General features: G+C 65.6%; 87 protein-coding genes, 1 rRNA gene and 1 other RNA gene (1 of these 89 cut by a window edge). 59 read left to right on the top strand and 30 right to left on the bottom strand.

What is annotated here, in order from left to right; translation table 11 throughout:
• Window positions 1-355, bottom strand: a 16S ribosomal RNA gene (locus G513_RS0117780); the annotation flags it as partial.
• 416 nt (window positions 356-771) lie between these two features.
• Here G513_RS0117780 and G513_RS0117775 point away from each other — a divergent pair.
• Entirely contained in the window at window positions 772-1,494 is a 723-nt protein-coding gene (locus tag G513_RS0117775) for a nitroreductase (protein WP_366511666.1), read from the top strand.
• A 142-nt stretch (window positions 1,495-1,636) separates the two neighbouring features.
• Window positions 1,637-2,332, top strand: a complete 696-nt coding sequence (locus G513_RS0117770; RefSeq protein ID WP_022978214.1) for a P-loop NTPase family protein — start codon at window positions 1,637-1,639, stop codon at window positions 2,330-2,332.
• Between the two features lie 48 nt (window positions 2,333-2,380).
• On the opposite strand, the gene G513_RS0117765 is transcribed toward G513_RS0117770, so the two are convergent.
• Window positions 2,381-3,238 (bottom strand): PA4780 family RIO1-like protein kinase, encoded by an 858-nt coding sequence (locus G513_RS0117765; RefSeq protein WP_022978213.1) that lies wholly within the window; start codon window positions 3,236-3,238, stop codon window positions 2,381-2,383.
• A 115-nt stretch (window positions 3,239-3,353) separates the two neighbouring features.
• On the opposite strand from G513_RS0117765, the gene G513_RS0117760 reads away from it, so the two are divergent.
• From G513_RS0117760 to G513_RS25870, 3 genes are all read left to right on the top strand, one after another.
• Window positions 3,354-3,701, top strand: coding sequence for an FKBP-type peptidyl-prolyl cis-trans isomerase (locus G513_RS0117760; protein ID WP_022978212.1), 348 nt, complete (start codon window positions 3,354-3,356; stop codon window positions 3,699-3,701).
• Between the two features lie 32 nt (window positions 3,702-3,733).
• Window positions 3,734-4,705, top strand: coding sequence for an alpha/beta hydrolase (locus tag G513_RS0117755; protein WP_366511667.1), 972 nt, complete (start codon window positions 3,734-3,736; stop codon window positions 4,703-4,705).
• A gap of 170 nt (window positions 4,706-4,875) precedes the next feature.
• On the top strand, window positions 4,876-5,031 hold the full coding sequence (locus G513_RS25870; RefSeq protein WP_022978210.1) for a hypothetical protein: 156 nt from the start codon (window positions 4,876-4,878) through the stop codon (window positions 5,029-5,031).
• 96 nt (window positions 5,032-5,127) lie between these two features.
• Here G513_RS25870 and G513_RS0117745 read toward each other — a convergent pair whose 3' ends face one another.
• On the bottom strand, window positions 5,128-6,177 hold the full coding sequence (locus G513_RS0117745; RefSeq protein ID WP_022978209.1) for a 2-dehydropantoate 2-reductase: 1,050 nt from the start codon (window positions 6,175-6,177) through the stop codon (window positions 5,128-5,130).
• A 189-nt stretch (window positions 6,178-6,366) separates the two neighbouring features.
• Here G513_RS0117745 and G513_RS0117740 point away from each other — a divergent pair, with 189 nt between their 5' ends.
• The gene (locus G513_RS0117740; protein WP_022978208.1) at window positions 6,367-7,185 is read left to right on the top strand and encodes a hypothetical protein; all 819 of its coding nucleotides are present in this window, start codon (window positions 6,367-6,369) and stop codon (window positions 7,183-7,185) included.
• A 4-nt stretch (window positions 7,186-7,189) separates the two neighbouring features.
• On the opposite strand, the gene G513_RS0117735 is transcribed toward G513_RS0117740, so the two are convergent.
• A complete protein-coding gene (locus tag G513_RS0117735) occupies window positions 7,190-8,458 on the bottom strand; it encodes an Hsp70 family protein (protein ID WP_022978207.1) in 1,269 nt (422 codons plus the stop codon).
• Between the two features lie 129 nt (window positions 8,459-8,587).
• On the opposite strand from G513_RS0117735, the gene G513_RS0117730 reads away from it, so the two are divergent.
• Complete coding sequence (locus G513_RS0117730; RefSeq protein WP_022978206.1) at window positions 8,588-8,824, top strand: TIGR02450 family Trp-rich protein; 237 nt, start codon at window positions 8,588-8,590, stop codon at window positions 8,822-8,824.
• A gap of 110 nt (window positions 8,825-8,934) precedes the next feature.
• Here the strand turns inward: G513_RS0117730 and groL are convergent, their stop codons facing one another.
• Window positions 8,935-10,575 carry a chaperonin GroEL gene (gene groL, locus G513_RS0117725; protein ID WP_022978205.1) on the bottom strand — a complete coding sequence of 547 codons (1,641 nt, stop codon included), beginning with the start codon at window positions 10,573-10,575 and terminating at the stop codon, window positions 8,935-8,937.
• Between the two features lie 80 nt (window positions 10,576-10,655).
• Window positions 10,656-10,946: a co-chaperone GroES gene (locus tag G513_RS0117720; protein WP_022978204.1), complete on the bottom strand. Its 291-nt coding sequence runs from the start codon at window positions 10,944-10,946 to the stop codon at window positions 10,656-10,658.
• Window positions 10,947-11,252: 306 nt separating this feature from the next.
• Here G513_RS0117720 and G513_RS0117715 point away from each other — a divergent pair, with 306 nt between their 5' ends.
• Window positions 11,253-12,533, top strand: a complete 1,281-nt coding sequence (locus G513_RS0117715) for an acetyl-CoA C-acetyltransferase (protein ID WP_022978203.1) — start codon at window positions 11,253-11,255, stop codon at window positions 12,531-12,533.
• Between the two features lie 162 nt (window positions 12,534-12,695).
• Here G513_RS0117715 and G513_RS0117710 read toward each other — a convergent pair whose 3' ends face one another.
• Both G513_RS0117710 and G513_RS23900 read right to left on the bottom strand, forming a co-directional pair.
• Window positions 12,696-14,096, bottom strand: coding sequence for a DUF1501 domain-containing protein (locus tag G513_RS0117710; protein ID WP_169560692.1), 1,401 nt, complete (start codon window positions 14,094-14,096; stop codon window positions 12,696-12,698).
• A 13-nt stretch (window positions 14,097-14,109) separates the two neighbouring features.
• On the bottom strand, window positions 14,110-15,654 hold the full coding sequence (locus G513_RS23900) for a DUF1800 domain-containing protein (RefSeq protein ID WP_169560691.1): 1,545 nt from the start codon (window positions 15,652-15,654) through the stop codon (window positions 14,110-14,112).
• 642 nt (window positions 15,655-16,296) lie between these two features.
• On the opposite strand from G513_RS23900, the gene G513_RS0117700 reads away from it, so the two are divergent.
• On the top strand, window positions 16,297-17,715 hold the full coding sequence (locus G513_RS0117700) for an APC family permease (RefSeq protein ID WP_022978200.1): 1,419 nt from the start codon (window positions 16,297-16,299) through the stop codon (window positions 17,713-17,715).
• Window positions 17,716-17,759: 44 nt separating this feature from the next.
• On the top strand, window positions 17,760-19,418 hold the full coding sequence (locus tag G513_RS25160) for an alanine/glycine:cation symporter family protein (RefSeq protein ID WP_022978199.1): 1,659 nt from the start codon (window positions 17,760-17,762) through the stop codon (window positions 19,416-19,418).
• Window positions 19,419-19,425: 7 nt separating this feature from the next.
• Here G513_RS25160 and G513_RS0117690 read toward each other — a convergent pair whose 3' ends face one another.
• The gene (locus tag G513_RS0117690; protein ID WP_022978198.1) at window positions 19,426-20,715 is read right to left on the bottom strand and encodes an O-acetylhomoserine aminocarboxypropyltransferase/cysteine synthase family protein; all 1,290 of its coding nucleotides are present in this window, start codon (window positions 20,713-20,715) and stop codon (window positions 19,426-19,428) included.
• A 156-nt stretch (window positions 20,716-20,871) separates the two neighbouring features.
• Between G513_RS0117690 and hemH the strand changes: the two genes are divergently transcribed.
• A complete protein-coding gene (gene hemH, locus G513_RS23890) occupies window positions 20,872-21,975 on the top strand; it encodes a ferrochelatase (protein ID WP_022978197.1) in 1,104 nt (367 codons plus the stop codon).
• Between the two features lie 69 nt (window positions 21,976-22,044).
• Here hemH and G513_RS25155 read toward each other — a convergent pair whose 3' ends face one another.
• Window positions 22,045-23,727 (bottom strand): thrombospondin type 3 repeat-containing protein, encoded by a 1,683-nt coding sequence (locus G513_RS25155; protein WP_022978196.1) that lies wholly within the window; start codon window positions 23,725-23,727, stop codon window positions 22,045-22,047.
• Between the two features lie 295 nt (window positions 23,728-24,022).
• On the opposite strand from G513_RS25155, the gene sohB reads away from it, so the two are divergent.
• The 7 genes from sohB to G513_RS0117650 all read left to right on the top strand — a co-directional run bounded on the left by sohB (window position 24,023) and on the right by G513_RS0117650 (window position 28,696).
• A complete protein-coding gene (gene sohB, locus G513_RS23880; RefSeq protein ID WP_022978195.1) occupies window positions 24,023-25,111 on the top strand; it encodes a protease SohB in 1,089 nt (362 codons plus the stop codon).
• 132 nt (window positions 25,112-25,243) lie between these two features.
• On the top strand, window positions 25,244-26,731 hold the full coding sequence (locus G513_RS0117670; protein WP_022978194.1) for a DegQ family serine endoprotease: 1,488 nt from the start codon (window positions 25,244-25,246) through the stop codon (window positions 26,729-26,731).
• Between the two features lie 99 nt (window positions 26,732-26,830).
• The gene (locus G513_RS0117665) at window positions 26,831-27,031 is read left to right on the top strand and encodes a hypothetical protein (RefSeq protein ID WP_022978193.1); all 201 of its coding nucleotides are present in this window, start codon (window positions 26,831-26,833) and stop codon (window positions 27,029-27,031) included.
• Window positions 27,028-27,366 carry a cell division protein ZapA gene (locus G513_RS0117660; protein WP_022978192.1) on the top strand — a complete coding sequence of 113 codons (339 nt, stop codon included), beginning with the start codon at window positions 27,028-27,030 and terminating at the stop codon, window positions 27,364-27,366. The genes G513_RS0117665 and G513_RS0117660 overlap by 4 nt, the downstream gene beginning before the upstream one ends.
• A gap of 86 nt (window positions 27,367-27,452) precedes the next feature.
• Window positions 27,453-27,634, top strand: a non-coding RNA gene (gene ssrS / locus G513_RS25550) — 6S RNA.
• Window positions 27,624-28,232, top strand: a complete 609-nt coding sequence (locus G513_RS0117655; protein ID WP_084711605.1) for a 5-formyltetrahydrofolate cyclo-ligase — start codon at window positions 27,624-27,626, stop codon at window positions 28,230-28,232. Before ssrS ends, G513_RS0117655 begins: the two co-directional genes overlap by 11 nt.
• A gap of 2 nt (window positions 28,233-28,234) precedes the next feature.
• Complete coding sequence (locus tag G513_RS0117650; protein ID WP_022978190.1) at window positions 28,235-28,696, top strand: EVE domain-containing protein; 462 nt, start codon at window positions 28,235-28,237, stop codon at window positions 28,694-28,696.
• Between the two features lie 13 nt (window positions 28,697-28,709).
• Here G513_RS0117650 and ilvA read toward each other — a convergent pair whose 3' ends face one another.
• Window positions 28,710-30,230 carry a threonine ammonia-lyase, biosynthetic gene (ilvA, locus tag G513_RS0117645; protein ID WP_028475710.1) on the bottom strand — a complete coding sequence of 507 codons (1,521 nt, stop codon included), beginning with the start codon at window positions 30,228-30,230 and terminating at the stop codon, window positions 28,710-28,712.
• A gap of 158 nt (window positions 30,231-30,388) precedes the next feature.
• Between ilvA and proC the strand changes: the two genes are divergently transcribed.
• The 4 genes from proC to metW are packed head-to-tail and all read left to right on the top strand — an operon-like array spanning window position 30,389 to window position 33,588.
• Window positions 30,389-31,246, top strand: a complete 858-nt coding sequence (gene proC, locus G513_RS0117640) for a pyrroline-5-carboxylate reductase (RefSeq protein ID WP_022978188.1) — start codon at window positions 30,389-30,391, stop codon at window positions 31,244-31,246.
• Complete coding sequence (locus G513_RS0117635; protein ID WP_033418043.1) at window positions 31,243-31,812, top strand: YggT family protein; 570 nt, start codon at window positions 31,243-31,245, stop codon at window positions 31,810-31,812. The genes proC and G513_RS0117635 overlap by 4 nt, the downstream gene beginning before the upstream one ends.
• 1 nt (window position 31,813) lies before the next feature.
• On the top strand, window positions 31,814-32,986 hold the full coding sequence (gene metX, locus G513_RS0117630; protein WP_022978186.1) for a homoserine O-succinyltransferase MetX: 1,173 nt from the start codon (window positions 31,814-31,816) through the stop codon (window positions 32,984-32,986).
• Between the two features lie 8 nt (window positions 32,987-32,994).
• Window positions 32,995-33,588, top strand: a complete 594-nt coding sequence (metW, locus tag G513_RS0117625; RefSeq protein WP_211219703.1) for a methionine biosynthesis protein MetW — start codon at window positions 32,995-32,997, stop codon at window positions 33,586-33,588.
• Window positions 33,589-33,630: 42 nt separating this feature from the next.
• On the opposite strand, the gene G513_RS0117620 is transcribed toward metW, so the two are convergent.
• From G513_RS0117620 to G513_RS23870, 6 genes are all read right to left on the bottom strand, one after another.
• Window positions 33,631-34,680, bottom strand: coding sequence for a diguanylate cyclase domain-containing protein (locus tag G513_RS0117620; RefSeq protein WP_051144492.1), 1,050 nt, complete (start codon window positions 34,678-34,680; stop codon window positions 33,631-33,633).
• Window positions 34,677-35,261 carry a chemotaxis protein CheB gene (locus G513_RS0117615; protein WP_022978183.1) on the bottom strand — a complete coding sequence of 195 codons (585 nt, stop codon included), beginning with the start codon at window positions 35,259-35,261 and terminating at the stop codon, window positions 34,677-34,679. Before G513_RS0117615 ends, G513_RS0117620 begins: the two co-directional genes overlap by 4 nt.
• The gene (locus G513_RS0117610) at window positions 35,258-36,094 is read right to left on the bottom strand and encodes a CheR family methyltransferase (RefSeq protein WP_022978182.1); all 837 of its coding nucleotides are present in this window, start codon (window positions 36,092-36,094) and stop codon (window positions 35,258-35,260) included. The genes G513_RS0117615 and G513_RS0117610 overlap by 4 nt, the downstream gene beginning before the upstream one ends.
• Before the next feature lie 120 nt (window positions 36,095-36,214).
• Complete coding sequence (locus G513_RS0117605) at window positions 36,215-39,880, bottom strand: response regulator (protein WP_022978181.1); 3,666 nt, start codon at window positions 39,878-39,880, stop codon at window positions 36,215-36,217.
• Window positions 39,873-40,373, bottom strand: coding sequence for a tellurite resistance TerB family protein (locus tag G513_RS23875; RefSeq protein WP_022978180.1), 501 nt, complete (start codon window positions 40,371-40,373; stop codon window positions 39,873-39,875). Before G513_RS23875 ends, G513_RS0117605 begins: the two co-directional genes overlap by 8 nt.
• Window positions 40,374-40,388: 15 nt before the next feature.
• On the bottom strand, window positions 40,389-41,072 hold the full coding sequence (locus tag G513_RS23870; protein ID WP_022978179.1) for an alpha/beta hydrolase: 684 nt from the start codon (window positions 41,070-41,072) through the stop codon (window positions 40,389-40,391).
• A 158-nt stretch (window positions 41,073-41,230) separates the two neighbouring features.
• On the opposite strand from G513_RS23870, the gene G513_RS25980 reads away from it, so the two are divergent.
• From G513_RS25980 to G513_RS0117555, 7 genes are all read left to right on the top strand, one after another.
• Complete coding sequence (locus tag G513_RS25980) at window positions 41,231-41,998, top strand: hypothetical protein (protein ID WP_022978178.1); 768 nt, start codon at window positions 41,231-41,233, stop codon at window positions 41,996-41,998.
• Between the two features lie 95 nt (window positions 41,999-42,093).
• Window positions 42,094-43,908, top strand: coding sequence for an HTTM domain-containing protein (locus G513_RS0117580; protein ID WP_084711604.1), 1,815 nt, complete (start codon window positions 42,094-42,096; stop codon window positions 43,906-43,908).
• Window positions 43,909-43,924: 16 nt separating this feature from the next.
• Window positions 43,925-44,728 carry a TatD family hydrolase gene (locus G513_RS0117575; protein ID WP_028475703.1) on the top strand — a complete coding sequence of 268 codons (804 nt, stop codon included), beginning with the start codon at window positions 43,925-43,927 and terminating at the stop codon, window positions 44,726-44,728.
• 80 nt (window positions 44,729-44,808) lie between these two features.
• Window positions 44,809-45,537, top strand: a complete 729-nt coding sequence (locus G513_RS0117570; protein ID WP_022978176.1) for a cyclase family protein — start codon at window positions 44,809-44,811, stop codon at window positions 45,535-45,537.
• 65 nt (window positions 45,538-45,602) lie between these two features.
• Window positions 45,603-46,511 (top strand): patatin-like phospholipase family protein, encoded by a 909-nt coding sequence (locus tag G513_RS0117565; protein WP_022978175.1) that lies wholly within the window; start codon window positions 45,603-45,605, stop codon window positions 46,509-46,511.
• 14 nt (window positions 46,512-46,525) lie between these two features.
• Window positions 46,526-47,296 (top strand): endonuclease/exonuclease/phosphatase family protein, encoded by a 771-nt coding sequence (locus G513_RS23860; RefSeq protein ID WP_022978174.1) that lies wholly within the window; start codon window positions 46,526-46,528, stop codon window positions 47,294-47,296.
• Window positions 47,293-48,732 carry a phospholipase D-like domain-containing protein gene (locus tag G513_RS0117555; RefSeq protein WP_022978173.1) on the top strand — a complete coding sequence of 480 codons (1,440 nt, stop codon included), beginning with the start codon at window positions 47,293-47,295 and terminating at the stop codon, window positions 48,730-48,732. Before G513_RS23860 ends, G513_RS0117555 begins: the two co-directional genes overlap by 4 nt.
• 51 nt (window positions 48,733-48,783) lie before the next feature.
• On the opposite strand, the gene ilvD is transcribed toward G513_RS0117555, so the two are convergent.
• Window positions 48,784-50,463: a dihydroxy-acid dehydratase gene (gene ilvD, locus G513_RS0117550; RefSeq protein WP_022978172.1), complete on the bottom strand. Its 1,680-nt coding sequence runs from the start codon at window positions 50,461-50,463 to the stop codon at window positions 48,784-48,786.
• A gap of 94 nt (window positions 50,464-50,557) precedes the next feature.
• Between ilvD and G513_RS0117545 the strand changes: the two genes are divergently transcribed.
• Together G513_RS0117545 and vapC are read left to right on the top strand one after the other, a co-directional pair.
• On the top strand, window positions 50,558-50,764 hold the full coding sequence (locus G513_RS0117545; protein WP_022978171.1) for a type II toxin-antitoxin system VapB family antitoxin: 207 nt from the start codon (window positions 50,558-50,560) through the stop codon (window positions 50,762-50,764).
• The gene (gene vapC / locus G513_RS0117540) at window positions 50,764-51,162 is read left to right on the top strand and encodes a type II toxin-antitoxin system VapC family toxin (RefSeq protein WP_022978170.1); all 399 of its coding nucleotides are present in this window, start codon (window positions 50,764-50,766) and stop codon (window positions 51,160-51,162) included. Before G513_RS0117545 ends, vapC begins: the two co-directional genes overlap by 1 nt.
• A gap of 64 nt (window positions 51,163-51,226) precedes the next feature.
• Here vapC and G513_RS0117535 read toward each other — a convergent pair whose 3' ends face one another.
• Complete coding sequence (locus G513_RS0117535; protein WP_022978169.1) at window positions 51,227-51,748, bottom strand: DUF4399 domain-containing protein; 522 nt, start codon at window positions 51,746-51,748, stop codon at window positions 51,227-51,229.
• Window positions 51,749-52,106: 358 nt separating this feature from the next.
• Between G513_RS0117535 and G513_RS0117530 the strand changes: the two genes are divergently transcribed.
• The 7 genes from G513_RS0117530 (at window position 52,107) to G513_RS0117500 (ending at window position 61,881) form a co-directional block, all read left to right on the top strand.
• Entirely contained in the window at window positions 52,107-52,766 is a 660-nt protein-coding gene (locus G513_RS0117530; protein ID WP_022978168.1) for a glutathione S-transferase family protein, read from the top strand.
• 89 nt (window positions 52,767-52,855) lie between these two features.
• A complete protein-coding gene (locus G513_RS0117525; protein ID WP_022978167.1) occupies window positions 52,856-54,871 on the top strand; it encodes an amidase in 2,016 nt (671 codons plus the stop codon).
• A 22-nt stretch (window positions 54,872-54,893) separates the two neighbouring features.
• Complete coding sequence (hflK, locus tag G513_RS0117520; protein WP_022978166.1) at window positions 54,894-56,819, top strand: protease modulator HflK; 1,926 nt, start codon at window positions 54,894-54,896, stop codon at window positions 56,817-56,819.
• Window positions 56,816-57,754, top strand: a complete 939-nt coding sequence (gene hflC / locus G513_RS0117515) for a protease modulator HflC (protein WP_022978165.1) — start codon at window positions 56,816-56,818, stop codon at window positions 57,752-57,754. The genes hflK and hflC overlap by 4 nt, the downstream gene beginning before the upstream one ends.
• A complete protein-coding gene (locus tag G513_RS0117510) occupies window positions 57,751-58,806 on the top strand; it encodes an SPFH domain-containing protein (protein ID WP_022978164.1) in 1,056 nt (351 codons plus the stop codon). The genes hflC and G513_RS0117510 overlap by 4 nt, the downstream gene beginning before the upstream one ends.
• Window positions 58,806-60,722: a heavy metal translocating P-type ATPase gene (locus G513_RS0117505; protein ID WP_022978163.1), complete on the top strand. Its 1,917-nt coding sequence runs from the start codon at window positions 58,806-58,808 to the stop codon at window positions 60,720-60,722. Before G513_RS0117510 ends, G513_RS0117505 begins: the two co-directional genes overlap by 1 nt.
• A 67-nt stretch (window positions 60,723-60,789) precedes the next feature.
• Window positions 60,790-61,881, top strand: coding sequence for an acetamidase/formamidase family protein (locus G513_RS0117500; RefSeq protein WP_028475697.1), 1,092 nt, complete (start codon window positions 60,790-60,792; stop codon window positions 61,879-61,881).
• Window positions 61,882-61,898: 17 nt separating this feature from the next.
• Here G513_RS0117500 and G513_RS0117495 read toward each other — a convergent pair whose 3' ends face one another.
• Entirely contained in the window at window positions 61,899-63,296 is a 1,398-nt protein-coding gene (locus G513_RS0117495; RefSeq protein WP_022978161.1) for an MATE family efflux transporter, read from the bottom strand.
• A 171-nt stretch (window positions 63,297-63,467) separates the two neighbouring features.
• On the opposite strand from G513_RS0117495, the gene G513_RS23855 reads away from it, so the two are divergent.
• Complete coding sequence (locus G513_RS23855) at window positions 63,468-64,880, top strand: adenylate/guanylate cyclase domain-containing protein (RefSeq protein WP_022978160.1); 1,413 nt, start codon at window positions 63,468-63,470, stop codon at window positions 64,878-64,880.
• A gap of 4 nt (window positions 64,881-64,884) precedes the next feature.
• Here the strand turns inward: G513_RS23855 and G513_RS0117485 are convergent, their stop codons facing one another.
• Genes G513_RS0117485 through putA form a run of 4 tightly spaced genes read right to left on the bottom strand, consistent with a single transcriptional unit; the run spans window position 64,885 to window position 71,319 of the window.
• A complete protein-coding gene (locus G513_RS0117485) occupies window positions 64,885-65,493 on the bottom strand; it encodes a glutathione S-transferase (protein ID WP_028475696.1) in 609 nt (202 codons plus the stop codon).
• A gap of 41 nt (window positions 65,494-65,534) precedes the next feature.
• Window positions 65,535-66,338, bottom strand: coding sequence for a fused MFS/spermidine synthase (locus tag G513_RS23850; protein WP_022978158.1), 804 nt, complete (start codon window positions 66,336-66,338; stop codon window positions 65,535-65,537).
• Window positions 66,339-66,344: 6 nt separating this feature from the next.
• Window positions 66,345-68,144, bottom strand: coding sequence for a hypothetical protein (locus G513_RS0117475; protein WP_156891782.1), 1,800 nt, complete (start codon window positions 68,142-68,144; stop codon window positions 66,345-66,347).
• Entirely contained in the window at window positions 68,137-71,319 is a 3,183-nt protein-coding gene (putA, locus tag G513_RS0117470; protein WP_022978156.1) for a bifunctional proline dehydrogenase/L-glutamate gamma-semialdehyde dehydrogenase PutA, read from the bottom strand. Before putA ends, G513_RS0117475 begins: the two co-directional genes overlap by 8 nt.
• 267 nt (window positions 71,320-71,586) lie before the next feature.
• Here putA and G513_RS0117465 point away from each other — a divergent pair, with 267 nt between their 5' ends.
• From G513_RS0117465 to G513_RS0117425, 9 genes are all read left to right on the top strand, one after another.
• Window positions 71,587-72,048, top strand: coding sequence for a protein-disulfide reductase DsbD domain-containing protein (locus G513_RS0117465; protein ID WP_022978155.1), 462 nt, complete (start codon window positions 71,587-71,589; stop codon window positions 72,046-72,048).
• Between the two features lie 28 nt (window positions 72,049-72,076).
• On the top strand, window positions 72,077-72,658 hold the full coding sequence (locus G513_RS25145) for a TlpA family protein disulfide reductase (protein ID WP_022978154.1): 582 nt from the start codon (window positions 72,077-72,079) through the stop codon (window positions 72,656-72,658).
• 169 nt (window positions 72,659-72,827) lie between these two features.
• A complete protein-coding gene (gene aroQ / locus G513_RS0117455) occupies window positions 72,828-73,274 on the top strand; it encodes a type II 3-dehydroquinate dehydratase (RefSeq protein WP_022978153.1) in 447 nt (148 codons plus the stop codon).
• An 18-nt stretch (window positions 73,275-73,292) separates the two neighbouring features.
• Window positions 73,293-73,790, top strand: a complete 498-nt coding sequence (accB, locus tag G513_RS0117450) for an acetyl-CoA carboxylase biotin carboxyl carrier protein (RefSeq protein ID WP_028475694.1) — start codon at window positions 73,293-73,295, stop codon at window positions 73,788-73,790.
• Between the two features lie 58 nt (window positions 73,791-73,848).
• Window positions 73,849-75,216 (top strand): acetyl-CoA carboxylase biotin carboxylase subunit, encoded by a 1,368-nt coding sequence (gene accC, locus G513_RS0117445; protein ID WP_022978151.1) that lies wholly within the window; start codon window positions 73,849-73,851, stop codon window positions 75,214-75,216.
• A gap of 1 nt (window position 75,217) precedes the next feature.
• Window positions 75,218-76,111 carry a 50S ribosomal protein L11 methyltransferase gene (gene prmA / locus G513_RS0117440; protein ID WP_022978150.1) on the top strand — a complete coding sequence of 298 codons (894 nt, stop codon included), beginning with the start codon at window positions 75,218-75,220 and terminating at the stop codon, window positions 76,109-76,111.
• A gap of 104 nt (window positions 76,112-76,215) precedes the next feature.
• Window positions 76,216-76,500 (top strand): helix-turn-helix domain-containing protein, encoded by a 285-nt coding sequence (locus G513_RS0117435; protein WP_022978149.1) that lies wholly within the window; start codon window positions 76,216-76,218, stop codon window positions 76,498-76,500.
• Between the two features lie 56 nt (window positions 76,501-76,556).
• The gene (purH, locus tag G513_RS0117430; RefSeq protein WP_022978148.1) at window positions 76,557-78,116 is read left to right on the top strand and encodes a bifunctional phosphoribosylaminoimidazolecarboxamide formyltransferase/IMP cyclohydrolase; all 1,560 of its coding nucleotides are present in this window, start codon (window positions 76,557-76,559) and stop codon (window positions 78,114-78,116) included.
• Window positions 78,117-78,131: 15 nt separating this feature from the next.
• Window positions 78,132-80,057 (top strand): acetyl-CoA hydrolase/transferase C-terminal domain-containing protein, encoded by a 1,926-nt coding sequence (locus G513_RS0117425; protein WP_022978147.1) that lies wholly within the window; start codon window positions 78,132-78,134, stop codon window positions 80,055-80,057.
• A gap of 4 nt (window positions 80,058-80,061) precedes the next feature.
• Here the strand turns inward: G513_RS0117425 and G513_RS0117420 are convergent, their stop codons facing one another.
• From G513_RS0117420 to G513_RS0117405, 4 genes are all read right to left on the bottom strand, one after another.
• Complete coding sequence (locus tag G513_RS0117420) at window positions 80,062-80,994, bottom strand: 5'-nucleotidase (protein ID WP_022978146.1); 933 nt, start codon at window positions 80,992-80,994, stop codon at window positions 80,062-80,064.
• A 92-nt stretch (window positions 80,995-81,086) separates the two neighbouring features.
• Window positions 81,087-82,265 (bottom strand): DUF4097 family beta strand repeat-containing protein, encoded by a 1,179-nt coding sequence (locus G513_RS0117415; protein WP_169560690.1) that lies wholly within the window; start codon window positions 82,263-82,265, stop codon window positions 81,087-81,089.
• A gap of 17 nt (window positions 82,266-82,282) precedes the next feature.
• Window positions 82,283-82,951: a hypothetical protein gene (locus G513_RS0117410; protein WP_022978144.1), complete on the bottom strand. Its 669-nt coding sequence runs from the start codon at window positions 82,949-82,951 to the stop codon at window positions 82,283-82,285.
• The gene (locus G513_RS0117405; protein WP_022978143.1) at window positions 82,948-83,568 is read right to left on the bottom strand and encodes an RNA polymerase sigma factor; all 621 of its coding nucleotides are present in this window, start codon (window positions 83,566-83,568) and stop codon (window positions 82,948-82,950) included. Before G513_RS0117405 ends, G513_RS0117410 begins: the two co-directional genes overlap by 4 nt.
• A 132-nt stretch (window positions 83,569-83,700) precedes the next feature.
• On the opposite strand from G513_RS0117405, the gene G513_RS0117400 reads away from it, so the two are divergent.
• From G513_RS0117400 to G513_RS0117390, 3 genes are all read left to right on the top strand, one after another.
• Entirely contained in the window at window positions 83,701-84,477 is a 777-nt protein-coding gene (locus G513_RS0117400; protein WP_022978142.1) for a glutathione S-transferase N-terminal domain-containing protein, read from the top strand.
• Between the two features lie 7 nt (window positions 84,478-84,484).
• Window positions 84,485-85,111: a LysE family transporter gene (locus G513_RS0117395; RefSeq protein ID WP_022978141.1), complete on the top strand. Its 627-nt coding sequence runs from the start codon at window positions 84,485-84,487 to the stop codon at window positions 85,109-85,111.
• An 87-nt stretch (window positions 85,112-85,198) separates the two neighbouring features.
• Window positions 85,199-85,579: a VOC family protein gene (locus G513_RS0117390; protein ID WP_051144482.1), complete on the top strand. Its 381-nt coding sequence runs from the start codon at window positions 85,199-85,201 to the stop codon at window positions 85,577-85,579.
• Between the two features lie 39 nt (window positions 85,580-85,618).
• Here the strand turns inward: G513_RS0117390 and G513_RS0117385 are convergent, their stop codons facing one another.
• The gene (locus G513_RS0117385; protein ID WP_022978139.1) at window positions 85,619-86,230 is read right to left on the bottom strand and encodes a TetR/AcrR family transcriptional regulator; all 612 of its coding nucleotides are present in this window, start codon (window positions 86,228-86,230) and stop codon (window positions 85,619-85,621) included.
• A gap of 304 nt (window positions 86,231-86,534) precedes the next feature.
• On the opposite strand from G513_RS0117385, the gene G513_RS0117380 reads away from it, so the two are divergent.
• The 6 genes from G513_RS0117380 to G513_RS0117355 all read left to right on the top strand — a co-directional run bounded on the left by G513_RS0117380 (window position 86,535) and on the right by G513_RS0117355 (window position 97,487).
• Entirely contained in the window at window positions 86,535-87,740 is a 1,206-nt protein-coding gene (locus G513_RS0117380) for an acetyl-CoA C-acetyltransferase (RefSeq protein ID WP_022978138.1), read from the top strand.
• A 45-nt stretch (window positions 87,741-87,785) separates the two neighbouring features.
• Window positions 87,786-89,927, top strand: coding sequence for a 3-hydroxyacyl-CoA dehydrogenase NAD-binding domain-containing protein (locus tag G513_RS0117375; RefSeq protein WP_028475690.1), 2,142 nt, complete (start codon window positions 87,786-87,788; stop codon window positions 89,925-89,927).
• A 125-nt stretch (window positions 89,928-90,052) separates the two neighbouring features.
• Window positions 90,053-92,320, top strand: a complete 2,268-nt coding sequence (locus G513_RS0117370) for an acyl-CoA dehydrogenase (protein WP_022978136.1) — start codon at window positions 90,053-90,055, stop codon at window positions 92,318-92,320.
• Between the two features lie 311 nt (window positions 92,321-92,631).
• The gene (locus G513_RS0117365) at window positions 92,632-93,954 is read left to right on the top strand and encodes a hypothetical protein (RefSeq protein WP_022978135.1); all 1,323 of its coding nucleotides are present in this window, start codon (window positions 92,632-92,634) and stop codon (window positions 93,952-93,954) included.
• A 131-nt stretch (window positions 93,955-94,085) separates the two neighbouring features.
• On the top strand, window positions 94,086-95,726 hold the full coding sequence (locus G513_RS0117360) for a SulP family inorganic anion transporter (protein ID WP_028475689.1): 1,641 nt from the start codon (window positions 94,086-94,088) through the stop codon (window positions 95,724-95,726).
• 60 nt (window positions 95,727-95,786) lie between these two features.
• Window positions 95,787-97,487 (top strand): cation:proton antiporter domain-containing protein, encoded by a 1,701-nt coding sequence (locus G513_RS0117355; RefSeq protein ID WP_028475688.1) that lies wholly within the window; start codon window positions 95,787-95,789, stop codon window positions 97,485-97,487.
• Here the strand turns inward: G513_RS0117355 and G513_RS0117350 are convergent.
• A complete protein-coding gene (locus G513_RS0117350) occupies window positions 97,473-100,217 on the bottom strand; it encodes a winged helix-turn-helix domain-containing protein (protein ID WP_022978132.1) in 2,745 nt (914 codons plus the stop codon). The genes G513_RS0117355 and G513_RS0117350 overlap by 15 nt on opposite strands.
• A 179-nt stretch (window positions 100,218-100,396) precedes the next feature.
• Between G513_RS0117350 and G513_RS0117345 the strand changes: the two genes are divergently transcribed.
• The gene (locus tag G513_RS0117345; RefSeq protein WP_022978131.1) at window positions 100,397-101,653 is read left to right on the top strand and encodes a cytochrome P450; all 1,257 of its coding nucleotides are present in this window, start codon (window positions 100,397-100,399) and stop codon (window positions 101,651-101,653) included.
• A 28-nt stretch (window positions 101,654-101,681) separates the two neighbouring features.
• Window positions 101,682-101,825, top strand: the 5' portion of a protein-coding gene (locus tag G513_RS0117340; RefSeq protein ID WP_022978130.1) for a 2Fe-2S iron-sulfur cluster-binding protein. 180 nt of this gene lie beyond the right edge of the window; 144 of the gene's 324 nt are visible here — the first part of the coding sequence; it begins with the start codon at window positions 101,682-101,684; the stop codon falls past the right edge of the window.

Here is a 101,825-nt window from a genome sequence, read left to right as displayed (position 1 = left end):
TGTCCAATATTCCCCACTGCTGCCTCCCGTAGGAGTCCGGACCGTGTCTCAGTTCCGGTGTGACTGATCATCCTCTCAGACCAGTTACGGATCGTCGCCTTGGTGAGCCATTACCTCACCAACAAGCTAATCCGACGTAGGTTCCTCTAAAAGCGTGAGGTCTTGCGATCCCCCACTTTGCTCTTGCGAGATCATGCGGTATTAATCCGGGTTTCCCCGGGTTATCCCCCACTTAAAGGCAGATCCCTACGTATTCCTCCCCCGTCCGCCACTAGGTATTGCTACCTCGTTCGACTTGCATGTGTTAGGCATACCGCCAGCGTTCAATCTGAGCCAGGATCAAACTCTCCAATTAATTTAAAGCTAACTGGACTGCCCCAAAGTGCCGAAGCAACTTCAAGGTCATAGAGCGATCGATGGGCTCTTTACTGCTTTCATCGATGCTCCGTAATGCATTGGCTTCATGCCAAGCGCCCGGAAGCACCCACAAAAATCACTTGTTATTCTGTTAAAGATCAGGCTTCTAGGCTTCCGCTCTTAGCGTCAGGCCCGTCAGCAGGGAGGCGAATTATAGAGGACTTTCATCCCCTGTCAACTCCCCGTCTCACCCAGCCCGTGAAGCTAACTCCCCCTTCCCAAACCCCCTCAGCGGTAGCCGCTGCGAGGGGGCGAATTATAGGGCCGTTCGGAGTTGTGTCAACGAAGAAATCGAACTTTTCCTGAAAATATCCGCCGATCACCGAAATTGATCATCAACAAGACAACTTCCATATGGATGCCGATACTTCACGACGAGCATTCCGCCAGATTGAAGAACACCCTTCCATGACTGTCACCGAAGCGCTGCAAACCAGAATCTCGACACGCGCCTTCCTTCCCCGGCCCGTGTCCGAAGCCACTATCCGAGACATTCTCGACGTTGCCCGCTGGTCGCCCTCGGGCGGCAACATGCAGCCCTGGAAAGTGATCGCGGTTGCCGGTGCGGCCCAGCAGGCGGTCAAAGGATTGGCGATGAACTATCCCGGCATGTTGCCGGCTGAAGATGGCGACCGGCCGATGTACCCGGCCAATCTTTGGGATCCGTATCGCAGCCGCCGCTACAAGATCGGCGAAGACATGTACGCCTTGCTCGGCATCGGCCGGGACAACAAGCCGGCTCGACTGCGTCAGCTCGCGCGCAACTTCGAGTTCTTCGACGCGCCAGCCGCGTTGTTCTTCGTTATTGACGAACGCATGGGCCATGGTCAGTGGGCGCACCTCGGCATGTTCATGCAGTCGGTGGCACTGGCGGCAACCGAGCGCGGCGTGGCGTCCTGCTTCCAGGAAATCTGGGGCACGATGCGGATGACCTTGAAGCAGCATTTCCGAATCGCCGATCAGGACATGGTCTATTGCGGCATGGCGCTCGGCTATGCCGACCCGGAAGCCCCGGTCAACAAGCTTCGCTCCGATCGGGCAAGCGTCGACGAGTTCGCGCGCTTCCATTTCGATTGAGCACCGTCGGCCGCCTGCTGCCGACTCTCGCAGCGAGCGACAATAGCGGCCGCTCGCGGCAGACGGCATAGGCCGTGCTTGCAGCCGCTGCACCTTTTACGACCGACAGCCGAACACGGCGTCCCCCTACGGAGTTACAGGCATGGCAACCATTCATTTCATCGGCGGCGAGAAAGGCGGGGTCGGCAAATCGCTGGTTGCGCGTGTGCTGGCGCAGTATCTGATCGACAACGGCAAACCCTTCATCGGCTTCGACTCCGACCGTTCGCATGGCGCCTTGCTGCGCTTTTACGCCGGCTTCGCATCACCGATCGTCGTCGACGATTTCGAAAGCCTGGACAAGGTGATGGAAGCGGCCGCCGATCATCCGGACAGCCAGATCGTCGTCGATCTCGCAGCACAGACTCATCTGCCGCTGGTGACCTGGATGGATGACTCCGGCGCGCTCGAACTGGCCACCGAAATGGGTATCCGTGTCCGCTACTGGCATGTGATGGACTCGGGCAAGGACTCGGTCGATCTGCTGCGCAAGCTGATCGACCGTTTCGATGATCATCTCGATTACGTGCTGGTGTTGAACCAGCTGCGCGGCGATGACTTCGGCATCTTCGATCAATCCGGCGAACGCGAGCGCGCACACGGCCTGGCGGCCGACATCATCACCATGCCGCGTCTGCACGAAACGGCGATGACGCGCATCGACGCCCGCAGCACCAGCTTCTGGGCCGCTACAAACAATGCCGACAAGGAACTGACCGGCCTCGGCATGCTCGAACGCCAGCGGGTCAAGATCTGGCTGAACAAGGCCTACAAGCAGCTCGAAAAGCTCGACCTGTAGGCAATAGCGGCGGAAGGCGATTCAACGTCTTCCGCCAACCGACCTCGATCAGTCCTCTTCTTCAGCCTGCTCGCGGCCGCGCTGGCGGGCTTCGGCTTCCCAGCGCGCTTCCTCGATCTGCTCAAGTACGCCGTCGACGTCTGCCGCACCTTCGGGGAAGGTGAATTCACCGGTGAGCACGCTGTCCGGCCGTAGTTCGGCAGCTTCGAACAGCGCCCAGATTTCGTGGGCGAACCAAGTCTTGCGCAGTTCCGGTGCTTGGCGGCCGCAGTAGGCGGTGATGTTCTCGACATCGCGTGCCAGCATCCGGAAGGCGTTGTTGTTGCCTGAAGCATCGATCGCCTGCGGCAGATCGATGATCACCGGGCCATCCGGCCCGAGCAGCACATTGAACTCGGAAAGATCGCCGTGGATCAGGCCGGCGCAAAGCATGCGCACGATCTGGTTCATCAGGAAGGCATGCCAGGCGCGCGCTTCTTCCGGCGTTGGCGTCACATCGTTCAGGCGAGGCGCCGGCGCGCCGTTGCCATCGTCGACCAGTTCCATCACCAGCACGCCATCGAAATAGCCATGCGGTTTCGGCACCCGTACGCCCGCCGCTTCGAGCCGATACAGCGCATCGACTTCAGCGTTCTTCCAGGCTTCTTCCTGCTGCTTGCGGCCGTGCTTGGAGCGCTTGCCCATCGCCCGCTGGTCGCGGCTGCCACGAGCGCGACGGCCTTCCTGATACTCGGCGAGCTTGTGAAAGCCGCGCTTCTCGGCCTCCTTGTAAACCTTGGCGCAGCGGATGATCGCGCCGCAGGCGACGACATAAACCGAGGCTTCCTTGCCGCTCTTCAGAGGGCGGATCACCGCATCGATGATGCCGTCTTCGATCAGCGGTTCGAGGCCGCGAGGGATTTTCATCGCTTATTGTGAACGATCCGCCGACCCCATTCGGCTATCGACCGGGTCCGAAGCACCGCGCAGACCGTTATTCTTCGCCGCCCGACCGCAAGGTCATTCCCCAGGACCCAACACGATGATCACCACGCCATCCGGCCTGCAGTACGAAGACACCATCGAAGGCACCGGCGCCGAAGCCATGGCTGGCCACAAGGTCAGCGTTCATTACACCGGCTGGCTGTACAAGGACGGCGTTGCCGGCAAGAAATTCGATTCGAGCAAGGATCGCGGCCAGCCATTCGCGTTTCCGCTTGGCGGCAGCCGCGTGATCCGTGGCTGGGACGAAGGCGTGCAGGGCATGAAGGTGGGCGGCACTCGTCGTCTGGTGATTCCGTCCGATCTCGGCTACGGCGCCAGCGGTGCCGGCGGCGTGATTCCGCCGAATGCCACCTTGCTGTTCGAAGTGGAACTGCTCGGCGTCTGATCGACCAGCCTCGCCCCCGGTAACGCCACCCGATCGGGTATGGCATTACCGGGAGCAACCCCCAACGCTCGGCACACAACAAAACGGCGAGGAGAAGCAGCGTGCGCAAGAACATCGAATTCAAGACCACCGACGGCGTCACCTTGCGCGGCTGGCATTTCATTCCGGACGGCGTCAGCGGCCCGGTGCCAACCGTGGTCATGGCGCACGGCTTTTCGGCGACCAAGGAAATCTTCCTCGACAAGTACGCCGAGCTGTTCGCCCAATCCGGCATCGCCTCGCTGGTCTATGACCATCGCAACCTCGGCGCCAGCGATGGCGAGCCGCGCCAGGAGATCGATCCCTGGGCGCAGATCAACGGCTATCGCGACGCGATCACCTTCGCCGAAAGCCTGCCGGAAACCGATGCCTCACGGATCGGCGTGTTCGGCTCCAGCTACAGCGGTGGTCACGTGCTGGTGGTCGGCGCGATCGATCGGCGCGTGAAGTGCGTGGTGTCGCAGGTACCGCTGGTCGATGGCCCGCGCAATGCGCAGCGGGTGATCCCGGCGCATCTGATGTCCGGCATGCGGGCGATGTTCGATGCCGATCGTCGCGATCGCTTCTTCGGCAAGCCGCCGGTGCGCCTGCCGGTGGTTTCGAACGACGGCAGTCCCTGCGCATTGCCGACGACCGACAGCTACGAGTTCATGGTCAACGTCGCCGGCCGCGCTACCGACACCTGGATCAACGAGGTGACGCTGCGCTCGGTCGAGATGTTCATGGAGTACGACCCCGGCGCCTATATCGCCCTGATCAGCCCGACGCCGCTGCTGATGCTGGTGCAGCGCGAAGATCATCTGACCATTGCCGATCTGGCCCTGGCCGCTTACGAGGAAGCGCGTCAGCCGAAGAAGTTGATCACCATGCCCGGCGGCCACTTCGCGGCCTACATCGACAACTTCGCCACTGCCGGCCCCGGTGCGCGCGACTGGTTCGTCGAGTACCTGCAGCCAGCGCAGTAATCGGCTCGGCAGAACCATCGATCCGGCGAGCGCTACCGGCCATTTCCGGCAGGCGCCGCTGGTTCGCTGTAGCTGCGCGTTCGTCGTGATCGGGCTTTCAGCGGTGGTGGACAGGCGCAGTCTTTCGCTCACACCGGCCATCCCGCGCCGGGCCGCCAAGGAGTGAAGCCATGATGATTTCGATCGCCGCATCCCGCGCCCTGCGCGCCGCCGCCGAACGCCAGCGCGAGCAGCAGAACGGCCAGCACCCTCGCCTCAATGCACCGTCGATTTCCGGCCAGCAGCCTGCCGCCAATGCGCCGTCCCGTCAGGGTTCGTCGCGTTAAGTCCACACCAGCATCTGACAGAACGTCTCCTCATCACGAAGCCCGGCACTGAAGCCCAGTGTCGGGCTTCGTCGTATCCGGGTCGGCCTTGCGCCGTCAGGAAGAAGCTACGGCCTTCCGGCTGATCGCCCGATATAACTCGTCCGCCTTCCAGTCTCGCCGACCACCCCGCTCGGCCGTCTTTATCAGCGCCACCAGCGCCGCATTGATTGGCGCTCGCTGCCCCAGCGCTGCCGCGAGCTTCACCACTTCGCCATTGATCCAGTCGACTTCGGTGGTCCGTCCGGCTTCGAGATCTTCCCAGGTGGATGAGCGCGCCAGAGGATCGATCGCCACCATCTGCTTCGCCAATCTGCTGAACAGGAAATCCGGCACCGACAGCAGCATCGGCAGCCACTGAGGGTTGACCTTGGTCAGCCGGGTCAGCGGAATATCCGCCGCCTTCAGCACCGCCAGGGTTTCGCGCTGCGCCGCGGCCAGGCACAACCTGAATCCGCGTTGCGACAGTTCCGCCTTCAACGGCAAACCGCTCAGCGCATTGATCGCATTGTTCAGGTTCAGCAGCAATTTCGACCACTGCACCGCGCGCATGTCGGCATGCTGCACCAGGGGCAAGCCGCAGCGCTCGAACGCTGGCAGCAGCGGCGCCAGCGCGGCGTGCGCCTGCACCGCCAGTGCGCCATCGGAGCCGTGATGGAAACGGCCCTGCCCGCGCGCCAGCACATTGAACGGCACCATGCCGGCGAGCACGGTCACTGCAGGCAAATGCGCTCGAAGGACTTCCGCGTTGCCGATGCCGTTCTGGAAGCTGATCACCAGCGCGCCGGGCTTCAGTCGTGTCGCCAGTTCCTGCGCGGCCTGCACAGTCGCCGCCGACTTCACCGTGACCAGCACGACGTCAGCCGTGTGGACTGCATCGGGATCGACACTGAAGCGGGCGATTCCGGGCGCCACCCGGTGCTCGGCACCATGCAGATCGGTACTCAGCAAACCGTGCTGCGCAAGCTCGTCGCGGATGCGCGCGCGGCCGACGAAGTGCAGGCGCGCGCCAGTGGCCAGCAGGCGACCACCGAGATAACAGCCGACGCTGCCGGCGCCGTAAACGTAGATTTCCGGCTCGGTCCGACCGATCGCAGCACCTGTCACGCGTCCTCCTCTCGCTCGATTCGCAGACGGTCTGTCGCCGCCGATCGCGGTCCGATCATAGGGGACTTCAGCAAGCGCAATCGACGGCTGCCGCCGCCGCTAAACCGGCATTTGGCATACCACGTGCATCCCCGATGCAGCGGCCCTGAATCACCTCGGCTGACAGCAGCGCGCTCGCCGGAGGAAGGTATGTCTTATTGCAGCACTCGCCTGATTGCAGCCCTGATCGGCACCAGCCTCGTCACTGCCTGCGCGCCGCTGGTGCCGCAGCGCGGGCTCGATCACAAGCCTCAGGCCGAACTCGATGCAGCAGCTCGCATCACGGTGTTCCCGGCCGGCGGCACTGTACCGCCGGCCTCGGCGGTGGTGATCGGCTCGGTGGAAGCGCATTCCTGCCAGTTCTGGGAGTTCGCCGATTCGGCCAGTCCCGAAGATGCGATCAAGCGTCTGCAGTTTGCGGCACTGGAAAAGGGCGCCAACGGCATCATCGAAGAAAGCCACGCCAAGGACGAAAAGAACCGCTGGGCCAGCCGTTGCTGGGAAAGCTACGTGGCACGCGGTACCGCGGTGAAGTTCGATACTGCAGTTCCGCTGGCAGCCGCTGCGGCCCCGTTGCCTGCCACTGCCGCTGCTGCGGCAAGCGCCGTCTCCACCGGTGCCGGCAGCACGCTCGTTGCCAACGGCGAAGGCCGCACCGAGCTGATGGACTGGATCCGCCGCCTGGCGATTCCACGTGGCAACTTCATCGCCCGTGGTCCTGCCGACGGCAATCTCGACTGGATCGGCATCGATGCCGAGATCGGTGCCTGGCAAGTGCAATTGCCGCGCGCCACGGGCAGCACGGCGGCCACCAGCAAAGTCACCGACAGCGGGATCGCCCTGGTCCCGGGCATCAGCCGGCTGACCCTCAGTTCGCGGCAGCTCGGTTACGAGATGAGCGCCTCGTGGACTTACACCGCCGCTGGCACTTGGGACATGGGCGACAGGCTAGTGCGGCGCCTGCAGTAAGTATTCAGCCAGCGCTGAACAAACGCGCGGCGTAAACACCCAGTCCGCGCGCCACGCTGGCGAACGGATCGCCGTTGACCGCAGCGGCTTTCGCAAACGCAGCGGACAGTGCCGCGCGCAAGGCGCGAATGCCGGTGGAGCCGCCGGTGAAATAGATCGCGTCGATGGCTTCCGGATCTAGGCCGGCTTCGGCGACCGTTGCGACGGCGGTCTGCACGATCTTGTCGATCGCCCCTTCGATCGCGCGCGCCAGCAGTTCGCCGTCGACGTCGATGCCAAGCCCCGCTTCGATGAAGTCGAGGTCAAGGCGCGTACTGCCACCCTCGGCGACCTGCACCTTGGCGTCTTCGACGAGGCCGGCGATGCGATGCCCCTCGCGCTCGCGCAGCACCTTCATCAAGCGCTGATGGTGCACGGCCTGGTCGTAGAAGATGTCCAGGGTCGCGGCACTGGCCAGCGCCTTGCGCGTGTACAGAAAGTTGATCTGGTGCCAGGTCGACAGCTCGAAATAGATCTGCGACGGCACCTGCTTGCCGCCTCTTCCTCGCGCGCCAAGGCCGAGGCAAGTCATCGCCGAGCGCAGGCTCAGGTACTGATCGAAATCGGTGCCGGCGATGTGGATGCCGCCGTTGGCAAGCACATCCTCGCTGCGATCGAGGCGTTGCGCACGCTCCGGTCCCAGACGAACTACCGAGAAATCCGAAGTGCCGCCGCCGATATCGGCGACCAGCACCAGACGGTCGCGATCAAGCGTGCGCTCGTAGTCGAGCGCAGCGGCGATCGGTTCGTACTGGAAGCGGACATCGCGAAAGCCGACTGCTTCGGCCAACTCGCGCAAGGTGGTTTCGGCGAGCTGATCGCGCTCCGGATTGTCATCGACGAAGTGCACCGGCCGGCCGAGCACGACATGGCTCAGCTCGCCACCGGCGGCCGCTTCGGCGCAGCGCTTCAGGTGATTGAGGAAGCGGCTGATGATGTCGCGATAGGCCACCGGCTGGCCTTCGATGATCGTCGTCTCGTTGATCAGCTCGCTGCCGAGCAGGCTTTTCAGCGAACGCATCAAGCGGCCGCCGTAACCGGCCTGGTATTCGCCGATCGCCTCGCGGCCGTAGGCAACGTGATGTTCATCGGCGTTGAAGAACACCGCGGTCGGCAGGGTTTCCCGCTCGCCTTCAAGCGGCACCAGATGCGCACCTTCGGACCGGTTTTCAGCAGTGCCGATGCAGACGGCGGAGTTCGAGGTGCCGAAGTCGATGGCAGCGTAGGAAGTCATGTCGGGCTACGGTGATGCCGCGCAGCGAGCCTCGCGGCCCGGCGCGGAAAACGGCCGCGCAGTTTACCCGCCCTGAGGTCGACTGCGATGACGGCTGAGCGAACACAGGCCGCTTACACTCGTCCAACGATGACCCAGCCCGACCAGACACCGCTCAGCCCGAAGAAACTGCAGCTGAGCAAGTGGACCGCGGTGCAGCCGGTCAACAAGGAAAAGCACTTCATCGTCATCAAGGTGATCGAGCCGGAACCGCCGTCGACGACGATCACCGAGATCGAAATTCAGGCCGTGCATTCCGGCCGCGTGCAGACCCTGCACTGGCGTGCGCTCAATGATCCAGCCGTGTGGCGTCGCGGCTGGCTTTGAATCGCTCCAGACCGGACTGAACGGCGGACACAAAAAAGCCGGGGCATCTCGCGATGCCCCGGCCCATTCAAGCAACTTCGGACAGCTTCAAGCGATGTTGAAGCGATCGCTTAGAAGTCGCCCATGCCGCCCATGCCGCCGCCGCCAGCCGGCATCTGCGGGCCGTCGCTCTTCGCCGGCAGTTCAGCAATCATCGCTTCGGTGGTCAGCAGCAGCGCTGCAACCGAGGCGGCGTTCTGCAGCGCCAGACGGGTGACCTTGGCCGGATCGATGATGCCGGCTTCGATCATGTCGCCGTAGGTATCGTTGGCGGCGTTGTAGCCGTACGAATCCTTGCCACCGGCAACCTTGTTCAGCACTACCGACGGCTCGCCGCCGGCGTTCTTGACGATCTGACGCAGCGGCTCCTGGATCGCGCGATGCAGGATGCGGATGCCGACCGTCTGGTCGTCGTTCGCGCCCTTCAGCTTTTCCAGCGCCTTGGCAGCGCGCACGAGGGCCACGCCGCCGCCGGCGACGATGCCTTCTTCAACGGCCGCACGGGTCGCGTGCAGCGCGTCTTCGACGCGAGCCTTCTTTTCCTTCATCTCGATCTCGGTGGCAGCGCCGACCTTGATCACGGCAACGCCGCCAGCGAGCTTGGCAACGCGCTCGTGGAGCTTTTCCTTGTCGTAGTCGGAGGTGGCATCTTCGATCTGCTTGCGGATCTCGTTGACGCGCGCTTCGATGTCGGTGCTCTTGCCGGCGCCGTCGATGATGGTCGTGTTCTCTTTCGAGATCTGGACCTTCTTGGCGGTGCCGAGATCGGCGACCGTCGCCTTCTCGAGGCTCAGGCCGACTTCTTCCGCGATGACCGTGCCGCCGGTCAGGATCGCGATGTCCTTGAGCATTTCCTTGCGACGATCACCGAAGCCCGGCGCCTTGACGGCGGCGACCTTGAGGATGCCGCGCAGGTTGTTGACCACGAGGGTGGCCAGCGCTTCGCCTTCGACGTCTTCCGAGATGATCAGCAGCGGGCGGCCCGACTTGGCGACGCCTTCGAGCACCGGGAGCAGTTCGCGAATGTTCGCGATCTTCTTCTCGTTGATCAGGATCAGCGGATTTTCCAGCTCGACCTGCTGGCTCTGCTGGTTGTTGATGAAGTACGGGCTGAGGTAGCCGCGGTCGAACTGCATGCCTTCGACGACGTCCAGCTCGTTCTCGAGACCCGAGCCGTCTTCAACAGTGATGACGCCTTCCTTGCCGACCTTGTCCATCGCGGTGGCGATGATTTCGCCGATCGCTTCATCGGAGTTGGCGGAGACGGTGCCGACCTGGGCAATCGCCTTGCGGTCCTTGCACGGCACCGACATCTTCTTGATTTCGGCAGTGACGGCTTCAACGGCCTTGTCGATGCCGCGCTTGATGTCCATCGGGTCAGTGCCGGCGGCAACGGCCTTCAGACCTTCGGCGAGAATCGCCTGGGCGAGCACGGTGGCGGTGGTGGTGCCGTCGCCTGCTGCATCGGAGGTCTTCGAAGCAACTTCCTTCACGAGCTGGGCGCCCATGTTCTCGAACTTGTCCTTCAGCTCGATTTCCTTCGCGACCGAGACGCCGTCCTTGGTGACGGTCGGCGCGCCGAACGACTTGTCGAGAATCACGTTGCGGCCCTTCGGACCCAGCGTGACCTTGACGGCGTTGGCGAGGATGTTCACGCCATTGGCCATGCGGCTGCGGGCGTCATCGGCGAATTTGACTTCTTTGGCTGCCATGTTGATTTCCTCTTGTTGCGGAATAGGGGGGTTAAGACTGGACCCCGGCTTGCGCCGGGGTGACCTTCAGAAGCTCAAGGTCACTTGCCGAACACGGCAAGGATGTCGTCTTCGCGAAGGATCACCAGATCCTTGCCGTCGACCTTCACTTCGGTACCCGAGTACTTGCCGATCAGGATGGTGTCGCCGATCTTGACGTCGACGGCGTGGATCTTGCCGTCATCGCTGCGCTTGCCCGGGCCGACGGCAACCACTTCCGCCTTCAACGGCTTTTCGGCCGCGGAGTCCGGGATGATGATGCCGCCGAGGGACTTCTTCTCTTCTTCGAGACGCTTGACGATGACGCGATCATGCAAGGGACGCAGACTCATGTTCTCAACTCCTTAATATGGGTTGCTGATGATTCCGGGAGGGCGGTTGATCGTTCGCGCCGAAGGCACGTCGGAATCATTCGTTGTTAGCACTCTCTCCCGGAGGCTGCTAATTCTTAGGGGCCGGCCTCGGGGATTCAAGGGGTAAACGAGTTTTTTTGCTCGGCTGGCGACGATCTTGCCCTTCCGAGATGACAAATCAGGGCATTCTAGTAAACAGTTGTAAACAAATCCGCTGGCGGCGGTACAATGCTGCATCGCAATAGCCGCGACCCTTCCCCAAACATTGGTAGTCGGAGAGACACGATGAAACCCTACGGCCGCAAAGTCGCCATCCTCGGCGGCGCGCGCATTCCGTTCGCCCGCTCCAACGGCGCCTATGCCACCCGCAGCAACAGCGACATGCTGACCGCGGCGCTGAAAGCCACGGTCGACAAGTTCCAGTTGCACGGCGAGCGTCTGGGCGAAGTCGCGGCCGGCGCGGTGCTCAAGCACTCGCGGGATTTCAATATGACCCGCGAATGCGTGCTGTCCTCGGGTCTGTCGGCGGAAACCCCGGCCTATGACCTGCAGCAGGCCTGCGGCACCAGTCTGGAAACGGTGATGACGGTCGGCTCGAAGATCGCGCTCGGGCAGATCGAATCGGGAATCGGCGCTGGTGTCGACACTGCATCGGATGCGCCGATCGGCGTTGGCGAAGGCCTGCGCAAGATCCTGCTCGAAGCCAATCGCGCCAAGACCACCGGCGCGCGCCTCAAGGCCTTCGCCAAGTTCCGGCCGTCGGATCTGGTGCCGCTGATTCCCGGCAACAACGAGCCCCGCACCCGCCTGAGCATGGGCGCGCACTGCGAAATGATGGCCAAGCAGTGGGGCATTCCGCGCGAGGAGCAGGACCAGCTGGCGCTGGAATCACATCAGAAAGCCGCCCTCGCCTATGACTCCGGCTTCTTCGGCGATCTGGTGGTGCCGTACGCGGGACTGTCCCGCGACAACAATCTGCGCGGCGACACCACGCTGGCCAAGCTGGCAACCCTGAAGCCCGCCTTCGACAAGCTCAACGGCACGCTGACCGCCGGCAATTCGACGCCGCTGACCGATGGCGCCGCTACCGTGCTGCTGGCTTCGGAAGACTGGGCCCGGGCGCACGGCCACAAGCCACTCGCCTATCTCACCGCCTACGAAACCGCCGCCGTCGACTTCGCCGCCGGCCGCAAGGACGGCCTGCTGATCGCCCCGGCGTTCGCCGTGCCGCGGATGCTGGCGCGCATGGGATTGAAGCTGCAGGACTTCGATTTCTATGAAATCCACGAAGCCTTCGCCGCCCAGGTGCTATGCACGCTGAAGGCCTGGAATGACCCGAAGTTCTGCAAGGAACGTCTGGGCCTGGACAAGCCACTGGGCGAGATCGATCGCTCGCGGATGAACATCCGCGGCTCGTCGCTGGGCGTCGGCCATCCGTTCGCGGCAACCGGTGCCCGCATCGTCGCCACCCTCGCGAAAATCATCAGCGAGAACGGCGGCGGCCGCGGCCTGATCTCGATCTGCACGGCCGGCGGCATGGGCGTTACAGCGATCATTGAAGGGTGATTTGATCGGCGAGCATTGCTCGCTGAGCAAATCACGCCCGGCCAGTGTCTGGCTCTAGCGAGGCGTGACTCAATGTCACGCCGAGTTAGTCGGACACGGCCGGGCAGAGGCTCGAAGCGTCAGGACGCTGCCTCGCCAGGGACGGCATGACGAGGCCAGGCGCTAGCCGAGAAACCCCAGGTCCTTGTTCGGGAACTGCTGCAGATTCGGGAAGACCGTTGCCAGATCGGCATCGGACACGCCGAACCAGCGTGACAAGGTGGCGCCGTACTGGTCGACCGAAGTGGTCGGCAGCCAGCGTCCTTCGCTGGTGACGTCGTCCGGACCGCCAAGCGCGTGTTCGGGAAACTGCCCGTAGAAGCGCTGCCCGCGCACGGCGCCGCCCATCACCAGATGATGATTGCCCCAGGCGTGATCGGTGCCGCCGCCGGAAGCTGGCTTCAATGTGCGGCCGAAATCTGACACCGTGAAGGTAGTCACCTGATCGGCCATGCCGAGTTGGGCCATCGAATCCTGAAAGGCTTTCAGCGCCGGACTCAGTTGGCCGAACAGCTCGGCCTGTGTCTCGATCTGGCTGTTGTGGGTATCGAAGCCACCGAGCGCCACGTAGAAGATCTGCCGCGAAACGCCGAGCGCGCCGCGGGCTTCGATCATGCGCGCGGTCTGCAGCAGTTGCTGGGCAATGCCCGACGACTGGCCGCTGAAAAAGCCGTTGATTGATGACGAGGTGCCACTCAGGATCGGACTCAACGCGCCGCTGCTGGTGATTGCGGACTGAACGGTGTCCTGCGCCGAAGCGACCAGCGCATTGCCGCGATCAAGCTGCAGCATCTGGTTCAACGAGCCCGAGATGCTGCTGCGGTAACTGCCGCCGCCGAAGTTGGTGAGGCCGAAGGTACCCGACGACGGCACCGACAGCGACATCGTCGAATTGCCGATCGCAAACAGATCATTGCGGCCCCAGGCGACCAGAGGTGGCACCGGTGCCGCACCGTTGGCCGAACGCACCGCATCCGCCAGCCGGCCGCCCCAACCGGTGCGCGAGATCCCCTGGCTGACCGCGGACTGCCACTGGGCTTGCTGATCGGCATGCGAGAACAGATTGTCCGGCGTCAGCGTGCAGTTGCCGTAGCCGGCCTTGGTCAGCGGCCGCGCCAGGGTGCCGACATTGAACAGCACGGCCAGATCGCCCGCGTTCCAGACCTGCTGCAAATGCGTGAGCGCCGGATGGGCGCCGAACGCGGCATTGCCGCTGGCTGGCTGCAGCGCCAGCAGCTCGGAACGCGGCAAACCGACTGCGCCGCTGGTACGCGTGTAATCACCGCGGATCGCGGCGTACTTGCCGTAGCCGGCGGTGTCGTTCGGCACGATCATGTTGTTGCCGTCGTTGCCGCCGAGCAGGAACACGCAGACCAGCGCCTTGTAGTCGCCAAAACCCTGCGCCTGCGCGGAGAAGCTCGGCAGCGTGTTGAGCAGCAGGCCGCCGCCGAGGCAACCGAGACCGCTGAGAAAATCGCGGCGCGAATGATTGGTGGGTGAGTGCATGTGCATGGAAGAAGTCATGTCTCTGGGCATGTCATTGAGCAACCTGGTATTGCGCCGATGACAGCGCGAGATAGAGGGCGGTGCGGGCTCGCGATGCCGTGTCGGAGACGGGAATCGTGCTCAGCGTGGTCTGGATCGTGATCCGCGACGCGAACGACATCGTGTTGTGGAAGAACAGCAGATCGATGCGATCAAGCAGCGCGGCCGGATCGCCAGCCAGGACCTGCCAGACGCCGAGATCGAGCTGGGTGCCGATGGCGCCGGGCACGGTCGAATCGGCCGTCACCGGGCCTGTCAACAAGCGCGCCAGCAGGTTGATTCTTTCGAGCGCCGAGCCGGCGGTGTTGAGGCCGAAACTCGGCCCGACCAGCAGCGTGCCCTGCAGCGGATAGTTGGGCGGATAGAAGTTGAATACCGATGGCGCCTGATAGATCGGCTGTCCCATCACCGTGCTGCGGGCGCGCAGGTAGACGCCGTCACTGCTGCCGCCGATGCCACGCATCAGGTTGGCGAGGAACAGGCCCGGCTCGCGCAGCTTGCCGTAGTCCGGCGCGGTCTTCAGATCACCGCGCGCTTCCGGATCGAGCAGGATCGCCCGAACCACCGAGCCGAGATTGCCGCGCACGCTGTTGCTGTCGCGATCGAACACCGCGCTGATGCGGGCGACGTAGGCCGGGCTCGGATTGCTGGTCACCAGATGCTGGATCAGCTGCTTGCCGATGAACGGCCCGACATTCGGATGATTGGCGATGTTGTCCAGCGCCTGACGGATGTCCTGATCCTGGCCCTGGTTCGCCGGCAGCACGACGCCACTCAGCAAGCGCTTGGCGCCGTTGTCGTGTGCTTCGGCCACGGCGGCCATCGGGCCATCGAAATGGCGCGGATTGTTCCAGCGCACCGGGCGGCCGGCTTTCGGCGGATAGGTCCAGCCGGTGAAGGCATGCGCGAAGCCTTCGACCGTGTCCTGGTCATAACTGGCAATCGCCCGCCCTTGGCCGTCCTGCTTGGGGCTGCCGTCGGCATTGAGTTCATAGACGCCGAGCGAGAACAGCTGCAGCACTTCGCGGGCGTAGTTTTCGTTCGGTTCGACGCCGGCCGCCGGGTTCGGGCGCTCGTTGTTGGCCATGTCCAGATAGCGCCCCATCACCGGGCTCACCGTGACCTTCTCCAGCAGTTGCCGATAGGTGCCGAAGGCGTTGTCGAGCAGCATCTGCTGATAGCCCGCCATCGCGTAGGTCACCGCCACTTCGTTGCCCGAGGTGACGAAGATCTGCGACAACGCGAACGCCACTCGCTGCCGAAGCTGGTCCGGCCCGGCCAGTGCGTTGCGGAAGAAGCGGGTCTGGATCGGAAACAGCGAGTAGTTGTCGCGGCTGCAGGTGGCGATGGCGGTGGTCGGGCAGCCGATGCTCTGAGTCGCCTCCATGACCGGATAGCCGGCATAGCCTGTGGCCGGCAGGGACAGCTGACGGTCGATCCAGCTTTCCACCGTGCCGGCCTGAACCTCGGCGATCGACGTCAGCGTGGGACCGAAGCTGGCCTGTTCGAGCAGGCGAACGGCATCGGCTGTCGACACGGCCGATATCGGCGGCAGTGGCACCGGGATCGGCGTCGGAACGGGCGTCGGATCAGGGACGGGAACCGGAACCGGCGCTGGCTCCGGTGCAGGAATCGGCGTTGGTTCGGGTTCAGGCGTCGGCTCCGGTTCCGGTTCGGGAACCGGCATGGGCTCCGGAGTCGGATCCATGTCCTCGGGCACGGGGGTCGGGGCCGGTGCGGGAGCCGGCTCGGGAACCGGTACTGGTTCAGGAGCCGGTGCGGGCGCTGGTGCTGGCGCCGGGGCGGGCGGAGGTCCTGCCGGCTGAGTCGGTACTTCTCCGGATGGCGTCGAGGTCGGAGTGCCTCCGCCTGCCCCGCCGCCGCCACATCCGGCAACCAGGCTGGCGACAACCCACCATGAAATGGCGACAACCCTGAGCTGCATGACACTACCCCCAATCTTGGATGTAGTGTTTTTCGACCATTGACAGAAAATCTTTACTGGAAAATTTCTTCCGGTAGAGATGAAGGGACAACCGGCGGCCTGCCATCCCTTTCAATTGGCGCCATTTCCAGACCACTTCCGGCGGCTTCTTACTGAAACCGCCCCCCGTCGGCATACTTCCCGCATATAACAGCGTCGTGCTGCCGCCCGGCGAAACTACTAGGGGAGTGATTGATGAGCCTGTTCCGTACCAAGCCGATCGAGACCGATCTGGAGAAACAAACCGGCCTCAAGCGCAGCCTGAATGCGTTCGATCTGGTGATGCTCGGGATCGGCGCGATCATTGGTACCGGCATTTTCGTGCTCACCGGCAAGGCGGCGGCAGTCAACGCCGGACCGGCCGTGGTGTTGTCGTTCATCGTCGCCGGCACGGCCTGCACCTTCGCAGCACTGTCCTATGCAGAACTATCGTCATCGATCGGTGGTGCCGGCAGTGCCTACGGCTACGGCTACGCAGGGCTCGGCGAATGGCCGGCCTGGATCATCGGCTGGATGCTGGTGCTCGAATATGCGGTGGCGGTGCCGGCGGTATCGGCGGGTTGGTCGGAGTATCTGAACAACGGCCTGCAGGCGATCGGCTCCGGCTTGCCCGCCGCGCTGACCCACAGTTTTCTCGACACCCAGCATCCGGGTCTCGTCAATCTGCCGGCAGTGCTGATCATTGCCACGCTCGGCTTCGTGCTGGCGAAAGGCGCCAAGGTCGGCGCGGTACTCAATGCGGTGATCGTCGCGGTGAAGCTGGCGACCATCTTCCTGTTCATCGGCGTCGCCGTGTTCCACGTCGATCCGACCTTGTGGCATCCGTTCATTCCGGCAGAAGTGATCGATGCCGACGGCACTTCGCACTTCGGCTGGGGCGGCGTGTTCGACGGCGCTTCGAAGATCTTTTTCGCCTACCTCGGCTTCGATGCCGTCTCGACCGCCGCCGAGGAGACCAAGAAGCCGTCGCGTGATCTGCCGATCGGCATCCTCGGTTCGCTCGGCGCCTGCACCATTTTGTATATCGTGGTTTCCGGCCTGCTGACTGGCATCGTGCCGTACTCGACTCTGAACGTCGGCTCGCCAGTCGCCTATTCGCTGCTGCAGATCGGCCAGAAGACGGCAGCCGGCCTGATCTCGATCGGCGCCATCGCCGGTCTGACCACGGTGATGCTGGTGATGTTCTACGGCCTCACCCGCGTGCTGTTCGCGATCTCCCGCGATGGCCTGCTGCCGCCGTTCTTCGCGCGCCTGCATCCGACCACGCAGACGCCGGTCGGCTCGATCATCGCTGCCGGCGGCGTGATGCTGCTGCTCGGCGGCTTCGTGCCGCTTGGCGAACTGGCGGATACCGCGAACATCGGCACGCTCGGCGCATTCGTCATCGCCTGCGTCGGCGTGCTGGTGCTGCGCCGTACCCGGCCGGATCTCAAGCGGCCGTTCCGCGCACCGTTCGGTCCGCTGTTGCCGGTGCTGGGCGTGCTCTCCTGTGGCTATCTGATGACCCGCCTCGGCCACACCACCTGGACGGCCTTCGCCATCTGGCTGGTGATCGGCCAGGCGATCTACTTCGGCTATTCGCGTCGCCACGCCGTGCTTGCCCGCGCTGCCTGATCCGTCGTTCCGCAGCACCCATTTCGTAGCACCGGGGAACGACGATGAATCAGTTCTGGGCGGCCATCGATGCCGTCAACAACACGCTGCTGTCAGCGCCGATGCTGCTCGCCCTGCTGGCGATCGGCGTGCTGTTTTCGGCCTGGAGCAAGTTCTGTCAGTACCGTTCGCTGACGCATGGCGTGGCGCTGGTTGCCGGCCGTGGCATCGACACCTCGCACGGAGAAGGCGCGCTGACCCACTTCCAGGCGTTGACTGCGGCGATGTCCGGCACCGTCGGCCTCGGCGCGATTGCCGGCATGGCCATCGCGGTCGATTTCGGCGGGCCGGGTGCGGTGTTCTGGATGTGGGTGGTCGGCTTGGTCGGCATGGCCTTGAAGACCACCGAAGTGACCTTGTCGCTGCTCTATCGCGATACCTCGGAGCCCGGCAATCCGCACGGCGGCGCAATGTATGTGGCGCGTGACGGACTTGCCGAACTGAACCCGAAGCTCAAGCCCTTCGGCCGAGTCGTCGGCGTGTTCTTCTGCTTTGCCCTGCTGCTCTTCGCATTCACCGGCGGCAACATGTTCCAGACCTGGAGCGTCGCCGACACCACCCGCGAATACTTCGGCGTGCCCACCTGGATCACGGGCGTGATCCTCGCCAGCGTCGCGGGTGCAGTGATCCTCGGCGGCATCAAGCGCATCGGCAACGTCACCAAGACCCTGGTGCCGTTCAAGTGCGGCGTCTATGTGATCGTCGGCATCTACGTGATTCTGCACGAGGCCGAAAGTCTTCCGGCGCTGTTCGGCCTGATCGTCAGCAGCGCCTTCTCGCCGACCGAAGGCGTCGGTGCCTTTGCCGGCGGTTCGCTCGGCGGCGCCTTCATGTGGGGCATGAAGCGGGCGCTGTTCTCCAGCGAAGCCGGACTCGGCACGGCGCCGATCGCCCATGCCGCGGTGAAGACGCCGGAGCCGGTCACCGAAGGCGTCGTCGCCGGCCTTGAACCGTTCATCGACACCATCTTCGTCTGCACCGTGACCGGCCTCGTCGTGCTGGCGACCGGCATTTGGAATCGCGCGCCAGCCGCGGTGTGGACCACGCCGCCAGCGATCGTCGCGACCGCTACCGGGCAGTGGCAGCCGGACCTCGCGACCATTCCCGATCAGTCCGGCCCGAGCAAGGAAGACTGGAAAGCCGGCGCGCCGCTGTTCGTGATGGTCGATGCCGCCGGCACTCGCACGCGCTTGTACGGCGTGCTCGGCGACGACGCCCGTTCGGTCAGCTGGATGCCGCTGGCCAGCGCGGTGGCGCCGACCATTCTCGATACCGGTGTCTACGCCGACTATCGCGGCTCGACCCTGGTCGCCAAGGGCTTCGACAAGGTTCATCCCGGCCTCGGCCGCTGGCTGATCACGATCGCGGTCTGGGTGTTCGGCCTGTCCTGCATCATCAGCTACGGCTACTACGGCGAGCAGGGCGTGATCTATCTCATCGGTCCTCGCGCGATCACGCCCTACCGCATCACCTGGTGCGTGGCCGCGGCCGTGGCCTGCTTCGGCTTCATCAAGACCAGCGGCCAACTCGACGCCATCTCCACCGTCGGCCTCGGCTTCATGTACCTGATCAACCTGCCGCTGATGCTGGTGCTCGGCCACAAGGCGATGGCCGCGTATCACGGCTACTTCCGTCGCCTTGCGGCAGGCCAGATTCGCCGCTGATTCGCGGCTAGCTCGCGGCTGCGATTGCCTGCGTGAGGTCGGCGATCAGGTCATCGATATGCTCGATGCCGATCGACAGCCGCACGGTGTCCTCGGTGACGCCGGCCTTCGCCAGCTCTGCCGGTGACAGCTGGCGGTGCGTCGTCGACGCCGGATGCGTGGCCAGCGACTTGGCATCGCCGATGTTGACCAGCCGCGTGAACAGTTTCAGCGCATCCTGAAAACGCGCGCCAGCTTCGCGTCCACCGCTGAGGCCAAAGGTGATGATTCCCGACGTCCGGCCGCCGAAATACTGCTGGGCGAGCGCATGCTGCGGATGATCTTCCAAGCCGGCATAGCCGACCCATTTCACCTGCGGCTGCTGCTTCAGGAACCTGGCGACCTTCAGCGCGTTGTCGACGATCCGGTCCATGCGCAGCGCCAGCGTCTCGATGCCCTGCAGGATCTGGAATGCGTTGAACGGCGACAGCGCGGCGCCCATGTTGCGCAACGGCACCACTCTCGCCCGGCCGATGTAGGCCGCCGGCCCGAGTGCCTCGGTGTAGACCACGCCGTGATAGCTCGGGTCCGGCTCGTTCAGGCGCGGGAAGCGCTGCTTGTGTTCGGCCCAGGGAAATTTTCCGGAGTCGACGATCGCGCCACCGAGCGTGGTGCCATGGCCGCCGAGGTATTTGGTCAGCGAGTGCACGACGATGTCCGCACCGTGCTCGAATGGCCGCAGCAGATACGGCGTGGCGACGGTGTTGTCGACGATCAGCGGCACGCCGGCCGCATGGGCAATCTTCGCGAGTGCTGCAATATCGGTGATGTTGCCGAGCGGGTTGCCGATCGATTCGATGAACACCGCTTTGGTGCGGGCATCGATCAACGGCGCGAAGCTGGCCGGATCGCGTGGATCGGCGAAGCGGGTCTCGATGCCGAACTGCGGCAGCGTGTGGGCGAACAGGTTGTAGGTACCGCCATACAGCGTGCTCGCCCACACGATGTTGTCGCCGGCCGTCGCGATGGTCTGGATCGCATAGGTCACCGCCGCCTGGCCGCTGGCCAGCGCCAGCGCACCGATGCCGCCTTCGAGTGCGGCCAGCCGCTGTTCCAGCACATCGTTGGTGGGATTCATGATCCGCGAATAGATGTTGCCGGTGACCTTCAGATCGAACAGGTCGGCACCGTGCTGGGTGTCGTCGAACGCGAACGCCACGGTCTGGTAGATCGGCACTGCGACGGCGCGGGTCGTTGGATCAGGCTGGTAGCCGGCATGGACGGCCAGCGTCTCGAAGCGCAGCGGGGTATCGGACATGAATCGTTCTCGGTGGCAAAGCGGGCGGATGACTCGCGCCGAGGCTACGCCGATACAGCTGTTCCAAGGAAAGCCCGTTCACTTCTAACCACAGCCGTTCCGGCGTCTTCCGGGCCCCGCCCCGACTACACTGTGCGGGCTCTTCTCCTGATCCGCATGAACTCGCCCAACCTGACTGACACCGCCCATCGCGCCACCGGCCGTACCGGCGTGCTGCTGATGAATCTCGGCTCGCCCGATGCGCCGACCGGCCCGGCGATCCGCCGCTATCTCGCCCAGTTCCTCGGCGATCCGCGCGTGGTCGAACTGCCGCGTCTGCTCTGGCTGCCGATCCTGTACCTGTTCATCGTGCCGTTCCGGCCGAAGCGGCTGGCGCATGCCTACGGCTCGATCTGGATGGACGAGGGCTCGCCGCTGGTCGTCTTCTCCAAGCGCCAGACCGCGAAACTGAAGCTGAAGCTCGCGCAGCAATACGGCGAGGACGTGCCGGTGGCGCTGGCGATGACTTATGGCAACCCGAGCGTCGAATCCGCGGTGGCCGAACTCGAACAGCAGGGCGTGCGCCGCATCGTCGTGCTGCCGATGTATCCGCAGTATTCCGGCTCGACCACCGCCGCCTGCTACGACGCCGTGTTCGCCGAAGTGCAGAAGCGCCGCTGGATGCCGGATCTGCGCACCGTCGGCTGCTATCACGATCATCCCAGCCATATCGCCGCTCTCTCGAACAGCGTGCGACGGCACTGGGAAGCCAACGGCCGTGGCGATCATCTGCTGATGTCGTTCCATGGCGTGCCGCAGCACTACGTCACCAACGGCGATCCGTATTACTGCCAGTGCCAGAAGACCGGCCGGCTGCTCGCCGAGGCGCTGGAGCTGAGCAAGGACGCCTACTCGATCACCTTCCAGAGCCGCTTCGGCAAGGCGCCGTGGGTGCAGCCGTACACCGATGAAACGGTGCGGGCGCTGGCCGGACGCGGCATCAAGAAACTCGACGTGATGTGCCCGGGCTTCGCGGCTGATTGTCTGGAAACGCTGGAAGAGATCTCGATCGGCTGCGCCGAGGATTTCGTTGCCCATGGTGGCGAGCGGTTCCGCTACATCCCGGCGCTGAACGAGCACGACGAACACATCGAAATGCTCGCCGGGATGCTCGAAGCCCAGCTGCACGGCTGGCTGCTACCGGTGCCGGAGACGGGTGATGTGGAGACGCGGCTGGCGCGGGCGTCGGCACTGGAAACGGCGTTTCGCGGCGGGCGCTGAAATGCGCCGATCAGTCTGATGGTCCGTCCGGCTTGAGGCTTCCGGACGGACCCGCGATCGTTCGTCCTGCTATTCCGCGCGCAACTGCACGGCCACCTGATAGTCGCCGGTAGCGGCATTGGGGCCGTCGATCACGACGATGCGAATGCGGGCGTCGTCGATGCCTTCGGCGATGAAAGCCTTGCGCAAGGCCAGGCCGCGATCTGCCGCGACCCCGGCCGATTCGCCCTCGTGCCGGTAGCCCGCCAGCCGCAGCACCAGTCCGAAACTGTTCGAGAGCCGCGACGAGATCGTGCCGGACAGCTCACGCACCCGCTGCGTCGCCGCCGGATTCAACTGTGCGGAACCCGCCGCGAAGCTGATCTCGGCCAGCGTTTCGGCACCACTATCCCGATCGAGTGGCGGCGGTGGCGGCAAGGCAGCGCGTGGGGACGAATCACCCGCCGGTGCCACTGCGATGACCGGTACTGCAGCGCGCGCCCCCGGCACTGAGGCCGATGGCACCGACTGACGCGGCAACGAAACGGCGGGCACTGCCTCAGGCGTGACCGGTGCGCGCGGCGCAGCCGGTGCCACGGCAGCCGGTGCGGCCGGCGTCTGCGTAGCCGTTCCGGGCGACGCCGGGATGCCTGTCACCGGAAGTTTGCGGGGAGAACTGGCCGCCGGGCCCGGCACCGCTGCAGCCGGGACACTCACCGGCGGTGCAGCCCGATTCGGCGTGTATCCCGGAGGAAACTGGTCCGCCGACAGTGACGGCACCGGCAACGTGACCGCGGCCGCTTTCGGCAGCGACGATGTCCGGTCCGCGGAGGCCGGCGACATCGTCGCTCGCTGCTCGGCATTTGCGCGTGCCTCTTCCGGGCTCAGCACGACCTTCGGCTCCACCACGACAGGTTCGCGCGGCGCTGGCGCAACCGCGACCGCCGGTGCTGCCGATTTGGCAGCAACCGCCGCAGTCGGTACTGCTGGCGCTTCCGCCGCTGCCGTCCTGGACGTTTCAGGCTCGACCTCGCGGCTCGGTTTGACCTGAATGATCACCGCTTCGACAGGCTTGGGAGCGGCAGCAACAGGCGCGGTCGCTTTCGGTACGGAAGGTGTCGGGGTGACAACTGCTGGCGCCGCAGGTGGGACAACAGCAGGCGGAACTGGCGCTGCCGGCGTCGGAGCGGGTCTTGCGGGAGCAACGGGCGCTACCGGAACCACGACCGGGGCCGTCGCGCTTCCCGTGGGCCGCGGTGGCGGCGCTGCGAACAGCTCGTTCTCGTCGACGTAATCCGGATTGGTCTTGACGATGACCTTTGCCGGACCCGATGGCGGCGCGAGCTTGGTGGCCGGCACCGGCTCGTCCTTCTTGGCTACGGCGCTCTTCTGACTGCCTGGAGTGACGATCTCGCAACCGCGGCTGTCGACTTTCTCGCCGTATGCGGTGCCAGGGCATTGATCCAGGCCATTGGCGACACCGTCAAAGTCTTCGTCTAGCGCGCAACCCTGAGCGTCCACCTGGATGCCAATCGTCGAGTAAGGGCACAGATCGACATCGTCGGGGACGCCATCGCTGTCGGCGTCGTTGGAGATCGAGCAGCCGGCAGCGTTGACCTTTTCGTTGGCCGCGCTGTAAGGGCATTCGTCTCGCTCATCCGGAACACCATCACCGTCGCCATCCCCGGGAGACGGAGCCGCCGCCGCGGTGGCGACGGAAGCCGCCAGCAGCGCGGCGAGGATGAGGTTGATCGAGCGGTTAGCAGAGGTCATGCGAGAGTTCCGGCGACAGTAGCTGCAGCAAAAGGGAATGCCGTTCCAGCGTTTGCGAATTTAAACGAATCAGGCGTTTGCCGACACTGTTCAGGTGCCTTTTTGCTGCAATTCGCTATAGCCGACCGTTGAATCCCGGCGCACTGCCTCCATGCTCGACCTGCGTCGGTGTTCGGCGCCTGTGGCAAGTTGCAGGGCCAACGCGGCACTTTAAGTCAGCCGCCCATTTCACCGCGGTTCCGTCGCTGCCTTCATCATTGGTCTGGCCCAGTCGCGGCCAGCCCGGAAAAACTCCATGCAAGAGCTGCTGCTGCAATACGGCCTTTACCTCGCCAAGACGCTGACCTGGGTGGTCGCCATCGGCGCGCTGATCGTGCTGATCGCCAATCTGATCCGGGAAGGCCGCGGCCAGGTCGGCGAGCGGCTGGAAGTGAAGCACATCAACGAGCGCCTGAAGGACATGGCCGAGGTGCTGAATCTCGATCTGATGAGCGACGGGGAGCACAAGACGGCCGAGAAACAGCGCAAGGCGGACGCCAAGGCGAAGAAGAAAGCCGCGAAGTTGGGCGAGGAACCGGTCAAGCCACGCCTGTTCGTGCTCGACTTCGATGGCGACATCGAAGCCTCGCAGGTCGGCGCGCTGCGCGAGGAAATCAGCGCCTTGCTGCAGGTGGCCCGTCCCGATGACGCGGTACTGGTTCGCCTGGAAAGCGGCGGCGGCATCGTTCATTCCTACGGCCTGGCCGCTTCCCAGCTGAAGCGCATCCGCGATCGCGGCTACCGGCTGATCGTGTCGATCGACAAGGTCGCCGCCAGCGGCGGCTACATGATGGCCTGCGTCGCCGACGAGATCGTGGCCGCGCCATTCGCCGTGGTCGGCTCGATCGGCGTCGTCGCCCAGATGCCGAATTTCCATCGCCTGCTCGACAAGCATCAGGTCGATGTCGAACTGCACACCGCCGGCGAGTACAAGCGCACCTTGACCATGTTTGGCGAGAACACCGACGCCGCGCGCGCCAAGTTCAAGCAGGAGCTGGAAGAGATCCACAGCCTGTTCAAGGCTTTCGTGTCGGACAACCGCAAGCAGCTGGCGATCGAGAAGGTCGCGACCGGCGAACACTGGTACGGCACCCAGGCGCAGGAACTCGGTCTGGTCGATCGCCTGCAGACCAGCGACGATCTGCTGCTCGATGCAGTCAAGGAGCGCGAGGTCTACGAAGTGCGCTATCGCGTCAAACGCGGCCTCCGGGAGCAGGTGATCGGAACCTTGTCGCGCATTGCAGGCCTGCGTTCCGGTCTGGGCGTCGCCGGCAAATGGGCGCCGGCCGGAATGGCACAAAGCCTGTCGACACTCGATGCCAGCCGCCTGAACCGGCTGCCCTGATCGCCTTCCCATGATCGTCCGCGCAAGCTGCAGCATCGACATTGTGTTGACGTCGTGAAACTTGCGCGCGCTGCCATGGTCGTACCGCCACGTTCGCACCGAACGAAATAGACATTCCCAGGACAACCCACGATGAATCTCCGCTCCTTCATGAAGACGGCTGCCGTGGCCGGCGCTGCCGGTCTGCTGGCGACTGCAGCGACGCTGAGCCTTTCGACGACAGCACCGGCGCCGCTGCACGCCGATGTGCCGACTTCCCTGCTCGCCTCCCCGGGCCCGAATGGCCAGCTGCCATCACTGGCACCGATGCTGAAGCCGGTGCTGCCGGCCGTGGTCAATATCTCCGTGGTCGCCAAGGTTCAGCAGCGCGAGCAGCAGCAGAACCCGCTGCTCAACGATCCGTTCTTCCGCCGCTTCTTCGAGAACCCGGATGGTCAAGGCCCGGGCCCGGGCCCGGGTCAGCAGGCACCGCAGGAGCGTGAAGCGCCGCAGGCGATCGGCTCCGGCGTGATCGTCGATGCCGCCAAGGGCTACGTGATCACCAACAATCATGTGGTGGCCGACGCCGAAAAGATCACCGTGCGCCTGTCCGATGATCGCGAACTGTCGGCGAAGCTGGTCGGCACCGATCCGGACACCGATCTCGCCGTGCTGCAGATCGAGGCGAAGAACCTGAAAGCGTTGGTGATCGCCGATAGCGACAAGCTCGAAGTCGGCGATTTCGTGGTCGCCATCGGCTCGCCGTTCGGCCTGCGCCAGACGGTGACCTCGGGCATCGTCTCCGGCCTCGGCCGTCAGGGCCTCGGTGAAGGCTATGAAGACTTCATCCAGACCGATGCGTCGATCAACCCGGGCAACTCCGGCGGTGCGCTGGTCAACCTGAAGGGTGAGCTGATCGGCATCAACAGCCAGATCCTGTCGCGCTCGGGCGGCAACATCGGCATCGGCTTCGCGATCCCGACCAATCTGGTCAAGAGCGTGATGGCGCAGCTGATCGAAAACGGTTCGGTGGTGCGCGGCCGCATCGGCATCCAGGGCGGTCAGGAACTGACGCCGGAACTGGCCAAGGCCTTCAACGTGCCGGATGGCAAGGGCGCGCTGATCGGCAAGGTGGCACCGGATTCGCCGGCCTCGAAGGGCGGCCTGCAGGATGGCGACATCGTCATCGAAGCGAACGGCAAGGCGGTCAAGGATTTCGCGCAGCTGCGCTACATGGTCGGCCTGCTGCGGGTTGGCGACAAGGTGGCGATGAAGATCCTGCGTGACGGCAAGCCGAAGGACGTGACCGTCACCGTCGGCAAGAACGTCGACAACGACAAGACCGCCGCGTCCGACAAGCTGCATCCGGCACTGGCCGGTGCCACCTTCGGCGCGCTGACCGGCGCTGCCGGTGAGGCGGCCAAGACTGCCGGCGTCAAGGGCGTGCAGGTGCTGACCGTCGATCCGCGCTCGGTCGCGGCGAAGAATGGTCTGCGCCCGAACGACATCATCCTCGGCGTCAACCGTCGCCCGGTGACCACCGTCGCCGAGTTCGAGCGACTGGCCGCGCAGAAGGATGGTCAGCTGCTGATGCAGGTGCTCAGAGGCCAGACCGCGTTCTTCGTGATCCTCGAGCCGTAACGGCTACGCGTCACCGAGTGGTTTGAGTCGCCCCTAACGCGGGCGTGTCGCAAGGCACGCCCGCGTTATACTTTTTGCCATCCATCCCCGCGTACGGCCATGCTCCCCAGCGAAGTCGCCCAGTTGGAAGCGCGCGTGCAGCGCCTGATCGCCGCCTGGCGGCAGGAACGCCTGGAAAAGAAGCGGGCGTTGCAGGAGCGGGATCGGCTGCTGGCGCTGAACGCCGAGCTGAAACGCCGTATCGAAGGCATCGTCGAGCGCATTCGCGTCATCGAATCGGATTCCCCGGAGGAAAGATGAGCAAAGCTGCCGACAAGAACGACCCGATGACCGTCACCGTGCGGATCATGGCCCGCGAATATGCGGTGACCTGCCCGCCGGACGAGCACGATGGCCTGGTCGCTTCGGCCGACTACCTCAACGAGCGGATGACTGCGATTCGCCGCCGTGGCAAGGCACTCGGTGCCGAGCGCATCGCGGTGATGACGGCGCTCAATCTGGCCCGTGAACTGCTCGCGCTGAAGGGCGATCCGTCGCTGCTCAAACCCGATCAGGAAAGCCTGGACCGACTCAAGCAGATGTCGTCCGACATCGACCAGACGCTCGATCAGGCCGAGGAAACCAAAGCCCGGTGACGGGCCGCTGAACGGTCAGCTTCTCGGGGTCGATGAACATCATCGATCACCCTTGAAATCGGAGCGTTCGTGCTAATGTTTGTCCGTGTCTCCTGCAGTGTTCGATGTCTGTCAGGAACCCTTGAGCCTAATTGCAATGCAAAGGGAGCCTCAACAGCGTAGGGAGTGCAGGCCCGCCTCGCAGCGGGAAGCCCGAATACATTGTCCGGCCCCCACTTGAGACCTCCGTCTCAAGGTCACGACGGATGACGGCACAGGTGGGAGACACCCTTATTTCTTCCGCAGCGCGCAAGGCCGCGCTGCGACGGCAGCTGCGACAGGCTCGCGCTGCAATCCCGCAAGCACAACGCATCACCGCCGCACGGCGCGCCACGCGACTGCTGTTGCGCAGCTTGCCGCCTCGCTGTCGCATCGCGATCTATCTGTCGGTGCGATCGGAGCTGTCGACCACACCAGTACGCGCTGCCCTCGCCCGCGCCGGTCACCAGGTCTTCGTGCCGCTGACGATGCGCGACTGGCGCCTGCGCTTCGTCCCGCTCGATCGCAACACGGTGCTGCGCAGGCGTGGCCCGCTGCAATTGCCGGAGCCGGTGTCGCGGCGACACCTGAAAACAGCGCGCGCCTTCGATGTGATCCTGGTTCCCCTGCTCGGCTTTGATGCAGACGGTGGGCGCCTCGGCAACGGCGGCGGCTATTACGACCGCGCCCTCGCCGGCTCGCGCATCGGCTGTAAGCCGCAGCGCATCGGCTACGCTTACGCCCTGCAGGAAGTCGGCAAATTGCCGATCGAAGCCTTCGACGTGCGGCTCGATGCCGTGGTCACCGAGAAGGGCCTGCGCCGCTTCCCTCAACGCCAAACCGACTGACGATGAACTACTGGCTGATGAAGTCCGAACCGGACTGCTTCTCGATCGACGATCTCAAATCCCGCCCGAAGAAGACCGAGGCCTGGGACGGCGTGCGCAACTACCAGGCGCGCAACTTCATGCGCGATGGCATGAAGGTCGGCGACGGCGTGTTCTTCTATCACTCGAACTGCGAAATTCCCGGCATCGTCGGCCTGGCGACGATCGCGTCGACGGCGTATCCGGACCCGACCCAGTTCATCAAGGATCACGAGCATTACGATCCCACCGCCAAGCCCGAGGAACCGCGCTGGCTGCTGGTCGACGTCAAGTACCAGCGCAAGCTGAAGCGGACCATCTCGCTCGCCGAGCTGAAAGCTAAGGAGGCCGACATGCCCGGCTTCCAGCTGCTGATGAAGGGCAATCGGCTGTCGATCATTCCAGTACGCGCCGAGCACTGGAACTACGTGCTGGCGCTCGAGTAGCGCCTCAGCCCTGTCAGCCGGCGATGAACAGCCGGTAGGCCGGATTCTCGCTTTCGTCGTGGTACTCGTAGCCGAGCGCGTCGAGCGCGCGATGGCAGTCGGCGCGTTCCTTCTTCGGGACCTGCAAGCCGCACAGCACGCGACCGTAAGCGGCGCCGTGGTTGCGGTAGTGGAACAGCGAGATGTTCCAGCGGCCGCCGACGGCGTTAAGGAAATCGGCCAGCGCGCCGGGGCGCTCCGGGAATTCGAAGCGGAACAGGCGCTCGTCGGCGATGCCTGGGGCGCGGCCGCCGACCATGTACCGGATGTGGACCTTGGCCATCTCGTCGTCGGTCAGATCGGTGACCGTCAGTCCTTCCTCACGCAGGGCGGTAATGGTTGCGTCGCGGACGACGCGATCATCGAAGTGAACCCCGGTGAACACGTGCGCTTCGACCGGCGTGGCATAGCGGTAGTTGAACTCGGTGATCGGGCGACGGCCGAGCAGCTTGAGGAACTTGCGGAACGAACCGGGCTTTTCGGGGATCGTCACTGCCAGCAGCGTCTCGCGGCCATCGCCGAGTTCGGCGCGCTCGGCGATGTGGCGCAGGCGGTCGAAATTCAGATTGGCACCGCTGATCGTTGCGACATAGGTCTTGCCGGTGTCGCCGGTCTGCGCGACCCACTTCTTGATGCCGGCAACGGCCAGCGCGCCGGCCGGCTCCGGCAGCGAGCGATTTTCGGCAAAGACGTCGCGGATCGCCGCGCAGATTTCATCGGCCGATACCCGCAGGCAGGCGTCGACGGTTTCACGGCAGATCTTGAACGGCTCGGCACCGGCCTGGCGCACGGCAACGCCATCGGCGAACAAACCGACCTGCGGCAGCTTGATCCTGCGCCCGGCTTCCAGCGCCTGGGCCATGCAGTCGGAATCGTCAGGCTCGACGCTGATCACTTTGACGCCGGGCCGCACGGCCTTGACCCAGGCCGCGATGCCGGCCAGCAGGCCACCGCCGCCGGTGCAGACGAAGATCGCATCACACGGACCATCAGCGCCGATCTGTTCGAGGATTTCCTTGGCCACCGTGCCCTGGCCGGCGATCACTTCGGCATCGTCGTAGGGCGGGATCATGGTCAGGCTCTTGGCTTCAGCCAGTTCGACGGCATGCGCCGCGGCGTCATCGAAGGCGTCGCCGAACAGCACGATCTTGCCGCCGAGCGCGCGCACCGCATCGACCTTCACCGACGGCGTCGTCCGCGGCATGACGATCCAGGCCGGGATGCCGAGGCGTTTGGCCGACAGCGCAACACCCTGGGCGTGGTTGCCGGCCGAAGCGCAGATCACGCCGCGTGTGCGCGACGCTTCCGGCAGGTTGACGATGCGGTTGTACGCGCCGCGCAGCTTGAACGAGCGGACGCTCTGGGTGTCCTCGCGTTTCAGCAGCACCTTGTTGTTCAGGCGGGCCGACAGCTTCGGCGCCGGCTCCAGCGCCGAGACGATCGCCACGTCATAGACCCGAGCGCGTTCGATGCGCGTCTTGTAGTCGGCGAGCAGACGGTCGCGGTCGCCCTTGGCAGTTTTGGGCAGCGGCTTGGAAGAAGATTCGGTCACGGCGTTGAACGCTCTGGTTTTCGGCGCCGGAGAAGGGCGCCAGTGCGGATACGAGGGTCGCGTATCATACCGTCCGCCCCGAATCTCCCTCCCCGACTGACGTGACCGACAGCAACGCCACCGCTCAGAATTCCGCTGACCGCATCGCCTTCATCGGCGGCGGCAACATGGCTGCGAGCCTGATCGGCGGGCTGATCGCGGCCGGTCATCCGGCCGAGTTGATCCGCGTCTCAGAGCCGGACGCCGATCGGGCTGCCGCGCTGCAGGAACGTTTCGGCCTGAAGCTGGCGAAGGACAACGTCGCCGCCGTCACCGGTGCCGATATCGTCGTGCTCGCCACCAAGCCGCAGCAGGTGGCCAGCGCCGTGCGCGGCCTCGCGCTTTCCGTCGACACCACGCTGATCTCCATCTGTGCCGGTGTCCGCATCGCCAGCCTGCGCGAACTGCTGGGCGGTAGCGATTGGGCCGGGGCGATCGTCCGGGCGATGCCGAATACGCCAGCCTTGGTCGGCGCCGGCATCACCGGCCTGCATGCCAGCGACAACGCCACGCCGCGCGCGCGGATGCAGGCGGAAACCGTGCTTGCCGCTGCTGGCCAGGTGGTCTGGGTCGAACGCGAAGCGCTAATGGACGCGGTCACCGCGGTATCGGGCAGCGGCCCGGCCTACTTCTTCCTGCTGACCGAAGCGATGGCCGAAGCAGGCGTGGCGCTTGGCCTGTCGCCGGAAGATGCCAAGAAGCTGGCGCTGCAAACCTTCATCGGCGCCGCAAAGATGGCGGCTGGCGAAGGCACTGATGTCGCTACCTTGCGCGCCAACGTCACCTCGAAGGGCGGCACCACGCAGGCGGCGCTGGAGAGCCTTGAAGCCGCCGGATTCCGCCTCATGCTGAATACGGCGCTGAAGGCCGCGGACAGTCGCGGCGCCCAGCTTGGCGATGAACTCGCCGCCACCATCTGACGACCGAGGGCCGGACCATCATCAACGTCATCTACAGCCTGTTCACGACGCTGCTCGATCTGCTGCTCTGCGTGTTCCTGCTGAGAGTCATGCTGCAGCTGGTGCGGGCGAATTTCTATAACCCGATCTCTCAGTTGATCTGGAAGCTGACCCAGCCGGTGACCCAGCCGCTGGTCCGCTTCATCCCGCGCATCCGCAACATCGACACGCCGGCGGTGCTGGTGCTGGTGGTGATCGCGGTGCTCGATATCGCCATCGTCGGCAGCCTGTACGGACAAAGCGTCGGCACCGGCCAGATGTTCTGGCTGGCGCTGCTGAAAGTGATCAGCCTCGGCCTGCGCGTGTTCACGCTATGCCTGCTGGTGGTGACGATCCTGTCCTGGGTCGGCCCCGGCGTTTCGAACCCGGCGGCGAACGTGCTGTGGAGCCTGACCGAGCCGGTGCTGAAGCCGGTGCGCCGGGTGATTCCGCTGGTTGCCGGGCTGGACCTGTCGGCAATCCCCGTGATGATCGTGTTCCAGGCGCTGGACAGCTGGCTGCGCGCGCTGCTCGGCCTGTTCCACTGAGATGGTGCCCGAAGTACTGAGCCAGCCCGCCGAGGCTGGCGGATCGGTCGGCATCGTCACGCCGCAGACCATCGTCATCGACACGCCGCTGCTGCTCGCCTGCGGTCGCAGCCTGCCGCGCTTCGAGCTGGTGATCGAAACCTACGGCACGCTCAACGCAGCGCGCAGCAACGCGGTGCTGATCTGCCACGCCTTGTCCGGCGACCATCACGCTGCGGGTTTTCATTCCACCGATGACCGCAAGCCCGGCTGGTGGGATTCGGCGATCGGCCCCGGCAAGCCGATCGACACCAACAAGTTCTTCGTCGTCTGCCTAAACAACCTCGGCGGCTGCCGTGGCTCCACCGGCCCGACGACGATCAATCCGGAAACCGGCGCGCTCTGGGGCCCGGATTTCCCGATCGTCACCGTGCGCGACTGGGTCGCCTCGCAAGCCCTGCTCGCCGACCAACTCGGCATCGACGCCTGGGCCGCCGTGATCGGCGGCAGCCTCGGTGGCATGCAGGTGATGCAGTGGACGATTGACTGCCCGACCCGCATCCGCCACGCGCTGGTGATCGCTGCCGCACCGCGCATCTCGGCGCAGAACATCGCCTTCAACGAGATCGCCCGCCAGGCGATCCTGTCCGATCCCGAATTCCACGGCGGCCGCTACATCGAAGCTGGTGCCAAGCCCGAGCGCGGCCTGAAGCTGGCGCGGATGCTCGGCCACATCACCTATCTGTCCGACACCGCGATGCGCGCCCGCTTCGGCCGCATCCTTCGCGATGGCGATGGCCAGTACAACTTCAACTACGACGTCGAATTCGAAGTCGAAAGTTATCTGCGTCATCAGGGCAACAGCTTCGTCGACCGCTTCGACGGCAACACCTACCTGCTGATGACCAAGGCGCTGGACTACTTCGATCCGGCCCGCGAATACGGCGACGATCTGGCTGCCGCCTTCCGCCAGGCGCAGGCGAAATTCCTGGTGGTCAGCTTCTCGGTCGACTGGCGCTTCTCACCAGCCCGCTCGCGGGAAATCGTCAACGCCCTGATCGCCGCCGGCCGCGATGTCAGCTACGCGCGCATCGATTCCCAGCTCGGCCACGACGACTTCCTGATGCCGATCCCGCAGTACCACGCGGTGCTGCGCAACTACCTGGATCGCGTGGCGCTGGAGGTGAGTTTGTGAGTGCTGCCTTGCGTCCCGACCTTGCGCTGATCTCGGACTGGATCGCGCCCGGCTCGAGAATTCTCGATCTCGGCTGCGGCGATGGCGCCCTGCTCGCCCACTTGGCGAGCACGCGCCAAGTACGCGGCTACGGTCTGGAAATCGATGACGACAACGTCGCCAGTTGCGTCGCCGCCGGCATCAACGTGATCCAGGCGGACGTGGACGACGGCCTCGCCGAATTCGCCGACGGCTCCTTCGACTACGTGGTGATGACGCAGGCGCTGCAGGCGCTGGTGCGGCCGGATCTGGTGCTCGCCGAAATGCTCCGAGTCGGCCGCGAAGTGATCGTCACCTTCCCGAACTTCGGCCACTGGCGCGTGCGCCTGGCGCTACTCGGCGGTCACATGCCGCATACGCCGGCCTTGCCGGCCGAGTGGTACGACACCGAGAACATCCATCTCTGCACGCTGGCCGATTTCGAGGCCTTGTGTGCGAGTGCGAATTGGCAGGTGCTGGAGCGGGCCTTGCTGGATCGGCAGCATCGGGCGGGCTTCAGTATTCGGACAGCGCCGAACCTGTTTTGCGAGATTGCGCTTTACAAGCTGCAGCGGCCGGGCTGAGCCTGCCCCAGGCGGCAACCCGTACATCGGGCGTGGTCCGGCCTACTGGGATATCGATCCCACCGCCATCTCACACCGATTCTTCCCTGCCCGTTTCGCCCGATACATCGCCTGATCAGCTGCCAGAATCAGCGGATCGCAGTCATCGGCGTGGTCGGGGAAGATCGCCACGCCGATGCTGGCGCCGATCTCGATGATGCCCGGGCCATCCGGCGTCTGTAGGGGATAAGGGCGGCGCAGCTCGCGGCCGATGCTTTCACACAGGCGCATGGCGGCGCTCGCGGTGTCGATCACGCCTTCGAGGATCACCGCGAATTCGTCGCCACCGAGGCGCGACACGGTGTCCTCGTGACGCACGGAACTGCGCAGGCGGCCGGCGATCGCTTTCAGGAGTTCGTCGCCGACCTGATGGCCGTAGGTGTCGTTGACTGGCTTGAAGCCGTCGATGTCGATGTAGGCCAGCGCAAACGGACGATCGTGACGGCGGGCGCGCTCGATGGCGTTGTCGAGGCGATCCATGAACAGCATGCGATTCGGCAGATCGGTCAGCGCGTCGTGCGAGGCGCGATGCCAGACTTCCTGCTCGCTGGCGCGGCGCAGTTCGATCTCGTGTTCCAGCGATTGCGAGTGCAGATACAACTGGTCCAGCGCTGCCTGCAGTTCTGCCTTGCGGCGATACAGTTCCAGGAACACGCCGACCTTGGAGCGCAGGATCACTTCGTTGACTGGCTTGGCGATGTAGTCGACGGCGCCGGAGCCATAGCCTTTCAGACGGTGCAGATCGTCGTAGGCGGCGCTGATGAAGATGATCGGCGTGCGGCTCGAGGTGTCGTCTTCACTCAGCAGCTGGGCGACTTCGAAGCCATCCATTTCCGGCATGTTGACGTCGAGCAGGATCAGCGCGAAGTGCTGGTCCAGACAGGCGGCCAGTGCGGCGTTGCCGGAATCGGCTTCGACCAGTTCGGCACCGGCCTTCGCCAGCAGGCGGCGCAGCGCCAAGCGATTCGGGGCGTGATCGTCGACGATCAGGATCTTGGGCGTGGGCAACCCGGTCAGTACGACGGGGAGCAAACTCGGTGGGGCTTCGGTCATGGCGGGCAACAGCATTCGTTGATCCTGCGGGCAATGGCGGACAGCGTCAGTACTTCATCGGCACCGGCATGCTGGAGGGCGGCCAGCGGCATCTGCGGTGCTTCTGCCTCATGCAGGTCTTGCACCAGCGCATAACCGCCATGCCGGCGCACCTCGACGAGACCATCGGCACCATCGTCGTTGGCGCCAGTCAGCACGACCGCGAGCAGCGCCTTGCGATAGACATTGGCGGCCGAAGCGAACAGCACGTCCACTGACGGGCGCACGAAACGGACCCGGATATCCGCCGACAGCATGAAATGACGGTCGGATTCGATCAGCAGGTGATAGCCCGAAGGCGCGAGATGGACGATGCCCGGCGTCACCGGCTGGCGCTCTTCGGCTTCGTGCACCGGCAACGGCGACTGCCTTGCGAGCAGCTCGACGAGCAAGCCGCCGTCATCGTCCTGGCCGCGATGGCAGAGCACGATCACCGGCACCGGCAGATCGGCACGCAGGCCGGACAGCACGATGCTCAGTGCCTGCAGGCCACCGGTCGAACAACCGATCACCACGGCAGCGCGCTGCGCCACCGTGTTCATGCCGAACTGCCAGCACCGAGCTGGTAGATGCGGGCGCGGCCATCGATCGCTTCGAACTCGCGGGCATTGGGTGCAAAGCTGATGCTTTCCTTGTTGCCCAGCACGAGGTAGCCGCCGCGCACCAGGCTGTCGCGAAACAGGCCGAGCACATGATCCTGCAGCGGGTTGGTGAAGTAGATCAGCACGTTGCGGCAGAGGATCAGATGCGCCTCGCAGAACACGCCGTCGGCGACCAGGTTGTGGTTCGCGAAGGTGATGTTGCGCTTGAGGCTTTCGTCGAGCTTGATGTGATCGTACTTGGCGATGCAGTAGTGATTCAGCGTGTGCTGGCCGCCGGCTGCGAGATAGTTCTCGGCGTAGGCGCGCGCCTCGCTGACCGGGAAGATGCCTTCCTGCGCGGCGCCCAGCGCCACATCGTTGAAATCGGTGGCGTAGATCTGCGTGCGTTCGTAGAGGCCGGCTTCTTCGAGCAGGATCGCCAGCGAATAAACCTCTTCGCCGCGCGCGCAACCGGCCTGCCAGATGTTGATGTGCGGGTACGAAGCCAGCACCGGAAACACTTCGCTGACCAGCGCCCGGAACACGGTCGGATTGCGGAACATTTCCGACACCGGCACTGACAAGCCGGCGATCACCAGCGGCAGACAGCCATCCTCGCGCAGCAGCTTCGCGGTCAGCTCGCTGATGGTCCTGCAGCTCAGGCTCATCGCCAGATTCTGCACCCGGCGTTTCAGCGAAGCGCGTGCGTAACCGCTGAAGTCATAACCGTGGCGCAGCTGCAGCGCGCGCACGAACAGTTCGAGCTCGACGTCCTCGGGATCCGGGCGATTCAAACGTGCGGACTCTGTTTACACGCTGGGCAACGCCATCCCTGGCGCGACTTCAGCCTGATTCCGAACGCCCGGCCCGGCCATCCATGGCCGGGCATTCGCCCCCGCGGCGAGGCATGCTCGCTAAGCACGGGGGCTCATCCAGACCCGCATCATCGACAGCAGCTTGTCGACGTCGATCGGTTTCGACAGGTAATCGCTGGCGCCCGCTTCCAGGCACTTCTCGCGATCGCCGCGCATGGCTTTGGCGGTCAGCGCGATCATCGGCAGTTTGTTGAATTTCGGCTGCGTGCGGATCTCGCGCATCGTTTCGTAGCCGTCCATGCCCGGCATCATGATGTCCATCAGCACCAGGCTGATCTCGGCGTTGTCGTCGAGCTGCTTCAGCGCCTTGTGACCGTCCTGCGCCATCAGCACTTTCAGGCCTCGCGCCCGCAGCGCTTTCGACAGCGCGAAGATGTTGCGCATGTCGTCGTCGACCACCAGCACGGTCTTGCCGGCGAGGCGCGGATCGGCCTCGCGCACCGGCGGCGGCGCGGCTGGCTTCAGCGAGTGCAGGAACAGGCTGACCTCGTCGAGCAGCCGCTCCGGCGAGCGCAGGCCCTTGATCACGATCGAATCGGTGTACTGCCGCAGCTGCAGACTTTCCTCGCGCGACAGCTCGCGCCCGGAATGAATCACCACCGGCGGCAGCGGGCCGGATCGCGAAGCGACTTCGAGGAACTCTTGGCCGGACATGCCGGGCAGATTGAGATCGAGCACGATGCAGTCGAAGCGGGCCTTGGCCAACTGTTCCAAGCCTTCCTCGCCGCTGGCGGCATCGACCAGTTCGACGCCGGCATCGTTGAGCAGGCTGCGCATCGCCCGGCGCGAAGCGGCGTCGTCATCGATCAGCAGCACTCGGCGCACGGCTTCCTGACCGCCCGGATGAAGCAGGCGATCGAAGGCGGACAACAGCGCGGCCTTTGACACCGGCTTGGTCAGGAAGCCGATCGCGCCCGCTTCCAGGCCACGCGCGGCATCGTCGGTGGCCGAGATGAAGTGCACCGGAATGTCCTTCAGTGACACGTCCGCCTTCATCCGGTCGATCACCGCCCAGCCGTCCATGCCCGGCAGCATCACGTCGAGCAGGACGCCGGCCGGACGGAATTCGCGGACCAGCTTCAGGCCCGATTCGCCATCGCCAGCCGCCAGCACGCGATAGCCGCGGCGGCGGATCAGCTCGGCGAGGATGCGGGCGAAGGCCGGATCGTCCTCGACGATCAGGATCACCGTGTCGTCGTCGCGGATCAGCTCGCGATCGTCGGCGATCGTCGGCGCGGGCGGCAGGCTCTGCACCGGCGCCGCGCTGGGCTTCGGTGCTGCCGCTACTGGCGCAGGCGCCAACGGCGGCGCTTCGCTTTCGATCGGCAGCGGCTCGGCTTCGAACGCCGGCGGCTCCTCGGGCAGCAGCACGGTGAAGGTACTGCCGCTGCCGAAGCGGCTCTGCATGGCGATGTCGCCGCCGAGCCGGCGCGCCATGCCGCGGGCGATCGACAGGCCCAGCCCGGTGCCGCCGAACTGCCGGCTGGTGCCGGCATCGACCTGCTGGAAGGTCTGGAACATCTTGTGGAACTTGTCTTCCGGAATGCCTATGCCGGTATCGCTGACCGCGATCGCCAGGCACTGCTCGCGCCTGAGCCCCGACGGCAGACGCTGGCCGAGTTCAGGGCGGCTGATGCGCAGCTCGACCTTGCCGGCGCGGGTGAACTTGAAGGCATTGCCGAGCAGGTTGTTGACGATCTGTTCCAGGCGCGCGGCATCGGTGCGGATCGAGGCAGGCAGGCCGTCGTCGACGTGAATCTCGAAGTCCAGCTGCCGCTCGCGGGCCACGTGCCGGAAGCTGCGGTTCAGGCCCTGGGTGAAGCTGGCCAGACTCAGATGGTCGACCATCACTTCGAGCTTGCCGGCTTCGACCTTGGACAGATCGAGAATGTCGTTGATCAGCTGCAGCAGCTTCGAACCGCTTTCGAAGATGACCTTGGCCGACTCCACTTCATCCGATGCCAGATGGCCTTCGTCGTTGTCGGCCAGGCTCTTCGACAGGATCAGGAGACTGTTCAGCGGCGTGCGCAACTCGTGCGACATGTTGGCCAGGAATTCGCTCTTGTACTGGCTGGCGCGGGCCAGCGCGTCGGCCTTTTCCTGGGTCTCGCGCTGCAGCTCCTGCAGGATCAGCTGCTGCTCCTGCAAGGTGGCGCCGCGGCTGACCAGCGATTCATTGGTGACCTTGAGCTCCTCGGCCTGCAGCTTCAGCTCTTCCTCGGACGCGCGCAGTTTCTGCGATTGCTCTTCGAGCAGACGGGTCTTGGCCCCGAGCGCTTCGTTGGTGGCGCGCAGCTCTTCCTGCTGCACGCGCAGCGATTCCTCGGAAGCCTGCAGTTCCTCCGATTGCGCCTGCGTTTCGGCCAGCAGTTCCTGAGTGCGCAGCGCGCGGCGCAGGTTGTCGAACGAAAGCGTGGCAATCGGCAGCAACTCGTCGAGCAGATGTCTCTGGTCAACGCTGAAATCATCGAAGGCGGCAATCTCGAGCACTGCCACCAACTGATCCTGCAGCACCAGCGGCAGCAGCAGCAGGCAGCGCGGCGTCGTCTGACCAAGTCCCGAACGGATGCTCAGGTAATCGCCTGGCAGGTCGCGCAGCAGCACCGGTTCGCGGCTGCGCGCGCACTGGCCGACCAGGCCATCGTCGAGCCGGATTGCCTGGCGCCGGGTGGTCTCCTCCGGCAGGCCGTAGCCGCCGAGGCATTGCAGACGCTGGCGGCGATCGTCGAAACCGTAGAACGCCAGCGCGGCAGCGCCGACCTTCGGCCGCAGAGCATCGGTCAGCGCATGGGCAAAGGCGCCGGTATCGCGCGCTTCCTGCAATCCGGCGGAGATCTCGCCGAGCGAGGTCTTGACCCAGTTCTGGCTATGGGTGGCGATCGACATGGCCTTGAACACGTCGAGCGCGCGGGCGATGTCGCCAACCTCGTCGGCACGACGCTGGAACGGCACGACGATGCTGTGATCATGACCGGCCAGGCGCGTCATCAGCACGGTCAATGCGGTGATCGGCGCGGCGATCATCCGCCGCACGCTGCGGATGGCGTAACCGGAGATCAGCACCGCCAGACTCAGCAGCAGCACGGTCAGCCGACGCGCCATCTCGACACTTTCATGCAAGGTGGCGCTGCGCTGGCCGAGCAGCAGGCGTTCGGTGGCCTGGGTCTCGGCGATGAGGGCGCGCAGCGTATCGCGATAACCCTTGCCCTTGACCGTCAGCGCGACCGACGCCTCGGTGCTGCCGCCGCCTTCGATCAGCACGCGGGTGGGCTCGGAGATTTCACTGCGCCAGCTGCCCATCACCTCGTCGATGCGATCGAGCTGCGCCTGCTGCGCCGGGTTGTCGACGACCAGACCGCGCAAGGTCGCCAGCACATGCCGATAAGCCTCGGCGCCGTCGTTGTACGGCACCAGGTAGGCCGGATCATGGGTCAGCTGAAACCCCCGGATGCCGGCCTGCTGATTCAGCGTCTGTACTTCCAGATCGCGCAGCGCCGCGATCACTTCATAGGTGTGCTGGGTCCATTCGCGCTGTTTCTCCTCGCGCTGCTGGATCACGAAGAAGGCTGCCGCGTTGACGACCAGCAACAGTGTGATGAGGCCAAAGCCGACGCCAAGCTTGGTCGCGATCGGCCAGTCCGCAAATACCAGCAGCCGCTTGCGCGGCGCCGTCTGACTGCCGGCTATGACGCCGCTTTCAGCCATGAGCATTGGCGCCTGAATTGGCACCTGCCTGGGCGACCGCGGCTTCGCGCGCCTGGATGTAGTCGGCCATCGGGATGAACAGCAGATCGACGAGCCGGCGCAGCAGGTGCTCTTCGTACTTGTCGATGCGGCCGTCGGCCAGCGCCACCTGCCAGAGCATGCTGATCAGCCGGCGCTTGCCGTCGGCATCCAGGGCGTTGTTCAACCTCTGCACGTATTCGTGCAGCGATACCGACTGCCGGGCACGCAGGCGCGCTTCGCTCAGCAGTTGATCGAGCGCGGCGCTGTCCAGGCCATAGCGTTCGCAGAGCAGGCTGCCGACCCGCTCCAGCTCGACATCGTCGGATTCGAAATCGGCGGCGGCCAGTTCGAGCAACAGCAGCGCTGTCGACAAGGCTTCGGAAGGTGCTTTCGTAGCGGCGGACTTCGGGGCAATCAGATCACGCAGACGGCTCAGGACCACGGGCTTCTCCGGGTTGCGATGGGCAATCATCAGGACGGCGGGGGTTCAGGCCGGCCGCAAGACGCGTTCCAGGAAGACCTGTACCTGGCCCTGGAGTTCGCCGAGCCGGCCGTGGAAGAAATGCCCGGCGTCGTCGTAATGGATGAATTCCGGCGGCGGGTCATAGCTCATCATCGCGGCGTGGGTCTCGGCGTAGGACACGGTGTCGTCATCGGCACTGTGTACCGCAAGCCAGGGCACCTGCGGATGCGCGGGCGGCTCAGCGGTCTTCAGATACCGGCCCATCGGCGGCGCGATGGTGACCAGCGCCGCGCAAGCCGTGCGCGATGCCGCTTTCAGCGCCACGTGGCCGCCAAACGAGAAGCCGGCAATCACCAGCGGCAACTCCGGCGCGGTGGCTCGCAGCGCTTCGATCACGGCCAGCGCGTCATCGGTTTCACCGAGGGTATCGTCGAACAGACCGGCGCTGCGGCCAACGCCGCGGAAATTGAAACGGACCACGCGGCAGCCGGCTTTCAGCGCCGCATTGCCGAGCGTCCAGACCACCTTGTTGGCCATCGTGCCGCCAAACAAGGGGTGCGGATGGCAGACCACGCAGAGGCCGATCGGCGCCTGTTTCGGCGTCGTCAGCAGGGCTTCGAGGCGGCCGGCCGGGCCGGCGATCGACAATTCGCTGCTGGCGCCTGGACGCAGCGCCGTTTCGGGGATCGTTTCTGGTTGGGGGGACATGGCGCAAGTCTAGGGTGGGAACGAGCTTTCGGTCGAACCCTCTGGCGGCGGCGCCCGCTTGCCAGCATTGGGGCGCGAACCTATAGTTCGACCGGCTCGGGGTCAGCTTGCCTGCTCCGAAGTACTAATAAATCCAGCACAGATTTGGGGGACATGGAATGCGCAAGCTCGCTGTCATCACGGGCGCCGCTCTGGCACTCGCCGGAACTTGGACGGCCGTAGCTGGCCAGAACAACGACATCAGCACCCAACCGTCGGCGAATGCCTACGTGAGCCTGGACTTCGGCCATCCGAATCCGGCGCGCGCAATGACGGCACCGCTGCACTACGGCCTGCGCATGTCTTACGACCAGCGCCTGCGCACGTTCGACGGCGGCGCACTGCCAGCGCTCGCCCAGTGGGATTTCGACACCCGCGGCAACCGCATCGCGATGGTCGGCGGCATTCCGTTCATGGCGCACATCCGTCCGCCGATGCGTCAGGCCGAGGATGATGGCGGCCGCCCGGCTCAGGACGGCATCGGTCCGGAAGGTCTGGACTTCTTCGATCTGTCTCTGCTGGTCGTCGGCGTTGCCGGCATCGGCTACCTGATCTACGAAGTGGCGGACAACAAGGACAGCAAGGCAGAAACCCCACCTGCCACCACGGGCGGCCTCCTGGGCGGCTTGCTGGGTGGTTTGCTGGGCGGCAGCACCGGTGGCACGACGGGCTCGACGACGGGCGGCCTGCTCGGCGGTTTGCTGGGTGGCAGCACCGGCGGAACGACGGGCGGAACGACCGGCTCCACCACCACGGGTGGTCTGCTCGGCGGTTTGCTTGGCGGCGGCTACGCCAACGCAAGCAGCATTTCGGCCGATCGCGACGTCCAGCGCCTGAACTGGCTCGATGGCGGCACCGGTCAAATGGGCGACCTGCAGAAGCAGTAAGCGCGCAGCTGCAACGCATAAGGGAGCCGCGAGGCTCCCTTTTCGTTTATGAAGATGTTTGACGACGCACGCCCAAGGGGCAGAAGAGAGAACTGATGATTCCAGCCTGGCTCAAGACCCGACTCGACATGGTCTTCGGCATCGATCTGCGCACGCTGGCCGTGTTCCGCGTGATGCTCGGCACCGTTTTGCTGGCTGATCAGCTGTGTCGCGCGATCGATCTGACTGCGTTCTACACCGATCTCGGCGTCATGCCACGCGACTGGCTGCTGAGCACCAACGGTCTGTGGCGCGTCAGCTTCCACGCGGCCAACGGTGAATGGTGGTTTGCCGCGCTGCTGTTCGGCGTCGAAACGATCGCCGCGCTGCTGATCATCTTCGGCTGGCGCACGCGCCTGGCGCTGGTGATCGCCTTCGTGCTCAACGCCTCGCTGCTGAATCGCAATCCGATGGTGCTGCTCGGCGGCGACATCCTGCTCACCTGCCTGATCTTCTGGGCGATCTTCCTGCCGGTGGCGGCGCGCGCCAGCCTCGATGCGGCGCTGAGCAACACGCCGGCGCCGGCCGACAACCGGCATCGTTCCTGGGCTTCGGTCGGCATCTTGTTCCAGGTGATGTCGGTGTACTTCTTCAGCGCCATCCTGAAAAGCGGCGCCGACTGGCACAACGGCACCGCGGTGTTCTACGCGCTGTCGATCGACGGTTACGCGACACCGCTCGGCCAATGGCTGAAGACCTTCCCGCAACTGACCACCGGCCTCACGCATTACGTCTGGTGGCTGGAGATGGTCGGGCCTATCCTGGTCTTCATCCCGGTACTCAGCCGCGCCTTCCGCTTCTCGGTGATGGCGATGCTGATGGCGATGCACATCGGCTTCATCTTCTGCCTGGAACTTGGGCCCTTCCCGTACATCAGCCTGACCTCGCTGAGCCTGTTCGCCGGTGGCTGGCTGTGGGATGCAGCAGGCCGCTGGCGCGACCGCCGCGCCGCCGCCATCGGCCCGCAGCCGCTGCGCATCTACTACGACCGTGACTGCGGCTTCTGCCTGAAGAGCGTGCTGATCCTGCGATCGTTGTTGCTGCTGAAAGCCGAGATCGCGCCGGCGCAGGACACGCCTCGGGCAAAGTCATTGCTCGAAGCGAACTACTCCTGGGTGATCCTCGATCACGACGATCACGCCTATCTGAAGTGGCCGGCGTTCGTGATCCTGCTGCGCCGCTCGCCGTCGCTGGCCTGGGCCGGCTGGCTGCTGTCGGGCAGCTGGGCCGTGCCGATCGGCAATGCCGTGTACGACTTCGTCGGCCGCAACCGCGGTGGCTTCGGCCAGATCAGCGGCGCGCTGCTGCCGTTCCATGACCGGCCGTTCGAAAGCGGGCCGATCGCCCAGGCGCTCGCCGGCTTCACGATGGTGGTGCTACTGACCTGGAACTTTTGCACCATTCACTGGCTGCCGGAACGGCTGTACGCGATGTTGACGCCGCCGCTGCGCAAGGTGCGCCTCGATCAGTACTGGGACATGTTCGCGCCGTTCCCGTCGCGCGAAGACGGCTGGTTCGTGATTCCGGCAACACTGCGCGACGGCACCGAACTCGACCTGCTGCACCCGGAGCGGAAGGGCATCAGCTACGACAAGCCCGAGTACATCACGCACGAGTGGCAGAACATCCGCTGGCACAAGTACATGGAACGCGTCTGGTCCGCCGCGTTCGCCGACAACCGCCTCTACTACGGTCGCTGGCTGTGCCGCGACTGGAACACCACGCATGTCGGCCAGCAGCAGCTCGACACCTTCAAGATCATCTACATGCTCGAGAAATCGGTACCGCCAGGCGAGACGCCGACTGTTGAACAGATCGTGCTCTGGCGCCATGGCTGCTTCGCGGTGCCGGCGGCGACCGCGACCAAATGAGGATGGTTGCGGCCTGATGGGTCTCGTCGACATCGGTGCCAACCTGGCGCACGAAAGCTTCGCTGTCGACTTCGACTCTGTCCTGAGTCGCGCCAGCGCAGCTGGTGTTGGCGCGATCATCGTCACCGGCTCTTGCGCGGCGAGCAACGAACAGGTGTTGGCCTTTGCCCAAGCAACGCGTGGCAGCGATCAGCCTCGGCTGTACGCGACCGCCGGCCTGCATCCGCATCACGCCGCCGACTGGAACGATGCCCTCGCCGCCCGCATCGCGACCTTGGCGCAAGCGCCGGAAGTGGTCGCACTGGGCGAGTGCGGGCTCGACTACTTCCGTGACCTGTCGCCGCGCCCGGAGCAACGCGCCGCGTTCATCGCCCAGCTCGAACTGGCGATCGCGGCGAACAAGCCGGTGTTCCTGCATCAGCGCGATGCCCATGCGGATTTCATCGCGATCCTCCGTGACTACCGGCCACAGCTGCGCGACGCCGTCGTCCACTGCTTCACCGACACGGCCGCCGCCTGCGCGGACTACCTGCAGCTCGACTGCCACATCGGCATCACCGGCTGGATCTGCGACGAGCGCCGCGGCAGCCATCTGCACGAAGTCGCGCGGATGATTCCGGCCGAGCGCCTGCTGATCGAAACCGATGCGCCCTATCTGCTGCCGCGCACCTTGCGACCGAAGCCCAAGGATCGCCGCAACGAGCCCGCGTACCTGCCCGCCGTGCTCGAAGCAATCGCTGCTGCACGCGGTGAGTCGCCGGCGCAGATCGCCACTTCGACAACGGCGAACGCCCGACGCGTGTTCTCCCTGCCCCAGTAATCGGCCCAACAATCGGGGTCAGATACAGATTAATTTCGCTTTCCGGCAACTGGTAACCAGCCACTGGACACTGCCTCACCATGCCCTACGTCCTGTCGCCACTGATCCGTCCCGACACGCCCGGTCTCTGGGCCGAGGGCGCGCCGTATTCGGTTGAGCCGATCTATGACTTGTGCAATCCGGCCCATCCGCCGGTGCGCTACGACGCCCATCGGCTGGCGCCGCACAGCCTGCCGCATGTCGATGCGCCGTCGCACATCCTGGAAGACGGCAATGACGTCGGCAGCTATTTCACGCCGGCGCGGCTCGGCAATCTCTACGGTCCGGTGCTGTTGCTGAAGCTTCAAGCACCGGTCTGGCAGGACGTCGCCAGCGGTCGCCATTGCCTCGTCGATGCCGCCCAGCTGCGCAGCGAAATCCGTCGTGCGACCGGCCATGAAAGCGCGCCCGACAAACTGATCCTGACTTTGGCCGATCTGCCGACGACCGCTCGCGGCCAGCACGATCCGGCCTGCGCATTGACCCTGGCCGAGGATGCCGCCGACTGGCTGCTCGCCAATCCGCGTTTCGATGCCTATCTGACTTCCTGGAAGTCGACCGACTTCCAGCCCGGTTCCCGCAAACGTCCGATCCACCGCAAGCTGCTGCCGCGCGCCGCCGTGTTCGAATGCCTGGATGTCGCCGCCGTGCCCGAAGGCCGCTATTTCCTCAGCGCCTTCCCGCTGCCGCTGGCCGGCGCATCCGAAGCGCCGGTCTGCCCGGTGCTGTTCAGCTTCGACGAACTCGCGGCCGCGCTGGCGGCGCGCTGATCGCCGCTGCAACTCGCTGACGGGTAGCGCGTCTAAACTGAGCCCCCGTCTCGCTCCCAGTCGCCATGAATCGAAGCCGTCGCCTGTTCGCTGCCCTCGCCACGGTCTGCGGACTCATGACCGCATGCGGCAGCACGCCTGTGGTCACGGCACCCGTGGTCGAAGCGCCGACCGGCCCGGTCATTCCGCCGCCGCCGGTATTGCCGAAGGTGGCGCTGGCGCTCGGCGGCGGCGCAGCGCGCGGCTTCGCCCATGTCGGCGTCATCAAGATGCTCGAATCGCAGGGCATTCAGGTCGATCTGATCATCGGCACCAGCGCCGGCAGCGTGGTTGGCGCGCTGTACGCCTCGGGCCTCAACGGCTTCGAGTTGCAGGAAATGACCTTCGATCTCGAACGCGCGACCTTTGCCGACTGGCAGCTGTTCAACCGCGGCCTGCTGCGCGGCGAAAAGCTGCAGAACTTCGTCAACGAGAAGGTCGGCAACCGCAAGATCCAGCAGCTGCCGCGACGCTTCGCGGCCGTCGCCGCCAAGCTGCGCACCGGCGAAGCCACGGTGTTCACCACCGGCGATGTCGGCCTCGCGGTGCGTGCTTCGTCGGCCATTCCCGGCGTGTTCCAGCCGGCGGTGATCGACAACGAGGAATACGTCGATGGTGGCACCGTCAGCCCGGTGCCGGTGCGCTTCGCCCGTACGCTCGGTGCCGACATCGTGATCGCCGTCGATGTCTCGGCGCCGGTCGAGGAAGCGCGCGAGGACTCGACGCTGGGCACCGTGCTGAAGGCCTTCGACATCATGGGTTCGTCCCTGCGCCGTGCCGAGCTGCCGGCCGCCGATGTGGTCATCGCCCCTGATGTGCATGGCATCAAGGCCGCCGATTTCGAATCCAAGCAGCGGGCAATCCTGGCTGGCGAGAAAGCCGCGCTGGCGGCGGTGCCGGCGATCCGCGCGCTGATCGCCGCGAAAACTCACTAGGACCGCCGCCGCTGATGACCCTGGGCAGCGCGCCCGATCTGCTGCGGGTGCTAAGCCTGAACATCCAGGTTGGCCTGCGCAGCAGCCAGTATCGCCACTATCTGACCCAGGCCTGGCGCCATCTGCTGCCGTCGCAAGGCGTGCGCGGCGTGCTCGACGAGATCGGCAGCTTGGCCGCCGGCTATGACTTGGTCGGGATTCAGGAAGCCGATGCCGGCAGCCTGAGGACGCGGCAGCTGAATCAGGTTGCCTATCTCGCCGAACGCGCCGCCCTGCCGCACTGGCAGGCGGCGGTGAACCGCGATCTGCGGCCATTCGCGCAACATTGCCTCGGCGTGATGGCGCGCGATCCGCTGCAGCTGCTGCGCCATCACCTGCTGCCCGGCCTGCTGCCGGGACGCGGCGCGCTCGATGTCGAAGTCAGACGTCCGGGCTATCGACCCTTGCGGGTGGTGGTGGTCCATCTGGCACTCGGGCGGCGCGATCGCCACCGCCAGCTCGGCTATCTCGGCGCCCTGCTTGAAGACGGCGACGATGCGCTAGTGCTCGGCGATTTCAACTGCGGGCCGCAAGAACTCGAGGCGCATCCCAGCTTGCGCCGCGCCGGCCTGAAACCGGTACATCGTGAGCTGACCTATCCGGCCTGGGCGCCCACCCGCTGCATCGATCACGTGCTGGTCACCGACGGTCTGGACGTCCATGAAGTCCGCGTGCTCGACGCGCGGCTGTCCGACCACTTGCCGGTCGGCCTGACCGTGCGCCTGCAGCCCGAGGAAGCTTCTTGATCACCGATATCCGCGAAATCAGCAGCTGGTTGCTGCCGATCGCCAGTCTGCTGCTGACCACCTGGACCGCGGCGCATGCCCTGCTGCACAAGCAGAACGCCGCATCGGCCTGGGGCTGGATCGGCGCCTGCCTGCTGCTGCCGTTCGCCGGGCCGGTGCTGTATTTCGTGTTCGGCATCAACCGGGTGCTCACCCGCGCGCAGCGCCAGCAGCAACCGCCGCCGCGCAGTGGCCCGAGCTACGCCGAGAGCGATGCCCGCTACCAGCCCGATGTGGTGCCGATCAGCCTCAATGAAGTGGCGCGCAGCGGCGACGTGATCACCGGCCTGCCGCTACTGACCGGCAACCGGCTGGAGGTGCTGCACAACGGCGAAGCGGCCTATCCTCGGATGCTCGCCGCGATCGACGCGGCCCGGTATTCGATTGCGCTGACCTCGTACATCTTCGATCGCGACGAAGCCGGCGAGCAGTTCATCGAGGCACTGGACCGCGCCCAGGCGCGCGGCGTGGCCGTGCGCTGCCTGCTCGATGGCGTCGGCGAACTGGCCTGGCGTCGCGCCGGCAGCGAGCTGCTGGCGCGCGGCGTGCCGGTGGTGCGCTACAACCCGCTGCGCCTGTGGCCGCCGTTCCTGCACATCAATCTGCGCAATCACCGCAAGCTGCTGATCGTCGATGGCGCCGTCGCCTTCACTGGCGGCATGAACATCAGCGCCACCCATTACGTCGCCGAGCCGGACAAGCCGGGCACGGCCGCTGATCTGCAGGTGGAGATACACGGGCCGGTCATCGCCCAGCTGCAGCAGGTGTTCATCGACGACTGGGCTTACGCCGCCGAAGAAAACTGGAGTCCCCCAACAGCGCCGGTCACTGCTTCGTCCGATCAGAGCGGCGCGCTGTGCCGGGTCATCACCGACGGCCCGAACGAGGATTTCGGCCATCTGAGCCTGGTGCTGCTGGCGGCGATTGCCGCCGCGCAGGAACGCATCCAGATCGTCACGCCGTACTTCGTGCCGCCGGACGAGCTGCTGTCGGCGTTGATGTCGGCGGCGGTGCGTGGCGTCGTCGTCGATCTGGTCCTGAGTCGCGATCGCAACCATCGGATCACCTGGTACGCGATGCACAAGCTGATTCCGCCGCTGCTCAAGCGCGGCGTGCGCGTGCACCTGCAGCCGCCGCCGTTCTGCCACACCAAGCTGTTCGTGGTCGACCGCCGCTACGCGCAGTTCGGCTCGGCGAATCTCGACATGCGGTCGCTGCGGCTGAACTTCGAGATGGTCGTCGAGACTTACGACCGCGCCTTCGTCGAACAGCTGGCACAGCACTGCGATGTCCTGAGCGAACGCGCCACCACCCTGGAGTACGACAAGGTGCGACGCCGCCCGGTGCTGCTCCGCTTGCGTGATGCCGCCTGCTGGTTGCTGTCGCCGTACCTGTAAACAAAAAAGCCCCGACGGTAGCCGGGGCTTTTTCGAATCAGCGCAGGCCGATCAGTCGGTCACCGCACCGAGGCTAGCCGCCGACACCAGCTTCGCGTACTTGGCGAGCAGGCCCTTGGTGTACTTCGGCGCCGGCTGCACCCAGGCGGCGAGGCGCCGGGCCAGCTCGGCTTCGTCGACATTCAGCTGCAGCAGCTGCTTGTGGGCGTCGATGGTGATCGAGTCGCCTTCGTTGACCAGCGCGATGACGCCACCGACGAACGCTTCCGGCGCCACGTGGCCGACCACCATGCCCCAGGTGCCGCCGCTGAAGCGGCCATCGGTGATCAGGCCGACGGTTTCGCCGAAGCCCTTGCCGATCAGCGCCGAGGTCGGCGTCAGCATTTCGCGCATGCCCGGGCCGCCCTTCGGACCTTCGTAGCGGATCACCAGCACGTCGCCGTGATTGATGCTGTCGGCCATGATCGCGGTCATCGCCAATTCTTCGGAATCGAAGACGCGGGCCGGACCGGTGATCACCGGATTCTTCAGGCCAGTGATCTTGGCGACCGCACCATCCGGCGCCAGATTGCCCTTCAGGATCGCCAGATGGCCCTGCTTGTACATCGGCTTGTCGAAGGCGCGAATCACGTTCTGATCGGCGCGCGGCTGGGCCGGCACGTCCTTCAGTACTTCGGCGATGGTCTGGCCGGTGATGGTGATGCAGTCGCCATGCAGCAGGCCGGCTTCGAGCAGGATCTTCATCACCTGCGGAATGCCGCCAGCCTTGTGCAGATCGGTCGCCACGTACTGGCCTGACGGCTTCAGATCGCAGAGCACCGGCGTCTTCAGGCGCACGCGCTCGAAGTCATCGAGCGTCCAGACCACGCCGGCGGCGTTGGCGATGGCCAGGAAATGCAGCACCGCGTTGGTCGAACCACCGGTGGCCATGACCACGGCAATCGCGTTCTCGATCGATTTGCGGGTGACGATGTCGCGCGGCTTCAGATCACGGCGGATCGCGTCGACCAGTGCTTCGGCAGAGCGCGCCACGGAGTCGCCTTTCTCGGCGTCCGGGTTGGCTTCGGTCGACGAATACGGCAGCGACATGCCCAGCGCTTCCATCGCGCTCGACATGGTGTTCGCCGTGTACATGCCGCCGCAGGCGCCGAAGCTCGGGCAGGCATTCTTCTCGATGCCGTCGAGATCTTCCTTCGACATCTTGCCGGCGCCGTAGGCACCGACGGCTTCGAACGAGGAGACGATGGTCAGCGCAACACCTTTCCAGGTGCCGGCCTTGATGGTACCGCCGTAGCAGAAGATCGCCGGCGCATTGATGCGCAGCATGCCGATCATCGCGCCCGGCATGTTCTTGTCGCAGCCGCCGATCGCCAGCACGCCGTCCATCGACTGTGACTGCACCGAGGTCTCGATCGCATCGGCGATCACTTCCCGCGACACCAGCGAATACTTCATGCCTTCGGTGCCCATGCCGATGCCGTCGGTGACGGTCGGGAAACCGAAGATCTGCGGCATCGCGCCCGCCGCCTTCAATGCGCCTTCGGCACGCGTCGCCAAGCTGCCGATGCCGGCGTTGCAGGGGTTCATCGTCGAATGGCCGCTGGCGATGCCGACGATCGGCTTCTCGAAATCCCCGTCCTTGAAGCCGACGGCACGCAGCATCGCGCGGTTCGGGCTGCGGTTGAGGCCGGCGGTAATCGCCTGGCTGCGCTTGTTCAGGGTTTCGGTCATGGCTCGGACGCTCGCGGCTAGGGCAAAAACGAGCGCGGAGGATACACCAGAGGTGGTGTATAGTCATGTGCATACTTTCTGGAGGTTCGCGGGCATGCGCACCAACATCGTTCTCGACGACAAGCTCGTCTCGAAGGCCATGAAACTCTCGCAGGCGAAGACCAAACGCGATGTCGTCAACCTCGCCTTGAAGGAATACGTCGAATCTCGCGAGCGCAAGCGCATTCTCGAGATGTTTGGCTCCGACTGCATCGATCCGACCTATGACTACAAGGCCGCGCGCGCTGGCCAAGCGCCCTGATGTTCCTGGTTGACACCTCCGCCTGGATCGAGTTTGGGAGCCGTCAGCCGCGCGCCGTGGGCAAGCGTCTGCGCGCACTGATCGACTCCGACATTGCAATCTTTGTGACCGGGACGATCGTCCAGGAAGTGCTGCAGGGCGCGCGCGACGAAATCCACTTCCAGCGGATGCGCACCTGGTTCGCCCCACATCGGATCGCGACGCCGGAGCACGCTTTCAACACGCACGCCGCCGCAGCATCGCTCTATGCCCGTTGTCGCTGGAAAGGCTTTACGCCCCGCAGCTCGAACGACTGTCTTATCGCGCAGATCGCGCTCGATTTTGACTTGACGTTGCTGCACGACGACAGCGATTTCGAAAAGATGGCGAAAGTTGAGCCGCGGCTACGACTCGCCTGAGCGGTCTTGATGATGAAGGGTGGAGTACGCGGTGTGACGCTTACTCCACCTCGTTTCGATAGCCTTACTTCTTGGCCGGCGCCGCAGCCCCACCCTTCACCGTGATCGTGATCTTCTCCGACTGCAGCGAAGGATTGAACGCCTGCTGCTTCCAGTCCGCAACCAGCAACTGGATCGTGTGCGTACCGGCCGGCAAGCTCAGCATCGTCTCGGTTTCGCCCTTGTCGAAATGCTTGATGCTGGCGTTGTCGAGCGGCAGCGCCAGGGTTGCATCGAACGTCGGGCCGTCGATCAGCAATACGTGGTGACCGGTGTCGACGCTCTGCAGGCCAGCCGGCGACACGCCCGCACCCTTCAGGCCGAACTGGATCAGGAACGGGCTGGAGACGGTATCGCCATTCTTCAGATTGATCAGATAGGCGCTGGCACCGGCGGGGGCCGGATTGGCGAGGCCCAGAGTCTGTTCGACCTTGGCGCCGGCCTGCTGCTTGGCGGCGCTCTTCAAGTCGGACTTCCAGTCGGCGTGGACGGCACCGACGCTCATCGTCAGCAGCATCATCGGAATCAGGGTACGGACTGCGCGCATGGTTAGAGCTCGTGCTGTGAATGGGGAACCGGATGTTATTGATCCGGCTGCTTACTATTCAACGCTGATGCGCTGGTTGAGTCGAGGGCAATCTGCTAGAAAACGCGCGGCAGCAGCCGGATCAATAACAAAATCAATATGTTTCGGTTATTGAGTCGGCATCATGCAGTCCGTCTGCAAGCGCGTGCAACCTGATAAGAGCGCACCACGTTCAAAAGTCGTGATGCCGACTCAATAACCCGCGCCCCTGAATGCCGGCTGAGCGATCCCGGCGACGATCGTGCACGCCCGGACATGACGAAACGCCGCGCTGCGCCCATGCTTGCAGCCCTGATTTCCACCCCGCCCGGAGCTGCCGATGTCCCCTGAATACCGCCTGTTCCACTCCCCCGGTGCCTGCTCGCTGGCGCCGCACATCGTGCTCGAGGAACTCGGCATCGCCTACGAGCCGGTGCGGGTGGTGATCGCCGAGGGCGCGAATCGCAAGCCTGAGTATCTGGGCATCAATCCGCGCGGCCGGGTGCCGGCGCTGGGGATCAAGGACGAGCAGGGCGAACGAGTGCTGACCGAATCGGTGGCGATCGCTGTCTATCTGGCTCGCCGCCACCCGAGCCCCAGCCTGCTGCCGGAAGACCCGGAGCAATTCGTACGGGCGCTGGAATGGATGAACTGGCTGGCGACGACGATGCATCAGGCCGGCGTCCGCACCGTGTTCCGCCCGGAGCGCTTCACCACCTCCACCGACAAGGCGGCGATCGAAGGCATCGCCGAGGCCGGCCGGGCGGCGATCCGCATCGGTTATGCCGACATCGAGGAACGGCTCGCCGGCAAGGCCTGGGCGATGGGCGATGCATTCACCGCCGTCGACGCCTTTCTGCTCGTTCATTACCGCTGGGGCAACCGCTGCGGCGTCGACATGCGCAAGGATTACCCGACCTACGCAGCGCTGATGGATCGCGTTCGCGCCCGCCCGGCGGTGGCGCGCGCCGTGGCGCACGAAGCGATCCAGATCGACTGACAAGCTCGTCGCCCGGGTAGGGGTTCGCATCGGGCATGCGTCTCTAGGACAGGAACAGCGCGACCCGGCGCTGCCGGTCCGAGAAAATCATGAGACGTCGCCCGAAAACCCCTGCCCTGCTTGCTGCGGTCCTCCTGTCTGCCAGCTCTTTTGTGCAGGCAGCGCCGTTTCATCTCGAGGAGGCGACGATCCCCGACATCCAGCAGGCGATCCTGGCCAAGGAACTGACCTCGACCCGGCTCGTCGAGCTGTATCTGAAGCGCATCAAGGCCTACAACGGCACCTGCGTCGCGGAGCCGAAAGGCATTCTCGGGCCGATCACGACGATCCCCAATGCCGGCCAGCTGAACGCACTGGTGACCCTGAACCTGCGGCCGAAGACGCTGAAGCAATGGGGCTTCGATGCCCGCAAGGCGCGCAGCCTCACCGACAAGGCCGACGGCGATCCGCAGATGCCGGACGCGCTCGAAGTGGCCGCCGCGCAGGACGCCGCATTCGCCAGGACCGGCCAGCTGGCCGGCCCGCTGCACGGCGTGGTGATGGCGATCAAGGATCAGTACGACACCTTCGACATGCGCACCACTTCCGGCGCCGATGTCGACTACGCCAACGACCGGCCGCCGGAAGATTCCACCTTCGTCGAGCGCCTGCGCGCGGCCGGCGCGATCATCATCGCCAAGAGCAATCTCGGCGAGTACGCCTCGGGCATTCCGCGCAGCTCCTACGGCGGCACCTTCTGCAATGCCTACGACACCGAGCGCAGTCCGCGCGGCTCCAGCTCCGGTTCTGGCTCGGCGGTCGGCGCCAACCTGGTGACCTGCTCGATCGCCGAGGAATCCGGTTCGTCGATCCGCGGCCCGGCCAGTGCGGCCAGCTCGGTCGGCATCGCCGCGACCGAGGAACTGGTCAGCCGCAAGGGCATGGTCCAGATCGGCATCAACACCAGAGTCGGGCCGATCTGCCGCACGGTCGCAGACGCCGCCCGCGTGCTCGACGTGATCGCCGGTTACGACCCGAAGGACGAGCTCACCGCATTCTCGATCGGCCGCATGCCGAAGGACGCCTACGTCAGCTACGCCAAGCCGACGCCGCTGGCCGGCCTGCGCATCGGCGTGGTCCGCGAGTACATGAATAAAAAGCTATTTACCAAGGCCGACGAGCAGACCATCGATCTGGTCTCGCAAGGCGCGGAAGATCTGAAGAAGCTCGGCGCGACCGTCGTCGATCCGGGTCCGGAAGGCGAGCTGTTCACGGCCTGCATCCGCAAGTACGCGCCACAGGACAGCAATGCGCTGTACACGAAGCGCTTCCCCGAAGTGTTCCCGGTCGACGACAAGGGCGAGCCGAGCGCGGACCACACGGCGAAGCTGATCGATCTGGCGATGGATCCGTCAAAGGTGTCCGAGAAGCTGAGCCTGCGCGACTTCGGCACTTCCGAGGGCGATGGCCAGAACAAGTACTTCATCGATCTCTACCTGCGCCAGCGCGGCGACGCCAAGATCAAGACCAATGCCGACCTGATCAGCTACGCCCGCTTCCATCAGGACCCGACCTGGCCGGATCGCAAGAAGAACCGCGAGAACGTGCAGAAAGCCAAGGCACTCGACATGAGCAATCGGCTGCTGCTGCGCTTCTCGCTGCAGCAGGTGATCCTGCAGTGCATGGCCGAGCAGCAGCTCGATGCGCTGGTCTATCCAACCAGCAACCTGCCGCCGACCAAGCTCGGCGCCCCGCAGGGTCCGCCGATCAATGGCCGCAATGGCGGCGGCGTCTGGAGCTTCATCGGCGCCCAGGGCTTCCCGGTGATCAGCGTGCCGGCCGGTTTCACGACCGAAGTCTATGACCTGATCCGCGACCCGAGTGCACCGAAGACGCCGGACGACGCCTGGCCGAAGACCGGCGCGGGCGGCGGCGAAAGCAAGCTCGCCGGCGACGATCACACGCGCCTGATCGGCCCCGTGAAAGCCGTATTGCCGGTGGCCATGGACATCGTCGGCAGGCCGTTCGACGAGCCCCTGATCATCCGCATCGCCGCGGCCTACGAGGCCGCGACCAAGCACCGCAAGCCGCCGCCGGCATTCGGACCGTTGAAAGGCGAGCCGTAAGCGAGTCCCGACCGAGCAGGCGATGCCTGTCGATCTGCACAGCGACGGACTCGACCTCACGGCGCTGCCGCGCTTCCGGCTGGCTGCGCTACAGGCGCGCAGGCTGCTGATCCAGGCGTTCTGGCTAGGCGGGCCAGGTCTCGCGGCGATGCTGGCCGCCTGGTTCTGGCCGGCGGTTCAAGGCTCGCTGCTGGCGCCGCTATGCGCGGCGGTCGGCGCCTCCTTGTGGTTGCTGGCGCTGGGCTTGCTGTCTGCACGTTCAGTGGCTGGCTGGCGTGCCGCGGCTCTCGAGCCGCCGCCAGCAACCGCAGACAAACTTCCGGCCGATGCGCCGCGTTATCGGCATGTTCTGTGGACGCTGCGCAACGCAGCCCGCGCGCTCATCCAGCTGCTGCGCAGCGATGGCGGTCGAGCATCGCTGCTGGCGCTGTTCGCACTGCTGCCGCTGGCAACGGTGATCCGCACCTGGAACCTTGCCCTGCCCGGCCTCGTGCTCGGGCAGTTCGCTTATGCCGCCGGCGGCGCGCTGCTGCTGATGGTCTTCGGCCTGCTGGTGCTGGAGCGCTGGTTCGCCAATCTCGCCACTGTGGAATCTCCGGAAGCGGCACGCCTCGCGCGGCTGGTCCGGCTGCCGCTGCTGACTCTGAGCCTCGCCGCCGCCTGCCTGTTCTTCAGCCGCGCCGACAGCTTCTGGCCGGCACGGCTCGCGGTGCTGGCCGGCCTGCAGCCGGCCGCAGTGGCGGCGGAATTCGCACTGCGCGCGCTGCTGTCACTGTTCACTCGCCGGCCGGCGAGTGAAGAACCGAGCCCGCTTGCAGACAGCTACTTCGCCCGGCAGCTGCAATGGCCGCCGCGGCCACTGGCCAATCTGCAGGACGAGTTGCAGCAGCGCTTCGGCATCGACCTGCGCCAGAACTGGGCCTTCGGCTACATGCGCCGCGCGCTGCTGCCGGTGCTCGGCGCGGTGCTGCTGGTCGGCTGGCTGATGACCGGCATCCGCGAAATCGCAATCGACGGCCGCGGCATCTACGAACGCTTCGGCAAGCCGGTGGAAGTGCTAGGCCCCGGTCTGCATGCCGGCCTGCCTTGGCCGTTCGGGCGGCTGCGCGCGGTCGAGAACGGCAGCATCCACGCGATCAGCACGGTGATCGAAGACGACGAAGCGCCCGATACCAGCGATGCCGAAGGCCTGGCGCCGGACTCCGCGAACCGCCTCTGGGACGCCGCCCACGAAAGCGAGAACGGCCAGGTGATCGCCGGCCTCGCCGGTGACAAGCAAAGCTTCCAGGTGATCAACATGGACGTGCGCTTCATCTACCGCATCGGTCTCGGCGACGACGCGGCGATGGCGGCGACCTACAACAGCGCCGACCTGCCGACCCTGATCCGCAACACCGCCGGCCGCGTGCTGGTCGAGGATTTCGCTTCGCGCACGCTCGATGGTGTGCTCAGCGAAAAGCGCGACGCGCTGGCCCGCGATGTCGGCCGCCGCGTGCAGGCCGATCTCGATGCGCTCGGCAGTGGCGTGGAAATCCTCGCGACCTTGATCGAACAGATTCATCCGCCGTCCGGCGCGGCTAACGCCTATCACGGCGTGCAGGCTTCACTGATCAAGGCGCAGGCGGCGATCGCCCGTGAGCGCGGCCGGGCCGCGGAAGAAATCAACGACGCCCAGTTGCAAGCCTCGATCGCCACCGACAAGGCCAATGCCATCGCCCGCGAAACGATGTCCGCCGCCGAAGCCGCGCAACTGCGCTTCGCCGCCGAACAGAGCGCCTATCAGGCGGCCGGCAATGCCTTCGTGCTCGAGCAGTATCTCGGCCAACTGAGCGCAGGCCTCAGGGACGCGAAGCTGGTGCTGCTCGATCACCGCATCGGCAGCGGCGCTTCCGCACCGACCCTCGACCTGCGGCGTTACGCGCCGCCAGCGGACACCGCGACGCCATGACCGAACTTCACCGCCCAGACATCGCGCGACTGCCGCGCCGCCGGCTGCTGATCGCCGCCGTGCTGGTCGCCTTCGCCGTCGCCACCGCGAGCCTGGTGCAGGTGCGGGCCGGCGAAGCGACCGTGGTCACCCGCTTCGGCAATCCGGCCCGCGTGCTGCTGGCGCCGGGCCTGGCCTGGCGGCTGCCGGCACCATTCGAGACGGCGATTCCGGTCGACTTGCGACTGCGCACCACCTCCAGCGGCCTGCAGGACGCCGGCACCCGTGATGGCCTGCGGATCATCATCCAGGCCTATGTCGCCTGGCAGGTCGAGCCTGATGCGGCCAGCGTGCAGCGGTTCATGCGCGCGGTGCAGAACCAGCCGGATGAAGCGGCGCGACAGATCCGCACTTTCGTCGGCTCGGCACTCGAGACCACGGCCAGCGGCTTCGAGCTGTCGCAGCTGATCAACACCGATGCCTCGAAAGTGCAGATCGCCGATTTCGAGGCCCGGCTCGGCGCGCAGATCGAGCAATCGCTGCTCAAGTCCTACGGGCTGAAAGTGGTGCAGGTCGGCATCGAACGCCTGACCTTGCCCAGTGTCACCCTGGCGGCGACCGTTGACCGCATGCGCGCCGAGCGCGACACCATCGCCACCGAACGCACCGCAATCGGCAAGCGCCAGGCCGCCGAAATCCGCTCCGCCGCCGAGCGCGATGCGCGAATCATCCAGGCCGATGCGACGGTCAAGGCGGCGCAGATCGAAGCCGAATCGCGCGTGCAGTCAGCCGGCATCTACGGCCGCGCCTACGCCGGTGCGCCGCAGCTGTACAAGCTGCTGCGCTCGCTCGATACGCTCGGAACACTGGTCAATCCGGGCACCCGGCTGATCCTGCGCACCGATGCCGCGCCGTTCCGCGCGCTGGTCGACGGGCCGCCGGACATGGCCAAGTGAGCAGCGATCCCAGTCCGAGCCCGTGGCTGCAGGCCGGGCGCTTCGCGTTCATCGCCTTGTATGCGGTGACCGCCCTGGTCGCGCTGCGCTGGGCGACCTCGAACATCGCCCAGGTCGGCCCGCAGAACGCGGCGTTGGTCGTCCGCATGGGCACGCTCGACCGGGTGCAGAACGCCGGCCTGCTGCTGGCCTGGCCGCCGCCGTTCGAGCGCGTGTTGCTGCTGCCCTCGGCGGAAAGCGTGCTTGAGCATCGCGTCACCGGGCTGGCCCGCTCGGCCGCCGCGCGCGCTGCCGAGATGTCCTCCGAGGACGATGACGAAGCCGCACCCTTGAACGATGCTCTCGCCGGCTCCGGCTATCTGCTGACCGGCGACGCCGGCATCGTCCAGATGGATCTGCGGGTGTTCTACAAGGTCACCGAGCCGCGCGATTACGCCTTGCAACGCGAGCATCTGCTGCCGGCCCTCGATCGTCTGGTGACCCGCACTGCGCTCGCCGCCTGCGCCGCGCGCGATCTCGACACCATCCTGGTCGCGCGGCCTGAGCTGGTCGCCGATGGCGCCAACAGCGCCGCGGCCGAACAGCGCGAGCGGCTGCGCGGCGAGCTGCTGCAGAGCATCAATGCCCGGCTGGCGAGCCTCAAGCAGGCTGGCATCGGGCTCGGCATCGAGATCGCGCGGGTCGACGTGCAGTCCTCGCTGCCACCGGCCACGGTCGGCGCCTTCAACGCCGTGCTGACCGCCAGCCAGCAGGCCGAGCGCAATGTCGCCGAAGCACGCAGTGACGCGGCCTGGAGCGTGCAGCAGGCGAATCAGGCGGCCGATCGCCTGCTGCAGGGCTCCGAAGCGACGGCCGCCGAGCGGCTGGCCAAGGCGCAGAGCGATACCGCCGCCGTGCAGCAGCTGGCCCAGTCGATGCGCGACGGCGTCGACCCCGGCCTGCTCCAGCGCGTCTATCGCGAGCGGATCAAGGTGGTGCTGGCCAAGGCCGGCTCGGTGACCACGGTCGATCCGCGCGACGACGCTCGGCTGATCCTGTCCGGTACCGAATGATGAGCAGCGCCGCACCGGCACTGAGCCAGGACGAACAGCGCAGTGCAGCGCGCCAGCTGAGCCTGGCGATGACCGCGCTCGGTCTGTTCGGGCTCGGCCTGGCCTGGAACGGGCTGGCGCCGAGCCAGGCCGGCGTCGGTCAGCTGATCCTCGGTGCGGCAGCACTGCTGGTCGGCGTGCCGGTGCTGCGCGCGGCCTGGCACAGCCTGCGTCACCCCGATCTGCACGGCATCACCGATCTGCTGATCGCGCTGGCGATGCTAGGCGCCTGGGCAGTCGGCGACCTGATCACCGCGGTGCTGCTGCCGATCGTGATGATCTTCGGCCACGTGCTCGAGGAGCGCAGCGTCATCGGCTCGCAGGAAGCGATCGAAGCGCTCGGCAAGCTGACCCGCAGCAGCGCGCGGCTGATCAGCGCCGACGGCAGCCTGCGCGAAGTCGACAACGCCGAGCTGAAGCCCGGCGATCAGGTGGAGGTGCGTGCCGGTGACCGGGTGCCGGCTGATGGCCGGGTGCTGGAAGGCCGCGCCAGTCTCGACACCGCGCCGATCACCGGCGAGTCGCTGCCGGTGGAAGCGCTTGCCGGCGTCGACGTGTTCGGCGGCGCGATCAATCTCGACGGCCGCCTGCGCATCGTCATCACCCGCACCGGTGCCGAATCGACGCTCGGCAAGGTGATCGGCCTGATGCAGCGCGCCGAGCGCTCGAAGCCGCCGATCACGCGCCTGCTCGAACGCCACGCCAGCCAGTACCTGGTGCTGGTGCTGCTGATCGCCGCGGTCACCTACTTCACCACCCAGAACCCGCAGGCGATGCTTGCGGTACTGGTTGCCGCCTGCCCTTGCGCGCTGGCGCTGGCGGCACCGGCAACGGCGATCGCCGGCATCGCGGTGGCGGCGCGTCACGGCATCCTCATCCGTGGCTCGGCCTTCCTCGAGGAACTGGCCGACACCCGTTCGCTGATCGTCGACAAGACCGGCACGCTGACCTTCGGCAGCCTGCGTCTGCAGACGCTGCAACTTGCCGATGGCGGCACGCGCGAAGAAGCCTTGCTGCTGGCCGCGAGCCTAGGTGCCGTCAGCAGCCATCCGGTCAGCCGGGCGCTGGCGCGCCAGGTTCCGACCGAAGCCCTGTTGCCGCTGGACGAGATTCGCGAGCGCCCCGGCCTCGGTGTAATCGCCAACAGTGCAAAAGGCGAAGTGCTGCTCGGCCGGCCGGAGCTGTTCGAGCAGCACGGCATCACGACCACGCGGGTACCGGCGCATGACGGGCCGATCGCCGGCATCGCGCTCGAAGGCCGCTTCCTCGCCTGGCTGCTGCTTGCCGACACCCTGCGCCCGGAAGCCGCCGAAGCGCTGGCCGATCTGCGCCGGCTCGGCCTTGGCCGCCAGCTGCTGCTGACCGGCGACCGGAGCAGCGTCGCCCATGCCGTGGCCGAGGACGTTGGCATCGCCGAGGTGCAGGCCGAGGCACTGCCGGAGGACAAGCTGGTCCGCGTCACTACCGAGATCGGCGCCGGCTTCCGGCCGATGGTGGTTGGCGACGGCATCAACGATTCGCTGGCCTTGAAGGCTGGCGTGGTCGGCGTGGCGATGGGTGCCGGCGGTGCCGACATCGCGCTGGCCTCGGCGGACATCGTGCTGATCGGCAGCGATCTGCGCCGCCTCGGCACCTGCATCCGCTTGAGCCGCCTGTGCCGGCGCACCTTGTTCGTCAACGTCGTCCTCGGCCTGGCCTGGACCCTGGCGATCGTCGCTGCTGCAGCTTTCGGCCTGCTCGGCGCGGCCGGCGCGATGATCGCGGCGATCCTGCACAACCTCAGCAGCCTGCTGGTGCTGGCCAATGCCGGGCGGCTGCTGCGCTTCCACGAGCCGCTCCCCCGAGTCACAAGCTCGGCGAAGGCCGGCGCTACGTAGGGGGACGCTGCGGACAGCCGTCCGAGGGAGTGTCACCGACGACTTTCGACCTCATCCGGAGCAGATCATGCGGGCATTGGCTTCCACGGCGTTGCTGGCCGTTCTCAGCAGCACGGCGCTTTCGGCCTTTGCCGCACCGGCCTACGAGCACTATCTCAAGCTACGGCCGGAGAACGTCGCGATCGGCAATTTCCCGATCGAGAAGAAACCGATCCTCACCGTGAAGTCCGGCGCCACCGTGCGCATCGACGGCGGCGGCGGCCAGCGCTGGCAGGACAAGGACCCGCTGGTCTGGGCCAAGGAAGAAGGCATCAGCCTGACCGCCGAACAGGCCGCGGCGATGACCGAAACCGCGCGCGTGCTGAAGGAAACGCCGCGCCAGGCCGGCATCGACGGTGGCCATATCCTGGTCGGGCCGATCGCCATCGAAGGTGCGATGCCCGGCGATGCGATCGAGATCCGCATCCTGTCGGTGGAGCCGCGCATTCCGTATGCGACGGTGTCGACCCGGCCGGGCCGCGGCGGCATTCCCGATGAAGTGCCGGAGATGTATTCGCACACCGTCAAGCTCGATCTGGCGCGCAAGGTTGGCGTCTACGAGCCGGGCATCGAGATTCCGCTCGGCCCGTTCATGGGCGTGATGGGCGTGCAGCCGCCGGCCGAAGATGGCCCGAACCGCCGCAGCGGCCCGCCCGGCGTGTTCGGCGGGAATCTCGACTGCAAGGAACTGGTCGGCGGCACCTCGCTGTTCCTGCCGGTGTTCCATCCTGGCGGCCTGTTCTACACAGGCGATTCGCATGCCGGACAGGGCGACGGCGAGGTCACCGTCACCGCGATGGAAACCGCCAACACCGCGATCCTGCAGTTCATCCTGCACAAGGGCATGAAGCTGACTGCGCCGCGCGCCGAAAGCACCACGCACTGGATGGCCTTCGGCCTTGACCCGGTGCTCGACAAGGCGATGCAGATGGCGATCCGTCAGACCAACAGCTATCTGTTCGATCTGAAGGGAATGGAGTTCAAGCGCGCCTTCACCTTGTCGAGCATCGGTGTGGATTTCCGCGTCACCCAAGTCGTCGACGGCACCCAGGGCATCCACTCGATGATTCCGAAGAAGATCTTCGTCAACGACAAGAGCCGCTTCTGGTCGAGCAAATAGCCAGTCAGTAAGGGGCCTCAGGTTTCGACCGGCCGGGATGTCGATGCACCGGCCCGTCGAACCAGCTTGCCGGCCTTGTGCCGGAAGCGCAGCGACAGGCCGAGCGCAGCCATGCCGAGCCCCGCGGTCAGGCCCCACCACATGCCATCCGGGCCGAGGCCGGCGCGGAACGCCAGCCACCAGGCCACCGGCATGCCGATCGCCCAGTACGACAGCATCGTCAGCAGCATCGGCATGCGGGTGTCCTTCAAGCCACGCAGCGCGCCGTTGGCGGTGGCCTGCAGGCCGTCGAACAACTGGAACGCCGCCGCCAGCCACAGGAAGCCGGCGGCCTGCATCGCGATCGCCGTGTCGTCGGTATAGAAGGCGACGATCAGGCCGCTGAACAGCAGCATGATCGCGGCGTTCGACGCGGCATTGAGCCCGCCGAGCGCCACGCCGGTGTAGCCACGGCTGCGCGCCGCCGCAAAGTCACCGGCACCGGCGGCATGGCCGACGCGCACCGTCGTCGCCATCGCCACGCCGAGCGGAATCATGAACACCAGCGACGAGAAATTGATCGCGATCTGATAGGCCGCGACGGTGCCTTCGCCGAAGCGCGCCATCAGCAACGCGGTGAGCACGAACAAGCCACCCTCCGCCGTGATGATCGCGGCGATCGGCAGGCCGAGCTTGAGGATGTCGCGCGCGCCTTCACCGGTCGCCAACTGTCCGGTCGCGGCATCGGCGACCCAGGTCGCGCGCAGCGCCGGCACCCGGCGGTACTGCCAGGCGAGCACGGCGGCCATCAAGGTGGTCGCCAGCGTCGAGGCCAGGCCCAGGCCCTTGATGCCGAACGTCGGCAGCCCGAACGGCCCGAACAACAGCAGCCAGCCGAACAGTGCGTTGGCGGCCGGACCGATCAAGGCAGCGATGACGATCGGCCGCACCTGGCCCAGGCCTTCGGCGCCGAAACGCAGCGCGAACCAGAGCGCCGTCATCAGGCCGACACCGGAATACCAGCGCAGGAATTCGATCGCATCCGCCGTGGTCGCCGCCGACAAGCCGAGCGCCTTCAGCATCAGCGGGCCGACCAGATTCAGCAACAAGGTCCAGATCACCCCGACGATCAGCGCGAAGCGCCGCGACCGGCGCAGGAAAGCGCCGAGTTCGGCCTGCGGCCGCTGGGCGCCATAGAGCTGCGCGGCGATCGGCGCGCAGGCCATCAGCAGGCCCATGAAAAAGATCAGGAACAGGTTGTAGACGTTGACCGCCACGGCCACCGCAGCCAGCGGCTGCGGGCCGAGCCGGCCGGCGTAGATGGTATCGACCGTACCCATGCCGACGGCGGCGATCTGGGCGGCGATCAGCGGCAGCGCCAGGCGCAGGTTGGCGGTGACTTCGGCGCGAAACGCCGGCGAGAAGAGAGACAACATCGTCAGGAATCCGTAAATCTGTGGCTAGCGCGGCCCTGCAAGGCACTGCGCGAAGCCGCACAGTGTGCGCCCGACCGCCCGGCGCTTCCATCCGCCCCGACGGAAGTGCTGTCAGGACAGCGCCGCAGGCGCCGTGCATCATGTCCAGGTCCCATCGCCTTCCACTTCGTCTTGGACCAGCCCGACACCCAGTTCGCCCCGCGCGGCGACGACCGCGTTGCCTACCAACTGCTCGGCCCGCCGCCGGGCGTGACCGCGCGTGATCTGGTGCTGACCACCGGCGTCTGGAGCCATCTCGACATCTTCTGGGAAGAGCCAAGCTCGGCGCGCTGGATGCGTCGGGTCGCCGGTTTCTCGCGGCTGATCCGCTTCGATCGACGTGGCTGCGGCCTGTCCGATCCGCGGCCGCTCGATGGCGGCACGATGGTCGATCACTGGATCGAGGATCTGCTCGCCGTGCTCGATGCCGCCGGCTCGGAACAGGCGGTGCTGCTCGGTACCATCGACGCCGGCCCGCTGCTGCTGGAGTTCTACGCCCGCTATCCGGCACGGGTGTCGGGCTTGCTCTTCGTGTTCACCAGCGCCTGCTTCGCGCAGCGCCCGGACTACCCCGAAGGTCACCCGCAGGCGGTCGGCGATGCGCTGATCGAGATGGTTGCCCAGGGCTGGGGCCGCACCGAATTCGCGGCGACCTTCGATCCCAGCCAGGCCGACAATCCGGCCGCGCTCAAGTGGTACACCAAGCTGCACCGGGCGATGGCTTCACCGCGCGCGGTGGTCGAGAACCTGCAGATTTCGGCGAAGCTCGATGCCCGCCACCTGCTGCCGACCATCAAGGTGCCGCTGCTGTCGCTGGGCCGCCGCGATCTGGCGATCTTCCCGGCCGTGCAGAGCCGCTACATCGCCGAGCACGCACCGGGCGGGCGCTATCTGGAGATTCCCGGCCGCGACGCCGACATGATCTGGGAAGGCACCGACGAGATCGTCGCGGCGATCGAGGAATTCGTCACCGGCCAGAAGCCGCTGCAAGTGCCCGAGCGGGTGCTGGCGACCCTGCTGTTCACCGACATCGTCGATTCGACCAAGCAGCTCGCCAAGCTCGGCGATGCGGCCTGGCGGGAAAAGCTCGACCAGCACGATCGCATCGTCCGCGACGCGATCAGCAGCTACGGCGGCCGATTGGTCGATGCCGCCGGTGACGGCACCCTGGCAACCTTCGGCACTCCCGGCAAGGCGATCGACTGCGCTCGCGCGCTGCATCCAGCGATGGACGCGCTGAAGATCGAGATCCGCACCGGCCTGCACATCGGCGAGATCGAGCTGCGCGAGGAAGGCCGCATCGGCGGCATGGCCGTGCACATCGGCGCCCGCGTGCTCGGCTATGCCGAAGCCGGCGAAGTGCTGGTGTCACGCACCGTGCGCGACGTGCTGATCGGCGGCCGTTTCGAGTTCAGCGAGCGCGGCGTGCACACGCTGAAAGGTGTGCCGAGCAAGTGGCCGCTGTACGCCGTCGACGAGCCCGAGACCGGCGAAGAGACCGAGGCGCCCGGTCTGCGCGAACGGCTGCGCTCGCGGCTGCGCTGAGCCTTCAGCCCGGCTTGGTCGTCTGCATCGACGGCCGCGCCGCAAAGCCTTCATAGAATGCCGCGAGCTTCGGCGCCTGCTCGCGCCAGGCCAGCCGGCCGAAACGCAGATCGAGATACCCGAGCGCGCAGGCGACGGCGATGGTGTCGATGCGCGGTGCTTCGCCGAAAGCAGCGGTTTCGCTTTCCAGCTGGGCGATGCCGCGCAGGATCTTGTCCTCCTGCCCCGCCTGCCAGGCCGGCCAGCGCAGTTCGGCCGGGCGCAGCGCTTCCTCGTAACGAGCCAGCAGCGCGGCATCGAGAATGCCGTCGGCCAGCGCATGGCGGCACTGCACCGCCCAACGCTCGGCGCCGGTGGCCGGCTGCATCGGCTGGGCCGGCTTGAGAGTCATCAGGTAATCGCAGATCACCCGGCTGTCGTACAGCGCGGTGCCATCGGCCAGGTTCAGGGTCGGCACCTTGGCGAGCGGATTGCGCGCGGCAACGTCGGTGTTGGTTTCGATCGGCGAGACTGCGGCGGTCACCACTTCGATCTCGTCGCTCAGGCCCAGTTCGTGAGCCAGCACGCGCACTTTGCGGGCGTACGGCGACGCAGCGGAGTAGAGCAATTTCATGGACAGGCTCATCGACATCGTGTCGCCCTCGGTCGTCGGGTTCACAGCAGATTCAGCGGTTCATCGCGCACCGCCAGTGCTTCGGCTTCGGCCGGCGTGCGTTCGTAGGCCCGGCGCATCGCGCGGGCATAGGCCGGAAAATCCAGGCCCAGGCGCGACTCCAGCTTCTTCGCGTCGCGACCGATCGCCAACCAGTCCGGCGGCGTCGCCAGCGCCTGGAACGCGAAGATCACGGTGTTGCCGTCGGGCACCACGCGCTGGACGATGGTCCGGCCGTCGAAGACGTCGGCGATCACCCGCTTGTAGCGGCGCAGCGCCTCGGTGGTGACCAGGATGTTCGCGACCAGCAGGCCTCCCGGCCGCAGCCGCGCGCGGATGCTGGCGTAGAACTCGGGGCTGCCGAAGCCGCTGGCGATGCCGGTTTCGCTGTAACCGTCGAGCAGCACCAGATCGAAGCGCTCGTCGGTGTTCGCGAACCACTCGCAGGCTTCGGCGTGGACGATGCGCGAGCGCGGCTCGTCGGCCGGCACCTGGAACTCGCCGGCCAGCGCGATCACCCGGGCATCGATCTCCAGGGTGGTGATCCGCGTGCGTGGCAGATGGTGGTGGCAGAACTTGGTCAGCGAACCTCCGCCGAGGCCGACGATGACGATGTGCTTGGGCCGTGGCAGGAACAGCAGCGCCGCCATCATCCGCCGCGTGTAGGCGAGCTGGAGCACGGTCGGATTGCTGAGGCTCATCTCGCTCTGGATGTAGTCCGGACCGAAATACAGGCGGCGATAGAGGCCGTCATCGACGACCGAAGGCTCGCCGGAGGGAATCGTCGACAAGGGGGCTTCCGACATCGAGGATCAGGTCCGAAGGCCGAGCAGCTGCCGCGCACGATCACCCGGCGCATCGAGTTCACCGGCGGCCACCGCGGTGACGAAGCCGGCATAGGCACGAGCGCGCAGCAGATGGCGGGCCACGCTCAGTTCATGGGCGAGATGGGCCAGCGCGGCGCGCTGATCGGGCGCGAACTGCGCGCCCGGTGGCGGCAGGCAGACCAGCGCGCCGGAAATCTCGCCGTGCAGGCTCATCGGAAACGCCCAGCCATCCTGGCCGAGTGCGCTGGCGCTGGTGCCGGTGCTGAGCGGCACCGGCTGCCGGCTGCTGCGCAGCGCGAGAAATACCGCGTCATCGACATCGACCGTCGCCGGCAAGCCGGCGCTGCCGCCGGACACGAGCTGGATATAGCCGGCCCCGGCCCGCTCGTAGATCGCGACACCGGCATCGCCGATCGCGGCAACGATCCGCTCCACCGCCAGTGGCAGCAGACGCTCGCTGCTTTCGACCGCCGAGCACTGCTGGCCGAATTCGCGCAGCAGTTCGGTGCTGCGGTGCTGATCGCGGAACAGCAGGCGATCGACCAGATCCTCGACTCGGCGATGCACTCTGTTCAGCAGCAGCGCCACCACCAGGGTCACGCCGGCCTGCAGCAGCACGCTGGTATCGGTGCCGATCGCCAGCCGCTCGATCAGCTGCTCCAGCAGCGCGAACACGCCGACCACGAGACCGGTGGTCAAGCCGTAGACCAGGGTGCGATCGACGACGAACGAGACATCGACCAGCCGATGGCGCAGCACGCCGTAGAGCAGCGCGGCGATGCTGAAGGTCAGCAGGGCCGAGTTCAGCAGCAGCATCCAGATGCGATGCTCCGGCCGGCCGCTCTGCAGCACGATGGCCAGAAACAGCAGACCGAGACTCCAGAACACCCAGCGGATGCGCAGGCGCAGCGCCGGCTCGCTGCGGCGATAACCGGCCGCCAGCACGATCAGCGGCAGCGCCACCGGCAACAGGCTGAGCACGATGTTCCAGTCGGACATCAGCACCAGCGGCGCGATGCCGGAGAAAACCACCAGGCTGATGCGCGTCAGGCTGACGACCAGAGCCAGCGCGATCGGCACGGTGAAAGCGATGCGCAGGCCGCGCCGTAGCCGTGGCGACAGACCGGCACCGGCCAGCGCTTCTGCCGCCAGATACAGCCCCGGCAAGGTCACCACGAAGTTGACGATGCGCCCGAGGACACTGGCGCCGAGCCCCGCCATCACCGGCAACGGCGAGTTCTGCAGCAGGTTCTGCATGAAGATGCCGAACGCGAACAGGCACAGCCCCCAGGCGGCCCAATCACGGCCGCGCCAGAGCGTCAGCAGGAACAGCGCCAGCAGCGCGAACGAGATCGGCAGCGCCGAGCGCGCAGCGATGGCGCCGAAGTGGGTACGGTCCGGCACCGCTTCCACCATTGCGGTCAGCGGCTGACCATCGCGCCGCACGGCAACCTCGAACTGCAGACCCAGGGGCAGATTGTTGGCGCCGACCAGCGCCGCTCGCGCTTCCATCGTCATCGCCGGCAGATCGATCACGTCACCCACCTGCAGCGGCGGCGGCAGCGGCAACTCGGTGACCTTGGTCACCACGTAACCCCGCTGCGCATCGCGCTCGATCCCGAGCGACAGCGTGGTGAACAGGTCCGGCAATACCAGCGTCGGCATCGCGATCAGGACCAGCACGGTCAGCAGGATGCGCACCGGCAGCCGCGCCATCAGCGAGCGATTCTCGCCTGGCACGCCACCACCACTCGCCGCCTTCAAACCCGCTCGCAAGCTAGCCACTCTGCGACAGCAGCCGCGCGTTGCCGCCGACGGCCGCCGTGTTGATGGTCAGGGTCCGCTCGGTGACGAAGCGCAGCAGGTAATGCGGGCCACCGGCTTTCGGGCCGGTGCCGGACAGGCCTTCGCCACCGAAGGGCTGCACGCCGACCACCGCGCCGGTCATGCTGCGGTTGATGTAGACATTGCCGACCTTGGCCCGCGACTGCACACGCCGCCAGGTGCTTTCGATGCGGCTGTGGATGCCCAGGGTCAGGCCGTAGCCGGATGCGTTGATCGCATCGACCACCGCATCGAGCCGCCGCGACGAGAACCGCGCCACGTGCAGGATCGGCCCGAAGTGCTCTTCGCTGAGGGCTTCGATGCCGCTGATCTCGACCGCCAGCGGCGCCACGAAACTGCCGTGTGCGCAGTGCTCCGGCAGGCTCAGGCGCTCGATCAGCTTGCCGCTCTGGCTGATCGCGGCGGCATGGGCTTCGAGCTTGTTGCGCGCCGCTTCATCGATCACCGGACCGATATCGGTTGCCAGCAGTGCCGGATCGCCGATCGTCAGTTCCTGCATCGCGCCCTTGAGCATCGAGAGGGTCTTGTCGGCGATGTCGTCCTGCAGATACAGCACCCGCAGCGCCGAGCAGCGCTGGCCGGCCGAGCCGAAGGCCGACGCGAGCGCGTCTTTGACCACCTGCTCCGGCAGCGAGGAGGAGTCAGCAATCATCACGTTCTGGCCGCCGGTCTCGGCGACCAGCGTGGCGATCGGGCCATCGCGCATCGCCAGCTGGCGATTGATCAGCCGCGCGACTTCGCTGGAGCCGGTGAAGGCGACGCCGGCAACACCGGCTGCTGCGATCAGCGCCGCGCCGACGGCACCATCGCCGAGCACGCACTGGAACACGTAGCTCGGCACGCCGGCCTCGCGCAGCAGCTGCGCCATCGCGGTGGCGATCATCGGCGTCTGTTCGGCCGGCTTGGCGATCACCGGATTGCCGGCGACCAGCGCCGCCGCGATCTGGCCCGTGAAGATCGCCAGCGGGAAATTCCAGGGGCTGATGCAGACGAACACGCCACGGCCGTGCAGCTGCAGTTCGTTGTGCTCGCCAGTCGGCCCGGCCAGGGTTTCCGGATGGGCCAGCAGACGGCGCGCAGCGGCGGCGTAATAGCGCAGGAAATCGGCAGCCTCGCGGACCTCGGCCTGGGCATCGCTCAAGGTCTTGCCGGCTTCCTCGATCAGCAGGCGCAGGAACAGCGGCCGTGCCGCTTCGAGGCGATCGGCAGCGCGATCAAGAATCGCAGCGCGGCTCTCGACCGGAATCGCATTCCAGCGCTCGGCCGAGCCGACGGCCGCGGCGACGACATCGCCGGCAGCGGCGGGATCGAAGGCCAGCCATTCGCCGAGCGCGACCCGGCGATCGGCCGGCTTTCGCAAGGTCTGCGGCGTGCCGGTGGTGGCCGAGCCGTCGTAGCACAGCGAGGCGACGCGGGTCAGCGCCTCGGCGCTCTGCAGATCGCGGGCCAGCGCGCAGGCGCAGGTTTCGTCGGCCAGATTCAGGCCGGCGGAATTGCGCCGCGCCGCGCCATAGAGTTCGGCCGGCAGCGGCAGGCCCGGATTCGGCTTCACGGCCAGCGCGCGGACCATGGCCACCGGATCGGCGACCAGCTGCTCGGCGGCGATGTTCTCGTCGAAGATGCGATTGACGAACGAGGTGTTGGCGCCGTTCTCGAGCAGCCGGCGAACCAGATACGGCAGCAGATCAGCATGACTGCCGACGGGCGAGTAGACCCGGCAGGGCACGGCGCAGTCTTCGCGTACCACGTCGTACAGCGCTTCGCCCATGCCGTGCAGGCGCTGGAACTCGAAGCCGGTCATGCCGCCGATCGCCGACTCGCAGGCATAGGCCTTCATTGCCGCAACGGTGTGCGCGTTGTGGGTGGCGAGCTGCGGATAGAAGACATCGCGCGCCGCCAGCAGGCGCCGCGCGCAGGCCAGATAGGCGACATCGGTATTGGCCTTGCGGGTGAACACCGGATAACCGGCGAGCCCGGCTTCCTGGGCGCGCTTCACCTCGGTATCCCAGTAGGCGCCCTTGACCAGCCGCACCGGGATTCTCCGGCCGACTTCGCGGCCCAGCGCTTCCAGCCATTCGATGACCGCGATCGCCCGCTTCTGGAAACCCTGCACGGCCAGACCCAGGCCGTCCCAATGGCTCAACGAAGCATCGCGATAGACGCACTCGAACAGATCCAGCGACAGGGACAGGCGATCGGCTTCCTCGGCATCGATGCACAGGCTGATGCCGGAAGCGCGCGCCGATTGCGCCAGCAGCAGCAGGCGCGGCGTCAACTCGGCGAGCACCCGGCTGCGCTTGGCGTGCTCGTAGCGCGGATGCAGCGCCGATAGCTTCACCGAGATGCCGGGCCGCGCTTCGACGCCCCCGTGGATGCCGCGCGCGGCATGGCCGATCGCGGTGATCGCATCGAGATACGAGGCCAGGTAACGATCGGCATCGGCCGCGGTCAGCGCCGCTTCGCCGAGCATGTCGTAGGAATGCCGGTAAGGGCGCTGCTCCTTGGTCTGCGCCGCTTCCAGCGCTTCATGGATGCTGCGGCCCATGACGAACTGGCTGCCCATCATCCGCATCGCCGAACGGATGGCGAGGCGCACCACCGGTTCGGTGGAACGATTGACCAGCCGCGACCACGCCGCCTTGAACGAACCGGCGGTATCGGCCGGCGCGCGGACGATGCGGCCGGTCAGCATCAAGCCCCAGGTGCTGGCGTTGACGAACAGCGATTCGCTGTGACCGAGGTGGGTTTCCCAGTCGGCATCGGCGAGCTTGTCGGCAATGAGCTTTTCGGCCGTCTCGTCATCGGGAATGCGCAGCAGCGCTTCGGCGAGACACATCAGCAGCACGCCTTCGTCGGACGACAGGTCGTACTCGCGCATGAAGCAGTCGAGGGCGCTCTGGGTGGCTTTCAGCTTGCGCACGCGGCGCACCCAGTCGGCCGCGGTGACCACGACCTGTGCGGCGCGCTCGGCCGGCAGTTCGGCAATCGCCAGCAGGCGATTGACGATGGCGGTTTCGTCGGCGAGGTACAGCTCGGCGATCGCCGCGCGCAGCGAGCTGCGGGCCGGCGGCGGTGTATCGAAGATGAAAGCGGGCAAGGTTTCGGGCGCGTTCATGGCAGGGATTCGGGTTCTTGAGGCCGGGTTGTCGCGAGTCACCATCGGCGACGGGCAGGATCAGTGCTGCACGGGAGGCGGAGGCGAACAACACAAGGACGGTGGCGACAATTATGCTCCCCGCCCGGCGTGACGAACTTCTCCGAAGCGCGGTGGTCAACATCGTCCAGGGCTTGCCGGCCTGGCCGTATGGGCTGGCCGAAAGGTTTCGTCCGCGCACAGCACGGCTTGTCCTGACCAGAAATCGTTGAACCCCAACCTATCGCCATGACGCTGCACGCCCGACTCGCTTCGCTGCTGCTCGCCTGCGCTTTCGCGCTGCCGGCGGCAGCGATCGAATTCAGCCGCAAGCCGCAGGCCGGCAGCGCCGATGCGCTGCTGTCGGCCGATGCCGCGTTCAGGCTGGTGTCGGTGATCCGTGACAAGGACGCGATCCTGGTCAACTGGTTGATCGAACCGGGTTATTACCTGTATCGGCAGCGGATTGCCGTCGAAGCGGTCGAGGCCGGCGTCAGCCTTGGCAAGCCAGAGTTGCCGAAAGGAATTGCCGAGCATGACGAGCATTTCGGCGATGTCGAAATCTACAAATCCGCCGTCGAACTGCGCCTGCCGCTGAAGGCCGGCGCGCCGGTGCCGACCCAATTGCGCCTGCGCTGGCAAGGCTGCGCCGAAGCGGGCGTCTGCTATCCGCCGGTGAGCCGCGTCGTCGCGGTCAGCCCCGCTTCCTGATCGAACCCTTCGAGAATCCCCTAATTCCATGTCGAAACTGAGCACCGCCCTGGTCATCGGCGCCTGCCTGCTGGCCGCAGCCGGCGGTTACGCACTGAGCCAGTTCCAGCACGGCGGCGAAGAGCATGCGCATGGCGACACTCCGTCGACGCAAAAGCCCGGCACCACGGCAGCCGCGCCCAGCGAAAGCCTGCCGGCCGGTATCGCGCTCAGCGATCTCGAAGGCCACCAGTATTCGCTCGACGACTACAAGGGCAAGTTGATGATCGTCAACTTCTGGGCGACCTGGTGCGGGCCCTGCCTGAACGAGATTCCGATCCTGGTGAAGATGCAGGAACGCTATGGCGCAAAAGGCTTCCAGCTGATCGGCCCGGCAGTGGATGACGTCGAAGAAGCGCGCCGCGCAGCACCCGGACTGAAGTTCAATTACCCGGTTGCCGTCGGTACGCCGGAAGACATGCTCGAGCTGATGTCAACGCTCGGCAACGATCAGGGCGGCCTGCCGTTTTCGGTGGTCATCGCCCCGGATGGCCGGATCATCGAGCGCCAGCTCGGCGAGTATTCGGAAGTCGAACTGGCCGGCCTGATCGAGAAGTACCTGCCCCATTGAGGCCGGCTTGAACGAGGCCTTTCGGAACAGTCGTTTTCGCCGATCTGCCCCCAACGTCGACTGATCGGCGGCCATCGTCGCGTATTTCGGCCGGCTGTTTGCTTTCTTGTTTGTCTGGAACTCAGGCTTCGTGCAGAATCGCGGCTCTTGTTGTTGACGAGCCTCGTGCGTGAGTCGACTGCTGCTCCTGAACGGCCCCAATCTGAACCTGCTCGGTACCCGCGAGCCGGGGATCTATGGGGCAGCGAGCTTGGCTGACATCGAATCCAGCCTGACTCGCCGCGCTGCTGAACTGGGCCACGAGCTGGCCTGCTTCCAGCGCAACCAGGAAGGCCTGCTGATCGACCGCATCCACGCCGCGAAAGCCGAAGGCGTTGCGTTCATCATCGCCAACCTCGGCGCTTTCACCCATACCTCGATCGCCTTGCGCGACGCGCTGCTCGGGGTGGCAATTCCTTTCGTCGAAGTGCACCTGTCGAACGTGCACGCCCGCGAAGCGTTCCGGCATCACTCGTATTTTTCCGACATCGCGGCGGGGGTGATCGTGGGCCTGGGGCCCATCGGTTACGACCTCGCCCTGCAAGCCGTCCACGCGCGGCTGGCATCACACCACTGAATGGGGAGCAAGAACACCATGGATTTGCGCAAGATCAAGACGCTGATCGACCTCGTCGAGGAATCGGGCATTGCCGAGCTCGAAGTCAAGGAGGGTGAGGAATCGGTTCGCATCTCGCGTTATCCGACCGGCGGCATGCAGCAGATGCCGCAGTACTACGCGCCGCCACAGATGGCGATGCCGGCGCCGAGCGCCTCGTCCGGCGTGGCCGCCGCACCGATCGCTGCGGCGCCCGCTGCTGCCGAAGCTCCGGCCGCACCGCCTGCGAAGGTTTCCGAGAATCGCCACGTGGTCAAGGCGCCGATGGTCGGCACTTTCTACCGCACGCCGTCGCCGGGCGCGAAGGCGTTTGTCGAAGTCGGCCAGACGGTCAAGGCCGGCCAGACGCTGTGCATCATCGAAGCGATGAAGATGCTCAACCAGATCGAGAGCGACAAGAGCGGCGTCGTCGTCGAGATCCTTGTCGACAACGAGAAGCCGGTCGAATTCGACCAGCCGATGTTCATAATCGAGTGAACATCCTGTCCAAGACCGGGCCATCCATGGCCCGGACTACTCAGTAAAAAAAGCGCTCATGTTCAATAAAATCCTGATCGCCAACCGAGGCGAAATCGCGCTGCGCATCCTGCGCGCCTGTCGCGAACTCGGCATCAAGACGGTCGCCGTGCATTCCACGGCCGATCGCGACCTGAAGCACGTCCGACTGGCCGACGAAACCGTCTGCATCGGTCCGCCTGCGGCGACCTCGAGCTACCTGAACATGGCGGCGATCATCTCGGCCGCCGAGGTGACCCAGGCCGACGCGATCCATCCCGGCTACGGCTTCCTGAGCGAGAACGCCGACTTCGCCGAAAGCGTCGAACGCAGCGGCTTCGTGTTCATCGGCCCGCGTTCGGAAACCATTCGCCTGATGGGCGGCAAGACCACGGCGAAGGCGGAAATGATCTCCGCCGGCGTGCCCTGCGTGCCCGGCTCAGACGGCATCCTGCCGGACGACGAGCACGAGTGCCTGGCGATCGCCGAGAAGGTCGGTTATCCGGTATTGATCAAGGCAGCCTTCGGTGGTGGCGGCCGCGGCATGCACGTGGTGCGCAAGCCGGCTGATCTGATCGGCTCGATCAAGATCGCTCGCCAGGAAGCGCTGCAGGCGTTCAAGGACGGCTCGGTGTTTCTCGAAAAATACCTCGAAGTGCCGCGCCATATCGAAATCCAGGTGCTGGCCGACGAGCATGGCAATGCCGTGTTCCTGGGCGAACGCGACTGCTCGATGCAGCGCCGCAACCAGAAGGTCATCGAGGAAGCGACCGCTCCCGGCATCAGCCCCGAGCAGCGCGCCGAGATCGGCAAGCTGTGCACCGACGCCTGCAAGCGCATCGGCTACCGCGGCGCCGGCACCATGGAGTTCCTCTACGAAGGCGGCCGCTTCTACTTCATCGAGATGAACACCCGCATCCAGGTCGAACATCCGGTGACCGAGATGATCACCGGCGTCGATCTGATCGTGCAGCAGATCCGGGTCGCTGCCGGCGAGCCGCTGCCGTTCAAGCAGGAAGACATCAAGATCACCGGCCATGCGATCGAGTGCCGCATCAACGCCGAAGACCCGTTCAAGTTCACGCCGAGCCCGGGCATCGTTGCGAAGTGGCATACGCCCGGCGGCCCGGGTGTGCGCATGGACAGCCACGTCTACGCCGGCTACCGCGTGCCGCCGAACTACGATTCGATGATCGGCAAGCTGATCGTCCATGGTCCGACGCGCGAAAGTGCGATCGCCCGCATGCGCACCGCGCTCGACGAGATGATCGTCGAAGGCATCGTCACCAACATCCCGCTGCAGCAGATGATCCTCAACGATCCAACCTTCTGCGCCGGCACGCATCACATCCACTACCTGGCGTCGATGCTCGACAAGGCGGCGGGCGGCACCGGCGACGCGCACTAAGGTGTCGACCTGGATCGAACTCGCGGTCGCGAGTCATTACCCCGAGTTCGCCGAAGAAATCTTCACCGCCTGCGGCGCGCTGTCGGTGACCATGACCGACGCCGCCGACGTTCCGGTACTCGAGCCGCTGCCCGGCGAAACACCGCTGTGGCCGGCGACGATCACCAAGGGTCTGTTCACGGCCGGCACCGATCTCGACGTGGTGCGTGCTGCCCTCGCCGAGCAGTTGCCAGATGGCGACAGCGCCAAGACCGAAATCCTGACCGTCGAAGATCGTGACTGGGTACGCGCCTGGCTCGATCACGCCGAAGCCATGCAGTTCGGCGAGCGGCTGTGGATCTGCCCGACTGGCCGGGAAGTCACGGCCTCCGACGCGATCATCGTCCATCTCGACCCCGGCCTCGCCTTCGGCACCGGCACCCATCCCAGCACCTCGATGTGCCTCGACTGGCTGTCGCTGAACGAAGTCGCCGGCAAGACCGTGCTCGACTACGGCTGCGGCTCCGGCGTGCTGGCGATCGCCGCGCTGAAGCTCGACGCCGTATCGGCGCTGGCGATCGACATCGACCCGCAGGCGATCACCGCGACGCTCGACAACGCCAACACCAATCAGGTTGCCGAGCGCATCACCTGCGCCGGCATCGAGCATGTGCTGGTCGAGCAGTACGACATCGTGCTCGCCAACATCCTGGCCCGGCCGCTGATCGAACTGGCGCCGAAGCTGGCAGCCGCGACCCGATCCGGCGGCCGTATCGTGCTCGCCGGTCTGCTCGAACGGCAGGCCGAGGAAGTGCGCGCAGCCTATGCGCCGTGGTTCGACTTCGAGAAGGATGGCCAGCGCGACGGCTGGAATCGCATCAGCGGCACGCGTCTCGCCGCTCAACGAACGCCGTAATGTGACGAACGGGGCTACCGACGAACGGGGCCCGTCGGTATCATCCCCGTCCCCTTTGTGAACAAACGATGACGCCGTCGTGACGGCCATCGCGGCCGAGCGTCATGTCCTCGAACAAACCCCAAGACGTCGATACCCAGACGCTCCCGCCGAAGCCGCTCTGCACCTCGGTCGCCGAGTGCATGGACGCGTACTTCCGCACCTTGAACGGTCATGCGCCGAAGTCGCTGAACCTCTATGACACCGTGCTGGAACAGGTCGAGCCGCCGCTGCTGCGCGCCACCCTCGATTACTGCGACGGCAACCAGTCGCGTGCTGCCGAACTGCTGGGCCTGAATCGCGCCACGCTGCGCAAGAAGCTGAGCCAGTACAACATCAGCACCCGCTGAAACTCCCACCGTTTCCTGCGGCCCGTCCGGTCGCGCCTGCCTGAAGGTTGTGCTCCATGCTGATCCCGCGTCGCGCCCTGCTGTCCGTCTCCGACAAGTCCGGCATCGTCGAACTCGCGACCGCCCTCGCCGCTCGCGGTATCGAGCTGCTGTCGACCGGTGGCACCTTCAAGTTGCTGCGCGACCAGGGCGTGGCGGTCACCGAAGTGTCGGCCCATACCGGCTTCCCGGAAATGATGGATGGCCGGGTCAAGACCCTGCATCCGAAGATCCATGGCGGCCTGCTCGGCCGGCGCGGCACCGACGATGCGGTGATGGCCGAACACGGCATCGCTCCGATCGATATCCTGGTGCTGAACCTCTATCCGTTCTCGACGACCGTCGCCAAGCCTGGCCACACGTTCGACGAAGCGATCGAGAACATCGACATCGGAGGCCCGGCGATGCTGCGCTCGGCGGCAAAGAATCATGCCGACGTCGCCGTCGTCACCAAGCCGGCGCAGTACGCCGGCCTGCTCGAAGAACTGGCCAAGGACGGCGGCATCAGCAAGGCGACGCGCTTCAAGCTCGCAGTCGCCGCGTTCAACGGCGTGGCCGCCTACGACGCCGCGATCAGCGACTATCTGTCGGCGATCCAGCCCGATGGCAGCCGCGCGGAATTCCCGGCGCAGGCCAATGGCTGCTTCGAGAAGGTGATGGACCTGCGCTACGGCGAGAATCCGCATCAGCAGGCCGCGTTCTATCGCGACCTGTATCCGGCGGCGGGCACGCTCGCGACCTTCCAGCAACTGCAGGGCAAGGAGCTGAGCTACAACAACATCGCCGACGCCGATGCAGCCTGGGAATGCGTGCGCAGCTTCGTCAAGCCGGCCTGCGTGATCGTCAAGCACGCCAATCCCTGCGGTGTCGCGGTCAGCCTGGACGGTATCGGCAAGGCCTACGAACTCGCTTACCAGACCGATCCGACTTCAGCCTTCGGCGGCATCATCGCCTTCAACCGCGAAGTCGATGCGGCGACCGCCGCCAGCATCGTCGGCCGCCAGTTCGTCGAAGTGCTGCTCGCCTACGGCTACACGCCGGAAGCGCTCGAGGTGCTGAAAGCCAAGGCCAATGTCCGCGTGCTAGTGATTCCGCAAGGCGACGGCCGCAACAGCCATGACACCAAGCGGGTCGGCTCCGGCCTGCTGATCCAGACCGCCGACAACCGGATGATCACCGAAGCCGAGCTGAAGGTCGTCACCAAGCGCGCGCCGACCGAAGCCGAGCTGCACGATCTGATCTTCGCCTGGAAGGTCGCCAAGTTCGTGAAGTCCAACGCCATCGTCTACGCGAAGAATCGCCAGACCATCGGCGTCGGCGCCGGTCAGATGAGCCGCGTCTACTCGGCGAAGATCGCCGGCATCAAGGCCGCCGACGAGAAGCTGGTGGTCGCCGGTTCGGTGATGGCCAGCGATGCCTTCTTCCCGTTCCGTGACGGCATCGATGCCGCCGCAGCAGCCGGTATCGTCGCGGTGATCCAGCCGGGTGGCTCGATGCGCGATAACGAAGTGATCGCCGCGGCCGACGAAGCCGGTATGGCGATGGTGTTCACCGGGGTTCGTCACTTCCGGCATTGAGGTCTGTTCACCTAAATGACCCAGCGCCTGACCGACTGCGAGGCTTGTGTCGACGCGATTCTCGCGCGGCTCGGCAAGCGCATCGTGCTCGGTGCGCCGCTCGGCATCGGCAAGCCGAACGCCTTGCTCAATGCGCTGTTCCGGCGCGCGAAGCAGGACACTTCGATCTCGCTCGACATCATCACGGCGCTGTCGCTGAATCCGCCGCAGGGCAAGTCGGAACTCGAAGAGCGTTTCCTCGCGCCGGTGCGCGAACGGGTCTGGCCGAACTATCCGCGCCTCGAATATCTCGACGCCGTCGATGCCCGCGCCTTGCCACCGAACATCCGGGTAATCGAGTTCTACCTGCGCGCAGCCAGCCAGCTCGGCAATCCGATCGCGCAGCAGGATTACATCAGCACCAATTACACGCAGGTGGCGCGCGACATGCTCGTGCGCGGCGCCAATCTGCTGGTCCAGGCGATCGCCCTGCGCGTCGACGGCGATGGCCGGCAGCGCCTGAGCCTGTCCGGCAATCCGGACGTGACCTTGCCGCTGCTGCGCGGGCTTGAAGCTGGCCCGAAGAACTGGCTGGCCGTCGGCCAGATCAATCGCCAGCTGCCCTGGTTCGGCCATAACGCGGAAATCGCCGAGAGCCGTTTCGATCTGCTGCTCGATGACCCCGCGCTCGATCACGCGCCGTTCGCGGTGCCGCACGAACCGGTCGGCACTGCCGAGTGGGCGATCGGCCTGCGCGCGAGTGCCCTGGTGGCTGACGGCGGCACCTTGCAGGTCGGCATCGGCGCGCTCGGCGATGCAGCCTGTCACTCCTTGCGTCTGCGTGAGCGCGACAACGACCGCTATCAAGGCGCGCTGAGCGCGATCGGCCGCAGCCCGATGATCGCCAGCGTCGGCGGCGACGGACGCTTCGAACGCGGCCTCTACGTCGCCAGCGAGCTGATCTCTAATCCGCTGTTCGCCCTGTTCGAGGACGGCATCGTGCGCCGCCGCGTGTTCGAGGACGAGGTGCTGCAAACCACGATCAACGACGGCAGCGCTGCGGAACCCGCAACCGGCGGCACCGCGCTGCAGGGCGCGTTCTTCATCGGCCCGGGCGATTTCTACCGGCGCCTGCGGGCTTTGGACGAGGAGCGCCGCGACCTGGTCGACATGACCGGCGTCGATGAAGTCAACGCGGTCTACAAGACCTGGTCGCTGGAACGTGCCCAGCGCCGCCATGCGCGCTTCATCAACATCACGATGAAGGTCACGCTGCTTGGCGCGGCGATTTCCGATCAGCTCGGCAATGGTCAGGTGGTGTCCGGTGTCGGCGGCCAGCACGATTTCGTCGCGATGTCGCACCAGCTGCCCGAAGCGCGCTCGATCCTGCTGCTGAAGTCGGTGCGCGGGGGCAGCGACGGCAAGCCGCTGGAATCGAATCTGGTCTGGGAATTCCCGCACGCGACCATCGCCCGCCACGAGCGCGACATCGTCATCACCGAATACGGCGTTGCCGACCTGCGCGGCAAGACCGACCGCGAATGCATCGAAGCCCTGCTGGCGATTGCCGACAGCCGCCTGCAGGAGAAATTGGCAGAGCAGGCCCAGCGCGCCGGCAAGCTGCCGCGCAGCTATCAGGTCCCCGAAGCCAGCCGGCAGAACCTGCCGCAACATCTCGCCGCGGCGCTGGCCCCGTTCCAGACATCCGGCCTGCTGCCGAAGCTGCCATTCGGCAATGATCTGACCGATGCCGAACTGGCACTGGCCGCAAGGCTCGGCAAGCTCAAGACCGCCGCTTCGACCTGGAAAGGACGCGCGCAATTGCTGGTCGCCTTCCTGGCACCGGCCGATGCCGAGCAGGCCGAGGTCGCCGCAGCCTTGAAACATCTGCAATTGAGCGCGCCGGCTTCAGGCAAGGAACAACGACTCGCTCGACTGGTACGCGCCGCCTGGCGCTTGTAGCTGTCTAGGTCTTCCGGTTCAGCGACCCGAACGGGATGTGCACGCAGGGCAGCGCGTCAGCAGCCGGGGTGAGATGGCTTTGCTGGTCGTCGAAGAAGATGTGCGGCCTGAGTATTTCGAGGACGCGGCGCTTCTCGACGCCGCCGAGGAAGAAGGCCTCGTTGACGACCACGTCCCAGTTTCTCATCGTGGTGATCACCCGCTCGTGCGCCGGCGCATTGCGCGCCGTGACGATGGCGACGCGCAGCTTGCGCACATAGCCGCGATCGTCCATCACCTTCTGTTCTTCCAGCGCCTGGATCTTGCGCAGCTTGTGCAGGAACGGCGCCAGCGGGCCGGGGCTCAGAGGAATGCCGGCGTTGCGCTGCTCGTGCTCGTGGAAGCCGACGAGGCCGCTGGCCTGGAAGACGGCTTCCGATTGATCGTCGGCGAGCACACCGTCGAAATCGAAGGCGATGCGCAGTTCGTCGTCACCCTCCTCGTCGACGAAACTCGAATCGAGCACTTGACCCGCCGCATGGCCAGCGGCGTTGGCATCGCGGACATCGATCTCGTTTGCCGACAGGAACAGGCTGATGCTCAGCGCATCGATGAAACGGTGCGGCGAACGCCCTTGCAGGAATACCGCGCGGCTGATGCCGAGGCCGTGGGACTTGATCGAGTCCATGACCCGCAGGCCGGTGTCGGGATCGTTCTTCGACAGCAGGATGACCTCGACCAGCGGATCGTCCTTGGGGCTCAGATCATTAAGCGACAGCAGTCGCTTGATGAACGGAAAGGCAACGCCCGGCGCCAGGGTCTGGGTGCGATTTTCCAGCTGATAGGCGCGATAGGCCGCTTCGCCTTCCCTGCGGAAAACCTGGTCGGCCTCGCCGAGATCGAACAGCGCGCTGGAAGCCAGGCCGATGACCAGGCGGGTATCGAGTTCGTAGGACATCAACGATCCGGAAGAGCGGGACAGCGGGCCGGGCAAGCAAGGTCTTGAAGCTTGCCAGCGATCCCCCGAATCGTATTCGATCGGCTGCGCCGCTACTTCCGTTCGACGCGGATATCGCCGCTGAAACTCGACAGCTCGATGCGCGCGCCGCGGCCATCGCCCCAGACGTACTCGCGCTTCTTGCTGCTGTGGTTCTCGACTGTGGTCGCGCCTTCGCAGTGGACATCGCCGCTGAAGCTTTTCAGCAGCGCGGTGCCGGACAGAGCTTGCGGCACGATCATGGTGATCTCGCCGGACAAGGTCTGGCCGCCGACCTGGGCGCTGTCAGTGAGCGCGACATCAAGGCGCAGGTCACCGCTGACCGACTTCAGCTTCAGATCCGAAAACTTGCCGCCGCGCCGCAACTCGATGTTGCCGGAGACGGTTTCCAGACTCAGTTGACCGCTGAGGCCTTCGAGATCGAGATCGCCGCTGATGCTGTTCAGGCGGGTGTTGGTCGACGGCGCCTTCAGCTTCACGTCGCCGCTGACGGTCTGTACCGACACTTCGCTGGAAGCGAGCGCCAAGGCGATATCACCGCTGACCGTGTTGACCTTGACTGGCCCCTTGCTGCCGTTGACGACGACATCGGCGCTGACCGTTTCCAGCTCGACCCGGGCATTGGTCGGCACCCGCAGTTCGAGGACGGTGTCGTGCCCATTGCGGCTCTTCTTCGGCAGCCGCACGACCAGGTTCAGTTCGTTGGAGTCGCCGCTGATCTCGAGCTTGTCGTCACTGCTGCCGAGCCGGCCGCCGATGCTGACTTCGTTGCGGTCCCAGGTAGTGACTTCGATGATGCCGGCGACGTTGTTGACCGACACCCGGCCGTTCGATTTCAGGCCACGGGTTTCGTCGATGACCGGGCCACTGGAATCGCTGCTGTAGCGCTCGGCATAGCGCGCCGAAGCGCTGCTGGCATCGGCTTTGGCTGCGGCGATCATCGCGTCGAGACGATCAGAGTCGGCCAGATGCTTGAGTTCGTCGAGATGTTCCAGCGCTTCCAGTTCGGCCAGCTTGCCGAGTTCCTGAAGGCCTTCGAGGCTTTGCATCACTTCGCGCTCGATATGGCCTTGCAGCTCGCTGCTGAACGGCGTCGCATCGGCAGCCGGAGCACCGGGCGCGGCAGCGCGAACTGCTCCGGCGGCGAACAGAAGTACGGCGGCCAGAATCATGATCGGAAGGGCGATCGGGGGAGCTGCAAGCCCGACCCGGGGCAGCGTGGAATACGACATGACGGGGTTCCTCGAATTCATGGATTCGACGCCAGTTCGGCGCTCAGATGGCGTTGCTGCGCGTTCGCGGAATCGAGCAGGCTCTTCAGGTAGGCGGCATCGTCCGGGTCGTCGGCAAGCGCGCGCTGGATCTGCGTTTCAGCACTCTGGACGATCTTCAGATTGGCGCGCATCAGCGCCCGGGTTTCGCGCGAAATCGGCCGATAGCTGGCGGTCCGCAGTTCGGCGTCATGGCCGTTGCCGAGGGTTGCCGCCAGCACTTCGGCGGACGGCCGCAAAGGTGCCTTGTTGCTGGCCACGCCTGCCGCCGCAGAACTGGCCGGCCCGTGATTGATGACCATGCTGAAAGCGGCGACCAGGCAGGCCGCGAGCGCAGTGCCAGCCGCCAGCCAGCGCCGATGCGGCACCGTGCCACTGCGGCGTACGCGGATGCGGCCGTCGATGGCCGGCCACAGATCGCGGCTCGGGGCCTGATCGGTCGCCAGTGCTTTCAGCGCCTGCTGCATTTCGGCCGGCAGCTCGCAATGCTCGCGCTCGGCGGGGTCGGCAATCCGGGCTTCGATGAAGGACCACAGATCGGCGCTCGGCGCCTGATCGCGACGCAAGGTCGACAAGGCTTCGCGGAGCGCCGGTGGCAGCTCGTTGCCGTCGTCGGCAGCGGTTGGAAGATCGCGGGGTTCGTTCATGACAGCATCGCCTGCAGCAACCGGCGGGCCCGGTGCAGCTGCGCCTTGGAGGTGCCGATGGCGATGCCGGTCAGCGCACTGATCTCGTCATGCTGGTAGCCCTCGATGTCGTGCAGCATCAGCACCGTTCTCGCCCCCTTGGGCAGCTTGGCCAGCGCCCGTTCCAGATCGATGCGGCTGCCGATGTCTTCCTGACGCAGCGGCTCGATGGCATCCATGCCGTCGACGCCGTCCTGGCCATCGACACCGGACTGCACCTCGTCCTCGAAAGTCACCCAGCGGCGCAGCAGGCGGTGTTCGCCTAGCACCACGTTGACGGTCAGCCGGTGCATCCAGGTGCTGAAGCGGCTTTCGCCCCGGAAGCTGGAAAGCTTTTCCCAGGCGCGGACGAAGGCGTCCTGGGTGGCTTGCTCGGCGCGTGAGGAATCGCCGTGGCAGAGGCGCAGGCAAAGCCCGTAGATGCGATCGACATTGTGGCGATAGAGCTGCTCGAACGCACGCGAATCGCCGCTGGCCGCGCGGCGCGCCAGCACGTGATCTTCGGGCTCGGCTTGCGGAACAGGCGTCGTGGCCGGCAAGGCGGCCTCCATCGTCAGGTTGAGGATTGCGGTAGTCATTGACGCTCTGATGCGCCGCGTCGCCGCAGGGTTTGAACCGCCTCCGCGCCGAACCGCGCCGCTGCCGCGATAATACGAGCGTTCACTGCTCGCGGCCGGGTTCTGCCCGGCATCTTTCTCCCCGGGGTTCCCATGTCCGTCACGCATCAGCTGAAAGTGGTCAGTTCCGTCCTAGCATCCAGCGCCCGTGGCTGGCGCGGCAGCCTGTCGTTCCGGCCGACCACGCGGCAACCCGAGCAGTTGCTGAAGCTTTACGAATACGAGGCCAGCCCGTTCTGCCGCTTCGTCCGCGAAGCACTGAGCGAGATGGATCTCGATGCGCTGATCCTGCCCTGCCCGCAGGGCGGCACACGCTTCCGGCCGGAGGCGGTTTCCTTGAGCGGCAAGTCGCTGTTTCCGTTCCTCGTCGATCCGAACACAGGGCGCTCGATGCTGGAGTCCGCCGACATCGTCGACTACCTGGGCGAAACCTACGGCGGCCAGCTACGCGCACCACGTGGCGTGCGCCGCGGTGGCGCGATCGTCGCATCGGCACTCGCCTCCACCTTTCGCGCCGTGCCGACCGTGCGCGGCGTGAAAGCCGCGGCTTCGCGAGCGCCGGCCGAGCCGCTGGAGCTGTTCAGCTTCGAATCCAGCCCGTACTCGCGCCTGGTGCGCGAACGGCTATGCGAACTGGAACTGCCCTACGTGCTGCGCAGCACGGCCAAGGCGCGCTGGGAAGACGTCGGCCCGCCGTGGATCCGCGCGAGGTACTTCCCGACCCTGCCGGTGGAAGGCCGCAACCGCCTGCGCCTGCTGGAACTCGAAGGCAAGGTACAGGTGCCGTATCTGATCGATCCGAACACCGGCGTGTCGATGTTCGAATCGGAAGAAATCCTCAAGTATCTCGACGCGACTTACGCGGCCTGATCTCTTGATGAGCCCGGCCGAGCTGTTCGCGACGATCGCCCTCGCCCACGCGCTGGCAGTCGCCAGCCCGGGGCCGGATCTCGCCGTGGTCACCCGGCAGACCCTGGCGCACGGTCGGCGCGCCGGCGTGCTGACGGCGCTCGGCGTCGCCGCCGGCATCAGCTTCCATGTCGCCTACGGCATGTTCGGCCTCGGTTGGGCGATCGAGCGTTTTCCCGCGCTGCTGACGGTGCTGAAGCTGGTCGGCGCCAGCCTGCTGCTGTGGATCGGCTGGGGTGCCATTCGTGCGCAGCCGGCCGCCGATGCCGCACCGGTCACCGTCAGCGGCAAGGCTGCCCAGCGCGATTTCGGCATCGGTCTGGCGACCAATCTGCTCAACGTCAAGGCGATGCTGTTCTTCGTCGCGCTCTGTTCGGCGGTGATCACCGGCGACACGCCGACCTGGCTGAAGCTGGGTCTGAGCGCCTGGATGATCGTCGCCACCGGCGCCTGGTTCAGCTTCGTTGCCTGGACGCTCGGCCATCCGCGCATCCGCAGCCGCCTGGTGCGCAGCGCGCACTGGATCGATCGGGCGATGGGCGCGATCCTGCTGCTGCTCGGCGCCGGCATGCTGTGGTCGGTACTGCATGGCTGAAACGGGCGACGCGGGATTATCTTTGCTGCATTCCACCCGCCTGTTGAGGACCTCCCCGTGCGTCTTAAACCCACGATCACGCCATCGATGCTCTATCACGACGCCCCGGCCGCCATCGTCTGGCTGGAGCGGGCCTTCGACTTCAAATCGCATCTGGTGGTGCCGGGCGACGCCGGCACCATCGCCCATGCCCAGCTCACTTACGGCAACGGCATGATCATGATCGGTTCGGCGGAAACCTTCGGCTTCCCGGACCTGCTGAAGACGCCGCGCGAAGTCGGCGGCATCGGCACCCAGGAAGTCTGCGTAACGGTCACCGATGCCGACGCGCACCACGCCCGCGCCGTGGCGGCGGGTGCCGTGGTGGTGACGCCGCTGGTCGACAAGGACTACGGCGGACGAGGCTATTCAGCCCGCGATCCGGAAGGCCATGTCTGGCACTTCGGGACTTACGATCCCTGGGCTTGAGCTTGCATCCCTTCCCCCGCACGCGGCTGAAGGAGACAGTCACACCGGCTTCGCGATCGCCCGCCACAACATGTCGAACAGCACATTCGCCTGCTTGGTCAGCGGCTCCTTCTGGCCGCGATGGATGTACATCTGCACCAGGCGGGCGATGACGCCGAAGATGTAGTCGAGCAGGATCTTCTCGTCGACTTCATCATTCAGCACGCCCTTGGCGCGGCCTTCGCCGAGCACGCGGATGAAGGTGCCGAATAACAATGGATTCTGGTAGTTGTCCTGCTTGCGCCAGGTGTTGACGTACACCGAGCTCATGATCAGCTGCGCGACCTTCGGGTTCTTCTCGAAGAAATCCAGCGTCACCCAGAACACCTTGCGGAATTTCTCCTTGAAATCCTCGATGCCCTGCAGGTGGTCGATCATCCGCGTCGCCAGCCGGCCGAGCCAGGTGTCGAGGCAGGAGAACAGCAACGCTTCCTTGCTGCCGTAGTACTTGTAGATCGTCTGCAGGCTGACATTGGCGCCGCGGGCGACCTCGATCAGGCCGACCCGATGGAACTCGCGCTCGGAAAAGATATCGAGCACTGCCTGCTCGATGCGCGCGCGGGTATCTGGATCGAGCAGGGCGCGATCGGCGGTAACGGCAGCATCTTTCATCTCGTCATCTCGGCTTGCCACGGTCTTCAAAGCGGTTTGCCTCGTACTCGCAAGTAATGATCTTTACTAGACCGACGATTCCTGTCGTCTCAGCAGGTTGACCGGCATCATCGTCCTGATTATGCTGCAACCGCGTCATTTGGGGTCGTCGTGCTGTTCATGCCCCAGAAGTTCCTGCCGGTGAAATGCACCATACAAAAGGTTGGAACTGAGCGAATAGTAATTGCGATTACCCAATCGCGCAACCGCCGACCCGACATCGCGCGCCCCGCAGTTCCCAGGACGATCCAACGGAATTCATCACATGAACGAAGCATTCATTTTCGATGCCGTGCGCACGCCGCGCGGCAAGGGCAAGAAGGACGGCAGCCTGCATGAGGTGACGCCGGTGCACCTGCTCGGCAACCTGTTCAACGCGCTGGAAAACCGCAACAGCCTCGACACCTCGCAGGTCGACGACGTGGTGATCGGCTGCGTGACGCCGGTGGGCGAGCAGGGTGCGGATATCGCCCGCACCGCGATCCTGTATTCCGGCTGGGCCGAGAACGTGCCGGGCGTGACCCAGAGCCGTTTCTGCGCGTCGGGTCTGGAATCGGTGAACCTGGCGGCGATGAAGGTGATGTCCGGCCAGGAAGATCTGGTCGTCGCCGGCGGCGTGGAAAGCATGTCGCGCTGGCCGATGGGTTCGGACGGCGGCGCCTGGGCGATGGACCCGCGCATCAACGAGCAGCTCGGCTTCGCGCCGCAGGGCATTGGCGCCGATCTGATCGCGTCGCTGGAAGGCTTCAGCCGTCACGATGTCGATGCCTTCGCCGTGCGCTCACAGCAGCTCGCCGCGAAAGCGCAGGCCGCGGGCCACTTCGCCAAGACCCTGGTGCCGGTGCGTGATCTCAACGGCATGATCGTGCTCGACCATGACGAAACCGTGCGTGGCTCGACCACCACCGACTCGCTGTCCGGCCTCAAGGCCAGCTTCGAGCAGATGGGTGTGATGGGCTTCGACTCGACCGCGCTGCGCAAGTACACGACGCTCGAAAAGATCAACCACGTCCATCACGCCGGCAACTCGTCGGGCATCGTCGATGGCGCCGCGTTGATGCTCATCGGCTCGGAAGCCAAGGGCAAGGCGCTGGGCCTGAAGCCGCGTGCGCGCATCCGGTCGGTGGCGGTGATCGGTTCGGAGCCGACGATCATGCTGACCGGCATCGCGCCGGCCGCCGAAAAGGCGCTGCGCAAGGCCGGCATGAGCATCAAGGACATCGACCTGTTCGAGATCAACGAAGCCTTCGCCGCCGTGGTCATGAAGGCCGTTCGCGCGCTGAACATCGACATGGACAAGGTCAACGTCAACGGCGGCTCGATCGCCATGGGCCATCCGCTGGGCGCCACCGGCTGCATCATCCTCGCCACCCTGCTCGACGAGCTGGAACGACAGGACAAGCAGGTCGGCCTGGCTTCGCTGTGCGTCGGCGCCGGCATGGGCATCGCCACGATCATCGAGCGTATTTGAGTCTCGAAAGCACGCCTTCCAACGAATTCGAAAAAGAGACAAAACATGAGTGCAGTGCAAATGACGGTTGATGCCGATGGCATCGCCACCTTGACGATGGACCTGGTCGACCGGCCGATGAACGTGCTGAACGAAGCCCTGATGGCGCCGTTCGCGGAGTTCATCGCCAAGATCGAAGCCGATACGTCGATCAAGGGCGTGATCCTGACTTCGGCCAAGCGCGAGTTCCTGGCCGGCGCCGACATCGACATGGTCTTCGGCATCACCGATCCGACGCTGGCGTTCGAAGTTGCCGAACGTCTGAAGCAGATGCTGCGTCGCCTGGAACTGTGCGGCCGGCCGGTCGTCGCGGCGCTGAACGGCACCGCGCTGGGCGGTGGTCTGGAAGTGGCGCTGGCCTGTCACTGGCGCGTGGCGATCAATGATCCGAAAGCCAAGTTCGGTCTGCCGGAAGTGAAGCTCGGCCTGCTGCCTGGCGGCGGCGGCACTCAGCGCCTGCCGCGCATGATCGGCATCCAGGCGTCGCTGCCGCTGATGCTCGAAGGCAAGGAGCTGAATGTCGAAGCGGCCAAGCAGCAGGGCATCATCAACGAGCTCGCTGCCGACAAGGCCGAGATGCTGGCCAAGGCCAAGAGCTGGTGTCTCGCCAACCCGAAGCCGGTGCAGCCCTGGGACGACAAGAAGTTCAAGTGGCCGGGCGGCGATGCCCGTCATCCCGCCGTGGTGCAGGTGTTCGCGATCGCGCCGTCGATGGCCGGCGCGAAGACGCAGGGCAACTACCCGGCGGCGACCAACATCATGAGCTGCGTCTACGAAGGCGGCATCGTCGACTTCGAATCCGGCTGCCGCATCGAGTCGCGCTACTTCGCGAACCTCGTGGTGTCGCAGGTCAGCAAGAACATGATCGGAACCCTGTGGTTCCAGCTCAACAGCATCAACAAGGGCAAGAGCCGTCCGGAAGGTTTTCCGAAGTCGAAGGTGCAGAAGCTCGGCATCCTCGGCGCCGGCATGATGGGCGCCGGCATCGCTTACGTCTCGGCCAAGGTCGGCATCGAATGCGTACTGCTTGATTCGACGATCGAAGCCGCCGAGAAGGGCAAGGCCTACTCGGCCGGCCTGCTCGACAAGGCAATCAAGAAGGGCCGCGAAACCCCGGCCGGCAAGGGCGTGTTCCTCGACAAGATCAAGGCGACGACCGACTACGCCGACCTCGCCGGCTGCGATCTGGTGATCGAAGCGGTGTTCGAGGATCGCGCGATCAAGGCCGACGTGACCAAGAAGACCGAGGCGGTGATTCCGGCCACGGCCACCTTTGCGTCCAACACTTCGACCCTGCCAATCACCGGCCTGGCCACCGCCAGCGTCCGGCCGGAACAGTTCATCGGCCTGCACTTCTTCTCGCCGGTCGACAAGATGCCGCTGGTCGAAATCATCATCGGCGAAAAGACCTCGAAAGAGACGCTCGCCAAGGGCTTCGACTACGTGCAGCAGATCAAGAAGACGCCGATCGTGGTCAACGATTCGCGCGGCTTCTACACCAGCCGTTCGTTCGCGACCTACGTGATGGAAGGCATGGCGCTGTTGCAGGAAGGCCAGCATCCGCGTTCGATCGAAATGGCGGGCCTGAAGGCCGGCATGCCGGTGGGTCCGCTGGCGCTGCAGGACGAAGTTTCCCTGAGCCTGTCCGTGCACGTCATGGAGCAGACCAAGAAGGACCTCGCTGCCGAAGGCAAGCCTTATGTCGGCCATCCGTCAGAACCGCTGATCCTGAAGATGTGCAAGGAGCTGAACCGTCCGGGCAAGAAGGCCGGCAAGGGCTTCTACGATTACCCGGAAGCCGGCACCAAGGGCGAGAAGAAGCTGTGGCCCGAACTAACCACGGTTTTCCCGCTCAAAGAGCAGCTGTCGCAGCAGGAGCTCGTCGAGCGGATGATGTTCGCGCAGGCCAACGAGGCGGCGCGCTGCTTCGAGGAGAACGTGGTGATGACGGTGGCAGACGCCAACATCGGTTCGATCTTCGGTTGGGGTTTCGCCCCGCATCAGGGCGGCGCGCTGCAGTACATCAACGCTTACGGTGTGTCGAAGTTCGTGGCCCGTGCCGAAGCCCTCGCGGCTCAATACGGCCCGCGCTTCAAGCCTGCGGCGATCCTCGTGAAGATGGCAGGAGAGGGCAAACGCTTCGAGTAGTTCTGAGCAGTCAGGCGCTGGCCTGAAGCTGGACACCGAAGCCGCGGCGATCGATATCCATCGGTCGCCGCGGCTTCTGCATTTCAGGCCAGCACAGGAATTTTTGAAACCAAGGAGATGACCCGATGTTCGCAATGCTGATGAACTGGATGAAGGCCAACAAGATCCTGCCGCAGATCTCGGATACCGAGCGGCAGGCCCTGGAAGCCGGTTCGATCTGGATCGATGGCGAGCTGTTTTCGGGGCATCCGGATTTCACCAGGATCCTCGCCGAGAACTACAACAAGCTGCCGCCTGAAGAGCAGGCCTTCATCGACGGCCCGGTGGAAGAACTCTGCCGGATGATCGATCGCTTCGAGATCGGCCGCACCAAGCGCATTCCGGACGACATCCTCGCCTTCGTGAAGCGGACCGGGATGATGAGTTTCCTCATTCCCAAGCAGTACGGCGGCAAGCAATTCTCGATCCTCGGCATCTCCACGATCCTGGCCAAGATCAGCGCCTACAACGCGACCGTCGGCACTTTCGTGGTGATTCCGAACTCGCTGGGCGCGGCCGAGCTGATCAAGCATTACGGCACCGATGCGCAGAAGACCGCTTACCTGCCGAAGCTGGCGACCGGTGAGTACGTGCCCTGCTTTGGCCTGACCGAACCCACCGCCGGCTCGGATGCGGCTTCGATCAAGGCCGATGGTCTGGTGTTCAAGGACGTCGACGGCGAAACCAAGATCAAGCTGAACTTCCGCAAGCGCTACATCACCCTGGCGCCGATCGCCAACCTCTGCACGATCGCCTGCAAGCTGCATGATCCGCAGAATCTGCTCGGCAAGGGCGAAGATGTCGGCATCACCTGTGTGCTGGTCCACGAAGGCACGCCGGGCTTCACCCATGGCGATCATCACGATCCGATCGGCGATCCGTTCTACAACGGCCCGCTGATCGGCAAGGACGTGGTGGTGCCGGTCAAGAACATCATCGGTGAGCTCGACGGCGCCGGTCAGGGCTGGCGCATGTTGATGGAACAGCTGGCTGGCGGCCGCATGGTGTCGCTGCCGGCCGGTGCGATCGGCGGAGCGAAGGCGGTGGCGGCCGTGACTGGCCCGTACTCGATGGTGCGCCAGCAGTTCGGCATTGCCATCGGCCGCATGGAAGGTGTCGAGGACAAGGTCGGCAAGATCGCCGCGCTCAGCTACATGCTCGAAGGCGCACGCGTGTTCGGCTGCTCGGCCGTGGACTCCGGCCAGCAGCCGCCGGTGGTGTCCGCGATCATGAAGGCCTACAGCACAGCGCTCAGCCAGGAACTGGTGATCGACGGCATGGACGTGTTCTCCGGCGCCGGCGTCATGCAGGGCCCGAACAACATCCTAGGCGCCGGCTACAAATCCGCCCCCGTCGCGGTGACGGTGGAAGGCGCGAATATCCTCACCCGTACCTTGATGATCTTCGGCCAAGGCGCGACGCGCTGCCATCCGTATGCGCTGAAGGTGGTCAACGCGGTCGAGCAGGACGATGCCTCGGCGTTCCGCAACAACCTGCTCGGCTGGATCGGCCACTTCATCGTCAACAACTTCCGCGCGGTCGGCCGCTATCTGACGCGCGGCCTCACTGCTGGCTCGCCGGTATCGGGCCCGACGGCCACCTACTACCGCCGCTTGGCTTGGAGCGCCACGCGCTTCGCGGTGCTGACCGATCTGGCGATGTTCACCATCGGCGGCAAGCTGAAGGTGCGCGGCAAGCTCACCGGCCGCTATGCCGATGCCCTCGCCTGGCAGGTGCTGGCGATCGGCGCGCTGCGCCGCTACGAGGCCGAAGGTCGCCGCGAGGAAGATCTGCCGCTGGTGCACTACTCGGTGCAGTTCGCACTGGCCAAGATCCAGGACGCGTTCGAAGGTATCTACGCGAACTTCGGCGGCGCACTGGGCGCGTATCTGTCCACCGTCGGCATGCTGCTGCTGCGTCTGAACCCTATCGGCGCGCTGCCGAACGACGCGCTCAGCCATCAATCGGCCCTGGCCATCCAGCGTCCGGGCGAGCAGTTCGATCGCCTGACCCAGGACGTCTTCAAGCCGGTCGACGAAAGTCTGGCCGCAGGCCGTCTGCTGAAGGCTTTCGCGCTGATCAGCAAGGCCGAGCCGGTGATCGCGAAGATCCACGCCGCGCAGAAGGACAAGGCACTGCCGCGCGGCATTCCGGAAGAGCAGGCGCAGGCCGCCGCCAATCAGGGCCTGATCACGGCGGACGAAGCTGCTCTGGTCCGCAAGGCCTACGCGGCGCGGCTGGAAGCAATCGAGGTTGATGTGTTCACGCCGGAGCAGTACTTCGGCGTCATTGACTCGCAGACGGACGGCGTGGTCCACGGCGCCGTCGAGCTGAAGCGGGCCGTGAATGCCTGATCGCCAGCCTCTGCTGTCGAGGCGTCTGGCGGTATTCGGAGGTATCGGGGCGCGGGAACTAAATGGTCCCCGCGCCTTTTTGTTGTCCGTCGATTGTCAAAAGCCTCGGAAAATCCCTGAATAAAGAGCCTATCGCTCCAAAATGCTGCGGATTTCATGTTTTGGCTCTCGACCTGCCGCGTGTCCCAGATCACACTACCGCCCATCGGCCACTGGTAGGACCGATACGGTGTTGTTCCTCTTCAACCATAGACGGTGACCGCTGATATCTGGCGCCGATCTACTGCAACCGGAAAGAATCGCCTCCAGCCATGATCCAAGCCATTTCCATCGTGCGTGCCCGTCCGGTCAACGCGCTGCTGTCCAGCTTCCTGACGCTCGGCGCCGCGTTGGCCATCAGCCCTGCGCAGGCGCAGCTACTGCCTGAGCTGCCGCTCCTTGGCGATCTGGGGGGTGCCGTCACCGTCGGTTGCCCGTTCCGCGTCTATACCTCCGACGACAAGAACACCGGCTTTCTGGACGACACCGCCACCTATGGCGTAGCGCAGATTCCGCTGTCGCTGCCGGCCGGCGCCTCGATCCGCATCGAAGGCCGATTCCCGAAGGTGCGCTACTTCTCGCTGCAGTCCTACGACGGCGCCAAGGGCGGCAACTTCATCGACGCGATGGCCGACGCCCGCATCCGCTCGGTCAGCAATGGCGTGCTCAATCCCAACGTCGCCGAGTTGCCTACCGGCGGCGCGCCAGGCGATGGCTACCGGCTGACCTTGCGTTACCAGGATCCGCCCAGCGATCCGGCACGTCGCCTGCCGAACGTGCTGTACGTCGGCGCACCGGTCACCAATGCGCTGCCGACCCGTGTTGCCAAGCAGATCAGCTACCGCATCTACCTGCCGAACCCAGGCGTCGACACACTCGGCAATCAGCCGGCACCGCGCCTGATCTACAGCGACCGCAGCGGCGAAACCAATTTCGACGATACGCCGGATTCCCGGAAATGCGATCGCATCGAAGCCGCTTCCAAGCTGTCGCTGACGCCGAATCTGGGCCTGCTGCCCAACCGCAATATCGCCTTCGAGCCGATCGCGCGCACCGCCGACAAGATCGCCTACCCGAACGGCGACTCCAACTATCTGCGGGCCGGCGCCTCGCAGCTGTACGGCAAGATCGTCGTCGTCCGCGCCAAGCGCATGGTCACGCCGCTGCTGCCACCGCTGGTGGGACCGACGGCCGACGTCCGTTACCTGTCGCTGTGCCAGTACCAGAGCGGCAATTCGTCCGTGGTGTCCTGCTTCACCGACCGAGGCCTGATCGTGCAGCCGGATGACTACGTGGTCTACGCGGTGTCGCCGACCAAGGAGCGTCCGAGCCGGGCGGTCGCGAAGTTCGGCATCAACTGGAAGCCCTGGGGTGATACCCCGGCTCAGATGCTGATCCTTCGCCAAATCCTGGCAGCGCCGGGCTTTGCGGGTGATTACGCACGTGCCGTCGCCCGGCCAACCGCGGACCTGGAGACCTCGCTCGGCGCCTATGCGCCGCAGATCAGCTACTGCGATGCCGCGACGTTCAACGCCTACGCCCCGAGCGGCGGCGAAGTGCTGATGGCGGCCTGCAAGCTGGCGACCACGCGCTGAGTCTGTTCTAGCTCGATCGGCCCCGGGCTTCCATTGCGGAGCCCGGGGCTTTTTTGTGGCCGCGATCGGCCGGCAAAACGCGTAGCGTGCGCGAGGCGCAGTTCGCGCACGCCCGGAGTTTCGAGTCGACGATGATCGCGGTCACCGAAGCGGCGAAAGCCGGGCTGTTCGCGCGGCGGCACTGGCTGCCGAACCTGATGGCCGGCTTGCTGGTCGGCGTGGTGTCACTGCCGCTGTCGATGGCTTTCGCGATCGCCTCCGGCGTCAAGCCGGAACAGGGCCTGCACACGGCGGTGATCGCCGGCCTAATCGTCGCCCTGTTCGGCGGCACGCGGAATCAGATCGCCGGGCCGACCGGCGCCTTCGTGGTGATCCTCGCCGGCGTCACCGCCCAGTACGGCGTCGACGGCCTGATCCTGGCCAGCTTCATGGCCGGCGCCATCCTGATCGCCTTCGGCCTGGCGCGGCTCGGCAATGTCATCCGCTTCATCCCGAGCCCGGTGGTTCTCGGCTTCACCGCCGGCATCGGCCTGGTGATCTTCATCAGCCAGTGGCCTTCTTACTTCGGCCTCGCGGACCCTGGCAGCGGCCATTTCCACGAACGCCTGTGGCGCTTGCTGCAGGCGTTGCCGAATGCCGATCCGGTGACCACGATGCTGGCCAATGGCAGTCTGCTACTGATGCTCGTCGGCCCACGCATTCCCGGCCTGTCCCGCGTGCCCGGCCCCTTGCTGGCGATGCTCGCCGCGACGCTGACGCAGGCGCATTTCCAGTTCGACAGCGTCATCACAATCGGCAAGGCCTACGGCGCGATCCCGGCCGGTCTGCCGGCGTTCTCGCCGCCGGTGATCACCGCCACCCGCCTCGTCGAACTGCTGCCGGCGGCGTTCTCGATCGCCCTGCTCGGCGCGCTGGAATCGCTGCTGTCGGCAGTAGTCGCCGACAAGATCGCCGGCACTCGTCACGACGCCAATCAGGAACTGATCGCCCAAGGCGCGGCGAATCTGGTGACGCCGCTGTTCGGCGGCTTCGCGGCCAGCGGTGCGCTGGCCCGCACCGCCACCAGCATCCGCAATGGCGCCACCGGCCCGCTGGCGGGCATCACCCATGCGGCGATGCTGCTGGCGATCCTGCTGTTCTTCGCGCCGTACGCCGCCAATGTGCCGCTGTGCGCGCTGGCCGCGATCCTGTTCGGCGTGTCCTGGAAGATGAGCGAAATGCCGCGCCTGAAGCAGATGATCGTCACCGCGCCGCGCGGCGACATCGCGGTGCTAGCGATCACTTTCGTGCTGACCGTGTTCGCCGACCTGATCGTTGCCGTCAACATCGGCGTCATCGTCGCGATGCTGCTATTCCTGCGCCGCATGGCCTCGTCGGTGGCGGTCACCCGCGAGGACGACGGCAGCCGCGCCGCCAGCCTGAGCGCCGCTGGCGTCGATCCCGCCACGGCCGTCGAAATCCTGAGCATCGACGGCCCGCTGTTCTTCGGCGCGATCGGCACGCTCGAACAGGCGCTCGCGCCGCTCCCGGCTGGGCGCAGCGTCATCTTCCGCCTGCATCGCGTGCCGTTCATGGACATCACCGGCATCGAGGCGCTGGCCGATGCGATCAGCAGCCTGGAGCGTCGCGACCAGCGCGTGCGGCTCTGCGAAGCGAACCCGCGCGTGCTCGGCAAGCTGGTGCGCGCCGGACTGGTGAGTCGCAGCCTGCCGCCTCGCTACTTCCGCACGCTTGAACTGGCGCTGACCGACAGCGCACTGCCGCACGCCTGATCGCCGCAGCGGCGGCTCCTGTGAGAGCCTAGGGAAAATAACCCGCCGACGACGATGGATCTGAGCCACGAACTTCCGCTGATCGCGACCATCTCCGTGGGCCTCGGCATCGCCTTCATTGCCGGCTTCGCGGCGATGCGTCTGGGCCTGCCGCCGCTGGTCGGCTATCTGGTCGCCGGCGTGCTGGTCGGGCCATTCACGCCGGGCTTCGTTGCCGACAGCGAGATCGCCAGGGAACTGGCCGAGATCGGCGTGATCCTGCTGATGTTCGGCGTCGGCACCCATTTCTCGATCCGCGATCTGTGGTCGGTGCGGCGCATCGCCCTGCCCGGCGCGATCGTCCAGATCGGCGTCGCCACCGCGCTCGGCTACTGGCTGGCGACCGCCTGGTGGGGCTGGCCGCTCGGTGGCGCGCTGGTGTTCGGGCTGTCGCTGTCGGTGGCCAGCACCGTGGTGATGCTGCGCAACCTGCAGGACCGCGGCCTGGTCGACAGCGCCAACGGCCGCATCGCGGTCGGCTGGCTGGTGGTCGAGGATCTGGCAATGGTGCTGGCGCTGATCCTGCTGCCGGCGTTCGCCAGCCATCTCGGCGGCACGGCGGAATCGCTGACCGTCAGCAGCAAGCCGCTCTGGTACACGATCTCGATCACCTTCCTGAAGATCGCCGCGTTCTTCGGCCTGACCTACGCGATCGGCCTGCGGCTGTTCCCGTGGCTGTCAGCGGCGCTGCTGAAATCCGGCTCGCGCGAACTGATCACCCTGTTCGTCACCGTATTGGCGATCAGCATGGCCTATGGCGCCGCGGTGACCTTCGGCGTGTCGTTCGCGCTCGGCGCCTTCCTGGCCGGCGTGGTGGTCAATGAAGCCGGCCTGACCCAGCGCTTCTCCAGTCAGGCGGAAGTGCTCGAGCACGTGTTCGCAGTGCTGTTCTTCGTCTCGGTCGGCATGCTGTTCGATCCAGCCGTGCTGGTGCGGCAGCCGCTGGAAGTGCTCGCGGTGCTGACGATCATCATGATCGGCAAGTCGCTGGCGGCGCTGGCGATCGTGCTGGCCTTCCGCCATCCGCTGGCTACGGCGCTGACCGTCTCCGCCAGCCTGGCCCAGATCGGCGAGTTCTCGTTCATCCTGATCGGCCTCGGCGTCACGCTGGGTTTGATGCCGACCGAAGGACGCGATCTGGTGCTGGCCGGCGCGCTGCTGTCGATCACGCTGAACCCGATGGCCTTCCGGCTGGCGGCGCGCTTCGAGCGGCGTTCGGCGCAGGCGCAGGCCGATCGGCTGGCCTCGATCGAATCGATGAGCGCACCGAGCGATCTCCAGAACCATGTGGTGCTGATCGGCTACGGACGGGTCGGCCGGGTGATCGGCAAGGACCTGCACAAGGCCGGGCAGCGCTTCATCGTCATCGAGCGCAGCCGCGATATCGTCGACCGCCTGCGCAAGCGCGGCATCCCGGTGATTTCCGGCGACGCCGCGATCGCCGATCTGCTCACCCAGGCGGCACTGGATCGCGCGCGCCTGCTGGTGCTGGCGATTCCCAACGAGCTGGAAACCAAGCGCATCTTCAATCTGGTGCGTGCCGCCAACCCGGCGCTGCCGATTGTCGTGCGCGCCGAGGACGACGACGAGCTGGAGCATTTCCGCAGCGCCGGCGCGGCGCTGGCACTCCTCGCCGAAAACGAACTCGGCCATTCGATGAGCCGCTACGTGCTCGACCAATGTGCCCAGTCGGCCAAGCCTTTAGCGCTAACCGCCGAGTAGATTCAGCACCCGCGCCTGCGCCAGTGCCGCCGAGCGGCTCGACACATCGAGCTTCGCGTACAGGTTCTGCAAATGCCATTTGATCGTGGTCAGCGACACCTCGCCGTGATCGGCGAGCTGCTGATTGTTAAGGCCGGTGGCCAGCAGCTGCAGCAGTTCGAGTTCGCGGCGAGTCAGCTTGCCGAGCAGTTTCGGCTCGGCCCCTTGCCTGCCTGCGTCGCGGCCCTTCGCCGGCACTGAACTCAGGCGCCCGCAGAGCTCGTTGAAGAAGCGCTGCTCGTCGACTGAGGCCAGGCCGGCGTCGCCTGGTTTCAGTTCCGACAACGTGGTGGCCAGCGTTTCGGCATGGCGCAGGAACGGCCGGACGATTCGCCGTGGCGTGGCGATGCGGATCGCCTGCACCAGATCGCGGCGCAGCAGGCTGTCGCGCTGGGTCGCGGCGGCGAGCTGGCCGCGCAGCAACAGCAGCTCGATCAACCTCGCCTGGCGGCCGCTCTTGCGCGCCTCGTTCAGCGCCGTGGCGATCACCGCTTCGGCCTGCTTCTGGCGGCCTTCGGCGATCAGCAGCTCCAGTTCGGTGGCGACGATCAACTCGCGCATCTGCGGGATGCGTCGCTGCTCGGCCAAGGCACCCGGCTCGTTGAGGCCGAGCCGCGCCGCTTCGTCGACCGCCTCCTGCACGCGGCCGAGTTCGAGCAGGCGCCGGATCAGGAAGCAGGACAGCATCTGCGCCAGCCGCGGCGGATAGACCGCGGCGATCTCGTGCAGCGTGGCCAGGGCCACCACGTCGTCGTCGACGCCGGTCCAGAGCAGCACCGCGGCTTCGACGCCAAGCGCCGTGGCTTCGAGAAAGCCATGGGTGCGCACCGCTTTCAGGCCGTATTGCACCAGCTGCCGCGCCTCGCTGGCGAGGCCCATGTCGATCGCGCAGCGGGCCGCCAGCAGCGCCAGATTGCTGCTGATGCCAGCCGGGCCGCCGAGTGCTTCGCGGGCAGCATCGAGCGCCACCACCAGCGCCGCATAGGCGGTCGCGCAATCGCCTTCGTAGATCGGTGCCAGCGAGGCGTAGGCCGAGACCCAGCCATCGACATAGGCGCTGCCAGTCTGGAACGCGGCTTGACGCGCGCCCTGGATCGAGCGCCGCGCCTCGGCGAAGTGGAAATGGCTGACGTGGTAGCCGGCGGCGATGCAGGTCGCGGCGGCGACATTGAACGGATCATCGTCATCGCGCGCCGAAGCCATCCAGTGAATAGCACCGGCGTAGGCATCGTTGAGGTGATCACTGAGGCTGTCGATGGAGATGCGCAGGATCGCCAGCCGGCGCTGCAGCACGGCGCTGTCGCCATCCTGGGTCGCCAGCCGCGCCGACAGACGCGCACTGTGCCGGCGCGCCTGCTCATAGCGCCGGCAGAAGGCCAGCGCCCAGATGTACCAGAACTCCGCTTCCGGTCCGGCTTCGATCTTGCGGTCGTGCAGCACTTCGATCCAGCGCAGGTACTGCAGCACGTCACCGCGATCCCGCACAAACGACTGGGCGATGCGCTCGAGCATCTGGCAGGCCGTGGCCGGTGATTCCGAAGCCAGCGCGTAATCGACGGCTTCGCGCCAGTAGCCGTGCTTCTCGCACCAGAGCGCGGCGCGGCGCATCACGGCGCGACGGCGGCTGTCGCTCAAGCCGCGTCCGGCTTCACGCACCAGGTAGTCGCGGAACAGACCGTGCAGTCGATACCAGTCGCCATTGCGATCGAGCGGAATGATGAAGACGTTGCGCTGGACCAGATCGTCGAGCCATTCGGCCGCGCGCGGATCGCCGCTGGCGTGGCGGCAGAGATCCAGGCAGAAGCTGCGCAACAGGCTGATGACCAGCAGGAACTCGCGCGCCTCCGGTGAAAAGCCGGACAGCACCTGGCGATTCAGCAGATAGGCCAGGCCTTCATCGGTGCCGGCGAAGCCATCCAGCGCGGTGCGTGGCGTGGCACTGCCGGCGAGGATGATCTGCGCCATTCGTGTGGCCGCCGGCCAGCCTTCGGTCTGCTGCGCGACGGCGGCGACGCCAGCCTTGCCCAGTGCGGCGCACAGCTCCGGCCCGAGCAGCCGCCCAACTTCGTCGACGCCGAAGCTGAGGTCCGCCGGGCCGATGCTGCGGATCAAGCCTTCCAGCACCGCCCGCGTGCTGTTCAGCGGCAAGGCACTGGTGCCACTGAGCACCAGGTTGACGCTGGCGCGCGTGGCGAAACACAGGCGATCGAGCAGCCGGCCCAGCGCCGGTTCGTTGCAGTAGTGCAGGTTGTCGATGAACAGGGTGATCGGCAGCGGATAGCGGTTCAGCGTGTCGATCAGCGCGTCGATGTGCCGGTCGACGCTTTCGTCGCCGCTGAACAGCGCCTGGGTCGGATGCAGCTTCGAGGGCCGCGTCTGCAGCAGGCTGCGCAGGCCGCCGATCACCGCATCGGCGGTGGTGTCGCGTTCGTCGAGCGCGTACCAGAGGCATTGCTTGCCGGCGCGTTGCAGATCGGCCATCAGCTGCGACATCAGCACCGTCTTGCCATAGCCGACGGGGGCGACGATGCCGAGCAGCTTGTTCGACAGCCCGCCGCTGCCGAGCACGCGATCGAGGATCGCAGTGCGCAGCGGCTCGAAGACGAAGGCCGGCGGATCGCTGCGGCCGACCTTGCGTTCGGTCGCGGCACTTCCGCCGTTGCCGGCGCGCGGGCGGCTCGATTTCGGCAAGGCCTGGTCCTCTGCGCAGATAAAGAGCGCCGAGACTACCCCGAACCCGATCACAGGGTTCCCCTCCCGAAGTACGGTTTTTTGCCCCTCCCTGCGCTCTACCTTCAGCCTCGTTGCCATGCAGCCCAACACCAGCCCGGCGCTAGACCGGTGCCTGAAGACCTTTACTGGAGGAAACGATGGATATCGCAATCAACGACGCCGAGCGCGCCCGCACGATGCCGCTCGAGGATTTCGACGTCAGCGACGTCAGCCTGTATCAGCGCGAGGCGCTGCATCCGTATTTCGAGCGCCTGCGCAAGGAAGCGCCGGTGCATTACTGCAAGGACAGCCTGTACGGCCCGTACTGGTCGATCACCAAGTTCCACGACATCGTCGCGATCGACACCAACCACAAACAGTTCTCGTCCGATCACACCAACGGCAGCTTCGTGCTCGACGACACCACGCTGAACGCGGTCGAGGGCGGCATCTCGATGCCGAACTTCCTCGGCATGGATCAGCCGGTGCATGACGTGCACCGCATGGCAGTCAGCCCGATCGTCGCTCCCGCCAACCTGCTGCGCTTCGAAAGCCTGATCCGCAGCCGTACCAGGGATCTGTTCGACAGCCTGCCGATCGGTGAAACCTTCAACTGGGTCGATCAGGTATCGATCCCGCTGACCACGATGATGCTGGCCACCCTGCTCGACTTTCCGTTCGCGGACCGCGCCAAGCTGACCCGCTGGAGCGACGTCGTCACCACACGCCCGGGCTACGGCCTGGTCGATACCTGGGAGCAGCGCACCGCCGAGTTGATGGAATGCCTCGGCTACTTCCAGAACTTGTGGGACGAGCGTCAGAAGCTGCCGCCGAAGGCCGATCTGATCTCGATGCTGGCCCATTCGCCGGCGATGCAGGGCATGACCCCGACCGACTTCCTCGGCATGCTCGTCCTGCTGATCGTCGGCGGCAACGACACCACGCGCAGCTCGATGTCCGGCAGCGCGATGGCCGCCCATCTGTTCCCGGGCGAGTTCGCCAAGGCCAAGGCTGATCCCTCGCTGCTGGCCAGCATCGTTCCCGAAGTGATCCGCTGGCAGACGCCGATCTCGCACATGCGCCGCACGGCGATCGAGGACGTCGAGTTTCGTGGCCAGCAGATCAGGAAGGGCGACAAGGTGGTGATGTGGTACCTGTCCGGCAACCGCGACGAAGAAGTGATCGACCGGCCACAGGATTTCATCGCCGACCGGCCGCGCGCGCGTCATCACCTGTCGTTCGGCTTCGGCATTCATCGCTGCCTCGGCAACCGTCTCGCCGAACTGCAGATCAAGGTGCTGTGGGAAGAGATGCTCCAGCGCTATTCGCGCATCGAGGTCGTCGGCGAACCGCTGCGGGTGCCGTCGAACCTGATCCACGGCTATGTCGAGATGCAGGTCCGCCTGCACGCCTGAACGCCGCCATCCAGAACGAGAGAAGACCATGCCCAAGATCATCTACATCACGTCCACCGGCACCGAGCATGCCGTCGACGCCGACAGCGGCAGCTCCGCGATGCAGACTGCCGTGCAGCACCGCATTCCCGGCATCGACGGCGACTGCGGGGGCGTGGCCGCCTGCGGCACC

Origin of the sequence: Nevskia ramosa DSM 11499, from assembly GCF_000420645.1 — a bacterium.
GTDB lineage: Bacteria > Pseudomonadota > Gammaproteobacteria > Nevskiales > Nevskiaceae > Nevskia > Nevskia ramosa.
The sequence above is the reverse complement of the archived record's forward strand: the minus strand, read 5'-3'. Positions and strand labels throughout refer to the sequence as shown.

Bases quoted from the DNA above. Each gene is read 5' to 3' on its own strand.
- G513_RS0117775 (WP_366511666.1), top strand. From the start codon at position 772: ATGGATGCCGATACTTCACGACGAGCATTCCGCCAGATTGAAGAACAC.
- G513_RS0117770 (WP_022978214.1), top strand. From the start codon at position 1,637: ATGGCAACCATTCATTTCATCGGCGGCGAGAAAGGCGGGGTCGGCAAA.
- G513_RS0117765 (WP_022978213.1), bottom strand. From the start codon at position 3,238: ATGAAAATCCCTCGCGGCCTCGAACCGCTGATCGAAGACGGCATCATC.
- G513_RS0117760 (WP_022978212.1), top strand. From the start codon at position 3,354: ATGATCACCACGCCATCCGGCCTGCAGTACGAAGACACCATCGAAGGC.
- G513_RS25870 (WP_022978210.1), top strand. From the start codon at position 4,876: ATGATGATTTCGATCGCCGCATCCCGCGCCCTGCGCGCCGCCGCCGAA.
- G513_RS0117740 (WP_022978208.1), top strand. From the start codon at position 6,367: ATGTCTTATTGCAGCACTCGCCTGATTGCAGCCCTGATCGGCACCAGC.
- G513_RS0117735 (WP_022978207.1), bottom strand. From the start codon at position 8,458: ATGACTTCCTACGCTGCCATCGACTTCGGCACCTCGAACTCCGCCGTC.
- G513_RS0117730 (WP_022978206.1), top strand. From the start codon at position 8,588: ATGACCCAGCCCGACCAGACACCGCTCAGCCCGAAGAAACTGCAGCTG.
- groL (WP_022978205.1), bottom strand. From the start codon at position 10,575: ATGGCAGCCAAAGAAGTCAAATTCGCCGATGACGCCCGCAGCCGCATG.
- G513_RS0117720 (WP_022978204.1), bottom strand. From the start codon at position 10,946: ATGAGTCTGCGTCCCTTGCATGATCGCGTCATCGTCAAGCGTCTCGAA.
- G513_RS0117715 (WP_022978203.1), top strand. From the start codon at position 11,253: ATGAAACCCTACGGCCGCAAAGTCGCCATCCTCGGCGGCGCGCGCATT.
- G513_RS0117710 (WP_169560692.1), bottom strand. From the start codon at position 14,096: ATGACTTCTTCCATGCACATGCACTCACCCACCAATCATTCGCGCCGC.
- G513_RS0117700 (WP_022978200.1), top strand. From the start codon at position 16,297: ATGAGCCTGTTCCGTACCAAGCCGATCGAGACCGATCTGGAGAAACAA.
- G513_RS25160 (WP_022978199.1), top strand. From the start codon at position 17,760: ATGAATCAGTTCTGGGCGGCCATCGATGCCGTCAACAACACGCTGCTG.
- G513_RS0117690 (WP_022978198.1), bottom strand. From the start codon at position 20,715: ATGTCCGATACCCCGCTGCGCTTCGAGACGCTGGCCGTCCATGCCGGC.
- hemH (WP_022978197.1), top strand. From the start codon at position 20,872: ATGAACTCGCCCAACCTGACTGACACCGCCCATCGCGCCACCGGCCGT.
- G513_RS25155 (WP_022978196.1), bottom strand. From the start codon at position 23,727: ATGACCTCTGCTAACCGCTCGATCAACCTCATCCTCGCCGCGCTGCTG.
- sohB (WP_022978195.1), top strand. From the start codon at position 24,023: ATGCAAGAGCTGCTGCTGCAATACGGCCTTTACCTCGCCAAGACGCTG.
- G513_RS0117670 (WP_022978194.1), top strand. From the start codon at position 25,244: ATGAATCTCCGCTCCTTCATGAAGACGGCTGCCGTGGCCGGCGCTGCC.
- G513_RS0117665 (WP_022978193.1), top strand. From the start codon at position 26,831: ATGCTCCCCAGCGAAGTCGCCCAGTTGGAAGCGCGCGTGCAGCGCCTG.
- G513_RS0117660 (WP_022978192.1), top strand. From the start codon at position 27,028: ATGAGCAAAGCTGCCGACAAGAACGACCCGATGACCGTCACCGTGCGG.
- G513_RS0117650 (WP_022978190.1), top strand. From the start codon at position 28,235: ATGAACTACTGGCTGATGAAGTCCGAACCGGACTGCTTCTCGATCGAC.
- metX (WP_022978186.1), top strand. From the start codon at position 31,814: ATGGTGCCCGAAGTACTGAGCCAGCCCGCCGAGGCTGGCGGATCGGTC.
- G513_RS0117620 (WP_051144492.1), bottom strand. From the start codon at position 34,680: ATGACCGAAGCCCCACCGAGTTTGCTCCCCGTCGTACTGACCGGGTTG.
- G513_RS0117615 (WP_022978183.1), bottom strand. From the start codon at position 35,261: ATGAACACGGTGGCGCAGCGCGCTGCCGTGGTGATCGGTTGTTCGACC.
- G513_RS0117605 (WP_022978181.1), bottom strand. From the start codon at position 39,880: ATGGCTGAAAGCGGCGTCATAGCCGGCAGTCAGACGGCGCCGCGCAAG.
- G513_RS23875 (WP_022978180.1), bottom strand. From the start codon at position 40,373: ATGATTGCCCATCGCAACCCGGAGAAGCCCGTGGTCCTGAGCCGTCTG.
- G513_RS23870 (WP_022978179.1), bottom strand. From the start codon at position 41,072: ATGTCCCCCCAACCAGAAACGATCCCCGAAACGGCGCTGCGTCCAGGC.
- G513_RS25980 (WP_022978178.1), top strand. From the start codon at position 41,231: ATGCGCAAGCTCGCTGTCATCACGGGCGCCGCTCTGGCACTCGCCGGA.
- G513_RS0117580 (WP_084711604.1), top strand. From the start codon at position 42,094: ATGATTCCAGCCTGGCTCAAGACCCGACTCGACATGGTCTTCGGCATC.
- G513_RS0117575 (WP_028475703.1), top strand. From the start codon at position 43,925: ATGGGTCTCGTCGACATCGGTGCCAACCTGGCGCACGAAAGCTTCGCT.
- G513_RS0117570 (WP_022978176.1), top strand. From the start codon at position 44,809: ATGCCCTACGTCCTGTCGCCACTGATCCGTCCCGACACGCCCGGTCTC.
- G513_RS0117565 (WP_022978175.1), top strand. From the start codon at position 45,603: ATGAATCGAAGCCGTCGCCTGTTCGCTGCCCTCGCCACGGTCTGCGGA.
- G513_RS23860 (WP_022978174.1), top strand. From the start codon at position 46,526: ATGACCCTGGGCAGCGCGCCCGATCTGCTGCGGGTGCTAAGCCTGAAC.
- ilvD (WP_022978172.1), bottom strand. From the start codon at position 50,463: ATGACCGAAACCCTGAACAAGCGCAGCCAGGCGATTACCGCCGGCCTC.
- G513_RS0117545 (WP_022978171.1), top strand. From the start codon at position 50,558: ATGCGCACCAACATCGTTCTCGACGACAAGCTCGTCTCGAAGGCCATG.
- vapC (WP_022978170.1), top strand. From the start codon at position 50,764: ATGTTCCTGGTTGACACCTCCGCCTGGATCGAGTTTGGGAGCCGTCAG.
- G513_RS0117535 (WP_022978169.1), bottom strand. From the start codon at position 51,748: ATGCGCGCAGTCCGTACCCTGATTCCGATGATGCTGCTGACGATGAGC.
- G513_RS0117530 (WP_022978168.1), top strand. From the start codon at position 52,107: ATGTCCCCTGAATACCGCCTGTTCCACTCCCCCGGTGCCTGCTCGCTG.
- G513_RS0117525 (WP_022978167.1), top strand. From the start codon at position 52,856: ATGAGACGTCGCCCGAAAACCCCTGCCCTGCTTGCTGCGGTCCTCCTG.
- hflK (WP_022978166.1), top strand. From the start codon at position 54,894: ATGCCTGTCGATCTGCACAGCGACGGACTCGACCTCACGGCGCTGCCG.
- hflC (WP_022978165.1), top strand. From the start codon at position 56,816: ATGACCGAACTTCACCGCCCAGACATCGCGCGACTGCCGCGCCGCCGG.
- G513_RS0117505 (WP_022978163.1), top strand. From the start codon at position 58,806: ATGAGCAGCGCCGCACCGGCACTGAGCCAGGACGAACAGCGCAGTGCA.
- G513_RS0117500 (WP_028475697.1), top strand. From the start codon at position 60,790: ATGCGGGCATTGGCTTCCACGGCGTTGCTGGCCGTTCTCAGCAGCACG.
- G513_RS0117495 (WP_022978161.1), bottom strand. From the start codon at position 63,296: ATGTTGTCTCTCTTCTCGCCGGCGTTTCGCGCCGAAGTCACCGCCAAC.
- G513_RS0117485 (WP_028475696.1), bottom strand. From the start codon at position 65,493: ATGAAATTGCTCTACTCCGCTGCGTCGCCGTACGCCCGCAAAGTGCGC.
- G513_RS23850 (WP_022978158.1), bottom strand. From the start codon at position 66,338: ATGTCGGAAGCCCCCTTGTCGACGATTCCCTCCGGCGAGCCTTCGGTC.
- putA (WP_022978156.1), bottom strand. From the start codon at position 71,319: ATGAACGCGCCCGAAACCTTGCCCGCTTTCATCTTCGATACACCGCCG.
- G513_RS0117465 (WP_022978155.1), top strand. From the start codon at position 71,587: ATGACGCTGCACGCCCGACTCGCTTCGCTGCTGCTCGCCTGCGCTTTC.
- G513_RS25145 (WP_022978154.1), top strand. From the start codon at position 72,077: ATGTCGAAACTGAGCACCGCCCTGGTCATCGGCGCCTGCCTGCTGGCC.
- accB (WP_028475694.1), top strand. From the start codon at position 73,293: ATGGATTTGCGCAAGATCAAGACGCTGATCGACCTCGTCGAGGAATCG.
- accC (WP_022978151.1), top strand. From the start codon at position 73,849: ATGTTCAATAAAATCCTGATCGCCAACCGAGGCGAAATCGCGCTGCGC.
- G513_RS0117435 (WP_022978149.1), top strand. From the start codon at position 76,216: ATGTCCTCGAACAAACCCCAAGACGTCGATACCCAGACGCTCCCGCCG.
- purH (WP_022978148.1), top strand. From the start codon at position 76,557: ATGCTGATCCCGCGTCGCGCCCTGCTGTCCGTCTCCGACAAGTCCGGC.
- G513_RS0117425 (WP_022978147.1), top strand. From the start codon at position 78,132: ATGACCCAGCGCCTGACCGACTGCGAGGCTTGTGTCGACGCGATTCTC.
- G513_RS0117420 (WP_022978146.1), bottom strand. From the start codon at position 80,994: ATGTCCTACGAACTCGATACCCGCCTGGTCATCGGCCTGGCTTCCAGC.
- G513_RS0117415 (WP_169560690.1), bottom strand. From the start codon at position 82,265: ATGTCGTATTCCACGCTGCCCCGGGTCGGGCTTGCAGCTCCCCCGATC.
- G513_RS0117410 (WP_022978144.1), bottom strand. From the start codon at position 82,951: ATGAACGAACCCCGCGATCTTCCAACCGCTGCCGACGACGGCAACGAG.
- G513_RS0117405 (WP_022978143.1), bottom strand. From the start codon at position 83,568: ATGACTACCGCAATCCTCAACCTGACGATGGAGGCCGCCTTGCCGGCC.
- G513_RS0117400 (WP_022978142.1), top strand. From the start codon at position 83,701: ATGTCCGTCACGCATCAGCTGAAAGTGGTCAGTTCCGTCCTAGCATCC.
- G513_RS0117395 (WP_022978141.1), top strand. From the start codon at position 84,485: ATGAGCCCGGCCGAGCTGTTCGCGACGATCGCCCTCGCCCACGCGCTG.
- G513_RS0117390 (WP_051144482.1), top strand. From the start codon at position 85,199: ATGCTCTATCACGACGCCCCGGCCGCCATCGTCTGGCTGGAGCGGGCC.
- G513_RS0117385 (WP_022978139.1), bottom strand. From the start codon at position 86,230: ATGAAAGATGCTGCCGTTACCGCCGATCGCGCCCTGCTCGATCCAGAT.
- G513_RS0117380 (WP_022978138.1), top strand. From the start codon at position 86,535: ATGAACGAAGCATTCATTTTCGATGCCGTGCGCACGCCGCGCGGCAAG.
- G513_RS0117375 (WP_028475690.1), top strand. From the start codon at position 87,786: ATGAGTGCAGTGCAAATGACGGTTGATGCCGATGGCATCGCCACCTTG.
- G513_RS0117370 (WP_022978136.1), top strand. From the start codon at position 90,053: ATGTTCGCAATGCTGATGAACTGGATGAAGGCCAACAAGATCCTGCCG.
- G513_RS0117365 (WP_022978135.1), top strand. From the start codon at position 92,632: ATGATCCAAGCCATTTCCATCGTGCGTGCCCGTCCGGTCAACGCGCTG.
- G513_RS0117360 (WP_028475689.1), top strand. From the start codon at position 94,086: ATGATCGCGGTCACCGAAGCGGCGAAAGCCGGGCTGTTCGCGCGGCGG.
- G513_RS0117345 (WP_022978131.1), top strand. From the start codon at position 100,397: ATGGATATCGCAATCAACGACGCCGAGCGCGCCCGCACGATGCCGCTC.